General features: G+C 72.6%; 86 protein-coding genes and 4 tRNA genes (1 of these 90 only partly in view). 45 read left to right on the plus strand and 45 right to left on the minus strand.

The window, feature by feature from the left end:
• The 4 genes from ACFP2E_RS07290 to ACFP2E_RS07305 form a co-directional block, all read right to left on the minus strand.
• Nucleotides 1–625, minus strand: partial view of a SipW-dependent-type signal peptide-containing protein gene (locus tag ACFP2E_RS07290; protein ID WP_378524739.1) — the 5' portion only. Its footprint begins 185 nt before the window's first position; 625 of the gene's 810 nt are visible here — the first part of the coding sequence; the start codon lies at nucleotides 623–625; its stop codon lies beyond the left edge, outside the window.
• Entirely contained in the window at nucleotides 618–1,214 is a 597-nt protein-coding gene (locus tag ACFP2E_RS07295) for a signal peptidase I (protein WP_378524740.1), read from the minus strand. The genes ACFP2E_RS07290 and ACFP2E_RS07295 overlap by 8 nt, the downstream gene beginning before the upstream one ends.
• Nucleotides 1,215–1,279: 65 nt before the next feature.
• Nucleotides 1,280–1,849: an alternate-type signal peptide domain-containing protein gene (locus tag ACFP2E_RS07300; protein ID WP_378524741.1), complete on the minus strand. Its 570-nt coding sequence runs from the start codon at nucleotides 1,847–1,849 to the stop codon at nucleotides 1,280–1,282.
• A gap of 419 nt (nucleotides 1,850–2,268) precedes the next feature.
• Nucleotides 2,269–2,604 carry a MoaD/ThiS family protein gene (locus tag ACFP2E_RS07305; RefSeq protein WP_378524742.1) on the minus strand — a complete coding sequence of 112 codons (336 nt, stop codon included), beginning with the start codon at nucleotides 2,602–2,604 and terminating at the stop codon, nucleotides 2,269–2,271.
• Between the two features lie 43 nt (nucleotides 2,605–2,647).
• Here ACFP2E_RS07305 and ACFP2E_RS07310 point away from each other — a divergent pair, with 43 nt between their 5' ends.
• Together ACFP2E_RS07310 and mshD are read left to right on the plus strand one after the other, a co-directional pair.
• On the plus strand, nucleotides 2,648–3,400 hold the full coding sequence (locus tag ACFP2E_RS07310; protein WP_378524743.1) for a winged helix-turn-helix domain-containing protein: 753 nt from the start codon (nucleotides 2,648–2,650) through the stop codon (nucleotides 3,398–3,400).
• 82 nt (nucleotides 3,401–3,482) lie between these two features.
• Nucleotides 3,483–4,310 carry a mycothiol synthase gene (gene mshD / locus ACFP2E_RS07315; RefSeq protein ID WP_378524744.1) on the plus strand — a complete coding sequence of 276 codons (828 nt, stop codon included), beginning with the start codon at nucleotides 3,483–3,485 and terminating at the stop codon, nucleotides 4,308–4,310.
• Nucleotides 4,311–4,351: 41 nt separating this feature from the next.
• Here mshD and ACFP2E_RS07320 read toward each other — a convergent pair whose 3' ends face one another.
• The 3 genes from ACFP2E_RS07320 to ACFP2E_RS07330 are packed head-to-tail and all read right to left on the minus strand — an operon-like array spanning nucleotide 4,352 to nucleotide 6,343.
• Nucleotides 4,352–5,323 (minus strand): YgfZ/GcvT domain-containing protein, encoded by a 972-nt coding sequence (locus ACFP2E_RS07320; RefSeq protein WP_378524745.1) that lies wholly within the window; start codon nucleotides 5,321–5,323, stop codon nucleotides 4,352–4,354.
• 1 nt (nucleotide 5,324) lies between these two features.
• Nucleotides 5,325–5,792, minus strand: a complete 468-nt coding sequence (locus tag ACFP2E_RS07325; RefSeq protein ID WP_378524746.1) for a Fur family transcriptional regulator — start codon at nucleotides 5,790–5,792, stop codon at nucleotides 5,325–5,327.
• Nucleotides 5,793–5,848: 56 nt separating this feature from the next.
• Nucleotides 5,849–6,343, minus strand: a complete 495-nt coding sequence (locus tag ACFP2E_RS07330; protein WP_378524747.1) for an FABP family protein — start codon at nucleotides 6,341–6,343, stop codon at nucleotides 5,849–5,851.
• Nucleotides 6,344–6,378: 35 nt separating this feature from the next.
• Between ACFP2E_RS07330 and ACFP2E_RS07335 the strand changes: the two genes are divergently transcribed.
• Nucleotides 6,379–6,753, plus strand: a complete 375-nt coding sequence (locus tag ACFP2E_RS07335; RefSeq protein ID WP_378524748.1) for a DsrE family protein — start codon at nucleotides 6,379–6,381, stop codon at nucleotides 6,751–6,753.
• Nucleotides 6,754–6,827: 74 nt separating this feature from the next.
• On the opposite strand, the gene ACFP2E_RS07340 is transcribed toward ACFP2E_RS07335, so the two are convergent.
• A complete protein-coding gene (locus ACFP2E_RS07340) occupies nucleotides 6,828–7,904 on the minus strand; it encodes an alpha/beta hydrolase (protein WP_378524749.1) in 1,077 nt (358 codons plus the stop codon).
• Nucleotides 7,905–8,013: 109 nt separating this feature from the next.
• Here ACFP2E_RS07340 and ACFP2E_RS07345 point away from each other — a divergent pair, with 109 nt between their 5' ends.
• Nucleotides 8,014–10,158 carry an RNA degradosome polyphosphate kinase gene (locus ACFP2E_RS07345; protein WP_378524750.1) on the plus strand — a complete coding sequence of 715 codons (2,145 nt, stop codon included), beginning with the start codon at nucleotides 8,014–8,016 and terminating at the stop codon, nucleotides 10,156–10,158.
• A gap of 71 nt (nucleotides 10,159–10,229) precedes the next feature.
• Nucleotides 10,230–10,847, plus strand: coding sequence for a DUF47 domain-containing protein (locus tag ACFP2E_RS07350; RefSeq protein WP_378524751.1), 618 nt, complete (start codon nucleotides 10,230–10,232; stop codon nucleotides 10,845–10,847).
• Between the two features lie 89 nt (nucleotides 10,848–10,936).
• Here ACFP2E_RS07350 and ACFP2E_RS07355 read toward each other — a convergent pair whose 3' ends face one another.
• From ACFP2E_RS07355 to ACFP2E_RS07380, 6 genes are all read right to left on the minus strand, one after another.
• A complete protein-coding gene (locus ACFP2E_RS07355) occupies nucleotides 10,937–11,935 on the minus strand; it encodes a hypothetical protein (RefSeq protein ID WP_378524752.1) in 999 nt (332 codons plus the stop codon).
• A 140-nt stretch (nucleotides 11,936–12,075) separates the two neighbouring features.
• The gene (gene pstB, locus ACFP2E_RS07360) at nucleotides 12,076–12,846 is read right to left on the minus strand and encodes a phosphate ABC transporter ATP-binding protein PstB (protein WP_378524823.1); all 771 of its coding nucleotides are present in this window, start codon (nucleotides 12,844–12,846) and stop codon (nucleotides 12,076–12,078) included.
• Between the two features lie 121 nt (nucleotides 12,847–12,967).
• The gene (gene pstA / locus ACFP2E_RS07365) at nucleotides 12,968–13,876 is read right to left on the minus strand and encodes a phosphate ABC transporter permease PstA (RefSeq protein WP_378524753.1); all 909 of its coding nucleotides are present in this window, start codon (nucleotides 13,874–13,876) and stop codon (nucleotides 12,968–12,970) included.
• A complete protein-coding gene (pstC, locus tag ACFP2E_RS07370; RefSeq protein WP_378524754.1) occupies nucleotides 13,876–14,811 on the minus strand; it encodes a phosphate ABC transporter permease subunit PstC in 936 nt (311 codons plus the stop codon). Before pstC ends, pstA begins: the two co-directional genes overlap by 1 nt.
• A 33-nt stretch (nucleotides 14,812–14,844) precedes the next feature.
• Nucleotides 14,845–15,792 carry a PstS family phosphate ABC transporter substrate-binding protein gene (locus tag ACFP2E_RS07375; protein WP_378524755.1) on the minus strand — a complete coding sequence of 316 codons (948 nt, stop codon included), beginning with the start codon at nucleotides 15,790–15,792 and terminating at the stop codon, nucleotides 14,845–14,847.
• A gap of 206 nt (nucleotides 15,793–15,998) precedes the next feature.
• On the minus strand, nucleotides 15,999–16,925 hold the full coding sequence (locus ACFP2E_RS07380) for an NUDIX domain-containing protein (protein ID WP_378524756.1): 927 nt from the start codon (nucleotides 16,923–16,925) through the stop codon (nucleotides 15,999–16,001).
• Nucleotides 16,926–16,970: 45 nt separating this feature from the next.
• On the opposite strand from ACFP2E_RS07380, the gene ACFP2E_RS07385 reads away from it, so the two are divergent.
• On the plus strand, nucleotides 16,971–18,020 hold the full coding sequence (locus ACFP2E_RS07385; protein ID WP_378524757.1) for a hypothetical protein: 1,050 nt from the start codon (nucleotides 16,971–16,973) through the stop codon (nucleotides 18,018–18,020).
• Between the two features lie 64 nt (nucleotides 18,021–18,084).
• Here ACFP2E_RS07385 and ACFP2E_RS07390 read toward each other — a convergent pair whose 3' ends face one another.
• Nucleotides 18,085–18,246: a hypothetical protein gene (locus ACFP2E_RS07390; protein WP_378524758.1), complete on the minus strand. Its 162-nt coding sequence runs from the start codon at nucleotides 18,244–18,246 to the stop codon at nucleotides 18,085–18,087.
• Nucleotides 18,247–18,548: 302 nt separating this feature from the next.
• Complete coding sequence (locus ACFP2E_RS07395) at nucleotides 18,549–18,752, minus strand: cold-shock protein (protein ID WP_056863399.1); 204 nt, start codon at nucleotides 18,750–18,752, stop codon at nucleotides 18,549–18,551.
• A 349-nt stretch (nucleotides 18,753–19,101) separates the two neighbouring features.
• On the opposite strand from ACFP2E_RS07395, the gene ACFP2E_RS07400 reads away from it, so the two are divergent.
• The 5 genes from ACFP2E_RS07400 (at nucleotide 19,102) to ACFP2E_RS07420 (ending at nucleotide 28,823) form a co-directional block, all read left to right on the plus strand.
• A complete protein-coding gene (locus tag ACFP2E_RS07400) occupies nucleotides 19,102–20,340 on the plus strand; it encodes a S8 family peptidase (protein ID WP_378524759.1) in 1,239 nt (412 codons plus the stop codon).
• A gap of 187 nt (nucleotides 20,341–20,527) precedes the next feature.
• On the plus strand, nucleotides 20,528–25,468 hold the full coding sequence (locus ACFP2E_RS07405; protein WP_378524760.1) for a peroxidase family protein: 4,941 nt from the start codon (nucleotides 20,528–20,530) through the stop codon (nucleotides 25,466–25,468).
• Between the two features lie 178 nt (nucleotides 25,469–25,646).
• Entirely contained in the window at nucleotides 25,647–26,321 is a 675-nt protein-coding gene (locus tag ACFP2E_RS07410; protein WP_378524761.1) for a response regulator, read from the plus strand.
• Between the two features lie 53 nt (nucleotides 26,322–26,374).
• Nucleotides 26,375–27,676 carry a sensor histidine kinase gene (locus ACFP2E_RS07415; RefSeq protein WP_378524762.1) on the plus strand — a complete coding sequence of 434 codons (1,302 nt, stop codon included), beginning with the start codon at nucleotides 26,375–26,377 and terminating at the stop codon, nucleotides 27,674–27,676.
• Nucleotides 27,677–27,959: 283 nt separating this feature from the next.
• Nucleotides 27,960–28,823: a BTAD domain-containing putative transcriptional regulator gene (locus ACFP2E_RS07420; protein WP_378524763.1), complete on the plus strand. Its 864-nt coding sequence runs from the start codon at nucleotides 27,960–27,962 to the stop codon at nucleotides 28,821–28,823.
• A gap of 79 nt (nucleotides 28,824–28,902) precedes the next feature.
• Here the strand turns inward: ACFP2E_RS07420 and ACFP2E_RS07425 are convergent, their stop codons facing one another.
• From ACFP2E_RS07425 to ACFP2E_RS07435, 3 genes are all read right to left on the minus strand, one after another.
• Nucleotides 28,903–29,676 carry a hypothetical protein gene (locus ACFP2E_RS07425; protein ID WP_378524764.1) on the minus strand — a complete coding sequence of 258 codons (774 nt, stop codon included), beginning with the start codon at nucleotides 29,674–29,676 and terminating at the stop codon, nucleotides 28,903–28,905.
• A gap of 85 nt (nucleotides 29,677–29,761) precedes the next feature.
• Nucleotides 29,762–30,997, minus strand: coding sequence for an acyltransferase family protein (locus tag ACFP2E_RS07430; RefSeq protein ID WP_378524765.1), 1,236 nt, complete (start codon nucleotides 30,995–30,997; stop codon nucleotides 29,762–29,764).
• A gap of 90 nt (nucleotides 30,998–31,087) precedes the next feature.
• On the minus strand, nucleotides 31,088–32,104 hold the full coding sequence (locus ACFP2E_RS07435; protein ID WP_378524766.1) for a glycoside hydrolase family 26 protein: 1,017 nt from the start codon (nucleotides 32,102–32,104) through the stop codon (nucleotides 31,088–31,090).
• Between the two features lie 238 nt (nucleotides 32,105–32,342).
• On the opposite strand from ACFP2E_RS07435, the gene ACFP2E_RS07440 reads away from it, so the two are divergent.
• The 3 genes from ACFP2E_RS07440 to ACFP2E_RS07450 all read left to right on the plus strand — a co-directional run bounded on the left by ACFP2E_RS07440 (nucleotide 32,343) and on the right by ACFP2E_RS07450 (nucleotide 33,900).
• Nucleotides 32,343–32,415, plus strand: a tRNA-Lys gene (locus tag ACFP2E_RS07440).
• A gap of 84 nt (nucleotides 32,416–32,499) precedes the next feature.
• On the plus strand, nucleotides 32,500–32,649 hold the full coding sequence (locus ACFP2E_RS07445; RefSeq protein ID WP_378524767.1) for a hypothetical protein: 150 nt from the start codon (nucleotides 32,500–32,502) through the stop codon (nucleotides 32,647–32,649).
• A gap of 375 nt (nucleotides 32,650–33,024) precedes the next feature.
• On the plus strand, nucleotides 33,025–33,900 hold the full coding sequence (locus ACFP2E_RS07450; protein ID WP_378524768.1) for a universal stress protein: 876 nt from the start codon (nucleotides 33,025–33,027) through the stop codon (nucleotides 33,898–33,900).
• Nucleotides 33,901–34,035: 135 nt separating this feature from the next.
• Here ACFP2E_RS07450 and ACFP2E_RS07455 read toward each other — a convergent pair whose 3' ends face one another.
• From ACFP2E_RS07455 to ACFP2E_RS07465, 3 genes are all read right to left on the minus strand, one after another.
• Nucleotides 34,036–35,385: a CehA/McbA family metallohydrolase gene (locus ACFP2E_RS07455; protein ID WP_378524769.1), complete on the minus strand. Its 1,350-nt coding sequence runs from the start codon at nucleotides 35,383–35,385 to the stop codon at nucleotides 34,036–34,038.
• A gap of 30 nt (nucleotides 35,386–35,415) precedes the next feature.
• The gene (locus tag ACFP2E_RS07460; protein WP_378524770.1) at nucleotides 35,416–35,871 is read right to left on the minus strand and encodes a GNAT family N-acetyltransferase; all 456 of its coding nucleotides are present in this window, start codon (nucleotides 35,869–35,871) and stop codon (nucleotides 35,416–35,418) included.
• A gap of 104 nt (nucleotides 35,872–35,975) precedes the next feature.
• Nucleotides 35,976–37,490: an NAD(P)/FAD-dependent oxidoreductase gene (locus ACFP2E_RS07465; protein WP_378524771.1), complete on the minus strand. Its 1,515-nt coding sequence runs from the start codon at nucleotides 37,488–37,490 to the stop codon at nucleotides 35,976–35,978.
• 248 nt (nucleotides 37,491–37,738) lie between these two features.
• Between ACFP2E_RS07465 and ACFP2E_RS07470 the strand changes: the two genes are divergently transcribed.
• The 3 genes from ACFP2E_RS07470 to ACFP2E_RS07480 are packed head-to-tail and all read left to right on the plus strand — an operon-like array spanning nucleotide 37,739 to nucleotide 39,442.
• A complete protein-coding gene (locus ACFP2E_RS07470) occupies nucleotides 37,739–38,677 on the plus strand; it encodes an ATP-binding protein (protein WP_378524772.1) in 939 nt (312 codons plus the stop codon).
• Nucleotides 38,678–38,690: 13 nt separating this feature from the next.
• Nucleotides 38,691–39,110: a fluoride efflux transporter FluC gene (locus tag ACFP2E_RS07475; protein WP_378524773.1), complete on the plus strand. Its 420-nt coding sequence runs from the start codon at nucleotides 38,691–38,693 to the stop codon at nucleotides 39,108–39,110.
• A complete protein-coding gene (locus ACFP2E_RS07480; protein WP_378524774.1) occupies nucleotides 39,107–39,442 on the plus strand; it encodes a fluoride efflux transporter FluC in 336 nt (111 codons plus the stop codon). Before ACFP2E_RS07475 ends, ACFP2E_RS07480 begins: the two co-directional genes overlap by 4 nt.
• Before the next feature lie 53 nt (nucleotides 39,443–39,495).
• On the opposite strand, the gene ACFP2E_RS07485 is transcribed toward ACFP2E_RS07480, so the two are convergent.
• From ACFP2E_RS07485 to ACFP2E_RS07495, 3 genes are all read right to left on the minus strand, one after another.
• Nucleotides 39,496–39,849 (minus strand): metallopeptidase family protein, encoded by a 354-nt coding sequence (locus ACFP2E_RS07485; protein WP_378524775.1) that lies wholly within the window; start codon nucleotides 39,847–39,849, stop codon nucleotides 39,496–39,498.
• Between the two features lie 99 nt (nucleotides 39,850–39,948).
• A tRNA-Asp gene (locus ACFP2E_RS07490) sits at nucleotides 39,949–40,025 on the minus strand.
• Nucleotides 40,026–40,107: 82 nt separating this feature from the next.
• Nucleotides 40,108–40,183: transfer RNA gene (locus ACFP2E_RS07495), tRNA-Glu, on the minus strand.
• Nucleotides 40,184–40,450: 267 nt separating this feature from the next.
• Here ACFP2E_RS07495 and ACFP2E_RS07500 point away from each other — a divergent pair.
• The 7 genes from ACFP2E_RS07500 (at nucleotide 40,451) to ACFP2E_RS07530 (ending at nucleotide 45,841) form a co-directional block, all read left to right on the plus strand.
• Complete coding sequence (locus tag ACFP2E_RS07500) at nucleotides 40,451–41,389, plus strand: response regulator transcription factor (protein WP_378524776.1); 939 nt, start codon at nucleotides 40,451–40,453, stop codon at nucleotides 41,387–41,389.
• Nucleotides 41,390–41,433: 44 nt separating this feature from the next.
• Nucleotides 41,434–41,808, plus strand: coding sequence for a response regulator transcription factor (locus ACFP2E_RS07505; protein ID WP_378524777.1), 375 nt, complete (start codon nucleotides 41,434–41,436; stop codon nucleotides 41,806–41,808).
• Nucleotides 41,809–41,891: 83 nt separating this feature from the next.
• Nucleotides 41,892–41,965, plus strand: a tRNA-Phe gene (locus tag ACFP2E_RS07510).
• A gap of 272 nt (nucleotides 41,966–42,237) precedes the next feature.
• Nucleotides 42,238–42,825: a hypothetical protein gene (locus ACFP2E_RS07515; protein WP_378524778.1), complete on the plus strand. Its 588-nt coding sequence runs from the start codon at nucleotides 42,238–42,240 to the stop codon at nucleotides 42,823–42,825.
• Nucleotides 42,826–42,937: 112 nt separating this feature from the next.
• Nucleotides 42,938–43,729: a hypothetical protein gene (locus ACFP2E_RS07520; protein WP_378524779.1), complete on the plus strand. Its 792-nt coding sequence runs from the start codon at nucleotides 42,938–42,940 to the stop codon at nucleotides 43,727–43,729.
• Nucleotides 43,726–44,502: a signal peptidase I gene (locus ACFP2E_RS07525; RefSeq protein ID WP_378524780.1), complete on the plus strand. Its 777-nt coding sequence runs from the start codon at nucleotides 43,726–43,728 to the stop codon at nucleotides 44,500–44,502. Before ACFP2E_RS07520 ends, ACFP2E_RS07525 begins: the two co-directional genes overlap by 4 nt.
• Before the next feature lie 106 nt (nucleotides 44,503–44,608).
• Entirely contained in the window at nucleotides 44,609–45,841 is a 1,233-nt protein-coding gene (locus tag ACFP2E_RS07530) for a phosphoglycerate dehydrogenase (protein ID WP_378524781.1), read from the plus strand.
• 45 nt (nucleotides 45,842–45,886) lie between these two features.
• Here the strand turns inward: ACFP2E_RS07530 and ACFP2E_RS07535 are convergent, their stop codons facing one another.
• Entirely contained in the window at nucleotides 45,887–46,111 is a 225-nt protein-coding gene (locus ACFP2E_RS07535) for a hypothetical protein (RefSeq protein ID WP_378524782.1), read from the minus strand.
• A gap of 150 nt (nucleotides 46,112–46,261) precedes the next feature.
• Between ACFP2E_RS07535 and ACFP2E_RS07540 the strand changes: the two genes are divergently transcribed.
• Complete coding sequence (locus ACFP2E_RS07540) at nucleotides 46,262–46,708, plus strand: ester cyclase (RefSeq protein ID WP_378524783.1); 447 nt, start codon at nucleotides 46,262–46,264, stop codon at nucleotides 46,706–46,708.
• Nucleotides 46,709–46,807: 99 nt separating this feature from the next.
• Here ACFP2E_RS07540 and ACFP2E_RS07545 read toward each other — a convergent pair whose 3' ends face one another.
• The gene (locus ACFP2E_RS07545) at nucleotides 46,808–47,668 is read right to left on the minus strand and encodes an aldo/keto reductase (protein WP_378524784.1); all 861 of its coding nucleotides are present in this window, start codon (nucleotides 47,666–47,668) and stop codon (nucleotides 46,808–46,810) included.
• A 91-nt stretch (nucleotides 47,669–47,759) separates the two neighbouring features.
• Here ACFP2E_RS07545 and ACFP2E_RS07550 point away from each other — a divergent pair, with 91 nt between their 5' ends.
• The 6 genes from ACFP2E_RS07550 (at nucleotide 47,760) to ACFP2E_RS07575 (ending at nucleotide 55,467) form a co-directional block, all read left to right on the plus strand.
• Nucleotides 47,760–48,491: a PAS domain-containing protein gene (locus ACFP2E_RS07550; protein ID WP_378524785.1), complete on the plus strand. Its 732-nt coding sequence runs from the start codon at nucleotides 47,760–47,762 to the stop codon at nucleotides 48,489–48,491.
• 104 nt (nucleotides 48,492–48,595) lie between these two features.
• Nucleotides 48,596–49,399 (plus strand): hypothetical protein, encoded by an 804-nt coding sequence (locus ACFP2E_RS07555; protein WP_378524786.1) that lies wholly within the window; start codon nucleotides 48,596–48,598, stop codon nucleotides 49,397–49,399.
• Complete coding sequence (locus ACFP2E_RS07560; protein WP_378524787.1) at nucleotides 49,396–51,828, plus strand: hypothetical protein; 2,433 nt, start codon at nucleotides 49,396–49,398, stop codon at nucleotides 51,826–51,828. The genes ACFP2E_RS07555 and ACFP2E_RS07560 overlap by 4 nt, the downstream gene beginning before the upstream one ends.
• Before the next feature lie 117 nt (nucleotides 51,829–51,945).
• A complete protein-coding gene (locus ACFP2E_RS07565; RefSeq protein WP_378524788.1) occupies nucleotides 51,946–54,600 on the plus strand; it encodes a response regulator in 2,655 nt (884 codons plus the stop codon).
• Entirely contained in the window at nucleotides 54,578–54,943 is a 366-nt protein-coding gene (locus ACFP2E_RS07570) for an Hpt domain-containing protein (RefSeq protein ID WP_378524789.1), read from the plus strand. Before ACFP2E_RS07565 ends, ACFP2E_RS07570 begins: the two co-directional genes overlap by 23 nt.
• Before the next feature lie 77 nt (nucleotides 54,944–55,020).
• Nucleotides 55,021–55,467 carry a DUF5709 domain-containing protein gene (locus ACFP2E_RS07575; protein ID WP_378524790.1) on the plus strand — a complete coding sequence of 149 codons (447 nt, stop codon included), beginning with the start codon at nucleotides 55,021–55,023 and terminating at the stop codon, nucleotides 55,465–55,467.
• A 50-nt stretch (nucleotides 55,468–55,517) separates the two neighbouring features.
• Here the strand turns inward: ACFP2E_RS07575 and ACFP2E_RS07580 are convergent, their stop codons facing one another.
• Nucleotides 55,518–55,841: a hypothetical protein gene (locus ACFP2E_RS07580; RefSeq protein WP_378524791.1), complete on the minus strand. Its 324-nt coding sequence runs from the start codon at nucleotides 55,839–55,841 to the stop codon at nucleotides 55,518–55,520.
• A gap of 219 nt (nucleotides 55,842–56,060) precedes the next feature.
• Between ACFP2E_RS07580 and ACFP2E_RS07585 the strand changes: the two genes are divergently transcribed.
• The 4 genes from ACFP2E_RS07585 to ACFP2E_RS07600 all read left to right on the plus strand — a co-directional run bounded on the left by ACFP2E_RS07585 (nucleotide 56,061) and on the right by ACFP2E_RS07600 (nucleotide 63,800).
• The gene (locus ACFP2E_RS07585; protein WP_378524792.1) at nucleotides 56,061–57,860 is read left to right on the plus strand and encodes a SpoIIE family protein phosphatase; all 1,800 of its coding nucleotides are present in this window, start codon (nucleotides 56,061–56,063) and stop codon (nucleotides 57,858–57,860) included.
• 33 nt (nucleotides 57,861–57,893) lie between these two features.
• Nucleotides 57,894–61,106 carry a response regulator gene (locus ACFP2E_RS07590; RefSeq protein ID WP_378524793.1) on the plus strand — a complete coding sequence of 1,071 codons (3,213 nt, stop codon included), beginning with the start codon at nucleotides 57,894–57,896 and terminating at the stop codon, nucleotides 61,104–61,106.
• A 64-nt stretch (nucleotides 61,107–61,170) separates the two neighbouring features.
• A complete protein-coding gene (locus ACFP2E_RS07595) occupies nucleotides 61,171–62,583 on the plus strand; it encodes a hypothetical protein (RefSeq protein ID WP_378524794.1) in 1,413 nt (470 codons plus the stop codon).
• Between the two features lie 134 nt (nucleotides 62,584–62,717).
• Nucleotides 62,718–63,800 carry a Glu/Leu/Phe/Val dehydrogenase gene (locus tag ACFP2E_RS07600; RefSeq protein ID WP_378524795.1) on the plus strand — a complete coding sequence of 361 codons (1,083 nt, stop codon included), beginning with the start codon at nucleotides 62,718–62,720 and terminating at the stop codon, nucleotides 63,798–63,800.
• A 194-nt stretch (nucleotides 63,801–63,994) separates the two neighbouring features.
• Here ACFP2E_RS07600 and ACFP2E_RS07605 read toward each other — a convergent pair whose 3' ends face one another.
• The 3 genes from ACFP2E_RS07605 to purF all read right to left on the minus strand — a co-directional run bounded on the left by ACFP2E_RS07605 (nucleotide 63,995) and on the right by purF (nucleotide 67,042).
• The gene (locus ACFP2E_RS07605; RefSeq protein WP_378524796.1) at nucleotides 63,995–64,183 is read right to left on the minus strand and encodes a DUF3073 domain-containing protein; all 189 of its coding nucleotides are present in this window, start codon (nucleotides 64,181–64,183) and stop codon (nucleotides 63,995–63,997) included.
• Between the two features lie 199 nt (nucleotides 64,184–64,382).
• The gene (gene purM / locus ACFP2E_RS07610; RefSeq protein ID WP_378524797.1) at nucleotides 64,383–65,471 is read right to left on the minus strand and encodes a phosphoribosylformylglycinamidine cyclo-ligase; all 1,089 of its coding nucleotides are present in this window, start codon (nucleotides 65,469–65,471) and stop codon (nucleotides 64,383–64,385) included.
• A gap of 26 nt (nucleotides 65,472–65,497) precedes the next feature.
• Nucleotides 65,498–67,042: an amidophosphoribosyltransferase gene (purF, locus tag ACFP2E_RS07615; RefSeq protein WP_378524798.1), complete on the minus strand. Its 1,545-nt coding sequence runs from the start codon at nucleotides 67,040–67,042 to the stop codon at nucleotides 65,498–65,500.
• A gap of 123 nt (nucleotides 67,043–67,165) precedes the next feature.
• On the opposite strand from purF, the gene ACFP2E_RS07620 reads away from it, so the two are divergent.
• Nucleotides 67,166–68,953, plus strand: coding sequence for a sensor histidine kinase (locus tag ACFP2E_RS07620; protein ID WP_378524799.1), 1,788 nt, complete (start codon nucleotides 67,166–67,168; stop codon nucleotides 68,951–68,953).
• Between the two features lie 24 nt (nucleotides 68,954–68,977).
• On the opposite strand, the gene ACFP2E_RS07625 is transcribed toward ACFP2E_RS07620, so the two are convergent.
• The 3 genes from ACFP2E_RS07625 to ACFP2E_RS07635 form a co-directional block, all read right to left on the minus strand.
• Nucleotides 68,978–70,318 (minus strand): dipeptidase, encoded by a 1,341-nt coding sequence (locus ACFP2E_RS07625; RefSeq protein WP_378524800.1) that lies wholly within the window; start codon nucleotides 70,316–70,318, stop codon nucleotides 68,978–68,980.
• Nucleotides 70,319–70,437: 119 nt separating this feature from the next.
• Nucleotides 70,438–70,794: a sterol carrier family protein gene (locus ACFP2E_RS07630; protein WP_378524801.1), complete on the minus strand. Its 357-nt coding sequence runs from the start codon at nucleotides 70,792–70,794 to the stop codon at nucleotides 70,438–70,440.
• Between the two features lie 52 nt (nucleotides 70,795–70,846).
• Nucleotides 70,847–71,416 carry a winged helix-turn-helix domain-containing protein gene (locus tag ACFP2E_RS07635; protein WP_378524802.1) on the minus strand — a complete coding sequence of 190 codons (570 nt, stop codon included), beginning with the start codon at nucleotides 71,414–71,416 and terminating at the stop codon, nucleotides 70,847–70,849.
• 68 nt (nucleotides 71,417–71,484) lie between these two features.
• Here ACFP2E_RS07635 and ACFP2E_RS07640 point away from each other — a divergent pair, with 68 nt between their 5' ends.
• The 3 genes from ACFP2E_RS07640 to ACFP2E_RS07650 all read left to right on the plus strand — a co-directional run bounded on the left by ACFP2E_RS07640 (nucleotide 71,485) and on the right by ACFP2E_RS07650 (nucleotide 75,422).
• Entirely contained in the window at nucleotides 71,485–72,762 is a 1,278-nt protein-coding gene (locus tag ACFP2E_RS07640; RefSeq protein WP_378524803.1) for an MFS transporter, read from the plus strand.
• Between the two features lie 130 nt (nucleotides 72,763–72,892).
• Nucleotides 72,893–74,482: a M28 family peptidase gene (locus ACFP2E_RS07645; protein ID WP_378524804.1), complete on the plus strand. Its 1,590-nt coding sequence runs from the start codon at nucleotides 72,893–72,895 to the stop codon at nucleotides 74,480–74,482.
• A 109-nt stretch (nucleotides 74,483–74,591) separates the two neighbouring features.
• Nucleotides 74,592–75,422 (plus strand): Fpg/Nei family DNA glycosylase, encoded by an 831-nt coding sequence (locus tag ACFP2E_RS07650; RefSeq protein ID WP_378524805.1) that lies wholly within the window; start codon nucleotides 74,592–74,594, stop codon nucleotides 75,420–75,422.
• A gap of 2 nt (nucleotides 75,423–75,424) precedes the next feature.
• On the opposite strand, the gene ACFP2E_RS07655 is transcribed toward ACFP2E_RS07650, so the two are convergent.
• Nucleotides 75,425–76,174 carry an alpha/beta hydrolase gene (locus tag ACFP2E_RS07655; protein ID WP_378524806.1) on the minus strand — a complete coding sequence of 250 codons (750 nt, stop codon included), beginning with the start codon at nucleotides 76,172–76,174 and terminating at the stop codon, nucleotides 75,425–75,427.
• A gap of 17 nt (nucleotides 76,175–76,191) precedes the next feature.
• Nucleotides 76,192–78,465, minus strand: coding sequence for a phosphoribosylformylglycinamidine synthase subunit PurL (purL, locus tag ACFP2E_RS07660; RefSeq protein WP_378524807.1), 2,274 nt, complete (start codon nucleotides 78,463–78,465; stop codon nucleotides 76,192–76,194).
• Between the two features lie 180 nt (nucleotides 78,466–78,645).
• On the opposite strand from purL, the gene ACFP2E_RS07665 reads away from it, so the two are divergent.
• A complete protein-coding gene (locus ACFP2E_RS07665) occupies nucleotides 78,646–80,022 on the plus strand; it encodes a glycoside hydrolase domain-containing protein (protein ID WP_378524808.1) in 1,377 nt (458 codons plus the stop codon).
• Between the two features lie 21 nt (nucleotides 80,023–80,043).
• Here the strand turns inward: ACFP2E_RS07665 and ACFP2E_RS07670 are convergent, their stop codons facing one another.
• From ACFP2E_RS07670 to ACFP2E_RS07685, 4 genes are all read right to left on the minus strand, one after another.
• Nucleotides 80,044–80,490 carry a DUF3817 domain-containing protein gene (locus tag ACFP2E_RS07670; RefSeq protein WP_378524809.1) on the minus strand — a complete coding sequence of 149 codons (447 nt, stop codon included), beginning with the start codon at nucleotides 80,488–80,490 and terminating at the stop codon, nucleotides 80,044–80,046.
• Nucleotides 80,490–81,155 carry a phosphoribosylformylglycinamidine synthase subunit PurQ gene (gene purQ / locus ACFP2E_RS07675; RefSeq protein ID WP_378524810.1) on the minus strand — a complete coding sequence of 222 codons (666 nt, stop codon included), beginning with the start codon at nucleotides 81,153–81,155 and terminating at the stop codon, nucleotides 80,490–80,492. Before purQ ends, ACFP2E_RS07670 begins: the two co-directional genes overlap by 1 nt.
• A complete protein-coding gene (gene purS / locus ACFP2E_RS07680; RefSeq protein ID WP_378524811.1) occupies nucleotides 81,155–81,436 on the minus strand; it encodes a phosphoribosylformylglycinamidine synthase subunit PurS in 282 nt (93 codons plus the stop codon). Before purS ends, purQ begins: the two co-directional genes overlap by 1 nt.
• A 75-nt stretch (nucleotides 81,437–81,511) precedes the next feature.
• Entirely contained in the window at nucleotides 81,512–82,207 is a 696-nt protein-coding gene (locus ACFP2E_RS07685; protein WP_378524812.1) for a hypothetical protein, read from the minus strand.
• Nucleotides 82,208–82,336: 129 nt separating this feature from the next.
• Between ACFP2E_RS07685 and ACFP2E_RS07690 the strand changes: the two genes are divergently transcribed.
• Genes ACFP2E_RS07690 through ACFP2E_RS07700 form a run of 3 tightly spaced genes read left to right on the plus strand, consistent with a single transcriptional unit; the run spans nucleotide 82,337 to nucleotide 85,509 of the window.
• Complete coding sequence (locus ACFP2E_RS07690) at nucleotides 82,337–84,280, plus strand: sensor histidine kinase (protein WP_378524813.1); 1,944 nt, start codon at nucleotides 82,337–82,339, stop codon at nucleotides 84,278–84,280.
• Nucleotides 84,277–84,936 carry a response regulator gene (locus ACFP2E_RS07695; protein ID WP_378524814.1) on the plus strand — a complete coding sequence of 220 codons (660 nt, stop codon included), beginning with the start codon at nucleotides 84,277–84,279 and terminating at the stop codon, nucleotides 84,934–84,936. The genes ACFP2E_RS07690 and ACFP2E_RS07695 overlap by 4 nt, the downstream gene beginning before the upstream one ends.
• Before the next feature lie 57 nt (nucleotides 84,937–84,993).
• A complete protein-coding gene (locus ACFP2E_RS07700) occupies nucleotides 84,994–85,509 on the plus strand; it encodes a general stress protein (RefSeq protein ID WP_378524815.1) in 516 nt (171 codons plus the stop codon).
• A gap of 28 nt (nucleotides 85,510–85,537) precedes the next feature.
• Here the strand turns inward: ACFP2E_RS07700 and ACFP2E_RS07705 are convergent, their stop codons facing one another.
• The 5 genes from ACFP2E_RS07705 to ACFP2E_RS07725 are packed head-to-tail and all read right to left on the minus strand — an operon-like array spanning nucleotide 85,538 to nucleotide 89,333.
• On the minus strand, nucleotides 85,538–87,124 hold the full coding sequence (locus ACFP2E_RS07705) for a long-chain fatty acid--CoA ligase (protein ID WP_378524816.1): 1,587 nt from the start codon (nucleotides 87,122–87,124) through the stop codon (nucleotides 85,538–85,540).
• A gap of 55 nt (nucleotides 87,125–87,179) precedes the next feature.
• A complete protein-coding gene (locus ACFP2E_RS07710) occupies nucleotides 87,180–87,371 on the minus strand; it encodes a hypothetical protein (RefSeq protein ID WP_378524817.1) in 192 nt (63 codons plus the stop codon).
• 1 nt (nucleotide 87,372) lies between these two features.
• Complete coding sequence (locus tag ACFP2E_RS07715) at nucleotides 87,373–87,798, minus strand: SRPBCC family protein (RefSeq protein WP_378524818.1); 426 nt, start codon at nucleotides 87,796–87,798, stop codon at nucleotides 87,373–87,375.
• Nucleotides 87,795–88,700 (minus strand): phosphoribosylaminoimidazolesuccinocarboxamide synthase, encoded by a 906-nt coding sequence (locus ACFP2E_RS07720; protein ID WP_378524819.1) that lies wholly within the window; start codon nucleotides 88,698–88,700, stop codon nucleotides 87,795–87,797. Before ACFP2E_RS07720 ends, ACFP2E_RS07715 begins: the two co-directional genes overlap by 4 nt.
• Nucleotides 88,701–88,736: 36 nt before the next feature.
• Nucleotides 88,737–89,333, minus strand: coding sequence for an antibiotic biosynthesis monooxygenase (locus ACFP2E_RS07725; RefSeq protein ID WP_378524820.1), 597 nt, complete (start codon nucleotides 89,331–89,333; stop codon nucleotides 88,737–88,739).
• A gap of 220 nt (nucleotides 89,334–89,553) precedes the next feature.
• Here ACFP2E_RS07725 and ACFP2E_RS07730 point away from each other — a divergent pair, with 220 nt between their 5' ends.
• On the plus strand, nucleotides 89,554–89,841 hold the full coding sequence (locus ACFP2E_RS07730; protein ID WP_378524821.1) for an acylphosphatase: 288 nt from the start codon (nucleotides 89,554–89,556) through the stop codon (nucleotides 89,839–89,841).
• A 127-nt stretch (nucleotides 89,842–89,968) separates the two neighbouring features.
• A complete protein-coding gene (locus ACFP2E_RS07735) occupies nucleotides 89,969–91,471 on the plus strand; it encodes an MFS transporter (RefSeq protein WP_378524822.1) in 1,503 nt (500 codons plus the stop codon).
• The last annotated feature ends 122 nt before the right edge of the window (nucleotides 91,472–91,593 follow it).

The following is a 91,593-nucleotide window of genomic DNA, read 5'->3' on the forward strand; positions in this document are numbered from 1 at the left end:
TCACCTGCCCCAGCACCGGTGCCGAGCACGCAATGGTGGGCGCCTTGATCGCCGGCGTCGCGATCCGGGTCCCGTTGACCGGCACCGGGTCGGACCAGTGGCCGGCGGTGGTCGAGCCGGTGACGGTGATCCCGAGATCACTGGTCCTGCCCGCCACCGACGTCTCCGCGTTCGACTTCAGTCGCACCTCGACGCAGATCGACTCGCTGGCCCCCGGCGCGAGCGGCGCGCCCCCGACCGGGGTGCCACCTGAGCAACCCGTGCCGCTCGGAGTGCCACCCACGACAACCGAGCGCTCCAGCGCCCCGTGAACAGCGCTGTTGCTGCCGGCGAACCCCACCGAGTAGGCGGCCGGAAGGTTCCCGTTGTTGCGCACGGTCAGCGAGGCCGCGCGCACGGTGCCGGGGGTCCACCAATCCTGACTGAGCCCTGCGAACCCCGTGATCGAGTCCGCACCGTTCACGAGGACATCGACCCGCCCGGTCTGCACCGTCACGCCCGGGACCGACTTGGCATCGGTCCAGGCCGCCAGGGTCTCCCCGCTGCCGAGCCCGAGTAACGCCAGCGCCGACAGGCCACCGACCAGCCGCGCCGCAGCCCGGCGGGTCGTCCTCGCCCTAGTCACGAGCCACCTCCAGGAGCGCCTCCGACTGCTGCGCCTCCTCCTCGGGCCGCTCGGGCCGGCGCACCCGGTCAAGAGCCGCGCCCCCGAACATGACGAGCGCATAGAGCAGCAGGCCCCCGGCCAGCAGCACCGTTCCGACTGTCCGCTTCTGCGAATCCAGGAATGTCGTGACGTAGCCGAGCCAGGGCACGAAGTACCACCGCTTGCCGACGAGCTGGATCTCGCGCACCGGCGCCGGGTCGGCGACGTCGTTGGCGTCCCCCTTCGTCACGAAGACCATCTCTCCGCCCATGTCGAAGCCGATGCTGACCACCCGGTGGGTGACCACCGTCGGGTCGTTCTCGCGCGGCATGAACGTGATGACGTCGCCGACGGCAATGTCCGCGGCCTCCACCGGCCGGACCACCACGAGGGTGCCCGGCGGCATCACCGGCGACATCGAGCCGGTCGTCACGGCGAGCGGTTGCGCGCCGTCCAGTCGCGGGATGACCACTGCGGCCAACGCCGATCCCACGACGACTAGGAGCAGGACCACCTCACCGACGCGGCGTACGCCGGCGAGGACTGAGTCCGAGGCTGTGTCCACCATGGCAGTCACCGGCGGTCCCGCGGCGAGGTCGCCGCGGGACCGCCTGGCTGGGAACCTGCCGGCCGTCAGGCCGGGTTGGTCGGCGTCTTGACCGTGACGGTGATGGCGTCGAGCGTCGCCGCGAGATTCTGGGTCGCGTTCTCCGCTGCGGTGGGCAGGACCACCTTGATCGTTGCCTTGATCGTGTCGCCGTTATCCACAGCAGCACCCGAACTGATCGCGTCTGTACCCCGGTGGTACTCGGCCGTCACATTGCCGTTTCGAAGAAGGGTGGCCAGCGCGTTCTCTCCCGACACGGTCGGGGCGGCGAGCTGCAGGTTCGCCTTGATGCCGTGTCCCTCGGCCGACACCGTGAAGGTGCACACACGAGTCAGAATGTTGCCGGGGGCCAGTTTCTCCGGGAGCAGGTTCTCCTGGAGCGCATCGGGCGTGAGCTCGGTGGCCGTGAGGTCATTGGCGTCGGCCTTCAGCTCCCACTTCAGGCAGGCAGGATCCACGAGGGCGAGCCTGCCGCTCTGGATACCAGCCTTGTCGATGGACTGCCCGTCGGTCCACGACGCCTGCGTGCCCAGACCCCCCAGCAGCAGCAGCGCGGCGGCCGATGCGGCCAGAGCCCCCTTGGTCGACTTCTTCACTTCTCTTCCCCTCCCGGTTAGATGGCCACAGGCGGCCGTGGAAAGACGTCCACCCCTCCCCGGTGGACGTCCCGGGACGTTCTACCCAAATTTGGGGAGGACGGTTGCCTTTAACGACGATTGGTTACGCCGGTCCAGACCAGTCGCCGGGGCCTGGGTAAAGAGATCCCGGATCCCGGGACCTCCGTCCCGGGATCCACTTGCATGGCCTCGAACGGGGGAAGCGCGCATCGGCGCGGTCCGCGGCCGGTCGCCTCATCCGGCCGCTGACATCCCCTCGCCGCGCCCCTGGGCATCGCGGCGGGAGGTGCCGCTCACCCGTGATGCCGAGGGCCGCTCCTCGCCCCCACCGAGAGCGGCCCTCGGCGCGTGCCCGGACCCCGGCCGACGTCGGCACGCCACGTGGCAGGAAGCCGGGATCAGCCGCCGGCGAACGGCGGGAGGTACTCCACGCGGTCACCCGGCGAGACCGTGACGGTCTCCGGGTCGTTCGTCCCGGCCGGCTTCTCGCCGACCAGTACCGAGCAGATCGAGAGCACCTGCGGCAGCCGCGTGCCGTCGTGCAGCGCACCGGCCCGGCGGGTCACCTCGGCCAGCGAGAGCGGCCCGTCGACGGGCACCTCGTCGGTCTCCACGCCGGCCGCCCAGCGCGCCGAGGCCCAGTAGCGCACGGTGACGACACCGGCCGCGCCGGCAGCATCGACGACCGTGTCGGCCGTCTCACCCGTGCCCGAACCTCCCGTGACGTCGCTCATGCCTCGATATCCTTCCGTATCGGCGCAACCGGGAGGAGGCCCCATGAGCACCCTGCTGCTGCTCACGAGCGCCCTCCAGCCGAGCGCGGAGGTCGTGCCGGCGCTCGGCCTGCTGGCCCACCAGGTCAAGATCCTGCCCGCCGAGGGCAGCGCCCTGATCGACGCTCCGGACGCCGACCTGCTGCTCGTCGACGGCCGCCAGGACCTCGCCCACGCCCGCGACCTGTGCCGCCTCATCAGGATGACCGGTACCGACGTGCCGCTGCTCCTCGTGGTCACCGAGGGCGGGCTCTCGGTCGTCGCCCACGACTGGGGCATGGACGACGTCGTCCTCCACACCTGCGGGCCCGCCGAGCTCGAGGCGCGCATCAAGCTCGCCGTCGGCCGGCTGGCCGCGCAGCGGGTCGCCGAGGACCCCGACGCCCACGTCATCCGCACCGGCGAGGTCGTCGTCGACGACGCGACGTACACCGCCAAGATCGGCGGCCGCGTCCTCGACCTGACGTTCAAGGAGTTCGAGCTCCTCAAGTACCTCGCCCAGCACCCCGGCCGGGTCTTCACCCGCCAGCAGCTGCTCCAGGAGGTGTGGGGCTACGACTACTTCGGCGGCACCCGCACGGTCGACGTCCACGTACGCCGCCTGCGGGCCAAGCTCGGCCCCGAGCACGAGACGCTCATCGGCACCGTCCGCAACGTCGGCTACCGGTTCGTGCTCCCGGCCAAGGACCGCGACCGCGCCTCCGACAGCGGCGACCCGAAGGCGGCCGAGCGCGAGGACTCCGAGGCCGGGGCCTGAGGCTCGCACCGGACGTCATACGAACCGGTCGGTATAGCGACCGGAACGTATGACGTTGCCCGCGGCTCCTAGGGTGGACCGGGTGAGCGACATCGACCGCATCAACCGGATCGCCGAGGCCGCCGAGCAGGCGGACGGGGCCGCGCCCATCGACGAGGCGACGTGGCTGGCGATCCGGCGCGGGATCGGTGTCCACGAGTGGGTCACCGACGAGGGCTTCGCGCTCGTGATCGGCGACGACCTCAGCCTCTGCGTCCATCCCGACCACCGCGGCGAGGGCGTCGGCGCGCGGCTGCTCGGGCAGGCGCTGGCCGAGCAGGACCACCCCGGGCTACAGGCGTGGTCGCACGCCGACCACCCGGCTGCCGCGCGGCTCGCGGAGGCGCACGGCTTCGAGCGGGTCCGCGAGCTGTGGGTGATGCGGCGCCTCACCAGCGAGCAGCTCCCGGTCGTGCCGACCCTCGACGCAGCGATCATCCGCGTCTTCGAGCCGGGCGACGAGGACGAGCTCATCCGCGTCAACGCCGAGGCCTTCGCCCACCACCCCGAGCAGGGCGCCATGGACGCCGGCAACCTCGCCGACCGGATGGCGCAGTCGTGGTACGACCCGACCGGCCTGCTGGTCGCCGACTCCGGCGACGGCCACCTGGTCGGCTTCCACTGGACCAAGCAGCACTCGCCCGAGGTCGGCGAGGTGTACGTCGTCGGGGTCGCCCCCGAGGCACAGGGCACCGGCGTCGGCCGCGCGCTCACCCTCGCCGGGCTCGAGCACATGGCGGGCAAGGGCGTCGACGAGGTCATCCTCTACGTCGAGTCCGACAACGAGCCGGCCAAGGCGGTCTACACCAAGCTCGGGTTCACCCACGCCGACCTGGACACCCACGTGATGTACCGGCGGCCGGAGGCCTGAGCCCGGGGTACGCGCGCGAGCCGGCACCCGGGCGGGGCGGCTCAGCGCAGGTTCGGCCGGACGTGCAGCCCGACCTCGGGGTCGACGACGACCTCCTGGCCGGCCGGCATGCCGTCGACCTCGAGGGTCGCGTCGACCGGGACGTTGCGCTTGACCAGCCCGAGCGCGATCGGGCCGAGCTCGTGGTGGCGGGCGGAGGTGCCGACGAAGCCGACGACCTTGTCGCCGTGCTTCAGCTCCGCGCCCACCGCGGGCAGCCGGTTCTCGGAGCCGTCGAGGTGCAGCAGCACCAGCCGGCGCGGCGGCCGGCCCAGCGTGTGCACCCGGGCCACCGTCTCCTGACCGCGGTAGCAGCCCTTGTCGAGGTGGACCGCCGAGCCGATCCAGCCGGCCTCGTTGGGGATCGTCCGGTGGTCGGTGTCGAGGCCCAGCCGCGGCTCGCCCTGCGCGATCCGCAGCGCCTCGAACGCCCACAGCCCGCACGCCGGCCCCGCCGCCTCGGCGTACGCCGGCAGCTGGGCGCGCGGGACGAGCTCGTAGCGGGCGTAGAAGTCGGTGGCCGCCGGCGCGTCGTCGTCGGTCGACCGCGGCCGCCAGGTGACGGCGAGCTCGTCGGTGACCAGCGCGACCTCGACCCGCATCATGAACCGCATCCGGTCGAGGAACTCCACCAGCGCGGCGCCCTGCCCGGGCTCGGTGTGGGCGAGGAACGTCTCGCCGTCGTCGAAGCCGTAGAACGCGTGCTCGACGTGGCCGTTGGGGCTGAGCACCAGCACGCCGGTCCACTGCTTCGGCGGCAGGTCGGTGAGGTGCTGGGTGGTCAGCGAGTGCAGCCAGGTCAGCCGGTCGGGGCCGGTCACGCGGAGGACGTCGCGGTGGGACAGGTCGACGAACCCGCTGCCCGAGGCGAGCGTGCGCTGCTCGGTGTTGAACGAGCCGTAGTGGGCGGCCACGTCGGCGTCGACGCCGTCGCCGGCGACGGCGCCCGGCAGGTCCAGCAGGGGGCTTCTCATCTCACTCTTCCTCGGTCGGCTGCGTCTGGGTCGACTCCGTCGACGGTACGTCGGGCCGGCAGTCCCGGCCCTCGGCGCAGGTGCCGAAGACCGTCAGGTGCCCGACGTCGGCGTCGAAGCCGTGCTGCTCGTGCAGCGTCGCCAGCAGCGGCCGCAGCACATCAGGGTCAACGGACACGACGCGGTGACAATTCCGGCACACCAGGTGGAAGTGCTCGTGGCCGCCGACCGAGTGGTACGTCGGCGCCCGGTCGGACAGGTGCGCGTGGCGGACCAGCCCGAGCTCCTCGAGCACCTCGAGGGTGCGGTAGACGGTGGAGACGTTGACGGCGGCCGAGTGGCGGCGTACCTCCGCGAGGACCTCGTCGGGGGTCGCGTGGCCGAGCCGGTCGACCGCCTGCAGGATCAGCTCGCGCTGCGGCGTGAGCCGGTAGCCGCTGCCGCGGAGCTTCTCCCGCCAGTCGTTCATGCCCTGCGACCCTCACCGGGTCTCGAGGCTCGCTCCGCTCGCACCTCGACCACCGGTTACGCGCGCTGGAGCCGGGCCCACAGGTGGGGCTGCAGCGCCTGGCCGACCGCGGCCATGTCGTAGGCGTAGAGCAGGTCGCCCTCGACGTTGCCGTAGAGGCGCTTGCCGCCGGTGACCTCCTTGGCGGACTCGGTGCGGACGACCGCGTCGGTCGTCAGGTCGAGCTTGCCGCCGTCGGCCTCGCCGTACCAGACCTCCGTGAAGCCGGTGTTGTGCGTGAGCAGCAGCTCGACCTTGCCCTCGGGGCGGCAGCGCAGGAAGCCGGTCTCGATCGCGGCGTCGCGGACCTTCTCGCCCTTGTCGTCGATGATCCAGGCCCGCGACATGTAGTGGAAGAACGGCCGCCCGTCGTGGGTGAAGATCAGCTCCTGGCCGAACTGGAACGCGTCGATCGTCGGGTAGTCGCCGTGCCCGTTGCCGCGCCAGGTGCCGAGCATCCACGCGACGGGGCCACAGTCGGGATGGAGGTTCTCGGGGAGCTCGAACGGCATGGGGGCGAGTCTAGGCACGCCCTACTCTGGGGCGCATGTCGAGCACCGCCGCCCGTCCCCTGGTCGTCAAGGTCACCTGTGGCGCGGAGGACGCCGAACGCTGCAACCAGGCGTTCACCGTCGCCGCCACGGCCGCCGCGTCGGGCGCCGAGGTGTCGCTGTGGCTGACCGGCGAGGCGGCCTGGTTCGGGGTCCCCGGGAGGGCCGAGGAGTTCTCTCTCCCCCACGCCGCGCCGCTGTCCGACCTGCTCGAGACGCTGCTCGCGGCGGGGACGGTCACGGTCTGCACCCAGTGCGCCGTACGCCGCGACATCGCGGAGGGCGACGTGCGCGAGGGGGTCCGGATCGCCGGCGCGGCCGTCTTCGCCGAGGAGGTCCTGCGCCCGGACGTGCAGGCGCTGGTCTACTGATCAGCCCGGACAGTTCGTGACCTTCGGGTCGCCGAAACGCCTCCGGAGCGACCCGAACGTCACGAACTATCGAGTCAGCCGGCGACCGGCGCGCTCGTCAGGGCCGCCCGCAGCTTCGCCGCGATCTGGGCGACGGCCGCGCGTGAGGTGCGCCCGGCGCCCACCATGTTGAAGAAGCCGTGGATCTGGTCCGGGAACCGCTTGAGCTCTACCTCGACGCCCGCGTCGGCCAGCTTGCGGGCGTAGGCCTCGCCCTCGTCGCGCAACGGGTCGTAGCCCGCGGTGACGACGTACGCCGGCGCGAGCCCGGCGGGGACGTCGGCGAGCAGCACGCTGAGCCGCGGGTCCTCGTGGGTGGCCGGGTCCGGAGCGTACGCCTCGAGCGTGACCTCGATGAACCGGCTGGTCAGGTAGAAGCCCTCCGCGAAGAGCTCGCGGCTCCTGGTGCCGCCGCGCAGGTCGGTCCCGGGATAGACGAGCAGCTGGAACGCCAGCGGCAGCCCCGCCTCGGCGGCCGCGAGGGCGACACCTGCGGCCAGGTTGCCGCCGGCCGAGTCACCGCCCACCGCGATCCGCTGCGGGTCGACCCCCAGCGACTCGGCGTTCTCGACAACCCAGCGGTGCGCGGCCAACGCGTCCTCGTACGCCGCGGGGAACGGGTGCTCGGGTCCCAGCCGGTAGTCGACCGCGAGCACCTGGACACCCGAGCGCTCCGCGACGAACCGGCAGGCGGCGTCGTGGGAGTCGAGGTCGCCGTACGCCCAGCCGCCGCCGTGGAAGAACAGCAGCAGCGGGTGGCCGGCGCCGTTGCCGGAGACGGCCACCTTCTCGGTCGGCACGTACAGCCGCCCGGGCAGGTCCCCCAGCGGCAGGTCCCGCACCGCACCGATGGGCTGGTTCCCGCCGGCCAGCCGGGCCTGCCGCAGCATCGCGCGACGCGCGTCCTCGATGGCGAGCGTCTCCGGCCCGGGCTCCCGCACCAGCTGCTGCAGCCGCTGCATCAGCTGGGTGTCGACCGCGAGCGTCTGTCCGTCCACGACCACGGGCGGACCGGCCAGCAGCCGCTGCACCCGCTCCGGGAGGGCGAGGGCGGTGCGGAACGTGAGGGACTCTGCTGCGTGCCCGAGGCGGGCGAGGTCGGGGCGGCTCACGGTCCGGCAACCTACCGGCGGTACGGCCCTGCTGAACAGGGCGCTCGCCGGGTGGACCTCACCGGTTCGGGTCGCCCACCGTTCCCGCATCGGTGCCACACTGGCCCACATGCACCCCGAGAGCGAAGCCCTGGACGACGCCGCTCTCAGCGAGACCTTCGACGTCGACCCTCCCTATGTCCCCGACGACGAGTCACTCGCTGCGGTCGAGAAGTACGACGACCGGTTCCTCGACCGCGAGCTCTCCTGGCTGCACTTCAACCAGCGGGTCCTCGAGCTGGCCGAGGACCCCGAGCTGCCGCTGCTCGAGCGAGTGCGCTTCCTGGCGATCTTCGCCAGCAACCTCGACGAGTTCTTCATGGTCCGGGTCGCCGGCCTCAAGCGCCGCATCGCCGCCGGCGTGGCCGTCAAGGCGGCCTCCGGCCTGCTGCCGCGGGAGGTCCTCGAGCAGATCTGGACCGAGACCCGGGCGCTGATGGAGCGGCACGCGCGGGTGTTCCGCGACGACGTCGTGCCGGCGCTGGAGGACGAGAAGATCCAGCTCGTCCGGTGGTCCGAGCTCGACAAGGAGGAGCAGAAGACCTGCAAGCGGCTCTTCAAGGACCGCGTCTTCCCCGTGCTCACCCCGCTGGCCGTCGACCCGGCGCACCCGTTCCCCTACATCTCCGGGCTGTCGCTCAACCTCGCGGTCCTGGTGCGCAACCCCAAGACCGACAAGCAGCACTTCGCCCGGGTGAAGGTGCCGCCGATCTTCAACCGGTTCGTGCCCCTGGGCAACCAGCGGTTCGTGCCGCTCGAGGACGTCATCGGCGAGCACCTGCGTCGGCTGTTCCCCGGCATGGAGGTGCTCGAGTACCACACCTTCCGGGTCACCCGGAACGAGGATCTCGACGTCGAGGAGGACGACGCCGAGAACCTCCTCGCCGCCCTCGAGAAGGAGCTGCTGCGTCGCCGGTTCGGCCCGCCGGTCCGCCTCGAGGTGGAGGAGTCGATCTCCGCCGCGGTGCTGGACCTGCTGGTCTCCGAGCTCGGCGTCTCCGACGACGAGGTGTTCCGGCTCCGCGGCCCGCTCGACCTGACGGGCCTGCACGACATCGCCGACCTCTCCCGCGACGACCTGCGCTTCCCTTCGTTCATCCCGACCACCCACCACAAGCTGGCCGAGGTCGAGTCCGCGGCGCCCGTCGACGTCTTCAAGGCGACCCGGCGCCACGACGTGCTGCTGCACCACCCGTACGACTCGTTCGCCACCAGCGTGCAGCGGTTCATCGAGCAGGCCGCCGCCGACCCGCATGTGCTGGCCATCAAGCAGACCCTCTACCGCACCTCCGGCGACTCCCCGATCATCGACGCCCTGGTCGACGCCGCCGAGTCCGGCAAGCAGGTGCTGGTGATCGTCGAGATCAAGGCCCGCTTCGACGAGCAGGCCAACATCCGCTGGGCGCGGCAGCTGGAGCAGGCCGGCTGCCACGTCGTCTACGGCCTGGTCGGGCTGAAGACGCACTGCAAGCTGGCGCTGGTGGTGCGAGACGAGCCCGAGGGCATCCGCCGCTACGTCCACCTCGGCACCGGCAACTACAACTCCAAGACCGCGCGGATGTACGAGGACATCGGCCTGATGACCACCGACCCGGTCATCACCGAGGACGTCGCCCACCTGTTCAACAACCTCAGCGGACTGTCCCGCAACGCCTCCTACGAGCGGCTGCTGGTGGCGCCGGACTCCATCCGGACCGGGCTCGTCGAGCAGATCCACGCCGAGATCAGCCACCACCGGGCCGGCCGCCCGGCGCGGATCCTGTTCAAGGCCAACTCCGTGGTCGACGAGGCCGTCATCGACGCGCTCTACCTCGCGTCCCAGGAGGGGGTGCCGGTGCAGCTGCTGGTGCGCGGCATCTGCGCGCTGCGACCCGGCGTACCCGGACTGTCGGAGACGATCGAGGTGCGCTCGATCCTCGGCCGGTTCCTCGAGCACAGCCGGGTCTTCTGGTTCGACAACGGGGGCTCCCCCAACGTCTGGATCGGCTCGGCCGACCTGATGCACCGCAATCTCGACCGCCGGGTGGAGGTGCTGTCGCCGATCCCCAGTGAGGACGACGTGCGCGACGTCGGCGAGCTGCTCGAGCGCGCGTTCGCTCCGGAGACCGCGGCGTGGGAGCTCGACGCCAGCGGGACGTGGCACCGCAACGAGGGCACCGAGGACCTCCAGGCGATGCTCATCGAGCGGCAGCGGAAGCGGCGCAGCGGCTCCTGAGTCCGGCGGCGACGCGGGCACGCCTTACAGTTGTTGACTGTTCTGCTCCGCCTCTCCCCCGAGGGTTCACCGTGGGTTTCCGCTTCCGCCAGGTCGACAACTCCGTGTACGACCTGTTCACCGTCTCCGCACAGCACCTGGTCGTGGGGGCTGACCTGCTGGCGGAGATCCTCAACGAGAGCGCCGACCGCGAGGACGTCGCGGCCCGCATGCGCGAGGCCGAGCACGTGGCCGACGAGACGACCCACGAGATCGTCCGGCGGGTCAACAAGTCGCCCGCCATGCCGTTCGACCGCGACGACATCTACGCGCTCGCGTCCGGTCTCGACGACGTCATGGACCTCATGGAGGAGGCGGTCGACCTGATCGTCGTCTACGAGGTCAAGGAGCTGCCGACCCAGCTGTCCGAGCAGGTCGACGTCCTCCAGCGCTGTGCCGAGGTCACCGCCGACGCGATGCCGCGGCTGCGGGCCATGCAGGACCTCGACGAGTACTGGATCGAGATCAACCGCCTCGAGAACGCCGGCGACAAGAACCACCGCCGCACCCTCGCCCACCTCTTCGGCGGCAGCTTCGACGCCATGCAGGTCCTCAAGCTCAAGGACATCGTCGAGTCGCTCGAGAGCGCGATCGACGCGTTCGAGCAGGTCGCGAACATCGTCGAGCAGATCGTGGTCAAGAACTCCTGAGGCTGGGTGCTTCGGGGCGGGGCCGGGACGTCATACGTTCCGGTCGCTATAGCCACCACTTCGTATGACGTCCCGGCCGGGGCAGTGGCTCAGGCGGCGGGGAGACCGGGGCAACCGGCCGCGCCCAGCGCCCGGGCGATCTGGGCGAAGAAGTCGTCGGGCGCCACCCGGAGCCCCAGCAGCGGCAGCCTGAGGACCGTGTCCGCCTGCAGCGTCACGTCGTTGTGGCGCAGCGCGTCCGCCACGACGTTCTGCGCCCACTGGTGGTGGATGCCGTCGACCTCGACCACCACCGACCACGCGTCCCAGTAGACGTCCAGGAAGTACGAGCCGCGCGGCCCCCGGCGCAGCACCTGACGCGACGGCTCCGGCAGGCCGCGGCGTCGGCACTCCCGCGCCAGCTCCAGCTCCCCGAGGGACTGCACTCCCCCGAGCAGGTCCAGCAGCACGCCGTGGATGAAGCCGCGACGGCGGTCACGGAGGACGCGGAGCATCTCGACCGACAGCTGCTCGGCCGTGACCAGCCCCTGCTGCACGGCCATGGTCAGCACGAGCGCCGCCTGCTTGTTCGACGCCGCCCAGAGGGCGGCCCGCACGGCCGCCACCTCCACGCGCGTCCGCGGGACCCCGTGGCCGGCTGCCCGGTCGTCGGGGTGCAGCCGCCGCGTCTGCCGGATGTCGACCCCCCGCGCCCGGCGAACCCGGGCACCGCGCGGCACGGAGACCCGGATCCGCTCGACGTCGAACTTGCGCAGCCCCGCTGCCTGGAGAGCCGAGGCGCCGTCGAGCAGCGCTCGGGGTCCGGCCTCGAACACCGCGGCCCAGCGCCGGGACTCGTCCGACAGCGCGCCCGTGTGCACGACCAGCGACTGGCTGGCCACGCGCTGCCACCGGCCGGCCCGCACGTTGGCGCGGACCTCGGCCCGGGTCATGCCCGCGGCGTACACCTGCGGCCGGCTCAGCACCCCGGCCTGTCGGGCGGCCAGGCGCTCCACCCGGCGGCGCCGGGCGGCCCGCAGCGACGCCGTACGGCGCGGACGGTCGTCGTCCACGGCGGCTCGGCGGGCGGGTCGGGGTGGCTGCGGCACGGCCACCACCCTGCCCCGATCCGGCGGACCCTGCGGCCGACCGACGGTCCACCTGTGGAAAGGCCCCCGTAACGTCATACGGTCCGGTCGCTATAGCGACCGGACCGTATGACGTTGCCCGCTGGTGCTCGACAGCCAGATCAGCCGAAGCGGCCGGAGATGTAGTCCTCGGTGCGCTTGTCGGCCGGGTTGGCAAAGATCTTCTGGGTCTGGTTGAACTCGACCAGGAGACCGGTGCGGTTGCCGGTGGTCTCGTCCGGACGGGCGGTGAAGAACGCCGTCCGGTCGGAGACGCGCGCGGCCTGCTGCATGTTGTGGGTGACGATGATGATCGTGAAGTCGTCCCGCAGCTGCAGCATCAGGTCCTCGACGCGCGCGGTGGCGATCGGGTCCAGCGACGAGCACGGCTCGTCCATGAGGATCACGTCCGGCTTGGTCGCGATGGTCCGCGCGATGCACAGACGCTGCTGCTGACCGCCCGAGAGGCCGTACGCCGACTGCTTGAGCTTGTCCTTGACCTCGTCCCAGAGCGCGGCCCCCCGCAGCGCCTCCTCGACCAGGTCGTCCATGTTGTCGACCTTCATGCCGGTGACCTTGGGACCGTAGGCGATGTTGTCGTAGATGGACTTCGGGAAGGGGTTCGGCTTCTGGAACACCATGCCGATGTGGGTGCGGACCTGGATGGGGTCCACGTCCTTGGCGTAGATGTTCTGGCCGTGGTACATCACCTCGCCCTCGACGCGCGCGCCCGGGACCAGGTCGTTCATCCGGTTCAGGCAGCGCAGCACCGTCGACTTGCCGCAGCCCGACGGGCCGATCAGCGCCGTGATCTCGTTGCGCCCGAAGGCCAGGTTTACGTCGTGCACGGCGTGGAAGTCGCCGTAGAAGACGTTCAGCCCGAAGGCCTCCATGACCGGCTCAGGGGGCAGGTCGGGCAGGGTGCGGTCGGCCTCGTCGTGGGCGTCGGCGAAGGTGCTCACGGGACCAGTGTCGCCCTTCCGCACGGTGACGGTGTTGGGGTGGGTGGACATATCACCAATTCCTCTGGAACTTGTTGCGGATGAAGATGGCGAGGCCGTTCATCGCCAGGATCATGACCAGCAGCACGATGATGGCGGCCGACGCCGCGATCCGGAGCTCCTCCTGGGGCGCCGTGCTGAGGCGGTAGATCTGGATGGGCAGGGCAGTGACCCCGCTGGTGAGACCGTCCGGGTCGAAGCGGACGGCCCCGGCGATGCCGAGGAGGAGCAGCGGTGCGGCCTCGCCGATCGCCCGGGAGAGGCCCAGGATGGTGCCGGTCGCGATGCCCGGAACCGCCGACGGAAGCAGCTGCCGCCACGTGGTCTGCCATGTGGTGGCGCCCAGGGCCAGGGAGCCCTCACGGATCTCGTTCGGCACCGCGCGCACGGCCTCGCGGGTCGTGATGATGATGACCGGAAGGATCAGCAGCGCCAGCGCGATGGCGCCGCCGAGCACGATGCCCTTGAAGCCGAACCCGAGGACGGCCATGACGGCGACCGCCAGCAGGCCGTAGACGATGGAGGGGACCGCGGCGAGGTTCTGGAGGTTCACCTCGATGAAGCGGTTGTACCACTTCTGGTTGTCTGCGAACTCCTCCAGGTACAGCGCGGCCGCGATGCCGAGGGGCACGGCCAGGACAGCAGTGGTCGCCATCAGCCAGATGCTGCCGAGGATGCCGGCGCGGAAGCCGCTGCGCTCTGGGAAGAGCGTGGAGTCGTAGTCCGTGATCAGTTCGGCGTCGAAGCGCGGCAGGCCGTTGACGAACGTGTCGACGATCAGCACCGTCAGCACCATGACGCCGAAGAACAGCGAGAACCACAGCGCGCACAGGAACACGATCGAGCCGACCGTGCGTTCCTTGCTCTTGCCGGTGGCGAGGCGGACGGTCTCCCGGGCGGAGGTCGTGGCGACGTTGGACATCAGTAGGCCTGCCTGTAACGACGGACGATCGAGATGCTGATGATGTTGATGACCAGGGTCATCACGAACAGCAACGCACCGACTGCGAAGAGCATGTTGTAGTCGGTCGAGCCGACCGGGTTCTCGCCGCCAGCGGTCTGGGCGATGAAGCCGGTCATGGTCTGCATTCCCTCCCGCGGGTCGATCGAGAGGTTCTTCTGGGATCCGGCCGCCAGCGCCACGATCATGGTCTCGCCGATAGCGCGGGAGAGGCCGAGCACGACGGCGGCCGCGATGCCGGACAGCGCGGCGGGGAAGACGACCCTCAGCGTGGTCTGCATCCGGTTGGCGCCCATCGCGAACGAGCCCTGGCGCAGCGCGCGCGGCACCGCGGTCAACGCATCCTCGGCCAGCGAGGCGATGGTGGGGATGATCATGACGCCGAGGATCAGGCCCGCGGCCAGCGCGTTGGTGAAGCCGACCTTCAAGTTGAGGATGTCCTGCAGCAGCGTCGGCGTGATGAACACCAGCGCGAAGAAGCCGTACACGACCGAGGGCACGCCAGCCAGCAGCTCGAGGGTCGGCTTGAAGATCTTGCGGACACGCGCACTGGCGTACTCGCTGAGGTACATCGCGGCGCCGAGTCCCAGCGGCACCGCGACCAGCAGGGCGATGACCGTCACGACCAGCGTGGCGACGACCAGCGGCAGCACCGCGAAGTCACCCTCGGTCGCGAAGAACTCGCCGAACGGGACCTCGCGGAAGAACTGGAAGACGGGCTCGGCCAGTGCGAAGACGATGCCGAAGGTGATGGCGACCGACAGGAACGCCGACACGAAGAGCACGGCCTTGATGACCGACTCCGCGGGGCGGCGCCGTCGGCGGAGATTGGCGGGGGCACCGGACAGGCCCGTCCGGGGGGACGGGCCTGTCTCGGTGTAGCTGTTGCTACTCATGTGTTCCTGACGCTAGTGATCCTTGGTTCGAGGTCAGCCCGAGATGCCCGCGAGGGCGGACTGGGTCTCGGAGTACTGCTCCTCGTTCAGCGGGACGAACTGGGCTGCCTCGGTGATGGTCTCGAGGTTCTCGATGTAGAAGTCCGTGAACGCGGCGACAGCCTCGTTGTCGTTGTACTTCGCGTTGTTGATGTAGATGAACAGCGGGCGCGACAGCGGGGTGTACTCGCCGGCCTGGGCGGTCTCCGCGGAGGGCTCGACGCAGCCGTTGCCGTCGTCGATGGCGACCGCCTTGAGCTTGTCGGCGTTCTCCTCGTAGTAGGTGTAGCCGAAGTATCCGGTCGCGCCCGGCGTGTTGGAAACACCCTGGACGAGAACGGTGTCGTCCTCGGAGGACTCGTAGTCCTTCCGGGTCGACTCGGAGTCGTCGCCGATGACGTCACCGGCCATGTAGTCGTAGGTACCTGAGTCGGTGCCTGGGCCGAAGAGGGCGATCTCCTCGTCGGGGAAGCTCGGGTCGAGGTCGGACCAGCTGTCGACCTTGGAGTTCGGCTCCCACAGCTGGATCAGCTGCTCGGTGGTGAGGCAGTCGACGCCGAGCTCCGGGTGGACGACGACGGTGAGGGCGTCGGTGGCGACCTGGAGCTCGGTGAACTCGATCCCCTCCTTCTCGCAGGCCTCGACCTCGTCCTCCTCGATCGGGCGGGAGGCGTCGGAGATGTCGGTCTGGCCGGCGCAGAACTTCTCGAAGCCGCCGCCGGTGCCGGACTGGCCGACCGTGGCGCGGATGTCGGGGTTCTCCGAGTTGAGCAGCTCGTACGCGGCGTTGCTCAGGGGGAAGACCGTCGAGGAGCCGTCGATGGCGACGGAGCCGGAGGCGGAACCGCTCTCGGCGCCGGAGTCGCCGCCACAGGCGGTGAGGGCCAGCGCGAGTGCGGCGAAGCCGGGGACGATCGCGCGGCGCAGGGAAGTGCTCTTCACTTCGTTACTCCTGGGGGACTTGTCGTTTCTGACGTCAAGGAAGGTAGGCAGCCGAAGTGACGTGATGCGTGGCCGTGGGTGAACGACCGGTGAACTCGAACCACCCAAAGGTCCACATTTCGCCAGCAAGGAGACGGCCATCACATGAACCACGGCGTGGCGGTGGTTCGGGTCACACGATTCGGGGAAAGCCGCCCGACTTCGCCTCAGGGCTTCTGGTGCACCTCGGTCGCCACCACCCGCTTCTTGCGGTGGTGGACCACGACCATCCCGCCCGGCTCCAGGGTCACCGCAGGCACCCCCAGTGCCTCGAACACCTCCGGCAGCACCGGCCGGTGGCTGCACAGCACCGCGGCGTCGCGCGCGTGGAGCAGGTCGTCGGCGATCGCGCGGAGCGCCTTCGGGGAGGCGCCCTCCTCGCTGAGGCCGTCGAACGACTCGCAGGGCCAGCCGCTGGCCTCGGCGTACGGCGTCACGCTCTGCACGCAGCGGGTGCTGCTCGACGTCACCACCCGGCTCACGTCGTACGCCGCCAGCAGCGGCACCAGGTCGGCCGCCTGCCGCCTGCCCTCGGCCAGCAGCGGCCGCAACCGGTCGTCCTCGCGCCACGCCTTGCGGGAGCGAGCCTTGGCGTGGCGCAGCACCACCAGCGCCGAGGACTTCTTCCGCAGCGGCCGGGACTCGGCCAGCGTGGCCCGGTCGTGGGTGTAGGTCAGGCGCTCGACCGCCCGGTCCCAGGGCAGCCAGGCGACCTCGTCGATCTCGTCGTTGACGAGGTAGCCGCTGACGTCGTCGTCGCCGACCACGCGCGCGTTCCAGTAGTGGACGGTCTTCAGGCGGGCGCCGCCGTTCACCGGGTAGCGCTGGGGGCTCAGGGGCGGCCCGAGCCGGACACGCAGCCCGGTCTCCTCCTCGACCTCACGGACCGCGGCGACGGCCGCGTGCTCGCCGCGGTCGAGCTTGCCCTTCGGGAAGGACCAGTCGTCGTACCGCGGCCGGTGGACGAGCAGCACCTCCTTGCCGGCTCCGCTGCCGGCTCCCTTCCCACTCCCCTTGCCGGAGCGGTGCACGACGGCCCCCGCGGCCTGGACGTCGGGGGTCGCCTGGCGCAGCAGCGTGGACCGTGGCGGCATGGGCGCTAGTCTCACACCTCGTTCCGCAGCAGGAGAGGGTTCCCCATGCCGAGACGGGTGGCGCTGGTCGCCGCAGTGGCGCTGGTGGCGTTGGTGGCCGGTGGCGCCGGCTGGTGGTGGCTGACCCGGCCCCAGACCGAGCTGGCGCGTGCCGTGGCGCTCGCCCCCGCCGACTCCGAGCGCCTCACCTTCACACACTGGAGCGCGGTCCGCGAGGAGCTCGACCCGAGCCTGTCGGCCGACTCGTCGACCACCGACCTCGCCCGGTTCCTGGACCGCGGCTTCGACGCCGACCTGACCTCGACGTCGGCGCTGCTGCAGTCGGCCGAGGTGATGCAGCGCGACTACGGCTTCTCCCCCGCCTCCCTGGAGTGGGAGCTGCTCAGCCAGTCCCGCAACGGCGCGGTCGTGGTCATGAGGCCGTCCGACGACGTGGACCTCGAGGAGGTCGGCGACCGGCTCGAGGACCTCGGCTACGAGCGGCCGGAGGAGGACGACGGCGTGTGGCGCGGCGGCGGGGACGTGCTGGCCCTGATCGACCCCTCGCTCACCCCGGAGCTGCAGTACCTCGTGCTCGACGCGGGGGCCGGCCTGGTGCTGGCCTCGGACACCGCCGCACACCTCGGCGACGTGTCCGACAGGCTGGGCGACGAGGGGCCGGGCGACGCGCTCGTGGAGGTCGCCGAGGCGTCCGGCGACGCGGTCTCGGCGGTCGTGTACGACGGCGCCTACGCGTGCACCGAGCTGTCGATGACCTCGGCCGACCGCGGCGACCAGGCGGAGGCGGAGGAGCTCGTCGCGGCCGCCGGCGAGGTGAACCCGCTCGCGGCGTACGCCATGGCGGTCCAGCCCGGTGGCGACGTGCGGGTCGCCATGGGGTTCGAGAGCGACGAGCAGGCCCGCAGCAACGCGGACTCGCGGGCCGCGCTGGCCGCCGGCCCGGCACCCGGCCAGGGCGGCACCTTCGCCGACCGGTTCCAGCTCGGCGCCGTGACCGCCGAGGGCACCACGGTGACGATGCGGCTCGCGCCCGTCGAGGGCGGCTACGTGATGTCGGACCTCAGCGCGGGACCGGTGCTGTTCGCAACCTGCTGATCACCCGAGGGTCCGGGCGCACGGGAACGACCCCGCCCGGGGCGGACCCGAGAGGGTGGGCGCGTCAGGACGCGCGGGACTCGGGCGAGACGCCCAGGATCCGGTCGATCTCGTCCAGCGACAGCGGCTCCTCGGACTCGCTCGCCGCGATGATGAGGTTGGTGGTCAGCTCCACCTCACCCAACAGGTCGGAGTCCTCGAGCGTGACGTCGAACTGGTCGTGCACGCGTACTCCTCAACAACACGATGGCACTACGGACTTGCCCCCCTGCGACCAAGACTGCCCCACGGACCCCCGGGACAAACCCCTAGTCGCGAATTTTGACCCGAGTGGGTGATGGAAGCCACCCGTTCGGGCCCGCCCGTTCACGGGAGTCCCCGCGGAGCAGCCCGGACGGGCCGGGCCCGGCCGGGAGCGGCACGGGCCGGCCCGCGCGGGCCGGTCCGAAATGACGGAACGGGCCCCACCCGGAGGTGGGGCCCGTCCTCAGCGTCGTCGGACAGGTGCTGTCCGGTCGCGCCGGTCGGTCAGACCGGGCGGACGTTCTCCGCCTGCGGGCCCTTCGGACCCTGGGTGACGTCGAACTCGACCTTCTGGTTCTCGTCCAGGGACTTGTAGCCCTGGGTCTGGATCGCCGAGTAGTGCACGAAGACGTCGTCGCCGCCGTCCTCCTGCGCGATGAAGCCGAAGCCCTTCTCAGCGTTGAACCACTTCACGGTGCCCTGAGCCATTGTGCTCAATTCTCCTTCGTCGGGGCGAGAGCCGCCACCTCGGCGACCCGCTTCAGATGCGGTGACACGTCGCTTCCGACTTGCGTGACTGGGAGACACACATGAAGAAACGCCGTTGGATCACAAACTCCGCAGGCGTCAGACCTTGGAACTTGCACCTGTTGCGGCACCGACACTACCAACACCCACCGCCAAGGGAAGCTTTCCCGGCCGGTGTCTCGTACATGGCCGCTGCAGGTACCTGCAATGCGGGTTCCTGATGCAACGTCCCCGTGACCGGTCGGCGCCGCCCTCGTTGGACCCCGGTCAGGCCGCCTCGGGGCGGCTCCCCCAGCAGTGAGGGATCCTCATGCGCAGAACTTCCCTGGTCGCGGCGGCAGCCGCGGCCTCCGCCATCACGCTCGGCGCCACCGCGCTGACGACGACGGCGACCGCAGCGCCCAGCGTCGCCGGTGCGCCGGGTGGCTACATCGTCGTGCTCGACGACTCTGCGGACGCCCGCACGGTCGCGGCGGCCCACGCCGACCGCTTCGACCTCGACCTCGGCCACGTCTACAGCTCCGCCCTGCAGGGCTACGCCACCACGATGACCCCCGCCACGGCAGCGGCCGTCGAGGCGCTGCCGGGCGTCGCGTGGGTCCAGAAGGACACCCCGGTCGCCACCACGGCGCAGTCGACGCCCACCGGCATCAACCGCGTCGACGCGGACGCCAGCCCGACCGCGAAGATCGACGGCGTCGACCAGCGGGTGAACGTCGACGTCGCGGTGATCGACACAGGTGTCGACCTCGACCACCCGGACCTCAACGTCTACCGCGCCGGCGCCAAGAACTGCTCCATCGGCCTCGGCGCCGACGACGACCACGGCCACGGCTCCCACGTCGCCGGCACCATCGGCGCCCTCGACAACACGACCGGTGTCGTCGGCGTCGCGCCGGGCGCCCGGATCTGGCCGGTCAAGGTCCTCACCGCGGTCGGCACCGGCTTCAACTCCGACGTGATCTGCGGCATCGACTACGTCGCGGCCAACTCGGACAAGATCGAGGTCGCCAACATGAGCCTCGGCGGCTCCGGCTCGGACGACGGCAACTGCGGCCAGTCGAACGGCGACGCCATGCACACCTCGATCTGCAACGCGGTCGCCAAGGGCGTCACCTTCGTCGCCGCCGCCGGCAACGACGCCGAGGACGCCAAGAACTTCACACCGGCTGCGTACGACGAGGTCATCACGGTCAGCGCGCTGGCCGACTTCAACGGCCTCCCCGGCGGCGGCGCCCCGAAGACCTGCCGCACCGACCAGGACGACACGTTCGCGTCGTTCTCGAACTTCGGCGCGGACGTCGACCTGATCGCCCCGGGCGTCTGCATCCACTCGACGTCGATGGCCGGCGGCTACGCCACCCTGTCCGGCACCTCGATGGCCGCCCCCCACGTGGCCGGCGGCGCCGCGCTCTACAAGGCGCTGAACCCGTCCGCCACCCCGGCGCAGGTGCGCAGCAACCTGATCGGGACCGGCACGCTCGACTGGAGCAACGCCGACGACCCGGACGGCATCAAGGAGCGCCTGCTCAACGTCAAGACCTACTGAGGTCCCGCCGGCGCCAGCGCCGGCCCCAGCAGCCAGCCGCCCGGCCCCGTTTCCAGGGGCCGGGCGGCTGCCTCGTCCCGGCTGGAAGCGGGGCCGGTCCCCACAACCTTTTCCCAAGCCCTCCTGCCCACGCTGACCCCGACCGAGCAGCCGCGTCTGGGCGGCCGCGGGCAGGGAGGGGCAGATCATGGGTTCCAGCGACTTCGCGCCGGCAAGCAGCCCGGCGAGGCGGACAGGCACACGCAGCAGGACCGGAAGACGCTGGCTCCGCAGCGCCCTGGCGCTGCTGCTGGGAGTGGGGCTGGTGCAGGCCGTCGTGGTCTCGGTCGCGACAGCGCCGGCCGACGCCGCGGTCGGGGCGGGCTTCGAGCTCAACCGGTCGGACGTGCGCTTCATCCTCCGGCAGATCAAGATCGCCGAGGAGCACGCCCGGACCCTCACCCCGTCGAACCCGTGCGGGTCGCTGGTCGGCCCCGGCGAGTTCCAGATCCCCGGCACCGCCAACGGCCGTGAGCTGCCCTGGGGCCTGCGCACCGTCGACGGGTCGTGCAACAACCTCTTCGCGGGCCGCGAGAAGTTCGGCGCGGCCGACACCGTGTTCCCGCGACTGGTGCCGGTGTCGCTGAGGTCCGCCGAACAGGGGACCAGCTACCAGCAGGTCTCCGGCACGGTGATCGACACCCAGCCCCGCCGGATCAGCAACCTGGTCGTCGACCAGACGGTTGACAACCCGGCGGCCGTCGCCGCCGCCGGCTCCGAAGCGGTCCCGGACCCCGACTCGGGCACGCTGCTGATCCCGAACGTGGCACCGGACGTGGGCCTCTCGGCGCCCTACAACTCGGTCTTCACCCTGTTCGGCCAGTTCTTCGACCACGGCCTCGACCTGGTCACCAAGGGTGGCGGCACGATCTTCATGCCGCTGCAGCCGGACGACCCGCTGTTCGTCCAGGGCAGCCAGACCAACTTCATGGTGCTGACCCGCGCCACGAACCAGCCTGGCCCCGACGGCGTCCTCGGCACCGCCGACGACCGGCACGAGCACACCAACACCACCACGCCCTGGGTGGACCAGAACCAGACCTACACCTCCCACCCCTCGCACCAGGTGTTCCTGCGCGAGTTCGAGCTGAACGGCGCGGGTGACCCGGTCGAGACCGGCCACCTCCTCGAGGGACCGGGCGCGGGCCTGGCGACGTGGGCCGACGTCAAGCAGCAGTCCGAGGACCTGCTCGGCATCCGGCTGACCGACACCGACGTCCTGAACGTCCCGCTGCTCGCCACCGACCCCTACGGCAACTTCAAGCGGGGCCCCAACGGCTTCCCGCAGCTGGTGACGGCGACCGGTCTCGTGGAGGGTGATCCCGCCGCCAACGGCGACACCGGCGTGCCGCTGCCCGCCAACGTCGTCCGGACCGGCCACGCGTTCCTCGACGACATCGCCCACCACGCGATCCCGCTCAGCCGCACCGGGCAGCCCCTGGCACCCGACGGTGACGCCGGGACGACCGACGACAACGACCCGGCGACGTACGACGACGAGATGCTCGCCGCGCACTTCATCGCCGGCGACGGCCGCGTCAACGAGAACATCGGGCTCACGAGCATCCACCACGTCTTCCACTCCGAGCACAACCGGCTGGTGGAGCAGGTGAAGGACGTCGTGACGACCACCGACCCCACGATGCTGCCCGAGTGGCAGGTGGCACCCGGCGTGTGGGACGGCGACCGGCTCTTCCAGGCAGCTCGTTTCGTCAACGAGATGGAGTACCAGCACCTGGTGTTCGAGGAGTTCGCCCGCAAGGTCCAGCCGATGGTGAACCCGTTCGGCGAGGGCGGCACGGGGTACAACACCGAGGTGAACGGCGCCATCCGCGCCGAGTTCGCGCACGCCGTCTACCGCTTCGGGCACTCGATGCTGACCGAGACGGTGGCGCGGCGCAACGCCAACGGCAGCAACAACAACGTGCGGCTGCTGCAGGCGTTCCTCAACCCGCCGGAGTTCTTCGACGGCGGTACCGCCGGCACGCTGACACCCCGACAGGCCGCCGGCAGCGTCTTCCGCGGCATGTCGCGCCAGGTCGGCAACGAGATCGACGAGTTCGTCACCGAGGCGCTGCGCAACAACCTCCTCGGCCTGCCCCTCGACCTCGCCACCATCAACATGGCGCGGGCGCGAGACACCGGCATCCCGACCCTGAACGAGGCACGGCGCCGGTTCTACGCCGAGAGCAACAGCACCCAGGTCGCGCCGTACGAGAGCTGGGCGGACTTCGCCTTCAACCTCAAGCACCGCGAGTCGCTGGTGAACTTCATCGCGGCCTACGGCCGCCACCCCAGCATCACAGGCAACATCGCGAGCCGGCGTGCTGCGGCCGACCTGCTGCTCAACGGACCGGTCGGCGGCGCCGACGGCGTCGCGGGCGACCAGGAGCCGACCACGAACACAGGCACCGCGTGCACCGCCCTGAACACGCCCGAGGGGTGCAACGAGGGGCTCGACGACCAACCTGCGGACGCGTTCGCATTCATCAACAGCACCGACGGCTGGGCCAACCAGGCCAACGGTCGCACCACCACGGGCGTCGACGACATCGACCTGTGGATGGGCGGACTCGCCGAGAAGCAGATGGTCTTCGGCGGCCTCCTCGGCTCGACCTTCAACTACGTGTTCGAGGGCCAGATGGAGGACCTGCAGGACGGTGACCGGTTCTACTACCTGTCCCGCACGGCGGGCCTCAACCTGCTGACCGCGCTCGAGGGGAACTCGTTCGCCGAGCTGGTCATGCGCAACACCGACGTCACCGGCCTGCCGGCCGACGCCTTCTCGCGGCCGGACTACGTCTTCGACGTGTCGGCCCTGGGGAGCAGCGGACCGGTCCCGGACGACCCCGCCACCGACGAGTGGGACGAGTCGACGATGCTCACCCGGATGGCCAACGGCACGATCCGCTACGGCGGCCCCGCGCACGTGGTCTTCAACGGCACCGACTGCCCGCCCGCGCCCGACCCGTGCACGGCGGCGGCGGACGACCGGGTCTGGTCGAGCGAGGGCGACGACACGATCCGCGGCAACGGCGGGAACGACTGGATGCAGGGCGGCGACGGTGTCGACAACCTGATCGGCGGGCTCGGGAACGACATCATGAACGACCTCTCCGGCGACGACAACCTCAAGGGCGGGCCCGGCAACGACGCCCTGTCCTCCGGCCCCGGCTTCGGCGGTGACCTGAACCAGGGTGGTCCCGGCCACGACTTCGTCGTCGGCGGCAACGACGCCACCGAGACCTTCGGCGGCCCGGGCGACGACCTGGTGTTCGCCGGGGCGGGCGAGGACACGGTCTTCGGCGACGACGGCGACGACTGGATCGAGGGAGGGCGTGGCCCGTTCAACCTGCTGCAGGGCGACAACGGCGCGCCGTTCCAGGACGACCTCAACGAGCCTGGTCACGACGTCCTCATCGGCAACGGCGGGGAGCAGGACTTCGACTCCGAGGGTGGCGACGACGTCATGGTGATGGGCGCCGGCATCCAGCGGGCCGAGGGCATGCTCGGGTTCGACTGGACCACCCACAAGAACGACCCGCTGCCGGCCGACTCGGACATGCTGTTCACGGCGCTGGTTCCGCCCACGGTGGAGAACAACCGTGACCGGTTCGACCTGGTCGAGGCGCTGTCGGGCTGGCAGCTGGACGACGTCCTGCGCGGCGACGACCGCGCCGAGGCCGATCTCGGCACGGACCACCAGCTGAACCAGGCGGGCATCGACCGGGTGGCGGGTCTCGCCGCGATCGTGGGTGCCGGGTTCAACGACGGGAACATCCTGCTGGGCGGCGCCGGCTCGGACCTGATCGAGGGCCGCGGAGGCGACGACATCATCGACGGTGACCGGTGGCTCGACGTCCAGCTGCGGGCGCCCGACGTCACGACGACGGACCCGTCCGACGTCATCTTCGTCGACACGATGGCGCCGCTCGTGGGCGACGTGTTCGCCGGGCGGCTCGACCCGGGTGACATCGACATCGTGCGCACCATCCGCACGGCGGCTGCAGGGAGCAGCGTCGACACGGCGGTGTTCTCCGAGTCGATCGACAACTACACGATCACCGAGAACCCCGACGGCAGCACCACGGTCGCCCACACCGGCGGCTCGGGCGCCGACGGCGTCGACACGCTGTGGAACATCGAGGAGATGCAGTTCGCGGCCGGGACCACGATCACGGTGCCCGGTCCGGTGACCAACGTGGTCGCGGTCGCCGGCAACGGCCAGGCAACCGTCTCCTTCACTGCACCGACCGACGATGGTGGATCCCCCATCACCGGCTTCGAGGTCGACGTGCTCGAGGGCGGCACGGTGGTCCGCACCGTCACCGGCATCGCACCGACGGCCACCAGCGTCGTCATCACCGGCCTGACGAACGGAACACCCGTCACCTTCCGGGTGGTCGCGCTGAACGAGGTGGGCAGCAGCCCGGACTCGGCCGAGTCCGCCCCAGTCACGCCGACGGCCCCGGCGACCCTGCCGGGCGCCCCGACCATCGGCACCGCGACGGCCGGGAACCAGTCGGCCACGGTGACGTGGACGGCGCCGGCCGACGGCGGCAGCGCGCTCACGGAGTACCGCGTCCAGGTGCGGCGTGGGACCAACGTGGTGCGCACGGTCCTCGGCGTCAGCCCTGCCGCGACCAGCACCGTGGTCGGCGGGCTCACCAACGGCGTGGCCTACAACTTCCGGGTCCGCGCGGTGAACTCCGTCGGTGTCGGGCCGCTGTCCGCGGCATCGAACACCGTCACCCCGACGGCGACGACGACCGCGACACGACCGACGCGTCCGATCATCGGGACGGCCGCGCCGGGCGTCGCAGGTGGGGCGATCACGGCCACGGCCAACTGGACCCCGCCGACGAGCGACGGCGGGTCGCCGATCACCGGCTACCGGGTGTTCGCGCTCCGGATGAGCGCGACGGGAACAGTCCTCCAGACGATCCGGTCGGCCATCCAGCCGGCCTCGGCCAGGTCGCTCCAGATGACGCTGCCGCAACTGGGGAACTACCGCTTCCAGGTGGTCGCGATCAACGCCATCGGCACCAGTCCCCGCTCGGCGCGGTCCAACCTGGTCGCGGGGCGCTAGGAAGGGTCGTCCCCGACCACCGGGGCACCGGAGGAAGCAGCCACAGCATCCCTCCGGTGCCCCGGCCCGCGCGGGCTGCCCCGGCTCCCCAAACGTGGGTAACCGACGCGTTTGCCCTCGGCCCGCGACCGAACACTTCCTACGGTGGGCGGTGGGGGCTCAGCCGGGGAGGTGGAGCATGGCCACCCAGGTCGCCCGGGGTGGAGCCGACGGGGAGGGCAGTCGTGCGCCGACCACCCGCCGCATCGTGATCGTCGACGACCACCGCACGTTCGTGGAGCTGCTCAGCCACGCACTCGACGGGGTGCCCGGGCTGCAGTGCGTGGGCACCGCCTACGACCCCGACGCCGGGCTCACCCTGGTCGCCCGCCTGAGGCCCGACCTCGTCGTCATGGACTACGAGTTTCCCGGCCACACCGACGGCCTCACGGCCGCCGCGCAGATCCGCGCCCGCTTCCCCGACGTCCACGTCGTGGTGCTCACCGGGCGGGCGGACCCCCGCATGGTCCAGCGTGCAGCCGAGGCGGGCGCGTCGTCCCTCCTGCCCAAGGACGGCTCGCTGCCGGAGCTCCTCGAAGCGCTGAAGCACGCGGGGGCGGGCGGCCTCCTCGTCCACCCCAAGCTGATCCTGGGCCCCGCCCTCGAGGACCAGAACCTCCTGAGTCGCCGCGAGCTCGAGGTGCTGACGATGCTCGCGGTGGGGCTGACGGCGACCGAGATCGCCGAGCAGCTGGGGATCACCCGGAACACCTGTCGCGGCTACATCAAGTCCGTCCTCTGGAAGCTGGGCGCCCACACCCAGCTCGAAGCGGTCGCCCTGGCTCGGAGGAAGCACCTCGTGACCGACCCGTGAGCCGGTCACGACCATCCGTACGACTCCAGCGGGGCTCGGCGATCACGGCGGCCGTGGTCCGCTTCGGCCTCTCCATGGCCGCGGCCCTGGCACTGGTCGGTGTAGGGACGGCGCTGGTCAGCAGGCACATCGTCAACGAGGAGGCGGTGCGCGACGCGCGCGTGCGCACCACCGGGATCGCCGAGGGAATCGCCGCTCCGCTCGTGAACGACGCCGTGCGGCGCGGAGACCCCGCCGCGGTGCGAGCCCTCGACACGGCGATGCGCAACCGGATGCGCGACGGATCCGTGGCACACGTGGTCGTCTACGACCGGGACGGCCGGATCCTGTGGGCGGACGACCCCGGAATCGTCGGGTCGCGCGAGTCCCTGCGACCCGAGGTGCTGCGCGCCACCGCCGACGGCGGCGCCATCGTGACCGACACCGAGGACCACCCGCGGGAAAGCCATTCCACCTCCGAGCGGGAAGGGGCCCTGGTCGAGGTGTACGTCGGCGCTCGCGACGCGGACGGGGAGCCCTTCATCTTCGAGGCCTACACACCCCGCGCCCTGCTCCAGTCGGACACCCGCACGATCCTGGGCGAGGTGCTGCCGCTGACACTCGGCTCGCTGCTGCTGCTGGCCGTCCTCGTCCTTCCCCTCTCGCTCTCGCTGGCCCGACGAGTCGACCGGTCGAGCACCCAGCGGGCCATCATCCTGCGGCGGTCCCTGCACGCCTGGCACCGCGAGCGCGCCCGCATCGCCCAGGTGCTTCACGACGACGTGATCCAGGACCTGTCCGCGCTCGGGTACTCGCTTCCGGGAGTGCTGCAGCAGCTCCCGGAGACTCCCGAGGGCGAGACGGCCCGACGAACCGGGCAGCAGCTGAACGACGTGGCGGTGGAGACCCTACGGACGCTGCGCGGAATGCTCGCCGACCTCGTCCCGACGGGACTGGACGGCTCCGGCCTCGCCCCCACGCTCGAGGCACTCGCCCAGCGTCAGCGGGACGCCGGACTCCCCGTGCGGACCTTCATCGACCCGGAGCTCACCCCGGCGGCGACCGTGGGCGGCCTCGTCTACCGGGCCGTGCGCGAAGGGCTGCTGAACGTCCGCCACCACGCCGAGGCCAGCGAGGCGTGCGTCGAGGTCCACCAGCGCGGGCAGTGGATCGACATCGTCGTCGAGGACGACGGACGCGGGCCCGGCGAGGCGCCGCCGGCCAGCGCCGAGCACGTTGGGCTCCGCCTGCTCGGACGGCTCCTCGGGGACGTCGGCGGGAGGGTCGAGCTCGTCCAGCGGGAGCCCCGGGGCGCCCGGCTCCACGTCGCGATCCCGGCCCACCTGCCGGACCTCGAGGGCAGCACCCGCGACTGAGACGCCGCCGAACCGGGCCCCCCACGCGAACGCACCCCGGTGGGGGGGGTGACGGGGTGCGCCGCGTCCGAGAGGGCTTCACAGTCGGGCACCGGCCTTGGGTATTCCTTGACCCGCCGTCGTCGACCCCCGGGCCGGCGTTCGCCTGACCCATTCTGGGCAGAGTGGCCCGGCCGGGTCACCGCAGCCGGGGGGTGCGGGTGCCCCCACCGTGGGCTGCCGCCCCCGTCCTCCTCGACCGACGATGGAGGTCGTGGGGTGGGGCCGTGGGAGGGGTGACCAGGTGATCACGATCGAGCTGCTGGGACGGACGACGGTCAGCGGGGAGGCCGGCAGGTTGACCGGGAAGGGGCTGGGCGGCGTCAAGCCGCGTCAGCTGCTCGAGATGCTGGCACTCCGGCCGGGGGTGTCCGTCAGCAAGGAGCTGCTGGCCGACAGGCTGTGGGACGGCCGGCCGCCTGCCTGCTACGTGGGCACCGTCGAGAGCTACGTGTGCGTGCTCCGACGCACCCTCCGCCTCGTGGCCGCGGGCCCGGCCCCCGTGGCCACGGTCCACGGGGGCTACCTGCTCGACGCCGACCGCGTGCAGGTCGACGTCTCGGAGGTCGGCCGCCTCCTCGCCGGGGATGAGGAGGCGGTGGGCCGCGCCCTGGACCTGGCCACGGGCGACCTGCTCGCCGACGAGCCCTACGCGAGCTGGGCCACCGAGGCACGTGAGGCCTTCACCCAGCGGCTCGGGCAGGCGTGCACCCGCGCGGCCGGCCAGGCCAACCGGGCCGGCCGCCACACCCAGGCCACCCGGCTCGCCAGGGAGGCGCTCGCACGGTCGCCGTACTCGGAGGAGGCGCTGCGTGCGCTGATGTTCGCCCTGGCGCGGACCGGGGCGCGGGCGGAGGCCGTCCGCGCCTACGAGCAGATGCGGTCACTCCTCGCCACGGATCTGGCGCTCGGAGTGAGCACCGAGACCCGCTACGCGTTCCTCGCCGTCCTCGAGTCGGACGGGACGACCTCGGACCGGGCGGACCGTGACGAGCTCGAGACGATGCTGGCGCTCATCCACAAGACCCTGACGATCGACCCGACGGCCCTCCGGGGCATCCCGGGATCACGCGAGCTCGGCACGATGCTGCAGACGCTCTCGGCGTGACGGACATGGCGGGGCATGACGGGGCCGCCCGGCCCCGTTTCGAGCGGGGCCGGGCGGCTTCGTCGTGTACGGCGGCGCGTCAGGCCACGTCGTCGGCCTCGTGCTCGGACTCGTAGTCGGCGTCGTACCCGTCCTCGAACCGGGCCTCGTCGTCCGACTCGCCCTGCGCCTGGTCCTGCGCCTGCGCGGAGAGCTCGCCGAGGGCGGAGAGCTGGTCGCGGTGCCACGCCACCAGGTGGGCGCGGTTGCGGCTCTCGTGCTCGGTCAGCTCGGCGATCCGGGCCTCGACCTCGGAGCGCAGCCGGTCGAGGTCCGTACGGACCCGGTCGGCCTCGGTGCGAGCGGAACCGACGACCTGCTCGGCCTCCTCACGGGCGGAGCCGACCATCTGCTCGGCCTCGCCGCGGGCGGAACCGACCACCTCGTCGGCCTCGCTGCGGGCGGACTCCAGCATCTCGCCGGCCTGGGCGCGGGCGACCTCGACGAGCTCGTCGGCGTCACGGGTGGCGATCTCCAGCAGCCGGGCCACGGCGAACGACGGCGAGTCGTCCGCCGGGGCGGCCGGCTGGACGGGCTGCGGGGCCGGAGCCGATCCCGCCTCCGCCATGGCCGTCTCGAAGTCGGCGAGGAGCTGTGCGTTCTCCGCCTCGGCGTCCCGGACCTGCTCCTGGAGACGGAGAAGCTGCTCGTGGAGGAGGCTGTTGGCCTCCTCGAGGACGGAGCGCTTCATCTCTAGCTCCTGGACCCTCCGCTCCAGGTGCTCGACGAACTGGTCGACCTCATCGGTGTCGTAGCCGTCCTTGCGGACGGTCCCGAAGCGCTGGCCCTGCGCATTGTCAGTGATGATGCTCATGGTTGTGTTACCCCCACTCGAAACGAACCCCCAACGGATCCCACTGTGCTGAGGGGCCGAGGGGGCTGCAGGGGTTCAGGAAGTGCTACCCAATATTGGGTAGTGCCCGCTCCGGCGCCGTGTCGGGCTTGCGCGCCGCCTTCGGCCGAGCGCTTCCGACGAGCCGTGCAGGCGGGGCGAAGAGCACACCCGCACCGGACGCCACGAGCCCGCGCTGCAGCCCGAGGCAGGCGACGACGAGCGCCGCGGTGAGCACGGCGGGCCAGGCCAGTGCCACGACGGTGGCGAGGACGAGCGCCGCCGGGTGGCCGCCGGGGGCGACATCGGCGTCGGGCAGCCGCAGCACGACCTCGTGCAGCAGGCCGAGCAGGACCATGTGGAGCACGTAGACCGGCAGGGTGCGCCGCCCCAGCGCCGCCAGCCCCGGGCCGACCCGGGGGCGCTGCTCGAGGTGCATCGCCAGCTGGGCGCCGAGCACCACCGCCGGCGCGGCGAGAAGCAGGTACTTCAGGCTGTGGGGCACGTCGAGTACGGCGCACGTCGCGGCCAGGGCGCCGTACCCGACGAGCAGCGGCAGCAGCCCGCCGACCGGCAGGAGGGGCATCCGGCGCAGCAGGTCCGGGAGCCGGGCTCCGGCGAGGAAGTAGACGAAGCACTCGACCACGGACTCCCGGTTGACCCCCTCGAGGGGCAGCCAGGTCGTGGCAGCGGAGAGCGCAGCCGCGGCGGCGACCACGAGCCACGCCGGAAGCCCACGCAGGAGTCGGGCGAGCACGAAGTAGGCGGCGAGGGCGTAGAGGTACCAGAGCCCGGTGGCGGCGTAGAGCAGGTAGCCGAGCAGCTCGGGACCCAGCGGCGCCCGGTGGGTGCCGATGCTGGTCGCGAAGTGGGTGAAGACGACGGCGTGCAGCCCCAGCCAGACGGCGTACACCCAGTAGGGGGTGACCACCTTGCGGACCAGCACCTGGCCCCAGGGCCGCCGCAGGGCGCTCGCGCAGAACATGCCGGAGATCAGGAAGAACAGGGGCATCCGCATCGGCTTGAAGACGACGTCGAAGGCGTCCCAGGCCGTCAGCACCAGCTGCGGGGCGCCGAGCAGCGCGACCGCCTCGGGCAGGTGCTTGCCCACGACGTGGTGCAGCACCACGAGGAGGATGCACAGCCCCTTGGCGACGTCGGCCCACCCGACCCGGCCGGTGGCCGGTGCGACCTGCGCGGTCGCCGCCGTCGCCGCGGACGCCACGTGCGCGTCCGCGCTCGGGGAGGGCCGGCGCGACGCCGGCGCGGCGGCGGGCGTCAGCGGCTCGAGGAAGGGGGGCACGAGTCGCCATGGTCCCCGAACGGACCCGGGATCGAAGAATCGTTACCGGCGAGTAGTGACCCGGGTCACGGGCGGACCACCGGGGCCTGGTCAGTACGTCGCGAGGCCGGCGCGGAAGGCGTCCAGCGAGTGGTCCGAGGAGTTGATCCTCCAGTCGGTCTCCTTGTTCAGCTGGAACCAGGTCACGCTGCGCACCTCGGGGTGCCGCTCGAGCCAGGCGAACATGCCACGGACCCACTCGCCCTTGTCGCCGCCGTGCTCGGCGCTGCCGGTCTCGCCGATGTGGATGGGGCGCCGGCTCAGGAGGCTCAGCTGCTGCACCCCGGGCCCGAAGACCTCGCCGAAGGACTGCCAGCTCGACCACGGCTGGGTGGTGCCCCAGTTGTAGCCGTCGAGGGCCACCTCGTCGACCCAGGCGTCGCCCGGGAAGAGGCCCGGCAGCGGCGTCGAGCCGTCGTACGGGATGTTGGGCGACCAGGACCAGGTCACGTTGGTGACCCGCATGCCGCGGAAGAGGTCCACGACGTGCCGCCAGGCGGCGACGAAGTCACCGGGCCCGTTGCCGTTGACCCCCTCGGCCCATGGGTACCAGCTGCCGTTCATCTCGTGGCCGAGCCGGATCACCAGCGGTCGGCCGTAGCTGCGGACCTGGCGGGCGAAGCGGGTGAGGTAGCGGTCGTGGCGGCCGGCCGCGATCCGGTCGAGCGAGTACTCCGGTTGGTAGGTGCCGGCGGCCGGGTCCCACGCCTCCCAGGTGATGACGGGGGTCGCGCCGCGGTCGGCGATCCGTCCCACCTCGGCGGCGGGGAAGTCCTCCTGGTGGGCCCAGGCGGAGTACCAGGTGACCCGGTCGACCTCTCGGCCCGTCATCCCGGCGACCTCGTCGACCGTCGACAGGTCCCACGGGACGTGGTCGGCCGCGACGCCGAAGGCCCGCTCTGTCGGGACGGGCGTCGTCACGGGCTGCGGGCGCTTGGCCCGTCGCGCCTCGGCGGGCGCCGCCAGGACGCCGCACAGGACCGCCAGCAGCACCACTGGCAGGGCGCGCCGCAACCAGAGCGGAGGGCGACCCTCCGACGGGCGGCGGAACGTATCAAGCCGAGTCACGCCATTCACTGTGCGGCGCTCCGCGCGCACTCGTGAGGATTTCGTGAATTCGGGGCCCTAGGTCCCGGACGCGGCGTGTTCGACGCGACAGGTCACGGGACGTCTGCTAAAGGCCTGACCCGTCGCGTCCCCCACCCGTGGCCCGGTCGGGCCATCGCTACGCTGTCCCACCGGGCATGGCGGGCACAGAGACCACCACCCGACGACCCGAGGTCCGCGCTCCCGCGCGGGGCTCCCCGGGCCCCTAGCTCAATTGGCAGAGCAGGAGACTTTTAATCTCTTGGTTGTGGGTTCGAGTCCCACGGGGCCTACTCACCACCACTGCTCGCCGGCCACCCGTCCAGACCGCTCCGACTCGCGAGTAACCCAGCTCGGGCCTGCGCGGTTGTCGGGGCATGGACGCTGCGACCGACCAGCAGGACACCGCACTCGACCTCCTGACCGCCTGGCTCGAGCACCGCGGCCGGATGGGCAGGCGGTCCGACGAGCCGGCGGCGTACCAGCGGGTCTCGATCGAGCGGCCCGCGCTCGCCAGCACCCGCTGACCGAGGGGGGTCATTCCGGCGCACCCCGGACCCTCCAGCCGGGGGACATCGTCACGGCCCGACGGGGCCGTGCACGTCATGAGGCCCGGGCTGTCCGCCGTGCGTAACTGCGGGGCCCGGGCCTTCCGAGAGGACACGAAACTTGTGTGAGCCAGCCCACAACAGGGACCAAAGTCCCTAATCGGGTCCCTGAACGCCCCGAAGGGCACTTGGATCGTCACAAAGATGGGTGAGTCGGCCCCTCGGACTGGACCAGGCCCGAATCGCCCGGCCGGGTGACCAAAGCCCCTGCCCGGACGGGGCATGTCCGGGCTTGGGTGGACGCGTCGCGGTCGGCACGGGTCGCCCGACCGGGCAGCGAGGGAGTGATCGATCGTGGCGTCATCCTCTGTCCCGCGGGGTGCGGTGGTGGTCGGCGTCGACGGTTCGAGCGGGGGCCACCGGGCCCTGCTGTGGGCCGCCGACACGGCATCGCTGCAGGGCAGGCCGCTGGTGCTCGCGCACGCCGTGGGCCGTTTCGACGCGCTGGGCCCGGAGGTCTACGGGCTCGACCACGCGGTCGTACGCCGGGCGCTGGAGCACGAGGGCGCCGAGGTGCTCCGGCACGCCCGGTCGGAGGTGGCCGCCACCTGGCCGGGGCTCGAGGTGCACGAGGAGCTGCGCTCCGTCGACGCCCGCGCGCTGCTGATGGACCTCTCCGGGTCCGCCAGCCTGCTCGTGGTGGGCACCCGGGGCCGCGGCACCCTCACCGGGCTGCTGCTGGGGTCGGTCAGCCTGGCGGTCTCCCAGCACGCCGACTGCCCCGTCGCGGTCGTCCGGCCGCACGACCGGACCCTGATGCGCGACGGCGTCCTCGTCGGGGTCGACCTGGCCGAGACCGACCAGCGGGCGCTGGCGGTCGCCGCGCAGCAGGCTGCCGACCGCAAGCTGCCGCTCACCGTGCTGAACGTGGTGTTCGACGGGCTGCCTCCGGGCCCGGTGCCCGACGACGAGGCCGGGCACGACGAGCGGCGCCGCGCGCTGGCCGAGCTCGTCGACCGGCTGTCGGGCCAGTTCCCCGACCTCGAGGTGCGCCCGGCGCTCGTCCGCGGCCTCACCGAGGACGCGCTCGTCAACGCGGCGCAGGGCAAGGAGCTCGCGGTCGTGGGGGTGCACCCGTCGCGGCCGCTGCTCGACTTCTTCCGGCGGGACATCGACCGGGCCATGGTCGAGCGGGCCCCGTGCGTCGTGATGACGGTGCCGCTGAGGTAGGTCTCGACGAGCTCCCTTCGACACGGCGCTGGCGCGCCTGCTCAGGACAGGCGACCTGCGTAGGGTCGGCGCCCTGCCCCCGTGCGGGGATCTCGAGGCTCGGCCGTGACCGGCCTCGCACCTCGATCACCGACTTCAGGCGGCGTCCGGGTCCAGCCACCACGGACTGGTGTAGGCGATGCCGAGGTCGTTCCCGGGCTGGCCGGCGGGACCGGGGGTCGCGTTGGGCTGGTCGGGGTCGGCGACGCGCAGCAGCACCCAGTCGCCGTCGGCGACGTCGACCGGCACCCGCAGCCGGTGCACCGTGCCCACCTCGAACGGCTCCACCGCCACCACCTCGGGGACCTCCGGGCCGGGCCGCAGGACCTGGACGTCCAGCCGGCGTCCGCGCCAGGAGGCGCCGCGGTCGACGTCGAGCACGAACGTCGCCGTGCCGCGCCGCATCGGCAGCACCGAGCCCATCCGGGCCGGCCGCAGGTCAGGCGTCAGCGCCAGCGCGTCGACGCGCAGCCCGGAGGTGCGGGTGGCGAAGAACCGCCGCGCCAGCATGGCCGCCTTCACCCCGGCCCGGGAGTGCTCGTCCACCCAGAGCCCGGTCCGGCCCTTGCCCTCCGGGTGGCCCCAGTCGATGCCGTGCTCGTCGGTCACGCCCGACAGGCCGGTCCGCCAGCCGGCGTTGAGGCAGGCGCACAGCGGCGAGGAGCGGCCGTCCGCCCAGCCCTCGAAGAGGTAGTCGTCGCGCCGGTTGAACATCTCCAGGGACACCATCCGGTCGCGCACCCGCGGGTCGAAGCGGAACTCCTCGAACCGGCCGGGCTCGCGGCCCGGGTGGTTGAAGCCCGCGATGCCGTCGGCTCCCCCGTCGAGCACCAGCCCCGGCTCGCGGCGCAGCCACTCCAGCAGCGGGGCCATCACGCCGGCCTGGAGGACGTCGACGTAGTGCTCGGTGAACCACACGTTGACGTGGCCCAGCAGCGGCTCGGACCACTCGAACCCGCGGATCGCGGTGAAGGCGCCATCGGCGTCCGCCGCGTCGGCGTACTGCTTGGTGCGGGCCCAGCCCTCGGGGGTGAGGCCGGCGGCCTGCCGGTACTCCGCGGGCAGCATCCCGGCGAGGATCTCGCCCAGCACGCTGTCGGAGTACGTCGCGTGGTCGGTCAGCGCAGCGACGTCGAGGCCGGCGCTGCGCAGCGAGTCGAAGGCGAGTGCGGGGTCGCCGTCGCCGTCCGAGAGCAGCGTGTGGTTGTGAAGGTCGGCGTGGACGAGGGTGGTGCCGGCCCCCGCGACCCGCGAGCGGCGCAGCGCACCCACGGCCGGGCGAGAGCCGGCGGCGGCGACGGCACCCGTGCTCGGCGACAGCAGACCGGCCATCAGCAGGCCGGCGCCGGCGGAGCCCAGCGCGGCGCGACGGGTCAGCGGGGTGGTGGGCAGGCCGGGCCGGACGGTGGGCGCCGCGGAGGAGCCGGACGAGTGGTGGTCGCACATGAACGGCACAACGCGTGACCGGCGGCCGGGTCACCCCGCAGCGGGTGAGCTCCCGGTGGCGATCCAGTAGCGCCGCTTCCCGCGGCGCGCGTCCTCGAGCACACCGCCGTTGCGCTCGATCGTGCGGCGCGAGGCGACGTTGTCCTCGTCGCAGGTCAGCAGCACCCGCTCCAGCCCGAGGTCTGCCGCGACCGGGAGCGCCAGCGCGAGCGCCCGGGACGCGTGGCCCCGTCCCCGGTGCGAGGGGCGGACCGAGTACCCGACGTGGCCGCCCTGGTCGAGCAGCCACGGGGTCAGCGCGTGACGCAGCGCGAGGTAGCCGACGAAGGTCTCCCCGACGGCCAGCCAGAAGTACGACGAGTGCACGCGGCCCTCGGGCAGCACGGTCGCCGGGTCACCCTGCTCGCGCAGGTGGTCGACCACCTTCCGGCAGCCCTCCTCGGTGGTGTCGAGCCGCTCGAGGTCCCACAGTCCCGAGCCGTGCATGTGGTCGCCGGCCGCGGCGAACTCTGCGACCGCCTCGGCCCAGGAGGCGCGCAGGCACAGGTCCGGGGTCGCGAGCCGCAGGGCGCCCCCGGTCGCGTCGCTGGTCAGCGGCGCTGCTCGGCCGGGACACCCCGCTGGTGGGCGTCGGTGAGCCGGGCCTCCTCGGCCGCCTGCTGCTCGAGCTCTGCGCGCCGGGTGGTCTCCAGCATCTGCCGGGCCGCGTCGTACGCCCCCGGCTCGGAGACCAGGTCCGTGGCGCCGCGGCGCAGCCGCGCCAGCGCGGAACGGGCGAAGATCTGCTGCTCGGTGGTGGTCCGCTCCTGCCGACCGCGGCCGAGGAACGAGATGAACCAGTGCAGCAGCGCCGTCACGCGGTTCTTGAAGCCGGTGATGTAGACGAGGTGCACGGCCAGCCACATCAGCCAGGCGATGACGCCGGTGAGCCGGACCTTGCCGACCAGGGCGACCGCGCGGAACCGGCTGATGATCGCCATCGAGCCCTTGTCGAAGTACTTGAACGGCTTCTGCGGTGCCTTGCCGCGCAGCCGGCCGTCGATCTCCTTGGCGGCGTACTTGGCGCCCTGGATGGCGACCTGGGCGACGCCGGGCAGGTTGTCGAGCGAGGCCATGTCGCCGACGACGAAGACCTCGGGGTGGCCCGGCAGGGTCAGGTCGGGGTTGACGGAGATCCGGCCGGCGCGGTCCAGCGGCGCGCCGGTCTGCTCCGACAGCGTCCGACCGAGCGAGCTGGCCTGGACGCCCGCGGCCCAGATCTTGGTGACGGCGTCGATCCGCTCGACCCGGCCGTCCTTGTACTTCATCTCGATGCCGCGCTCGTCGACGTCGGTCACCATCGCGCCGAGCCTGACCTCGACGCCGAGCTTCTCGAGCTCCGCCTTGGACTTCTCGCCGAGCTTCTGGCCGAACGGCGGCAGCACCTGCGGCGCCGCGTCGACCAGGATCACCCGGGCCTCCCGGGTGTTGATGGCGCGGAAGTCCCGCTTCAGGGTGCGATGGGCCAGCTCGGCGATCTGGCCGGCCATCTCGACGCCGGTGGGGCCGGCGCCGACCACCACGAAGGTGAGCAGGTGGTCGACGTCGTCGCCGCGGTTGGCGCCGAGCTCGGCCATCTCGAAGGCACCGAAGATCCGGCCGCGAAGCTCGAGCGCGTCGTCGATGGTCTTCATGCCGGGCGCGAACTCGGCGAAGTGGTCGTTGCCGAAGTAGCTCTGGGCGGCACCGGCGGCGACGATCAGCGAGTCGTACGCCGTCACGGTCTCGCGGCCGAGCACGTGCGACGTCACCAGACGGTTCTCGAGGTCGATCGCGGTGACCTCGCCGAGCAGGACCTGAGCGTTGCTCTGGCGGCTCAGCACCTCGCGCGTCGGCGGTGCGATCTCGCCCTGGGACAGGATGCCGGTGGCCACCTGGTAGAGCAGCGGCTGGAAGAGGTGGTGGGTCGTCTTCGCGACCATGGTCACGTCGACCGGAGAGCGCCGCAGGGCCTTGGTGCCGAAGAGCCCGCCGAAGCCCGAGCCGACGACCACCACCCGGTGTCGGTCGCCTGCGGTCTGGTCTGCTGCAGCCGTGGACGGGTGTGCCGGGACCTGGCCTGACATGAGCTTCCTTTCTCCGGTGACGGACGGCGCCGTGCCGGCCCATCCGGACGGCCCATTGTCCCGTCGCGCGGGCCGGAACCACGAATCCGACCACGGTACGGGCAACGTTCGGTTGGTCACACGGCGCGTTCCGTTGCCCGGCACCCCGTCCGAAGACGAAAATCCCAGCGATTCGGTTTGCGGCTCGGTGGGGGCGGGTATGTCGCAGACATCTGGCCGTTGCCCGCGACCCCAGGGGAGACAAGATCGTGCCGCTCAACCGGCCCGCCCTCGATCTGGGCCCAGGTCCCAGCGGAGCGAGCCGCGCACGCACCTGGGTGGCCGAGGTCTGCCGCGACGCCGGCCGTCCCGACCTCGTCGAGTGCGCCGAGATGGGCGTCTCCGAGCTGGTCACCAACGCGCTGCTGCACGGCGACGAGCCGATCACGGTCCGCGTCCGCGGCACCCGCGAGCACCCCCGCATCGAGGTCGGCGACGCCTCCTGCGAGCCGCCCGAGATGCCCGGTGCAGCAACCCTCGGCGACGAGGACGAGGTGCTGCTGACCTTCGGCCGCGGCCTCGACATCGTCAGCCGCTGCTCCGACGCGTGGGGGGTCGAGATCGAGGAGGACGGCAAGGTCGTCTGGTTCTCCCCCGCTGCGGCGATGCGCGAGGACGGCGGCGCCGTCGGCGTCGTGACGGGCGACCCCGACCCCTCGGTCGACCGGGAGTCGGCCACCGACCTGATCCAGGTCGAGGTCCTCGACGTCCCGATGCGGGCCTTCGTCGACTTCCAGAACCACTACCGCGAGCTGCGCCGCGAGGTCCGGCTGCTGGCGCTCGCCCACCACGGCGAGTACCCCCTCGCCCAGGACCTCACCCAGATGTTCGCCACCCTCGACCGGGTGCTGCGCGAGGGCATCGACCGGCGGCAGCGCGACGCCGTGCTCCACGCGGGCGAGGAGCAGGCCGACCTGGTCGTCGTGACCTCGCGCGCGGTCGCCGGACGGATCGGCCGCTTCCTCGAGCTGCTCGACCTCGCCGATGAGTTCTGCCGTCAGGAGCGGCTGCTGTCGCTGGCCCGCTCCCCCGAGCAGCGGGCGTTCCAGCAGTGGTTCCTCGGCGAGTTCGTGCGCCAGCACGCCGGCGAGGAGCCCCAGCCGTGGCCCCACCACGTGACGTGCCCCGAGTGCCAGCGCGTCCCGTGACCGCGGGTCCCGGGTGAGCCGCGGCCCGCTCACGCCGCGCCTGCTCCTCGCCGTCGCCGTCGGTGGCGCGCTAGGCGGCGTGCTCCGCTGGACCGTCGGCCAGCTGGCCCCCGCAGGTGACGGCTTCCCGTGGCCGACGCTCGGCATCAACGTCGTCGGCGCCTTCGCCCTGGCCGCCCTCCCGGCCGTCGCTGCGGTCCGCCGGCGACAGTGGCTGGCGGTCCTCCTCGGGCCCGGCCTGCTCGGCGGCTTCACCACGTTCTCGGCGTACGCCGAGGAGAGTCGGGCGCTGCTCGCCGACGCCCGGCCGGCCGAGGCGTCGGCCTACCTCGTCGGCACGGTCGGGGCGTGCCTCGTCGCGGTGCTGCTCGCCCACCGGCTCTCCACCCCGGCGGAGCAGCAGGTCTTCGAGGACGAGGAGGGCAACGAGTGACCCCGTTGCTCGTGGCGCTCGGCGCGGGCCTCGGCGCCGTCTGCCGGCTGCTCGCCGCCCACCACATGGACGGCGTGGACGGCCGGGTGCCGTGGGGCACCTTCGGCGTCAACGTCGCCGGGTCGTTCCTGCTCGGCGCCTTCTCCGCGATGGTGCTCGACGACCACCTGTGGGCGCTCGTCGGCGTGGGCTTCAGCGGCGGCCTCACCACCTTCTCCGCGTTCGCTGTCCAGGCGGTCGAGCGCGGCCGGGCCCTCGGGACGGCGTACGTCGCGTCGACGGTGCTGGCGGGTCTGGTGGCCTGTGCCGCGGGATTCGCGCTCTACGAGTGACGCTGAGCGACCCTGAGTGACCCGACCGAGGTGCCGGTCACGGGCCGGGTGGCTCAGGCGTAGCCGAGGTCGTGGAGCCGGTCGTCGTCGATGCCGAAGTGGTGGGCCACCTCGTGCACGACGGTGATCCGCACCTCCTCGACCAGCTGCTCCTCGGTGTCGCACATGTCGAGGAGCGGGTTGCGGAAGATGAAGATCCGATCGGGCAGCTGCATGCCGTAGTCGCCGTACCGCTCGGTGAGCGCGACCCCGTCGTAGAGCCCGAGCAGGTCGGGGTCGTCCGCGGGCGGCTCGTCCTCGACGAGCACGACGACGTTGTGGATCAGCTGGGCGAGCTCGTCGGGGATGCCGTCGAGGGAGGTCTCGACGAGCCGCTCGAAGTCGGCGCGGTCCATCTCCACGGGCATGCCGCCATTCTGCCCGCGCCGCGGCGACGACCCGAACCCGGCAACCGGCGCCCGTGAAATGCCGAAAGGCCCGGATCTGGCGATCCGGGCCTTTCGCTGTGGCGACCCCGACGGGACTCGAACCCGCGGCCTCCGCCGTGACAGGGCGGCGCGCTAACCAACTGCGCTACGGGGCCTTGGTGCCTCACTGGTGAAGCGGGTGGAACTCTAACCCATCGATGTCGCGGACTCCCAATCGGGACTCCGAGCCACTTCGGGTGGCACCCCCAACGGGATTCGAACCCGTGCTACCGCCGTGAAAGGGCGACGTCCTAGGCCGCTAGACGATGGGGGCCGGAACTGCCCGGCAAGCATAAAGGGCGTCGGGCCTTCGGCCCCAACTCCGCCGCGGCATTGGCGGAGCAGGGACACGAGGGCCCGACGCCCTCCGGGGGAATGCGTAGGCACCCGGCCGACCGAGCGGGGGTCCCGACCGACCGGGTGCCTGATCAATGGTGCGGGAGCGCGTGTGCGCGTGGTGTGAAGGCGGCAGCCGGTGCCGTGAAGAAACCGTGAAGGCAACCCGTGCCCGCCGTCGCCACCGCGCCCGTATGCTCCGCACATGCCCCGGTTGCTGGTGATGGACGACGAGCCTCAGGTGGTGCTCGCCCTCACCCGCGCGCTCGAGGGGCTCGGCCACCAGGTGCAGGCCGCCGCGAGCGGCGAGGACGGCGTGCTGCAGGCCTCGACGTGGTGGCCCGATCTGATCGTCCTCGACGGGCAGCTGCCCGACATGGACGCGCTCGAGGCGATCCGCCGGCTCCGGCCGTGGTGCGAGGCGCCGATCCTCGTGCTCTCGGAGATGAGCGACGAGCCCCGCCGGGTCGAGGCGCTCGACGCCGGCGCCGACGACTTCCTCCAGAAGCCCTTCGGCATGCCCGAGCTGGTCGCCCGGCTGGGCGCGCTGCTGCGCCGCAGCGGGGGGCCCGCCGCACCGGTGACGACGCTCCACTTCCCCGGGCTCGAGGTCGACCTCGTGGCCCGCTCGGTGCAGGTCGACGGCGACGAGGTGCGGCTGACACCCACCGAGTGGCGGCTCCTCGAGGCACTCGTCACCCAGCCCGGCAAGCTGGTCACCCACCGCTGGCTGCTCACCCGCGCCTACGACTCGTCGTACGGCGACGAGTCCCGGCAGGCGCTGCGCGCCCACGTCCGTTCACTGCGGGCGAAGCTGCGCGACGACGCGTACTCGCCCCGCTTCATCCGCACCGAGAGCGGCATCGGCTACCGGTGGCTGCCCACCGGGACACTGGTGGACACCGCCGAGGTCGAGCCGGGGGCGACCGACGACCTCGCCGACACGGACCGCCGCGACACCGAGGACGTCATCCACGAGCTCAACAACGTGCTGACCGCGATGCGGCTCACGGCGTTCGCCATCAGGACCAAGGGAGTCGAGGCCGGCGGCGACCTCGCCTCGAAGTCCGACGACCTGGTGCAACGGGCGGCAGCGCTGGCGACCGAGCTGCAACGCTCGGCGGCCGCGACGGTGGACGGGTAGCCTGAGGACGTGCGCTGGTCGATGCAGCGTCGGGGAGAGTGGTCATGAGTGTCGTGCTGGTGGCGGACGACGACGCCGACGTGTCGGAGCTCGTCTCGTTCCTCCTCGAGGACCAGGGCCACGAAGTGGTCGCCACGGACAACGGGGACGACGCCCTGCGCGAGGTGCGCTCGCGGCTGCCCGCGCTGGTGCTGCTCGACGTGTCGATGCCCGGCGGCCCCGACGGCTTCGACGTGACCCGCGCCCTCAAGGCCGACGCGGCCACCTCCGGCATCCCGGTCCTGCTGCTCACCGCGCGCGGCCGCGAGGTCGACGTGCAGGAGGGTCTCGCGGCCGGCGCCGACGGCTACCTCGTCAAGCCGTTCGACCCCGCCGACCTCTTCACGCGCGTCGAGTCGCTGCTCGCCGCCGACGCCTGAACCGCGCCCCTCCTGCATCCGGCGCCGTCGGCGGACCGCGGTTTCGTGCGGTCCGTGGGTCTCGGGTATGGTTCCCCTCGCTCGGGCAGGTAGCTCAGTTGGTACGAGCGTCCGCCTGAAAAGTGGAAGGTCGGCGGTTCGACCCCGCCCCTGCCCACGAGCACGAAGGGCCCCGTCGTCACGACGGGGCCCTTCGCCGTTCACGGGACGCGATCGGCGGGCCAGACGTCCCGGCCCCGACCTGACCCGGAGGACTGAAGCCCGGGCCCTTTGGCCTATTCACATTTTACCCATTATTGGGTAGTGGGTCGCAGGATTCAGCCCTATGGTGCAAGAGGCGGTCGCTGCGGCCGCCAGAGGGAGACATGTTCGGGGGGACACGCAGTCTCGGGTCGTGCCCGCCACGACTCACGAGACTGGGAGCACTTCATGAACACGGGGATCCTGACGCCCGCACGGTCCGCCAGCCCGACCGCCACCCCCACCCGGGGTCGCCGTCCGCTGCGCGGCCGCTTCGCCCTCACGTCCGCCGGACTGCTGTCCGTGCTGGTCGCCGTCCTCGGGGTCAACTTCGCGGGTGACACGAGTACGTCGAGTCCGGCCGTGTCGAGCTCGGCAGGCATCATCATCACCCAGGGCACGCCCCAGACGTGGAGCGTCTCGGTCGGGTCGGCGGGTTCGGTGCAGGCTCCGACCGGGGACCAGAAGATCGCCTCCATCAACCCGGCGGGGGCGACCTCCTCAAAGATGCTGGTGAGCGTCTACATCACCAACCTCGACAAGCTCGCGGTCAACTACTCGTCCTGGAACTTCAACCTGAGCCTCGACCCGACCACCGGAACCGGGCCGGCCGACCAGGTGATCACCTCGGACTCGGGCACCGTCTCGTGGGTGGTCGACACCGGCCAGACCTACACGCTCAAGCTCGAGGCCGGCGGCAGCTTCTACACGATCGCCACCAACACCGACGACGGCAGCCTGTCGCCCCAGTTCTTCGTCCGCGCGACCCAGCTCTGACCTGGGCCTGACCTGAGGCCCGGGGTCCCCGCCTCATGGGGAAGCGGGGACCCCGTCAGCGGCACCCGGGCCGGAGGGGGTCCGGGGTGGAACGAGCAAGTGGGGGAAGCAGATGAGCGTTCACGAGGAGCACACGCCGGCGGTCAATGCGGGCCGCCGCGCCCGGCGGCGCCGGAGCCTGCTGGCGACCGCGGTCGCGGCGACGCTGGCGGCGAGCGGAATCTCCTACCTGTCCAGCTCAGGGGCGACGCAGGCGCAGGTGGGCGTCGTGCCCGGCGCCGCCGCTGACGGATCGGTCGCGGAGGTCCGGGCCCTGTCCGACGCGGTGACGACCAGCAAGGGCGGCTCGAAGAACGAGAGCGGCGTCAAGTTCGCCCGGGTGGACGTGGCGGCAGCGTTCGCCACCAACATCCGGATCTCCTTCGCCTGGCTGAACGCGAGCGAGTTCTTCAAGAAGACCGGGACCAAGGGGTGGCAGCTCCGGTTCGGGCTGTACTACCCGGTGCGGACCGGGGACTGCACGGGCTCCGACCCGAACCACGCGGTCAACGTGACGCTGTCCGCCTCCGAGAGCTGGAACGGCAACCAGCAGTCGTTCTGCGCCTACCGGGACCTCACGGCGACCGGGCCCGGCACGGTGGCCTCCGGGGATGACCGCGGCACGCAGCTGATGGCCGCGAGCTACCTCGTCGGAGGCCTCCGGCCGCAGCGGGGCACCGCGGGCGCCACCACCTGCACCGCCACCGGCACGACCCCGTGCGTGCCGGCCGGCCTCGCCACCGACCGGCGCACCTGGCTGGTCGTCGCCAGCCTGCTCAACCCGGGAGGCAACGCCCCCCAGGGACAGGTCTCCGAGCTGGCCACCGTCGACATGTTCGTGCGTGCCCGGAAGGTCGGCGGATGAGCAGAAGCCAGCACGCGCACGCGGCCCCGCGCCCCCGATGGGGCGTGGGTGACGTGCTCTGGCTGCTCGTGCCCGTCCTCAGCCTCGGCGGGGTGGCGGCGTACTTCGCCGCGTCGGTGGCGCTGGGTGTGACGCCGCCGTTCGCCGTCGTCGACGGCCAGTCGATGCGGCCCACGATGACGCCGGGCGACATGGTGGTGCTGCGCGGCGTCCCGGGCCACGAGGTGAGGGTCGGCGACGTCGTCTCCATCAGCCTCCCCGAGGAGGTGCAGGAGGAGAAGAGCCTGCCGGCCGAGGTGGTGCACCGCGTGGTCGAGAAGCGCGGCACCGGCTCCGAGGTCACCTTCGTGACCCAGGGCGACAACAACCCCGGCAAGGACGCGTTCGTCACCACGCCCGGCATGATCCGGGGCGAGGTGGTCCACACGGTCCCCGGCCTCGGCTACCCGATCCTCTTCTTCCGGTCGCTGCAGGGGCAGGTCTTCCTGGCCGCCCTCGGCCTCGCCGTGGTCGGCTACTTCGTGATCGCCGCGCTCGAGCGGCGGCAGGAGGCCGCCGAGCAGGAGAATCCGACATTGGCGATCCACGAGCTGGAGGAGGCCCTGGAGGAGGACCGGGAGACCCTCAAGGTGCTCGTCGAGGCGGTGCAGGAGTACGGCGAGCACCTGCGCTCGCACACCCAGGCGGTCAAGGACATGGCCGCCGCCGCGGAGGCCCTCGCCCACGTCGCCCAGCGGCTCCGGCCGCCCGACCCTCCGGCCCCCTCCGCCTGACCCGTCGGGTGGCACACGGCCGGGCCGTGGCGCCGCCCGCGACCCGCGGCTAGCGTGACGGTGTCCCCCACCAGCCGCCGCACGCGCCCACCCCGGAGGTCGCCGGATGCACATCCTGCTCGCCGACTCGCTGCCCGCCGAGACCGTCACCGAGCTGGAGTCGCGCGGCCACCGCTGCGTCTCGGAGCCCGGGCTGTCCGCGGGCGACCTCGCCTCCCGCATCGACGGGGTCGACGTCCTGGTCGTCCGCAGCACCAGGGTGGGCGCGGACGTGTTCGAGGCGGCCGACCGCCTCGCCCTGGTCATCCGGGCCGGCGCCGGCACCAACACCATCGACACCGATGCCGCCGCCGCGCGCGGCGTGCTCGTGGCCAACGTGCCCGGGCGCAACGCGGCCGCCGTCGCCGAGCTCACCCTGGGGCTGCTGCTCGCCGTCGACCGGCGGATCCCCGACAACGTCGCCGACCTGCGGGCTGGCCGCTGGGACAAGAAGGGCTACGGCAAGGCATCGGGGCTGCTGGGCTCATCGCTCGGGATCATCGGGCTCGGCTCCATCGGGCTGCTCGTCGCCGAGCGTGCGGCGTCGTTCGGGATCCGGCTCCACTCGCTGTCGAAGCCCGGCCGCGACGAGCAGACCCTGGCCCGCATCGAGGCCCTCGGCATCACGCTCCACGACTCGCTCCGCGACCTGCTGGCGGCGTGCGACGCGGTCTCGCTCCACGTCCCCGCGTCGGAGGGGACCACCGGGCTCGTCGACAAGGACTTCCTCGCGGCGATGCGACCGGGCGCGATCCTCCTCAACACCTCGCGCGGTGACGTCGTCGACGAGGACGCGCTGCTCGAGGCCCTCGACGCCGGGGCGGTGCGCGCCGGGCTCGACGTGTACGCCGACGAGCCGACGTCCGGGACCGGCGAGTGGCGGTCACCGGTGGCGCAGCACCCCCGGGTGGTCGGGACCCACCACATCGGCGCATCGACCGAGCAGGCGCAGCGCGCCGTCGCCGACGGCGTCGTCGAGATCGTCGACGCGTTCGCGGCAGGCGAGGCCCGCAACAGCGTCAACCTGGCCCCGAGCCGGCTGGGCTCGGCAACCCTGACCGTGCGTCACCTCGACCGGGTGGGGGTGCTCGCGCGGGTGCTGGACCTGCTGAGCGAGGCGGGCCTCAACGTCGAGCACATGGAGAACCGGGTGTTCCGGGGCGGCGTGGCCGCGGTGGCGACCATTGACGTCGCGGGCACGACCCGACCGGAGGTGCCGGCAGACCTCCTGGACGGGCTGCTACGGGATCTCGACGCGATGCCGGAGGTGCTGGGCGCCTCGGCTGCTGAGCTGCCCTGAGAGCCGGCTGCGGAGCTGCCCCGAAAGCCGGGAACGACTGACGCGTCAGCGGGCGGCGCGCACCTGCATCGCGGCCAGCCAGGACTCGAACCGTCCCGGTGGCGTCTCGAGGTAGCGGTGGAGCCCCTCCTCGAGGCCGGCGATCTCGTCGGCGAGCTGCACCATCTCGTAGTCGACCCGGCGTTCGTCGGTGCAGGAGTGCGCCACGGCACTCGCCCGGTCGACCGACTCGCCGCACTCGGGGCACGGCATGAACCGCGGCGTGAACATGAGGGGCTTCCTCGATCCTCCCCCGCTAGCTCTGGTTGCAGGACCTATTCCCCCGTCCGGGCGAGCCCAAACGGCGCATTCCGGGGAAGTTCTCGGCGGTCTAGCGTCGACTGCGGGGCAGGTGTCGGAGCGGAGGCGACTATGACCGACATGGAGAAGAGGGAGAGCCTGGTCCGCAGGCTCTACGAGGCCTTCAACGAACGCGCCCTCGACGAGGCCGTCGAGATGACCCACCCCGAGGGGTCGACCACGATCGTCGGGACGGGCGAGAAGTTCGAGGGCCGCGACGGGGCACGCAGGTACAACGAGATGTGGCTGGCCGCCTTCCCGGACGGGCACGCCACGATCGACCGGGTCCACCTGACCGGCGACTACGCGGTCGTCGAGTTCACGGGGCACGGAACCCACACGGGCACCCTGTCCACGGGAGCCGGGGACATCCCGGCCACCGGCAAGCAGGTCACCATGCAGTTCTGCGACGTGATCGAGTTCAAGGACGACATGCCCTACCGACAGCGGAGCTACTTCGACTCGGCGTCGATGATGATGCAGCTCGGGCTGCTCGAGGCCGGCGCGGGGGCGGCAGCCCAGCAGTAGCCGGGCACGGCAGCAGCCGGCAGCTCTGCACCACGCAACACCCGACCAGACGGACACCTGCCCTCCGGTCGGGTGGCCCTCGATCGGCGCGGGTGGTGCTCAGCCCGCGGTCGACAGCAGCTCGACCTCGTCCGGGGCGAGCTCGAGGTGGACCGCGCGCGCCGAGTCGGCGACCGACTCCGGACGGCTCGCGCCGGGGATGGGGATGACCGCGTCCGAGAGCGCCAGCTCCCAGGCCAGGCACACCTGCTGCGGGCTGGCGCCGTGTCGGTCGGCCACCTCCGCGAAGCGGCCCCACCGGCTGCCCAGCTCGCCGGCCTCCGACATGCCGCCGAGCGGGCTCCAGGCCAGGAACGCCAGCCCGAGCTCCGAGCAGAGCTCGATCTCGGGCCAGGACGAACGGAAGCTGGGCGAGAACTGGTTCTGCACCGCGACCAGCCCGTCACCGAGAATCCCGTGCGCGAGCCGGATCTGGTCGGGGTCGGCGTTCGAGATGCCGACCGATGCGACCAGCCCCTCGTCGAGCAGCGCCTTCAGGCCACCCATCGTCTCCTCGTACGGCACGGCCGGGTCGGGCCGGTGGTGCTGGTACAGCCCGATCCGCTCCACGCCCAGCCGTCGCAGGGAGCCGAGGCACGCCTCGCGGAGGTACTCGGGGCGACCGTCGAGGTGCCACTCCCTGCCTCGTCGGGTGTGCCCGCCCTTCGTGGCGACCAGCACCTCGTCGGGGCCGACGCCGTGGGCGCGGAGGGCGCGGGCGACGAGCTCCTCATTGTGGCCGAACGTCGCCTCGTCCGGGGAATAGGCGTCGGCAGTGTCGATGAGGGTCACGCCCTCCTCGAGCGCCCGCGCGACGGTGGCGAGGGCGCGCTCCTCGTCGTTGTGCTCCCGCACCGACATCGGCATGGCACCGAGCCCGATCGCCGAGACGTTCCAGCGGCCGATCCGTCGTTCGCGCATGCGGGCCAGCCTAGAGAGGCCCGTCCAAGAAGGCCCGCCTAGGGACTTGTGACCCATGCCTCCGCCACCCGTCCTGGCCGACGATGGCGGCATGGCGCACCCCGCGATCACCCGCACCGAGCAGCTGGCAGCGCTCGGCCACGCCGTGATCACCACCGACGTCGAGGGGACGGTCGTCGACTGGAACCCCGCGGCGGAGGAGCTCTACGGCTGGACCGCCGCGGAGGCCATCGGGAAGCCCATCACGACGCTCAGCGTCCCCGACCTCGCGCGCGACGTCGCCGAGGAGATCATGGACGCGCTGCGTGCCGGCGAGTCGTGGTCGGGGAGCTTCCCGGTGCGAGACCGCGACGGGCGGGTCTTCCCGGCCCTGGTCACCGACACCGGGGTGTTCCGCGACGGGGAGCTCGTGGGGATCGTCGGTGTCTCGACCCACCTCGGCACGGCCATCCGACCGCTGCTCGAGCGCTCCGCCGATGCCGCTCTGCTGCTGCGCCCCGACGCCGTGATCATGTTCGCGAGCCCGGCCGTCCGACGGCTGTTCCACTGGGACGAGGACGAGCTGGTGGGCACCTCGTTCCTCGACCTCGTGCACCCTGACTACCGGCCCCGGCTCGCGGCCTTCATCGAGGGCCTCCCGGGCGCCGACCGGCCGCGCCCGGTCCAGGAGGTGCGGGTACGCCGCGACGACGGCTGGTCGTGGGCGGAGGCGGCGTTCACGAGCTTCCTCGACGACCAGCTGGTACGCGGCCTCGTCTGCAACCTGCGGCGCAGCCTGGCCCACTGGGACCCCGAGGAGCCGGCCGCGCCCGACGGGTCCTGACCCCGCCGAAAGGCTTCACCTGCGCAACGGTTTCTCCTCGACCACGCCCGGGTAATGAGCCGGCACAGGGCCCGACCCGCGGGTCCCGGACCGAAGGGGGACCCATGCCCGAGGAGCCCATGCGTGACGAGCGCCGCGGCCTCACCCCGGCCGAGCTCGAGGCGGAGAGCGCGACCGCGCTGCCCGACAAGGAGGTCGTCTCGATCCTCGACCTCAACGCGGACCTCGACCTGGCCATCGACGCCGCCGCCCCGATCGATCTCGGCGTCGCCGCGAACGCCAACGTCGCCGCCCCGATCGACGCGGCCGTCGGCGCCAACGTGCTGTCGGAGGGCTCCACGGCCCAGGCCCTGGCCGACCAGGGGGTCATGATCAACCAGGAGGTCACGGCCGACGCGACGGCCAACGCGACCCAGGACAGCACCCTCGAGCAGGGCGCGGCCCCCGCCGCGGACGGCCCGGTCACCGACCAGCCCACCAGCACCGCCCAGTCGCCCGACGGGGCCGACGGCACCACGACCGGTACGACGTCCGGCCTCGACGGGGTGACCGACGGTGCCGGCGGGGTCACGGACGGCGTGACCGACGGCGTGACCGACGGCGTGACCGACGGCGTGACCGACGGGGTGGGCAGCGAGCTCGGCGGCCTGACCGACGGAAACCTGCTCGACGTGAACGTCGACCTCAACGGCGACGCCAACCTCGCCGCGCCCGTCAACGGCGCGATCGCGGCCAACGCCAACGTCGCCGCGCCCATCGACGCCGCCGTCGCGGCCAACGTGGGCTCGATCGACAGCGACGCCGTCGCCGTCGCCCAGCAGGACGCCATCATCAACCAGTCCATCGACGGCTCGGCCGAGGCCACGAGCGACCAGACCTCCGACATCAGCCAGCCCGACCAGCCGTGACCGACGCGGTCCTCCCCCCGGTCGCCGACCAGCGCGTCGGCTCCGGGGAGGGCCCGCCGCCGGCGCGCGCCGACGGCGTCGTCCTCATGGGCGAGATGGCGGGGTCCGGCTACCGGACCCCGCCCTCGCTCGCACGCCGTGCCGACGGGCAGGTCGTGCAGCTCACCCCGCTCCTCTACGCCACCCTGACGGCGCTCGACGGCCATCGCGACCACGCCCAGGTGGCCTCGGCCGTCGCCGCTGCCACCGGCCGCCCGGTGTCCGCCGACAACGTCGCGACCCTGCTCGACAAGCTGCGTCCGCTCGGGCTCGCGACCCGGGCCGACGGCTCTCAGCCCGAGCTGCCGCGGACGGACCCGCTGCTCGGCCTCCGGCTGCGCGTGGCCGTCACCGACCCCGAGCGCACGCGCCGGATCACCGCCCCGTTCGCCCGGCTGTTCCACCCCGTCGTCGCTGTCCCGGTGCTGGCGCTCTTCGCCCTCGTCGCGTGGTGGGTGCTCCTCGAGAAGGGACTCGCCTCCGCCACCCACGAGGCGTTCGCCCGCCCGGGCCTGCTGCTCGCCGTCCTGGGCCTGACCGTCCTCTCGGCCGGTTTCCACGAGTTCGGCCACGCGGCCGCGGCCCGCCGCGGCGGCGCCGACCCCGGCGTCATGGGGGCCGGGCTCTACCTCATCTGGCCGGCCTTCTACACCGACGTCACCGACTCCTACCGCCTCGGCCGGGGCGGCCGGCTGCGGACCGACCTCGGCGGCCTCTACTTCAACGCCATCGTCGCCGTGCTCACCGCCGGCGTGTGGTGGCTGACCCGGTACGACGCGGTGCTGCTGCTGGTGGTCACCCAGGTGCTGCAGATGATCCGGCAGCTGCTGCCGCTCGTCCGTTTCGACGGCTACCACGTGCTCGCCGACCTCACCGGCGTCCCGGACCTCTTCGCGCGCATCGGCCCCACGCTGCGCAGCCTGCTTCCCTGGCGGGGCACCGACCCCGAGGCCCGGGCGCTCAAGCCGTGGGCCCGCGCGGTCGTCACGACGTGGGTGCTCGTCGTCGTGCCGCTGCTGGCGACCGTGGTCGTGCTGATGGTGCTGGCGCTGCCGCGGGTGGTCGGCACCGCTTGGGCCAGCGCCGGCCGGCAGCAGGACCTCATGGTCGCCGCGTTCGGCGACGGCGACCCCGTGGGCGGCCTGGGCCGCCTCGTCGCCATGGTCGTGGTGACCCTGCCGATCGTGGCCTTCGGCTACCTGCTGGTCCGCCTCGTTCGGCAGGTCGGCGGCGCCGTCTGGCGTCGTACCGACGGCCGGCCGCTGCAGCGGGCACTGGCCGTGCTGACGGCACTGGCCCTGCTGGCCGCCCTGGTCTGGGCCTGGTGGCCCTCCGAGGACCGCTACCGCCCGATCCAGGCCTACGAGCGCGGGGCGCTCACCGATGTGGTCGCCCTGGCGCGCCCGGCGGCCGGGGTCGACGTGGGCAGCCGGGGCACCGGCACGGTGCTCTGGCCCGACGGTCAGCCGCTGCCCACGCCCGACCGGCCGCAGCTTGCCGCGGTCCTGGTGCCCGTCGGCGGCGACGCCACGGCCGAGCCGGGGACGTCGCCCGGCGGCGACGGCACGCTCACCGAGGGCGAGACCGGCCAGGCGGGCGACGGCACCTGGATCTTCCCCTTCGACCAGCCGCTCGCACCGGACCCCGGTGACAACCAGGCCCTCGCGGTCAACACCACCGACGACACCGCCCGGTACGCCGTGGCGTTCGCGCTCGTGTGGGCGGACGGGGACCAGCCGGCCCTCAACACCAACGAGGCCTACGCGATCGCCAGCTGCACCGGCTGCGCCGCGGTCGCGGTCGCCTTCCAGGTCGTCCTCGTGGTCGGGGAGACCGACGTGGCGGTGCCGCAGAACATCTCGGTGGCGGCCAACCACGAGTGCACCAGCTGCCTGACCTACTCCCTCGCCGTCCAGCTGTTCGCGACCCTCGACGGGCCGCTCAGCCCCGAGGCCACCGCCCGGATCGAGGAGGTGTGGGCGGAGGTCCTCGCCTACGGCTCGGGGATCGCCGGCGTGCCGCTCGACCGGATCCAGGCCGACCTCACCGCGTTCGAGGCCGAGATCCTGGCCATCATCGAGGCCGACCAGGGCCTGTCCTCGGGGGACCCGAACGACCCGTCCGGCTCGCCGAGCCCGACCGGGCCGTCCAACTCCACGTCACCGTCGCCCTCGCCGTCGGGCCCCTCCGACCAGCCGTCTCCCTCACCGGGCGGGTCGGCCAGTCCCTCCGGGCCCGGGACCTCGACCTCGCCCTCGGACGGCTCGACCTCCCCCAGCGGCAACCCCGACGGCAGCCCGAGCAGCAGCCCGACAGGAGCCTCCCCCAGCTCGTCGACAGGGCCCTCGCCCTCCTCCTCCCCGTCGGCGTCTCCCTCCAGCAGTCCCTGACCCGGACCGGGCCGTCGCGTGGTCAACACGGCCGGCCGAAGGTCCCGGAATCGCGGTCCCGGGCGCCCGTTCCATGACAGACTCGGCAGCGTTCTCCACGCAGACGGGGGTGCGCCGATGAGGGCGACAGGACGTAGCGCGGCAGCAGTGCTGGCGCTGGGCCTCGGGTGCGCCATCGCGTACCTGTTCCTTCCGAGGGGCAGTACCGCCCAGGTCGCGCTGTGGTTCGTGCCGCTGCTCACCTCGGTCGCGCTGCTGGCCTGGCGAACTGCGACATCGCCGCCCGGTCGCAGGACCGCACGCTCACTGCTGCTCGCGGGACTGCTGGTCTACCTGGTCGCCAGCATGGGCTGGTACGCCCCGGCCCTGCTGGGCCACACCAACCCGTTCCCCTCATGGGTGGACCTCGCCTACTACACCGCGTACGCGCTGTTCCTGGCAGCGCTGGCCGTCATCATCAGGCGCCGCGCCCTCTCCGGTGACCGACTCGAGGCCCGACTGGCGCTCACCGACACCCTGGTCGTGACCGCGGCCGCCGGCTCCCTGCTGTGGGGTCTGGCCATCGAGCCCAACCTGGGCAACGGCGCAAGCACCCTCGTCACCTGGGCCGCGATCGCCTACCCCCTGTGGACCCTGGCCCTGCTGTGCGCAGCAACCCGGCTGGCCGTGTCAGGCCGCTTCCTCAACTCCGTCCCCGGCGGCCTGCTGCTGGCCTGGATCGGCATCGAGGTGCTCGCCGACATCGGGTACGCCGCGATGTCGACCGCGGGCGAGTTCCAGTACGGCACGGCCCTCTCGGCCGCGTGGATGGTCTCCCACGCCTTCCTTGCCGCACTCGCCGTCCATCCCGGCCTCGACGCAGTGATGGAGCCGTTCCCGGCGGTCCCGCGCACCGCTCGGAACCAGCCGGCCGTCCGGCAGGGCCGGCTGCTCCTGCTGCTCAGCGTCGCCCTCGTCCCGCTCGCACTCATCGCCCGTGATGCTGACCCCAGCCCGGTGCTGGTCGCGGCCTGCGCCGTCACCTTCGCCCTCGTCGTGGTGCGGCTCTCGCTGCTCACCGGCGACCTGCAGGAGCAGCGGCGCCTGTCCCGCGAGCTGGACGAGACGGCGGCCGCGCTGCGGGAGTCCAACGTGCGGCTCGCCCGGGCCGACGCCGCCAAGTCCGACTTCCTCGCGACGATGAGTCACGAGATCCGCACGCCCATGAACGCCGTCATCGGCATGACGGGCCTGCTGCTCGAGACGCGGCTCGACATGGAGCAGCGCGAGTACGCCGAGACCACCCGATCCGCCAGCGAGTCGCTGCTCGCGATCATCAACGACATCCTCGACTTCTCGAAGATCGAGGCCGGCCGCCTCGAGCTCGAGCGGGAGCCCTACCGGCTCGACGAGTGCGTGGAGTCGGCCGTCGACCTCGTCGCCCCACAGGCCGCGGCGAAGGGGCTCCAGCTCACGTTGCTCATCGACCGGCACTGCCCTGCCGCGATGATCGGCGACGTGACCCGGGTCCGGCAGATCCTGGTGAACCTGCTCGGCAACGCCGTGAAGTTCACCGACGAGGGTGAGGTCCAGGTCCGCGTCGAGCCCCACGACGACGAGCTCGCCATCCGCGTGCGGGACACCGGAGTGGGAATTCCGTCCGACCGGCATGCCAGCCTCTTCGACGCCTTCGAACAGGGTGACTCGTCCACCACCCGGACCCACGGTGGGACTGGTCTCGGGCTCGCCATCAGCCGACGCCTGGCGCGCGCCATGGGCGGCGAGCTGTCCGTCGAGAGCCGCCCCGGCCAAGGCTCCACCTTCCTGCTGACGCTTCCCGACACGGCGTACCACGGCCAGCTGGAGCGCGAGCACGAGCCGACCACGAGCGTGGCCGGCAAGCGGGTGCTGGTGGTCGACGACAACGAGACCAACCGCAAGGTGCTCTCGTACCAGCTCGCCACCTGGGACATGACCTGCCGGTGCACCGGCGATCCCCAGGAGGCACTCCGATGGCTGCGGGACGGCGAACGCTTCGACGTGGCAGTCATCGACTACCAGATGCCGGGCCTCGACGGCATCGGCTTCGCCGGAGTGCTCCGTCGGCTGCAGCTCCCTGAGCCACCCCCCCTGGTGCTGTCCACCTCGCTCGGCGAGCAGCGGGCGCGGGACGTGACGTCGTTCGCGGCCGTGGTGACGAAGCCGGTGAAGTCCTCGGCTCTGCATGACGCGCTGGCCACGGCGCTCGCCGGTCCCACAGTGCGCGACGGCCGGCCCCCGCTGCCCGGCGCCCCGGCGCGCCAGCACCTCCGTGTTCTCGTGGTCGAGGACAACCTGGTCAACCAGAAGCTCGCGGTGCGTGTGCTGGAGAAGATGGGCTTCCGCCCCGACGTGGCCGCCAACGGCGTCGAGGCCCTGCAGTCGGTGGACCGTCAGCGCTACGACGTGCTGCTGATGGACGTGCAGATGCCCGAGATGGACGGCCTCGAGGCGACCCGGCAGATCCGGGCCCGCGCGGGTCACCAGCCCTACATCATCGCGATGACCGCCAACGCGTTCAGCGAGGACCGCCAGGAGTGCCTCGAGGCCGGCATGGACGAGTACCTCAGCAAGCCGCTCCGGCGGGACGCGCTGGCCCGGATGCTGATCGCCCTGAGCAACCAGACGCCGGTGCCAGCCGGTGACCATGCCCGCCAGGCCGCGGCGGAGGCGGACCCCGTTCCCGTCGCACCCGTGGCAGCACCCACCGACGACCACCCCGGAGGAGACGATGACGAACACGTCCGAGCCTGACCTGCCGCTCCTCGACCCGAGTGCCCTCGAGACGCTGCGCGGCGCGCTCGGTGAGGAGGTCGTCACCGACCTGGTCGAGACGTTCCTCTCCGAGACCCCGGCGCTGGTCCACCGGCTCACCGAGTCGGCGGCGGTCGGCGACGGGGAGGCGGTCGCAGCCAGCGCGCACAGCATCCGGGGCAGCGCGTCCAACTTCGGGGCTGCCCGGCTCGTGGCCGTCGCCGGGGAGCTCGAGCGCGCCGGCGCGGCCGGCACGGCCGTCGAGGGCTACGTCGAGGCCTTAACCCGGGCGTTCCACGACACCGCGGCCGCCCTCACCGAGTACGCCGCCGCACTGCGCTGACAGCCGTCCTCGGAGGCGGGGCGTGACGCCGACCACGCGGGGGTGGTGAACCCGGGGCGTCGGGGTACGCAGCCGTCATGAGCGAGCAGGACCCCGAGACCTACCACGACTACAGCGTCGACGACGAGGACCAGCCGCAGGCGTCGGGCGACAGCCTGGCCGACGACCGCGGACTCGCGGAGCCGCTGGACGAGGGTTACTCCCCGCCGGAGCGCTGGTCCGCCGGGCAGGGCTACGGCAACACCCCCCGCGAGGAGCTCGAGGGCGAGTCCCTCGACCAGCGGGTGGCGCAGGAGGTGCCGGAGCCGGACCCGTACGAGCAGGCCGCCCGGGAGGCGGCCGACCCGGACCGGGACGTGACCGGCGGCGAGGTCGGCGACGACCGGGCCGGCCGGCTGGTCGCCCCTGACGAGGGGGCACACCCCGACGCCGAGAAGGACCTCGTGGCCGAGGACGTCGGCGTCGACGGTGCCGCGGCGGGGGCCGAGGAGGCCGCCGTCCACGTGGTGCCCGAGGACGACTGAGCCGTCGCCCTCCGCCGCTCGACTCAGGCCGGGTGGCTCGGCCGCGCGACTCAGGCCGCGTGCTTGCAGGTGGCGCAGGAGCAGTCCTCGCACACGCAGTTCGCGCACGCGTCGCCGCCGCAGTGGGCGCACGAGCAGGTGCTGTGGTTGCACGTCGGACAGGTGCAGTCGGAGCACTCGCAGCGGGCGCAGTCGTCCGTGCACTCGGCACACGAGCACTTGGTGCACTCGTCGTAGTGCCCGTCGTGCTCGTGGTGCAGGTGGCCGTCGTGCACGTAGTCGACGTGGTCCTGGTGGACGACCGCCTCGTGGCCGCAGCCCGGACCGTGGGTGTGGTGGTGCGACTCGGCGGGGCGGTGGTCGGTGATCGTCACGGGGGCTCCTGCTGAGGTCGTCGAGACAGGTCCGGGGACTCCCCCGCGCGCACCCCGCGACTCGATGATCCTCATGCCGCGGGGCGTCGTCCACGAGGACCAGACCACCCTCGCGACCCGGCGGTCCACCAAGACCTGGCTTCCGGTGCGCTGCGCGCCAGTTCGCGTCACAATGGCCCGAGGACCGGTCCTCGCCCCCACCCGGTCGCGGGAGGTGCCATGCAGCGCATGGTCGACGAGCTGCAGCTCCTGCAGGCCCTGCAGTGGAGCATCCTGGCCACCGACGTCGAGGGCCGCATCACGTTCGCCAACGAGCCGGCCTGCGCCCTGTACGGCGAGCGCGGCACCCTGCTCGGCCGGCCGGTCACGGACCTGGTGACCAACCCGCGCCAGGCCGACGCGCTGCGGGCGGGGATCGGTCACGTGCTCGCCGTGGGGGGCCGCTGGCGGGAGGACCTGCCGGTCGCACGCGCCGACGGCTCCACCCTCCTCGCTGCGGTGACCGCCACGCCCCTGCACGACACCACCGGCGCGGTCACCGGCGTCGTGGTGGCCTCCGAGGACGTCACCGACGCACGGCTGGGCGAGGCGGAGGCGGCGTCGAGCGAGCAGCGGCTCCGGCTGGCGCACCGCGCCGCCCAACTCGGCACGTGGCAGTGGGACATCCCGAGCGGCGCCGTCATCTGGGACGAGCGGCTGGAGGAGATCTTCGGGCTGGAGCCGCACACGTTCGACGGCACGTTCGAGGCCTGGCTGGCCCCGATCCACCCGGACGACCAGCAGGAGGTGCTGGACGTGGTCAACCGGGCCATGGCCGAGCGGTCGTCGTACGTCCTGAAGTACCGCGTCCGATGGCCCGACGACAGCATCCACTCCGTCGAAGCCTGGGGCCAGGTCACCACCGACGCGGCCGGCGAGCCGACCGGCACCATCGGCTGCGTCCGGGACATGACCAGCGAGGTCGAGGCGCGCGCGGCACTGGCCCGGGCGCTCACTGCACGGGAGCGCGCGGCGAACCGGATGGAGTTCCTGCTCGGAGTCTCCGCCGACCTCTCGGGCGCGGCACGACTCGACCAGGTGGCCGCCGCGCTCCGTTTCCACCTCGAGCGCTTCCGCCGGCTGTTCGCCTCCGAGGCCGAGCTCGCCGTCCCGGCCTCGCTGACCTCGCTGCGCAGCGGCCGTGACCTCACCAGGAGCGGCTACGACGACATGGCCGTCGCCGACCAGGTGCTGCTCGACGGCCTGGCCCACCAGGGCGGGGTCGCCGCCCAGCGCGCCGACCTGCTCGCCCGCACCGCGAGCATCGCCGAGCAGCTCCAGGTCAGCCTCGCCGCGAGCCCGCTTCCCGACACCCCGGCGTTCGACCTCGCGGTCCACTACGCGCCCGGGGGCGACGAGCTCGAGCACGTGGGCGGCGACTGGTACGACGCGATCGCCGGCAACGGCTCGGCCGCGACCGCCGACGACGCGGTCTCGATCATCATCGGGGACGTGATGGGGCGCGGCGTGCGGGCCGCGACCACGATGATCCGGGTCCGCGCCGGTCTCCGGGCCCTGCTCACCGAGAGCCACACCCCTGAGCGGCTGCTGGCGCTGGCGGACGAGCTGGTGCTGCGGGACGCGCCCGACCAGTTCGTGACGACCGCGGTGGCCGTGCTGGACCCGGCGGGCCGGACGGTGACCACCTGCAGCGCCGGCCACGTGCCTGCTCTCGTGGTGCAGCCGGACGGCACCACGGCCCTGCTGGGTGACGGGACCGGCATCCCGCTCGGCATCTCCGTCGGGGAGGGCCGCGCCGTCGAGTCCGCCGCGCTCGCCCCGGGCACGCTGGTCCTGATGGTGACCGACGGTGTCATCGAGTCCCGCGGCGAGGATCTCGGGCGGGGCCTCGACCGGCTGCGCAGCACCGCCGTCGAGCACCGTGACGCCCCGTTGGGCGAGCTGGTCGTCCGACTCGCCGGGCTCGCGGACGTGTCGCTTCGCGACGATGTGACCGTCGTGGCTGCAAGGATGCGGTGAGCCCAGCGATGCGCGACGGGGGAGGTGATCGGCGTGGACGCCGAGGGTGAGTTCTACCGGCAGCTCGTCGACGCCAGCCGCGACGGCCTGTGGGTCTTCGACGAGCACGGCATCACGCGGTTCGCCAACCGCCGGGTGGCTGAGCTGGTGGGCCTGACTGCCGAGGAGATGGTGGGGCTGCCCGTCGACCGGCTGCTCGACGCGGAGGGCCGGGACCAGCTGGGCATCCACCTCGCGGAGCTGGCGTCGGCGCCCGACGACGACGAGGGCGTCGACAACCTCGAGGTCCAGCTGCTGCGCCCCGACGGCAGCGCGGTCTGGGTGCTCACCAGCCACAGCCCCATCAGGGACAGCAGCGGCCGCAGGCTCGGCTGGCTCCACCGCGTCACCGACCACACCGAGCAGCGCCGCCTGCGCGAGTCACTGCGCCGTCGCGAGCAGCTGCTGGCCGACGCCCAGCAGATCGCCGGGATCGGCAGCTGGGAGTGGGACGTCACCACGGACAGCGTCACCTGGTCAGACCAGCTCTACCGCATCTACGACGTCGAGCCCGGCGAGCTCGAGGCGACGTACGCCGGCTTCCTCGAGTTCGTGCACCCGGAGGACCGCGACATCGTCACGAGCGCTGTCGGGTCGATCTTCGAGGGCGAGCAGGAGTTCGACTGGGTCGCGAGGGTGCTGCCCCGCGGGGGCGGACTGAAGCACGTGCGCGGCCTCGGCCGGGTCGAGCGCGGCCGCGACGGCGCCCCGCTTCGCATCGGCGGCACCGCCCAGGACGTCACCGAGCGGGTGCTGGCCGACCAGGCGGTCGCCGAGGCGACCCGACGGCTCCACCTGCTGCAGGCGCTCACGACCGCCGCCAACCGCAGCAGCCACCTCGACGCCGCCGTGGAGGCCGCGGCGACGACCCTCCCCCAGTTCACGCAGTGGCGCGCCGTGTGCCACCACGCCGTCCTCCCGGACGGTGGGCTCGGCGGCGTCGACCTGCGGCACACCGCCGAGGGCTGGCACGTCGACTGCGACCCGGCGCTGGCCGACCGCGCCCGCCACACCGGCGAGGTCGAGTCCGGCCCGGCGAGCGGCCACGAGGACACCCACACGCTGGTCGCGATGCCTGTCCTGCTCGAGGGCGAGGTGGTCTGCGTGCTCGAGATCGTGGCCGACGAGGCCCCGCTGAGCGACGAGGCGCGCTCCCTGGTCGCCCAGGTCTCCGCGCAGCTCGGGCAGGTGGCCCAGCGCGAGGCCGCCGCCGCCCAGCTGGCGGAGGCCCGCGACGAGGCGATGGAGGCCTCCCGGCTCAAGTCCGAGTTCCTCGCCACCATGAGCCACGAGATCCGCACCCCCATGAACGGCGTGATCGGGCTCAACGACCTGCTGCTGCGCACCGAGCTCGACGCCCACCAGCGACGCCTCGCCGAGGGGTTGCAGGGCGCCGGCCTCACCCTGCTCGGGCTGATCAACGACATCCTCGACCTGTCCAAGATCGAGGCGGGCAAGCTCGAGCTCGAGGAGGTCGACTTCGACGTCCGCGAGGTGTTCGACAAGACCGCCGCCCTCCTTGCCGGTCGCGCCCAGGACCAGGGCATCGAGCTGGTCGTGGCCTGCCACCCCGAGGTCCCGCAGCACCTCCGCGGCGACCCGGGCCGGCTCGGCCAGGTGCTGGCCAACCTCGGGTCGAACGCGGTGAAGTTCACCGAGGAGGGCGAGGTGACGATCCGCGCCGTCGTCGACCCGGACCACCCGGACCACACCGGCCGGGCAGCGGACCCCGACACAGTGGTGCTGCGGGTCGACGTGACCGACACCGGGGTCGGCATCCCGCCCGACATCCAGCCCACCCTCTTCGACGCCTTCACGCAGGCCGATCCGTCGACCACGCGCAAGCACGGCGGCACGGGCCTCGGACTCGCCATCAGCCGCCAGCTCGTGCAGGCCCTCGGCGGTCGGATCGACGTGTCGAGCGAGGTCGGCAAGGGCAGCACGTTCACCTTCACCGCGGTCCTGCAACGGGCGGAGGGCACCCCCGCCCGCAAGTCGCGGCGCACCGACCACACCCGGCTGCACGGGCGGCGGGCCCTGGTCGTGGACGACAACCGGACCAACCGGCTGATCCTGCAGGAGCAGCTGACGGCCTGGGAGATGTCCGTGGTCACCGTCGGCACGTCCGAGGAGGCGATGTCCGCGGTGCGCGACGCCACCCGGGCGGGCCGGCCCTTCGAGGTCGCGCTGCTCGACATGCTGCTGCCGGACGGCGACGGACTCGCCCTTGCGCGCGCCATCGCGGCCGGCACGCCCGGAGCCACCCCACGACTGATGCTGCTCTCCTCCGGCCAGCACGTCGATCTCGGCGCGGCCCAGTCGGCCGGGATCGCCGTATCCCTCACCAAGCCGGTGCAGCACTCCGAGCTCCTCGACCGCTTGCTCGACCTTGTCGACCACCAGCCCGAGGCAGCACCCACCCCGACGCCGTCTGCCACGCCCGCGGGGGCCGGCGGGCGGATCCTGATCGTCGAGGACAACCCGGTCAACCAGATGGTGGCCGTGGGTCTCCTGCAGAACGCCGGCTACGAGACCGACGTCGTGGACGACGGGCAGGCCGCGGTGGAGGTGCTCGCCGGCCCCCACGAGTACGACGCGGTGCTGATGGACTGCCGGATGCCCCGCATGGACGGCTTCGACGCCACCCGGCAGATCCGCTCCGACGAGGCGGGCGCAGCCCGGGTGCCGATCATCGCGATGACCGCCTCCGCGCTGGAGGGTGAGCAGGACCGCTGCCTGGCCGTCGGCATGGACGACTTCCTGACCAAGCCCGTCGACCCCGAGCGGCTGCTCCGGGTCGTGCGCCGATGGGTCGGGGGCGCCTCCGCCACGCCGGAGGCCACCACCGAGGAGGCCGCCGTGATCGACCGCGACCGGATGCGGATGCTCGACGGGCTGCGCCGCCAAGGCAGCAGCCTCTTCGAGCGGGCCTCGGACAACTTCCTCAGCCAGGCCGGCGAGGCGATGGCCGAGGTCCGCGAGGCGGCCCGGTCGGCCGACCCGATCGCCCTGTCGAACGCCGCCCACCGGCTCAAGGGCAGCGCCACCAACCTCGGGCTGCCGGCACTCGGCCTCGCGGCCAACGCGCTCGAGGAGGTCGGCCTCGGCGGCCGGGACGGCGACGTGCCCGCCCTGCTCGCCGCGCTCGAGCACGAGCTGGCGCGGGCGCTGACCGAGCTGGCCTCGCTCCGCCGGACCGGTCTCTGACCACCCACCGTCCCGGCCACCGACCGGGGCGGGTCGCCCGGCGACGGTTTGGCAGACTGGCGCGATGCTGCCGCGCTTCGAGACCGTGGGCCGGCTGCGTCCCGTCGACCTGGTCGCCCCCGGGGCGGTGCAGGTGGACGACGCGGAACCCGCGGCGGGCGAGCGCGCCACCCCCGCCCCCGCGCCGTACGTCGCGGCGGTCGCCGAGCTCGACGACGAGGCGGGCGACCCGGTCCGGATCGACCTTCTCGGCGACGACGTGCGACTGTCGGCGCACTGCGACCCCGGCCGCCGGCGCGGCTGGCTGGAGATCGACACCCTCGGGGCCACCACCCGGCACCGCAGCCGCCGGTCCGGGACAGCCCCCGCGGCGGGGCCACCCGTGTCCGCAGTGGCCCTGGTCCTGACCGGCCCGCTGGTCACCGTCCTGACGCGTGAGGGCGGCGAGTCCTGGACCGCGCGCGCCCGCTGCGACCTGCAGGACCGGGTCGACGTGCACGACGAGACGTGGCTGGCGGGCCTGCGCACCTGCCTGTCCCCGGGTACGCCCGGTGCCACGGCGGGACGCCCGCCGGTGCGGCGGCTGCTGGCCGGGGGGTTCGGCCAGCTCGGGCTGCGCGACCTGCGCCTGGTGTCGACCCTCGACGGCGAGCCGGTGCGTGACGGTGACCGGCTGCTGCTCACCGCGACCAGCGCCGGCCCGGGCTTCTTCCCCACCGCGCACACCTCGGTCTGGGCGCTCGACCCGCGCCGGCCCACGCTGGAGCACCGGGCCGACCTGTTCTTCCGCCGCCCCGACCGTCCCGGCGTCTTCGGCGACCACGCCACGCACCTCGTCCGCGACGGCGACCGCTGGCTGGTCGCCACCAGCACCTGGGCCGACTTCGACACGCAGCGCAACCCGACCGTGGCCGTGACGCTGGCCGAGACAGGGGCCGACCTGTTGCGCGGCCGCCACGTCCTCGACACCCGGGCGCTGCCGCTGCCCACGGACGGCCTGGAGTCGGTCGGGGTGTGGGACCCGCACCTGCTCCGCCACGACGACCGCTGGTACGTCGGGTTCGTCAGCGCGTCACGCTGGTTCCGGTTCCACCCCGCCCTGGCGTCCGGCCCCTCGCTGGACGAGCTGCGGCTGGACGGGGCGGCCACCGACCGCACGGCCACCGAGGGCACCACACTGGTCCGGCTCGACGACGGCTGGCACGTCCTCGCGAGCGACGGCCGGGACAACCCGCGACCCTTCCGCGCCCGCTACCCCGTCCTCGACCTCGCGCTCGAGGAGGTCGGCGTGCTGGACGCGCCGTACCCGACGAACCTGCCGTGGCCGACCCTGGTCCGGGAGCGGACCCGCGACGGCGACGGCTGGCTGCTGGTGACCTTCGACGGGACGCCCTACGGCGGTCGGCTCGTCGGCTACGGCAGCCACGGCGACGTCGTGCTCGCCCGCACCCTGCCCCCCGTGGGCCGCGAGGAGTGACGGGCGTGTGACGGACGCCCGGTTCGGTCCCGGGCCTCCGCCGTCCTACCCTTGTGAGGAAGGGCACGCGCCACCCCTGCGGCCCCGAACCGGCGCCACACACCCCCGTGGCCACACAACAGAAAGTGGGACCCATGTCTGGCACGACAGCAGACGTGTTCGAGCTCGGAGCAGAGCACGAGCAAGTCGTCTTCGCGAACGACCCGGCGACCGGCCTCAAGGCCATCATCGCTATCCACTCCACGGCCCTCGGCCCGGCGCTGGGTGGCACCCGCTTCTACCCCTACGCGTCCACGGCCGACGCGCTGCAGGACGTCCTCAACCTCTCCCGGGGCATGTCCTACAAGGCTGCCCTCGCGGGCCTCGACCTCGGCGGAGGCAAGGCGGTCATCATCGGCGACCCGGCCACGCTGAAGAGCGAGCCGCTGCTGCGGGCCTACGGCCGCTTCGTGCAGTCGCTGAACGGGCGCTACTTCACCGCCTGCGACGTCGGCACCTTCTCCGAGGACATGGACCACGTCGCCCGCGAGTGCGACTACGTCACGGGTCGCACCGTCACCCACGGCGGCGCCGGCGACAGCTCGGTGCTCACGGCGTACGGCGTCTTCCAGGGCATGCGCGCCGCGGCCGAGGTCGTCTGGGGCACCGACAGCCTGGCCGGCCGCACCGTCGGCGTCGCCGGGGTCGGCAAGGTCGGCCGCCACCTCGTGCGGCACCTGATCGAGGACGGCGCCAGCGTCGTCGTGACCGACGTGTCCGACGCGGCCGTCGCCCGGGTCCGCGACGAGTTCCCGCAGGTGGGCGTCGTGGCCGACGCCGACGAGATGGTCGCCGGCGAGCTCGACGTCTACGCCCCGTGCGCCCTCGGCGGCGCCATCACCGACGAGGTCGTCGAGGTGCTCAGCGCACGCATCGTCTGCGGTGCCGCCAACAACCAGCTCGCCCACCCGGGCATCGAGAAGGCGCTGGAGGAGAAGGGCGTGCTCTACGCGCCCGACTACTGCGTGAACTCCGGCGGCCTCATCCAGGTCGCCGACGAGCTCGAGGGCTTCTCCTTCGACCGCGCCAAGCAGCGCGCCACGGGGATCTTCGAGACCACCCGCAAGGTGTTCGAGCTCGCCGCGTCCGACGGCGTGCCGCCGGCCGTCGCGGCCGACCGGCTCGCCGAGCGCCGGATGCGGGACGTGGGCCGGCTGCGGGGGATCCACATCCGATGAGCCGACCGGGCCCGACCGAGGAGACGAGGTCGGGCCCGCGGAGGCGTCAGAGCAGGGCGGTGACCTCGTGGTCGCCGCCCTGCTTCGCGTACGGGGTTTCGACGCGCCTGTCGCGGCTTCGTTCCTCAGCCGCGGGCTTGCTCAACCTGGTCGACCGACGCCGCGGGCTCGTTCCTCGCCCTCGGCTGGTCGCCTCAGTCCCTCTGGGGGTCGGCGTAGTCGGACCAGTCGTCGTACTCGTCGGACGAGTCGACCTGGTCGCCATCGTCGCTCTTGGCGCCATGCAGCTCGTTCGCGAGAGCCGCGAAGTCCGTCTCGTGAGTGCGGTACTTCAGGTCGCGAGCGACCTTCGTCTGCTTGGCTTTTGCTCGGCCGCGCCCCATAGGGTCAGCCCCCTCGCACGCTCGGCCGGGGCCCAGACCGAGGATGGCGGGGCTCCCGGACTTCTCAACAGTTCCTCGTGGGGCCAACGCTACCTGCTCGATGGGTGTTCCCGCACACTCGCACCCGGATGTGTGAGCAGCCGGACACCGGACGGCGCCCCGGGTCGCGTCCGCCGGACTCCGGTGGTCCCTCAGCGGGTCACCAGCCGGGGTGCTGTCCGGTCAGCGTGACCCGGCCACCCTCCACGCCCTGGCCCGCCTCACGGACCTCGCCGGCCACCCACGCGTCGATCCCGTAGCCCGCGAGCAGCGCCACGGCGGCGTCCGCGTCGTCGGGGGCGGTCAGCGCGACCATGCCGACGCCGCAGTTCAGCGTCATCTCGAGGTCGGGCTGGCTCACCTCGCCCACCTGCCGCACGAGGTCGAAGACGGGCGCCGGGGTCCAGGTGGCACGGTCGATCGTCGCGCCGAGCTCGACCGGCATCACCCGTTCGAGGTTCGCGGCCAGGCCGCCGCCGGTCACGTGGGACATGGCGTGGGTAGCGGTGCGCGCGGCCAGGTCGAGGCAGGCCTTGGCGTAGATGCGGGTCGGCTCGAGCAGCTCCTCGCCGAGCGTGCGGCCGAGCTCGGGCACGTCGCGGTCGAGGCTCCAGCCCGCCTGCTTCAGCAACACGTGCCGCACGAGCGAGTAGCCGTTGGAGTGGAGGCCGCTGGACGCCATCGCGACGACCACGTCACCCGGCCGCACCCGGCCGGGCCCGAGCAGCTTGTCCGCCTCGACCACGCCGGTGGTCGCGCCGGCGACGTCGTACTCGTCGGGGCCGAGCAGGCCGGGGTGCTCGGCGGTCTCGCCACCGACGAGGGCGCAGCCGGCCTCGACGCACGCCTCGGCGATGCCCTTCACGATGGCGGCGATGCGCTCCGGCACCACCCGGCCGGTCGCGATGTAGTCGGTCATGAACAGCGGTTCGGCGCCACACACCACGAGGTCGTCGACCACCATGCCGACCAGGTCGAAGCCGATCGTGTCGTGGCGGTCCATGGCCTGCGCGATCGCGACCTTGGTGCCGACGCCGTCGGTCGAGGTCGCGAGCAGCGGCCGTTCGTAGCGGGTGAGGGCCGAGGCGTCGAACAGCCCGGCGAAGCCGCCCAGGCCGCCGATCATCTCCGGCCGCCGCGCCTTGTCGACCCAGGTCTTCATCAGCTCGATCGCCTTGTCGGCGGCCTCGATGGAGACGCCGGCCTCCGCGTAGGCGTTGCTCGGGCTGGCGGGGGCGGGGTCGGTCACGGGGGCTCCCAGTCGGGTGGGTCTGGTCACGGGTTGTTGAGCACGGGCAGCGCCTTGCCGTACGTCGGCGCCTTCAGCGAGGACTCGAGGAGGTGCTTGCCGAGCAGCGACTCGTCCGGGAGCTCGATGGGGTACTCGCCGGTGAAGCAGGCCTTGCAGAGTCGGTCCGTGGGCTGGCCGGTGGCCTCGACCATCCCCTCCAGGGAAATGTAGCCGAGGCTGTCGGCGCCGACGCTGGCGGCGATCTCCTCGACGTCGAGACCGTTGGCGATCAGCTCGGCGCGGGTCGCGAAGTCGATGCCGTAGAAGCATGGCCACTTGACCGGCGGCGACGAGATCCGCACGTGCACCTCGAGGGCGCCGGCCTCGCGGAGCATCCGGACCTGGGCGCGCTGGGTGTTGCCGCGCACGATCGAGTCGTCGACCACGACGACGCGCTTGCCGCGGATCATGTGCTCGAGGGCGTTGAGCTTGAGCCGGATGCCGAGCTGGCGCAGCGTCTGGCTGGGCTGGATGAACGTGCGGCCGACGTAGGCGTTCTTCACGAAGCCCTGGCCGAACGGGATGCCGCTCTCCTCGGCGTAGCCGGCCGCGGCGGGGGTGCCGGACTCGGGCACCGGCATCACCAGGTCGGCCTCGACGGGGTACTGGCGGGCCAGCTCGCGGCCCATCTCCACGCGCGCCTCGTGGACGCTCCGACCGCTGATCGTCGCGTCGGGGCGGGCGAGGTAGACGTACTCGAAGACGCAGCCCTTGGGCTGGGGCTCGGCGAAGCGGTGGGAGCGCAGGCCGTTCTCGTCGATGACGAGCATCTCCCCCGGCTCGACCTCGCGCACGACGCTTGCGCCGATGGTGGCCAGCGCCGCGTCCTCGCTGGCGACCACCCAGCCGCGGTCGAGGCGACCCAGGACCAGCGGCCGGATGCCCTGCGGGTCGCGCGCGGCGTAGAGGGTGTCCTCGTTCATCCAGACGAACGAGAAGGCGCCCCGAAGCTGCGGCAGCACCTCGAGGGCGCGCTGCTCGAGCCCGGAGTCAGGGTGGTGGGCGAAGAGCGCCGTCACCAGCCCGGTGTCGTTGGTCGACACCTCGACGTCCCGCCCGTGCAGCTCGAGCTCGCCGGCAGGGCCGGGCAGCGCCGCCACCATCTCCGACAGCTCGTGGGTGTTGATGAGGTTGCCGTTGTGACCCAGCGCGATGGACCCGTCCGCGGTCGGCCGGAACGTCGGCTGGGCGTTCTGCCAGGTGCTGGCGCCGGTCGTGGAGTAGCGCGAGTGGCCGATCGCCAGGTGGCCCTTGAGCGAGTCGAGAGTCGTCTCGTCGAAGACCTGCGAGACGAGGCCCATGTCCTTGTAGACGAGGATCTGGCGACCGTTGCTCACCGCGATGCCCGCCGACTCCTGGCCGCGGTGCTGGAGGGCGTAGAGCCCGAAGTAGGTGAGCTTGGCGACGTCCTCGCCGGGGGCCCAGACCCCGAAGACCCCACAGGCGTCCTGGGGTCCTTGATCCTGCGGGTCGAGGGCAGCGGTGAGGCGGCCGTCGCCGCGGGTGCGTGTCCGGGGCGGCAGTAGCACGGGTCCGAGTGTAGGGGTGCCGGGACCTTGGACCCCACTTGGCGACCGTCTGCCCGAGTTCCGGGACTGTCCCGGCCCCGGCCCGTAGCATGACCGGACCAACGACCTGGGGGGGACGTGCGGATGTCGGGAGAGACCCATCTCGTCGAGCAGGGGGACCGTGTGCCCACCTGGTCGGAAGGTCCCTCCAGCGACGCCCTGGAGCTGATCGCGGAGGGGGTCACCGAGGTCGCCGGCTTCGGCATCGCTGCCATCAGCGTCGTGCGCGACGACGGCAAGCTGGAGGTCATGGCGGTCGCCGGCAGCGAGAAGGCCCGCCTCGACCTGCGCGGCCGCCGCACGCCCATCGACACGCTGATGGCGGAGATCGCGAAGGCCGACGAGTGGGGACTGCTGCGCTTCGTCCCCCACGAGCGGCTCGACCCGACCGCCGGCGAGACCTGGGGCTGGGTCCCCGACATCAACCCCATCGACGACCCGGACGCGTGGCACCCGCTCGACCTGCTGGTCGCGCCCCTGCGCGACGATGCCGGCGTGCTGCGCGGCACGCTCGCCATCGACATGCCGGTCGACGGCCGCCGGCCGGGCGCCGAGCAGCGCCGGATGCTCCAGAAGTACGCCGAGCAGGCCGGCCGCGCCGTGCTCACCGCCCTCGAGCGCGAGCGGCTCGCCGAGAAGGTGCGGCTCGCCGAGGCGGCCCGCCAGATCGTCCGGCACGCCAGCGCCCAGCTGCGGCTGGACCGGATCGTCGCCGAGTGCTCCCAGGCAATGGTCGAGGGCTTCCAGGCCCACGGCATGTGGATCCAGACCTTCGACGAGGACGGTCTCGGCCACGGCACCATCTACGCCGCCAACGGCACCGAGGTCTCGCTCCCCGAGCAGCTCGTCGAGGTGGCCACGACGGCGGCCCAGCGGGCCTGGTCGCTGCAGCGGGTCGAGGTCGTCTCCCACGACCGCCCCCTCGGCCCGACGATCACCTCCTCGCAGGCCCAGCAGGTCCTCGAGTTCCTCGAGGGGATCGGGATCGGGTCCATCCTGTTCGCCCCCCTCGGCGCCGGGCCCGAGTGCCTCGGCAACCTCGTGCTCACCCGCACCACGGGTGCGCCGGAGTGGACCGACCACGAGTGCGCGGCCGCCCTCGACATCGGCCACGACCTCGGTCGCGCGATCCTCAACGCCCGGACCTTCGAGCGCGAGCACCACCTGGTGCAGGAGCTCCAGGCGCTCGACAGCTACAAGACCCGGCTGATCGCCACGGTGTCCCACGAGCTCAAGAACCCGCTCACCGCGGTGACCGGCCACCTCGAGATCCTCGAGGGCATCCCCGACCTGCCTGACACGGCGCGGGCCTCGGTCTCGGTGATGGAGCGCGGCGTGCGACGGATGGCCCGGATCGCGGACGACCTGCTGCTGCTGTCCAAGGTCGGCGACCCCGACTACCCGATCATCCCGGCGCCGGTCGACCTGCGTCGGGTGGTCGACGACGTGGTCGAGCTGGCGACGGTGGCCGCCTCGGCCAAGCGGCTGGAGCTTGTGGTCAGCGCCCCTGACGAGCCGGTGCTGGCCCTCGGCGACCACGACGAGCTCGACCGGGTCTGCCTCAACCTCGTCAGCAACGCCGTGAAGTACACCCCCGAGGGCCGCGGGATCCGGATCTGCCTGGCGGTCGAGGACGACCGGGTCGTGCTCGAGGTCGTCGACGAGGGCTACGGCATCTCGGCGGCGGACCAGGAGCAGCTGTTCCGGGAGTTCTTCCGCTCCACCAACCCCGAGGCGACCAAGGAGCCCGGGACCGGCCTGGGCCTCGCGATCGTCAAGCGCATCCTCGAGCGCCACGACGGCACCATCGAGGTGCGCTCCGAGCTCGGCTCCGGTAGCACCTTCCGGGTCTCGCTGCCGGCCGCACGCTGACCGCTGCCCCGGCGGGGCGGAGGGTCAGCCGCGGCCGAGCTTGTCGAGCAGCAGCGCCTCGGCGAGCACCACGCGCTCGAACTCGGCGAGGTGCAGGCCCTCGTTGGCGCCGTGGGCGCGGGTGTCGGGGTCCTCGACGCCGGTGACCAGCACGCTGGCCTCCGGGAACGCGTCGAGGAACTCGGCGATGAACGGGATCGAGCCGCCGACGCCCATGTCGACCGGCGCGGTGCCGTCCCAGGCCTCGGTGAAGGCGGCCCGGGCGGCGTCGTACGCCGGACCGGTGGCGTCGATGGCGGTGGGTTCACCGGTGTCGACGATGGTCACGTCGAGGTCGGCGCCCCACGGGACGTGCTTCTCGAGGTGGCGGCGCAGGCACTCGACGGCGTTCGCGGTGGTGTCGCCGGGAGCGATCCGCATCGAGATCTTGGCGCGAGCGGCGGGCACGAGGGTGTTGCTGGCGCCGTCGACCTGCGGCGCGTCGAGGCCGGTGATGCTGATCGCCGGCCTTGTCCAGAGCCGCTCGACGACCGGGCCCTCACCGACCCACTGGACGCCGGCGGTGGCGCCGGACTCGGCCCGGAGACGCGCCTCGGGGTACTCGACGTCGGCGGCGGGGCCGGAGTGCAGGCCCTCGACCGCGACGTTGCCGGCGTCGTCGTGCAGCGAGGCGATGAGCCGGCTCAGCGTCATCAGCGCGTCGGGGACGAGGCCGCCCCACATGCCGGAGTGGACGGCGTGGGTGAGCGTCCGGACCTCGACGTCGGCGCGGACGAGGCCGCGCAGGCTGGTGGTGAGGGCGGGCTCGCCGATGTCCCAGTTGCCGGAGTCGGCGATGACGATGACGTCGGCGGCGAGCCGGTCGTGGTGCTCCTTCAGCAGGGCCGGCAGGCTGTCGGAGCCGACCTCCTCCTCGCCCTCGATGAACATCGTGACGCTGACGGGCAGGTCGTCGCCGAAGACCCGCAGCGCACCCAGGTGGGCGGCGATGCCGGCCTTGTCGTCGGCGGCGCCGCGGGCGTAGAGGCGACCGTCACGCTCGGTGGGCTCGAACGGCGGGGAGTCCCAGTCGGCGTGGTCGTTCTCCGGCTGCACGTCGTGGTGGGCGTAGAGCAGCACGGTGGGGGCACCCTCGGGGCCCCTCTTGTGTGCGATGACCGCGGGAGCGCCGCCGTCGGCGGACACGATGTCGACAGTGTCGAAGCGCTCGGCGCGGAAGAGCTCGGCGACCGCCTCGGCGCTGCGCTGCACCTCGCCCGCACGGGCGGGGTCGGCGCTCACGGACTCGATGCGGACCAGGTCCTCGAGGTCCTTGCGGATGCCGGGAAGGACGGACTCGACCTTGGCGCGGATCTCGGCAGTCATGGGCGCCAACCTACCGAGCGCGTCTGAGCGATCCCTAACCGGCGGAGGCTCCGGACAGTCCGTGACGTTCGGGTCGCCCGGGGGCGTGTCGGGCGACCCGATCGTCACGAACTATCCCGTCAACCCAGGGGGAGGTACGGCGAGAGGTCGGCGCGCTCGCCGCTGGCGCGGAGCCGGCCGGCCTGCTCGGCCTCGGCCCAGGAGAGGTCGCCGGTGGCGAGGGCGACCCAGGTGTCGGGGTCGGTCTCGACGACGGCGGGCGGGGTGCCGCGGGTGTGGCGGACTCCGGGCACCACCTGCGCGGCGGCGTACGGCGGGACCCGGACCTCCACGGACGTGCCGGGGGCGCGCTCGGCGAGCAGCGCCAGGAAATGCTTGCTCAGCAGCTTGCGGTCCGCCGGGGTCCGCTCCGGGACCGGCGTGGCGAGCGCGGCCGCGACGGCGGCGGGGTCGGCGGGGCGGAGACGGGCGGGCACGGCGCCACGGTAGTCGGGGCGTCCGGCTGCGGGCCCGACCGGGCGGGGCCCGTCAGCCCTGCTCGAGGTCCGGGTAGGGCAGCAGCACCTGCAGCGCGACGTAGGTGCGCCGGTCGTCGTCACGGCCCCGGGTGCGGTCGGCCCACCCCTCGACGAGGTCGGCGAGCTCGCGCCGCATCTGCTCGGCCTCGGCGTCGGTGAGGCGCACCGTCTGCTCCATGACGGTGTGGACGCCGGTGCCCTTCTCGTGGGGGCCGAGCGCGCGGTCGACGAGGAGCCGCGCCCAGGTGGCCGTGTGGGAGCGGAACACGTCGACGGCCGCCGGCCCGCCGGGCTCGGTCGCCAGCTCGGAGAAGCTGACGGCGAGCCGTCCCCCGGGCGCCTCGCGCCAGACCCGGTCGCGGCGGTCCCGCGCGGCGTCGGGGTCCTCCTCGACCAGCCCGTACTTCGCGAGCTGACGTAGGTGGAAGCTCGCCTGGTTGGCGGGGATGTCGAGCTCGCGGGCGATGTCGGCCGCCCGCATCGGGCCGCCGGCCGCGAGCTCGCCGAGGATCCGGTTGCGGACGGGGTGCGCGATCGCCCGCAGCACCCGCGGGTCGTGGACGCGCTGCTCGTCGGCCATGCCTCGAGGCTAGACCATTCCGCACGACCTATTGCGCACTATTACTTGCGCAACATATGTTGCGCATTGTGACCAGCTACCGGCGACTCGCCCGCAACCACGACTTCACGGTGCTCTGGGTCGGCCAGACGCTCAGCGAGCTCGGCAGCCGGGTGAGCATGTTCGTCTTCCCGCTGCTGGCGTACGCGCTGACGGGATCGACGATCGCCGCCGCGCTGGCGGAGGCCCTGCACCTGCTCGGCCTGGTCGGCGCGCTCCTCCCCGCCGGGGTGCTGGCCGACCGGCTCGACCGGCGGCTGCTGATGCGCGGCGCGAGCGCCACCGGGGCACTGCTGTACGCCTCGCTCGTCGTCGCCGGCCTGGCGGGCGCGCTGACGATGCCGCACCTGCTGGCCGTCGCGCTGGTCACCGGCGCCTGCGCCGGGGTCTTCGCGCCCGCCGAGACGGCCGCGGTCCGCACCGTCGTCCCGACCGAGGACCTGCCCACGGCCTTCAGCCAGCAGCAGGCCCGCCAGCACGTCGCCGGCCTGGTCGGCGGGCCGCTGGGCGGCGCGCTGTACGCCGTGACCAGCTGGCTGCCGTTCGCCCTCGACGCCATCACCTACGCCGCGTCCTGGCTGCTGCTGGGCCGGGTCCGGGCGGACCTGCGGGCCCCGCGTCGCGCCGACGGCGGCAGGAAGCCGCTGCGAGAGCTCGGGGACGGGATCCGCTTCCTGACCTCGCGGCCGTTCTTCCGGGTGCTGCTGTGCTGGGCACCGCTCGCCAACCTCACCGTCAACGCGGTCTTCTTCGTGGCCGTGCTGCGGCTGATCGAGGCCGGCGTGGACCCGCTGCACCTCGGGCTCGTGGAGATGGCGGCCGGCGCCTGCGGGATCCTCGGCGCCCTCGTCGCGCCCTGGCTGATCGAGCGCTTCGCCACCGGGGCGCTCACGGTGGCGGTGGCGTGGAGCTTCGTGCCGCTCACCGTCCCGCTGATCTTCTGGAACCACCCGGCCGTGGTCGCACTGGCACTGTCGGCCGGCATCTTCCTCAACCCGGCCGGCAATGCCGGGATCGGCGCCTACCGGGTGGCGGTCACGCCACCCGAGCTCCTCGGCCGCGCGCAGGCCACCATGAACTTCACCTCCATGTCCGTGATGCCGCTCGCGCCGGTGCTCGCGGGGGTGCTGCTCGCCACGGTGGGCGGGGCCGTCGCGGTCGCGGCGCTCACCCTGCTGACCGCCCTCGTCGCACTGATCCCGACCCTCAGCGCCAGCGTGCGCGGCGTGCCGCGACCGGTCGCCTGGCAGGTCGAGGTCGGGACGCCGGCCTCGACCGACGACCAACCGCAGGCCGCCCTCGCCTGAGCTCCGCCGAGGTCGCGCGCCAAGGCACGCCACACCCGCCGGGGTGATTGTGCATGACAACCATCACACCTAGTGTGACGCGTCACGTGCGCCCATGCGGGCTTGCGTCACATCCCGGAAGGACAGCGTTTTGTCACACTTCAGCCTGCGCGGACGCGGCCTGGCCGCATCCGCGCTTCTCGGTACGACGGCCCTCGTCGCGGCCGCCATGGTCCCGTTGGGCAGCGCCAGCGCCGTCGACGAGGTCCCGGCCGCCCGCGCCAAGCAGGGCACCGTCAACGGCGTCATGGACCACCTGATCCGGTTCGAGCGGATCGGCGACAAGCACGACGGCCGCGCCGCCGGCGAGCCGGGCTACGAGGCCTCCGCCAAGTACGTCGCCCGCAAGCTCCGCCAGGCCGGCTTCGAGCCGTGGATGCAGGAGTTCGACTTCCCCTACTACGCCGAGACGGGCCCCTCGAAGCTCGAGCGGACGGCCCCGGACGCCAAGGCGTACGCCGAGGAGACCGACTACATCCTGATGACCTACTCCGGGTCCGGCAACGTCACCGACGTGACCGTCGAGGGCGTCGACCTCAAGCTCGCCGAGGCCGACCGCGGGAGCTCCACCAGCGGCTGCGAGGCCGAGGACTTCGCCACCTTCACCGCGGGCAACATCGCGCTGATGCAGCGCGGCGCTTGCGCCTTCGCCGACAAGGTCGTCAACGCGCAGGAGGCCGGCGCGGTCGCGGCCATCGTGATGAACCAGGGCAACAACGCCGGCCGGATGGACGCCTTCGCGGGGACGCTGGGTGGACCGGTCGCCACCATCCCCGCCCTCGGCACCAGCTTCATGGTCGGCGAGGAGCTCGCCGCCGAGGGAACCAAGGCCACGGTCGTCACCGAGACCGAGTCCGAGATCCGACAGACGTGGAACGTCATCGCCGACACCCGCGGCCGCAAGGCCAACGTGGTCATGGCCGGCGCCCACCTCGACAGCGTCCACGGCGCCAACGGCATCAACGACAACGGCTCCGGCAGCGCCGCGCTGCTCGAGGTCGCCGAGAAGATGGGCGGCGACGCCCGGCCGAACAACCGCGTGCGGTTCGCCTGGTGGGGCGCCGAGGAGCTCGGCCTGCTCGGCTCCGAGCACTACGTGGCCGACCTGTCGGAGCGTCGCCCCGGCAAGTTCCAGAAGATCGCGCTGTACCTGAACTTCGACATGGTGGGCTCGCCCAACTACATGCTCGGCGTCTACGACGGCGACAACTCGGTCTACGGCCCCGAGGAGGGCGCCGCGATCGGCCCCGACGGCTCGGCCGCCATCGAGGCGATGTTCCAGGACTTCTTCAGCGTCTACGGGACCGGATCGTCCGAGACGCCGTTCAGCGGCCGCTCCGACTACGGCCCGTTCATCGCGCTCAACGTCCCGGCCGGCGGCCTCTTCACCGGCGCCGAGGGCGTGAAGACCCCGGAGCAGGCCGTGCAGTTCGGCGGCACCGCCGGCGCGGCGTACGACGAGTGCTACCACTCCGAGTGCGACGACCTCGGCAACGTGAGCCGCGACGCGCTGAAGGCCAACACCTCGGCGATCCTCCACGCGGTCCAGAAGTACGCGCGCAGCACCCGCTCGGTCAACGGCAAGGACACCGGCCACGAGCCGCCCGCCCCGGAGGCCCCCCGGATGGCGGTCAGGCACCACCACGCCGACGGCCACGACCACGGCGGCGTCGCTCGCTGACGCAGCCGTTCGGCGCTCGACGGGACGCCGGTCCTTCCATCGGGGAGGGCCGGCGTCGCCCATCTCGGGCGGCGACCCCGCCGCTTCGGCGGGTGGGGATGATGGCAACATGCCCGAGGGGGACTCCGTCCACCTGCTCGCCCGCCGGCTCGAGGACCGGCTCGCGGGCCGGACTGTCGTGCGCTCGGACTTCCGGGTGCCCGCGCTCGCGACCCGCGACCTGGCGGGCCGCCGGCTGCTCGGGCACGACACGCACGGCAAGCACCTGCTCACCCGGTTCGAGGGCGGCGTCAGCCTGCACAGCCACCTGCTGATGGACGGCGAGTGGTCGGTCGTCGGGCCGGGCAAGCGGCTCCCCCGCCGCGTCGAGCACGAGATCCGCCTGGTCCTCGAGATGGACGACGGCCGGACGGCGTACGGGCTGCGGCTGCACCAGCTGGAGCTCGTGCCCACCGCCGAGGAGCACCGGGTCGTCGGCCACCTCGGCCCCGACCCGTTGCGCGAGGACTGGGACGAGGACGAGGCGGTACGCCGGCTCTCCGCCGATCCGGACCGCCCGCTGGTGAGCGCGATCCTCGACCAGACCCTCGTCGCAGGATGGGGGAACCTGTGGGCCAACGAGCTCGCCTTCCTCGTGGGCCGCAGCCCCTGGACGCCTGTCGGGGACGTCGACGTACGCCGGCTGGTGCGGCTCGGCGCCCGCGCGCTGCGCCACTCGGCGACGGTGCCCGGCGCCTACCAGGTGACGACCGGAAACCGGGCGCGCGGCGAGCAGCACTGGGTGGCCGGCCGGCAGCGCCGGCCGTGCCCGCGGTGCGGGACACCGGTGCGGATGGTCGACGAGGTGCCGAACGACCCGGGCAACCGGCGCACCTGGTGGTGCCCGCGCTGCCAGCCGGGCCCCGGCCCCGAGGCGCGGGTGCTGCGAGCCCTTCCCTGAGCTCAGCCCAGCGTGTCGAGGTGCGCCAGGGTGCGCGCCCACGCGTCAGAGGTGGGGTCGATCACGACGTAGTGGTCGCCGTCGACCTCCTCGAGGTGCGCCCGGGCGCCGGCGGCCCGGGCGGCCGCCACGTAGGCGCGGGACTGTGAGGGCGGCACGTCCTCGTCGCCGGTCGGGTGGATGCACCACACCGGCACGTCGAGCGGAACCTGGCGGATCGGGTCGGCCGGGTCGTCGTCCGGGCCCGGGGCGTGGCCGAGCAGCCCGACGACCGCGCCCGAGCCCAGTCCCGCCTCGTGGGCGCTGCGCAGGTCGAGGACCCCGGCCTGCGAGACCACCGACGTGACCCGCACCCGCTCCGGCTGCCACCGCGGGAAGCGCCCGCGCGAGGCGGCCCAGGTGGCGAGGTGACCACCCGCGGAGTGGCCGAGCGTGACGACGGTCGACAGGTCGAGGTCCGGCACGTCGGCCAGGGCGTCGATCGCGGCCGCGACGTCGTCCAGGGTCAGCGGGTAGCCGCCGGATCCGGTCGACGGGTCGTCCGGGTCGACGCGGCGGTACTCGACGTTCCAGGCCGTCCAGCCCCGCTCGGCCAGCGAGGCCGCGAGCGGCCGCCCCAGCTCGAGGCCGTACTGCACCTTCCAGAAGCCGCCGTGGACCACCACGACGACGCCGCGGGACTCCCCCGCCGGACGGGTGAGCTCACAGACCTGTGAGGCGTGGTCGCCGTACCTGGCGGTCTCGACGGACACGGGGCCGGCGTGCCCGGTCAGGCCAGCGCGGCGGGCAGGGTCGCCGTCCAGGCGGCGCGCAGCTCGGTCAGCGGCACCTCGAACTGGCCCTCGACCACCAGCGCGTCGCCACCGGTGCGGCCCAGCTCCGACACGGGGACGCCGTGCTCCGCGGCGAGCGCCCGGAACCGCTCGAGCCCCGCGTCGGGCACGGTCACCACGCAGCGCGCGGCCGACTCGGCGAAGAGCGCCACGAACGGGTCGCCCTCCGGCGCGACGGTGACGCCGACACCACGGTGCAGCGCAGCCTCGGCCAGCGCCTGCGCGACGCCGCCGTCGGAGACGTCGTGGGCGCTCGAGACGACGCCGACCGCGTCGACCAGCAGCGAGGCGAGCGCCTTCTCGGCGGCCAGGTCGACCTTCGGCGGCAGGCCGCCGAGGTGGCCGTGGACGACGTGGGCCCACTCGGAACCGGACAGCTCCTCGCGGGTCTCGCCGAGCAGCAGCACGGTCTCGCCTGCGGTGGCGAAGCCCGAGGGGGTGCGACGGGTGACGTCCTCGATGACGCCGAGGACGGCGACGACCGGGGTCGGCAGGATCGCGGTCTCCCCGGTCTGGTTGTAGAGGGAGACGTTGCCGCCGGTGACGGGGACGCCGAGCTCGGCGCAGCCGTCCTTGAGGCCGCGGCAGGCCTCGGCGAACTGCCACATCACGTCGGGGTCCTCGGGGGAGCCGAAGTTGAGGCAGTCGGAGATCGCCAGGGGCTTCGCACCGCCGGTGGCGACGTTGCGGTAGGACTCGGCCAGCGCGAGCTGCGCGCCGGCGTACGGGTCGAGCTTGGCGAACCGGCCGTTGCAGTCGGTGGAGACGGCGACGCCGAGGTTGGTCTCGTCGTCGACGCGCACCATGCCGCTGTCGGACGGCTGCGCCAGCACGGTGTTGCCGCGGACGTAGCGGTCGTACTGGTCGGTGATCCAGGACTTGTCGCAGAGGTTCGGCGAGGCGACCAGGCGCAGCAGCGTCTCGCGCAGCTCGTCGCCGTTCGCGGGCCGCGGCAGCTTCTCGGCGCCGTCGGCCTGCAGGTCGTCCTGCCACGCCGGACGGGCGAAGGGGCGGTGGTACGTCGGGCCGTCGTGGGCGACCGACCGCGGCGGCACGTCGACGACGCGCTCGCCGTGCCAGTCGATCTCCAGCCGGCCGGTGTCGGTGACCTCGCCGATGACCGTGGCGTCGACGTCCCAGCGCTCGCAGATGGCGAGGAAGTCGTCGACGTCGCCGGGCTCGACGACCGCCATCATCCGCTCCTGCGACTCGCTCATGAGGATCTCCTCGGGGGCGAGCGTGGAGTCGCGCAGCGGCACCAGGTCGAGGTCGACGTGCATGCCGCCGTCACCGGCGGAGGCGAGCTCGGAGGTGGCGCAGGACAGCCCGGCGCCGCCGAGGTCCTGGATGCCGGCGACCACGCCGGCCGCGAAGAGCTCGAGCGTGCACTCGATGAGCAGCTTCTCCATGAAGGGGTCGCCGACCTGGACGCTGGGCCGCTTGGTGGGGCCGCCCTCGTCGAAGGTCTCGGACGCGAGCACGGAGACGCCGCCGATGCCGTCGCCGCCGGTGCGGGCGCCGTAGAGGATCACCTTGTTGCCGGCGCCGGACGCCTTGGCGAGGTGGAGGTCCTCGTGGCGCAGCACGCCGACGCACAGCGCGTTGACGAGCGGGTTGCCGAGGTAGGTCTCGTCGAAGACGGCCTCGCCGCCGATGTTGGGCAGGCCGAGGCAGTTGCCGTAGCCGCCGACGCCGGCCACGATCCCGGGCAGCACCCGGTGGGTGTCCTCGGCGTCGAGCGGGCCGAACCGCAGCGGGTCCATGACGGCGACCGGCCGGGCGCCCATCGCGAGGATGTCGCGGACGATGCCGCCGACGCCGGTCGCGGCGCCCTGGTAGGGCTCGACGTACGACGGGTGGTTGTGCGACTCGACCTTGAAGGTGACCGCGTAGCCCTGGCCGATGTCGATGACGCCGGCGTTCTCGCCGATGCCCGCCAGCATCTTGCCGGCGGGAGTCTCCTGGGCCAGTTCGCCGAACTGCTTCAGGTGGACCTTCGACGACTTGTAGGAGCAGTGCTCGCTCCACATGACGGAGTACATCGCGAGCTCGGCGCTGGTCGGCCGGCGGCCGAGGATCTCGCGGATGCGGTCGTACTCGTCGGCCTTGAGGCCGAGCTCGGCCCACGGCTGGTCGCGCGAGGGGTCCTCGGCGGCGGCGGTGACGGTGTCGACGGCGTACGTGGGGGCGGTGCGGGGCGACTGCGGCACGGCCGCCAATCTACCGGCGCGCCACGGTGTCCCCGACCACACCCCTCAGGGCGGACGTCATCCGGCCGAACTACAGCGCAGTAGTTCACATGAACTCCTGTGACTGGTGTGATTGCTGGGGTTATCGTGGCTCGGCACCCCGTCACCGTGACGCCTTCCCCGGATCCTCTGGAGCACGCCATGGCACGCCCGGTCCAGCCCCAGGCCCAGCACCGTTTCCGCACCCGCCTCGCCGGACTGCTCGCCGCCACGGGCCTCGCGGCCGGCACCCTCGTCGCGACGGCCGCGCCGGCGCACGCCGAGAACCCGGTGACGCCCGGCAACTTCACCGGCTACGGCTTCGACCAGTGCCTGGCGCCGACCCAGAAGGCGATGAACGCCTGGCTCAACCACTCGCCGTTCCTCGCGGTCGGCATCTACATCTCCGGGGAGTCGCGCGCCTGCCGGAGCCAGCCCAACCTGACCCCGACGTGGGTCGGGAAGCAGCTGCGGAAGGGCTGGCGGCTGCTTCCGATCACGCTCGGCCCGCAGGCCTCCTGCAGCGACCGGTTCCCGCGCTACGGCCACGACGAGACCATCAACCCCAAGCCCGGCTCGCGGAGCAAGTACAAGCCCGCCCGCCGCCAGGCCCGCGCCGAGGCGGACGAGGCCGTGGCGACGGCGCAGCGGCTGGGGATCGTGAAGGGCAGCACCCTCTGGTACGACCTCGAGGCGTTCGACACCTCGATCACCCACTGCCGCGAGTCGGCACTGGCCTTCCTCAGCGCCTGGACCACCCGGCTGCACGCGCTCGACTACGTCTCCGGCGTCTACTCCAGTGCCGGGTCCGGCATCAAGATGCTGGACGACGCGCGGGTCAACCGGCCGGGCCGGTTCGCCATGCCCGACCAGGTCTGGATCGCCCGCTGGAGCGGGGTGCCCGGCCAGATCAACGACGCGAGCAACACCTACATCCGCAACGACGGCTGGGTCCCGCACGCCCGGGTCCACCAGTACCGCGGCGACCACGACGAGACGTGGGGCGGCGTGCGGATCAACATCGACAGCAACTGGCTCGACCTCGGCCGCGGCTCGGTGGCCGCACCCGAGAAGCACTGCGGCGGCGTGGACGTCGACATGCGCCGCTACCGGCCGGTCCTGCCCAAGGAGACCTCCGAGCCGCGCGAGCGGGTCAAGGTGCTGCAGTGCCTGCTCTCCGAGGCCGGGAAGTACGGCGGCAAGCTGAGCGGCGTCTACAACGACCGGACCATCGAGGCGGTGCAGGCCTGGCAGGCCGGCCACGGCTTCCCGGTCTCCGAGGTGTGGAGCCGCGAGAACTGGATGTCACTGCACGTCGCCGGCGCGCGCCCCGTGGTCAAGCTCGGCTCGGCCGGCGCCGACGTCCACGACCTGCAGCGCGCGCTCAACGCGGCCGGCCGCGCCCGCCTCGCCGTCGACGGCGTGCTGGGCGAGAAGACCGACGAGGCGCTGCGCGCCTACCAGCGCTCGGTCGGGATCACCGGGTCCGGCGTGGCTCAGCGGCAGACGTGGAAGGCGCTGCGCGCCGGCGTCCGCTGACGCCGAGGCGCCGCGGGCCAGTCAGCCGACCGGAGGGCCGACGAGCAGCGCCGCACCGGTGAGCGCGGCGACGCCGGCGAGCCCGGCCACGAGGCCGCGACCCGGGTGGCGGACCAGCCAGGCGGACGGCCGCTCGAGCAGCCCAGACGGGGCCTCGGTCCGCAGCCGCCAGGTCGTGGCGAGCGCACCCCGGCGCTCGGCGTACCGGTCGAACCAGACGGTGAGGAACGGCGGAACCGCGGCGGCAAGCCCGAGCAGCAGCCGGCCGCGCGACCAGCGCTGGTCGACGGCGACCAGGACGGTCACCAGGCAGTAGGCCACGAAGACGGTGCCGTGGACCATGCCGAAGACCTGGACGCCGAGCTCGGTGGTCCGGGTGACGTACTTGAGGAACATGCCGAGCAGCAGCAGGGCCCAGGTCACGGCCTCGGCCACCGCCACCCGGCGGAAGAGCACGAGCGGGGACATCAGGCGAAGGCCCGCTCCACCAGCCGGAAGAAGCCCAGCCCGTCGGTGCCGCAGCCGGTGAGGTCCTCGACGGCGTGCTCGGGGTGCGGCATCAGGCCGACCACGTTGCCGCGCTCGTTGGTGATGCCGGCGATGTCGCGCAGCGACCCGTTGGGGTTGTCGTCGAGGTAGCGGGCGACCACGCGCCCCTCCCCCTCGAGCCGGTCGAGGGTGTCGGCGTCGGCGACGAAGCCGCCCTCGCCGTTCTTGAGGACGATCGTGATCTCGGCGTCCTGGTCGTACGCCGCGGTCCACGGCGTGCTGGTGTTCTCGATGCGCAGCCGCTGGTCGCGGCAGACGAACTTGCGGTGGTCGTTGCGGATCAGCGCACCCGGGAGCAGGTGGGACTCGCAGAGGATCTGGAAGCCGTTGCAGATGCCGAGGACGGGCATGCCGCGCCCGGCGGCCTCGATGACCTCGGTCATGACCGGGGCGAACCGCGAGATCGCACCGCAGCGCAGGTAGTCGCCGTAGGAGAACCCGCCGGGCAGGATCACCGCGTCGACGCCGCGCAGGTCGTGGTCGCCGTGCCAGAGCGCGACGGCCTCGTGGCCGCCGAGGCGTACGGCGCGGCGCGCGTCGTCGTCGTCGAGCGAGCCGGGGAAGGTGACGACGCCGATCTTCATCAGCGGCCCTCGCCCGCGGCGATCTCGGCCACGGAGTGCTCCTCGACGTGGACCTCGTAGTCCTCGATCACCGGGTTCGACAGCAGCGTCTCCGCCATCTTGTCGACCTCGGCGAGCAGCTCGTCGGTGATCTCGCCGTCGATCTCGATCTCGAACCGCTTGCCCTGGCGGACGTCGACGACGCCGGTGAAGCCGAGGCGGGGCAGCGCACCCAGGACGGCCTTGCCCTGGGGGTCGAGGATCTCGGGCTTGGGCATGACGTCGACGACGACACGGGCCACGGGGCACTCCTTGGCAGCGGGGAAAACCGCTCCGGAGTCTAGCCGTGGCCCGTGCCGCCGCCTCATCCGGACCGGTCAGCGGGCGATGGTGCTGCGGCCGAACGCGAGGCCGAGACCGGTCACGACCAGCCAGATGCCGGCGAGCAGGCCGGGCACGCCGGGGACGCCGAGGCCGACGACCATGAGCGTGGTCTGCACGACCGGCAGCAGCGACCAGAGGCCGATCCAGCGGGAGACGGTGCGCTCGCGCAGCGCCATCCAGGCGATTGCACCGGCCGCGATCACGACGCCGAGCCAGCCGATGAAGGACCCGAAGTCGTTGAGCAGGTAGTAGACGTAGAGGCCCTGGTCGTCGTAGTAGCCGTACTCGCCGCCGCCGGGCATGTAGTTGCCGAGGGCGCCCTTCCAGCCGTAGCCGTAGGTCAGCCCGGCCGCGGACGCGACGAGGCCGAACGGGACGACGTGGGCGGCGGTCGAGCCCGGGACGCGCGGCTCGACGCGGCGACGCCAGCTGGCGGCCATCACGACCAGCAGCACGACCGCGAGGTAGCCGGCGACCATGCTGGCCCGGTAGACCATCGGGTCCAGGTCGACGAAGAGCTGGTGGCTGAGCGAGATGTCGGTGCCGCCGGGGCGGCCGTCCAGCGGCATGGTGGCCGTGAAGCCCAGCAGGCCGGCGGCGGCGCCGTACAGCGGCCAGCGCGAGCGGCGGGTCGTGGCGGCGGTGCCGCCGGCACCCGCGGTGCGGTCGAGCGGGACGTGGGTCGTCATGGCGATCTCCTGGGAGCCGGGGTCGGGATGTCGGTGATGACAGGGGTGACGGTCGCCCGCCCCGCGTCCCGGGCACGAGGGACAACAACCCCGTGTCCCGGGGACGCCGACTCGGGCACCATGAGCGGCGTGACTCCCCCGCCCCGCCTGCTCGCCGCGCTCGTCGCCCTCGTGGCGACCGCCTGCGTGGGCCTGACGCTCGCGCTGGTGGCGGTGGGGAGCTTCCGCCTCGAGCTGGTGGTCGTCTCGGACCTGGTGCTGGCGACGGTGTGGCCGTGGGTCGGCGTGCTCGTGGTGCGCGCCCAGCCACGCAACCCCGTGGGCTGGGTGCTGCTGGCGCCGGCGCTGCTCGGCCCCTACCTGCTGGCCGGGGCGTACGCCGCCGAGACGGCCGGCGCGGGGTTCCTCGGCGCCGCCGCGGCCTGGGTCGCGACCTGGGGCTTCGCGCCGTACTTCTTCACCGTGCCGGTGCTGCTCTTCGTCTTCCCCGACGGGCGGTCGCTCTCGCCGCGCTGGCGACTGGTGCTGCGGGCGGTGCTGGGCGTGGCCGCCGTGACCACGCTGGCGCGCATGGTCTCGCCCGTGACGACCGACCTCGCGCCCGACGTGACGAACCCGCTGGGCATCGAGTCGGCCACCTGGCTCCGCTTCGCCACGCAGGTGGGGGCCACGTCGCTGTTCGTCGTCGGCGTCCCGCTCGCGGTGCTGTCCGTGGCCCTCCGGATGCGGCGCGCGCAGGAGCCGGAACGCACCCAGCTGCTCTGGCTGGTGCTCGGCGGCCTGGTGCTGGCGGTGTCGACGGTCGTCCCGCTCGGCACCGTCGGCGACGGCGTGGGCTTCGCCGTCGGCCTGGTGGCGCTGCCGCTCGGCATCGGGATCGGGATGCTGCGCCACGGCCTCTTCGACGTCGAGCTGACGCTCAACCGGACGGTCGTCCTCGGCCTGCTCACCGGGCTGGTGGTGGCGGCCTACGTCCTCGTCGTCTACGTCGCCGACGCCGTCGCGCCCGGGTCCCGCTGGGGCGTGCTGCTGGTGGCGGTCGCGGCGCTGATCGCGGCCGCGGCTCGCGACGAGGTGCAGGCCCTGGTCGACCGGTGGCTGTTCGGCCACCGCCACGACCCGTACGCCGTGGTGGCACGGGTCGGCCGCGGGGTCGCGGCCGCGTCGCAGCCGGTCGAGGCGCTGCAGCGGCTCGTCGAGGAGCTCCGCACGGCGCTCCGCCTGCCGTACGCCGCCTTCGCCGGCGCCGACCTGTCCGTCGCCAGTGGCGAGCCGGCGCACGGCACCCGGTCGGTCCCGGTCACCGCGCTGGGCGAGCCGGTCGGCGAGCTGCGGGTGGGGCTGCGCTCCCCCGGCGAGCGCTGGTCGGGCGCCGAGGAGGACGCACTGGCGGAGGTCGCCGACCGCGCCGGGACGCTCGCCTACGCCGCCGCGCTGGTCACCGACATCGCGGTGAGCCGCGAGCGGATCGTCGCAGCGCGGGAGGAGGAGCGGCGCCGGCTCCGGGCCGACCTGCACGACGGTGTCGCGCCCGCCCTCGCGGGGACGGCGCTGCAGCTGGAGTCGCTGGCCCGCCGGCTCGAGCCGCTGGACCCGGCGCTGGCCGCGCGGACACTGGAGCTGCGCGACGGGCTGCGCGCCGGGGTCGGCGAGCTCCGGGCCGTCGTCCACGGGCTGCGGCCGCCGGTGCTCGACCAGCTGGGCCTGGCCGGGGCCCTGCGCCAGCTCGTCGCCGGCCACGAGTCCCCCTCGTGCACCGCCGACGTCCGGCTCGACGGCGAGCCGTCGGCGGCGCTCGAGGTGGCGGCGTACGCGATCGCGGCGGAGGCGTTCGGCAACGCGCTGCGCCACAGCGTGGCGACCCGGATCGCGGTGCGCGCCTGCGAGACTGCCGACGAGCTGCTGGTCGAGGTGGTCGACGACGGCGTCGGGATGCCGACCCGGCCCGGGCCGGGGGTGGGGATGGTGAGCATGCGCGAACGCGCCGCCGAGGTCGGCGGGCGGCTCGACGTCGTGGAGACCCCGGGCGGCGGCACCACGGTCCGCGCCCGGCTGCCGCGGGCGGTCGCGTGAGCGCCCGGCCCACCCGCCCCACTCGCGTGGTGATCGCGGACGACCACCCGGTCTTCAGGGCCGGGATGGCGACCGTCCTCGACGACCTCGAGGGGATCGAGGTGGTGGCGCAGGCCGCCGATGGCGAGGCGGCCGTCGCCGCGGTGGCCGAGCACGCGCCCGACGTGGTGCTGATGGACCTGCGGATGCCCGGCGTCGGCGGGCTGGAGGCGACCGCGCGGATCCGGGTCGCGCACCCGGACACGGCGGTGCTGGTGCTGACCATGGACTCCGACGACGACTCGGTCTTCGCGGCGCTGCGCGCCGGCGCCCGCGGCTACCTGCTGAAGGAGGCCGACGGCACCGACATCCAGCGCGCCGTCGACGGCGTCGCCCGCGGCGAGGCGGTCTTCGGGCCGGGCATCGCGGAGCGGGTGCTCGGCTTCTTCGCGGCGGGCCGCGCACCGGCCGCCAGCCCGTTCCCGCAGCTGACGCCGCGAGAGCTCGAGGTGCTGGAGATGATCGCGCAGGGCCTCGACAACCAGCAGATCGCCCGGCGGCTGGTGCTGAGCGACAAGACGGTGCGCAACCGGGTCAGCGACATCCTCGCGAAGCTCCACGCGCGCAGCCGCGCCGAGATGGTCGCGCTCGCCCGCGACGCCGGCCTGGGCTCCTGACGACTGGGCTCCTGACGACTGGGCTCCTGACGCCCGCCGGTTCGGCACACTGGACACATGAGCTTCTCGACCCCCGGCCCCGGCCGCGCCCCGCAGGGCTCCCCGCTCCGCCTGGAGTTCCCGCAGTCGCTGGCGGTCTACGACGACTACGAGTCCGCCCAACGCTCCGTCGACTACCTCGCGGACCAGAAGTTCCCGGTCGAGCAGTGCATGATCGTCGGCACCGACCTCAAGCGCATCGAGCGGATCACGGGCCGGCTCAACTACGGCAAGGTCGCCGGCGGCGGCGCGCTCTCGGGCATGTGGCTCGGCCTCTTCGTCGGCCTGATCTTCGCGATCTTCACCGAGGAGAGCGTCGTGGGGGTCGTGCTGTTCACGACGGTGTTCGGCGCGATGTTCGGCGTCGTGTGGGCGATCGCCGGGTACGCCGCCACCCGCGGCCAGCGCGACTTCTCCTCCACCACCCAGGTGGTCGCCACCCGCTACGAGGTGCTGGTCGAGCACAAGGTGGCGGCGCACGCCCGGGAGCTCCTCGCGAAGCTCCCGGGAGCGACGCCCGACCCGTTCGCCTGAGCGGTGGGCCGGCCGACCGACGGCCCGATCAGCTCAGCTCGCGCTTGAGGATCTTGCCCGTCGCGGTCATCGGCAGCGTGTCGACGAACTCGACGATGCGCGGGTACTTGTAGCCCGCCATCTGCTCCTTGCCCCACGCGACGAGCTCGTCCTCGGTGACGGTGGCGCCCTCGTTGCGGATGACGACGGCCTTGACCTCCTCGCCGTGGCTCTCGTGCGGGACGCCGATGACGGCGGCGAGCGACACATCGGGGTGGGTCATCAGGACCTCCTCGACCTCGCGCGGGTACACGTTGAAGCCGCCGCGGATGATCATGTCCTTGGACCGGTCGACGATGTAGTACCAGCCGTCGCCGTCGCGGCGGCCGAGGTCGCCGGAGCGGAACCAGCCGTCGCGGATCGCCTCGTCGGTCGCCTCGGGCCGGCCGTAGTAGCCCTTCATGATGTTGTGGCCCTTGATGGCGATCTCGCCGACCGCCGTCTTCCCGTCGTCCTCGAGGTCGCCGGGCACCTCGTCCCAGGTGCCGGGCTGGAGCAGCTTCATCTCCACGCCCGGGATCGGCTTGCCGATCGAGCCGGGCCGCGGCTCCTCGCCCCACGGCGAGAAGCTCGCCACCGGCGAGGTCTCGGAGAGGCCGTAGCCCTCGAGGATGGTCACGCCGAACTTCTTCTCGACGTCCTTGTGGACCTCCAGCGGCAGCGCCGAGCCGCCGGCCACCGCGACGCGGAGGTTCTTGGCCAGCTCCTGCACGTCGACGCCGAGCTCGGCCTGCGCCTGCTCGAGCGCGCCGAGCAGCCCCCAGTACATGGTGGGCACGCCGCCGAAGAAGGTGACCTTCTCCTTCGCCATCAGGCCGAGCGCCGGCAGCGCCTCGAACCGCGGCAGCAGCACCACCGTGCCGCCGAACGCGAAGCCGCCGTTCTGGATGACGGTCTGCCCGAAGGAGTGGAACAGCGGCAGCACGCACAGGTAGGTGTCCTGGCGCTCCGGGTCGGCGTCGAACAGCTCGCGGCCGGCCAGCGCGTTGTCGCGCATGTTGCGGTGGCGCAGCTCGGCGCCCTTGGCCTGGCCGGTGGTGCCGGAGGTGTAGAGGATCACCGCGGTGTCGTCGTCGTCCGTGTCGATCGAGTCGAACGTCGGCGGCTGCTGCACCATCGCGCGGCCGAGGGTCTCGGCGCCCTCGATCGGCGACTCGGCGGCGGGGTCGGCGGTGATCACGAAGAACTCGGTGCAGCCCTCGGCCTGCTCGAAGCCGGCGTACCCCTCCTGGCCGATGGGCAGCTCGGGCGTGCCCTGGAAGCAGAAGTAGGCCTTCGCGTCGGAGTCGTCGAGGTGGTAGGCGACCTCGCGCCCCTTGAGCAGCACGTTGAGCGGGACGACGGTGGCGCCGGCCTTGAGGATCCCGTAGTAGACGATCGGGAAGTACGGCAGGTTGGGGCAGCTCAGAGCGACCTTGTCGCCGGGCTGGATCCCGCGCTCGACCAGCAGGTTGGCGACCTGGTTGGCGGCGCCGTTCACCTCCGCGTAGGTCAGGCGGGCGTCGCCGAGGACGACGGCGTCGCGGTCGGGGAAGCGGCGGGCGGAGTCCTCGAGCAGGACCGAGAGATTGGTCATGAGCGCCAACCTAGTGGCGCCCCGGTGGCCCCGGAACCCCGTCGGGGAAGGCGTCTCAGCTCCGGCGGCCGGTGGCGGCGACCCACACCAGCGCGACCCCGAGCCCGGCGAACGCGGGTCCGACGATCGCCCACACGTCCTGGTCGGTCATCGGCGAGCCGCCGAGGTAGCCGAGGCCCTGAAGCGTCCACACCAGGCCGACGAGGAACATCAGCACGCCGAGCGCGATCGCGACCGTGCGGCCCACGTCAGGCCTCCTGCTCGATCAGCCGGGCGGCCCGCTTCAGGTCGCCGCGGACCCCGAGCGGGGCCAGCCGGTTGAGGACCCAGCCGAGCGGCGCGAGCGGCCCGGGGGTGCGGACCTCGAACGTCGCCACCAGGCGCGTGTGGTCGCCCTGCGGCAGGAAGTCGAGGGTCAGGTCGGCCGCGACGCCGCGCCAGGTGCCGGTCTCGGCCCAGCGGCCGGGCGGGCTGGCCTCGGTGACCCGCATCAGCGGGCGGGCGCCGACGGCGGTGACGTCGTACCACTGGCTGCCCTCCTCGCCGTGGCCCTGCACCTCCTCGACGCGACGCAGGCTCGACTGCCAGCGCGGGCGGTTGCGGGGCTCGGCGAGGTAGGCGTACGCCGCCTCGGCGGGGGCGGCGACCTCGACCACGACGACGGACGGGCTCATGCGAACGACGTCCCGGTCAGCCGCTCGTAGGCCTCGACGTACTTGGCGCGGGTGAGCGCCACGACCTCGGGCGGCAGCGGCGGCGGGGCCTCGCCGGAGGTGCGGTCCCAGCCGCTCTCGGCCGAGGTGAGCCAGTTGCGGACGATCTGCTTGTCGAACGACGGCTGGGTGCGGCCCGGCTGCCACTCGTCGGCGGGCCAGAACCGGGACGAGTCGGGGGTGAGCACCTCGTCGCCCAGGACGATGGCCCCGCCGCCCTGCGACCTGCGGCCGAACTCGAGCTTGGTGTCGGCCAGCACGATCCCGCGTTCGCGGGCGATCTGCTCGGCGCGGGCGTAGACGGCGAGGGTGAGCTCGCGCAGCCGCGCCGCGTCGTCGGCGCCGATCGTGGCGACGACGGCGTCGTAGGAGACGTTCTCGTCGTGGTCCCCCAGCGCCGCCTTGGTCGCCGGCGTGAAGATCGGCTCCGGCAGCCGCGAGCCGTCCTCGAGGCCCTCGGGCAGCGCGATGCCGCAGACCTCGCCGGTGGCGCGGTAGTCCGCGAGGCCCGAGCCGGTGAGGTAGCCGCGGGCCACGCACTCGACCGGGAACATGTCGAGGGTCTCGCAGACCACGGCGCGGCCGCGGACCTCCTCGGGCACGTCGGTCGACACCACGTGGTGCGGCACCAGGTCGGCGAGCTGCTCGAACCACCACAGCGACATCCGGGTCAGGATCTCGCCCTTGTCGGGGATCGGGGTGTCGAGCACGAAGTCGTACGCCGAGATCCGGTCGCTGGCCACCATCAGCAGGTGGCCGGCGTGCGGACCGGTCTCGAGGCGGTAGAGGTCGCGGACCTTCCCGGAGTGCAGGTGGGTGGCCCCGGGGATCGCTGGGGCCGCCGGGATGTTCAGGTCCGCCATGGGGCCGACCCTATCGACGGGTTCCACCCCGTTCGGTCAGCGGCGTCGCCAGGGGGCCGGCTTGCCCTGCAGCCACCACTGCAGCTTGCGGGTGATCCACGGCAGTGCGAAGTAGGTCATCACCGGGGTCATCACGAGCACGGTCATCAGGATCCGCAGCGGCAGCGTGATGTCGGAGAGGTACTGGCCGGCGAACCAGTTGACGAGCACGCTCAACGGGTAGAAGACCAGGAAGATCGTCGTCGCCTGCTTCCAGCGCGGCGGGGCGGTCGGGGCCGACGGCGCCTTCTCGATCACCTCGGTCGAGCGCGGCTCGTCGAACCAGCCCTCGATGCCGGTGCGGCTCTCCATCCGGCTGACCTCGATCCGGCCCTGCGCGGCCGCCAGCCACCACTTGCGCTGGGAGGACGCCTGCCAGACCGCGAGGTGCTCGGCGGAGGCGAACCGGTAGAGCATGTGCCACTCGTCCGAGTCGGGACGCGGCCGCACCCAGCCCGCCCCGAGAAAGCCGTCGAACCGCTCCGCCAGCCGGGTCCCCGCCTCGACCCACGCCACCATCTCGGCGTGGTGCTCGGGGGCGATGTGCCGGGTGATCGAGACGGTCACGGGCGCGCTCGGGGTCTGCAGGCTCACCGGCAAATGGTCGTGGGACCGGCGATTGGGCCGCAACTCACCACCGCGGTGCGTTCCATCACCCCCCACCGTTGAGTCGGGAGTTGTGACCGTCGAGTCGGGAGTTCCCACCGCCGAGTCGGGAGTTGTGACCGTCGAGTCGGGAGTTGTGACCGTCGAGTCGGGACTTCTGCCCATCCAGTCCGGACTTCCCGGCTGACCCACCCGGCATGATGGCGGCATGGACCAGGGCGAGTCGGTGCGCGCGGTGGCTGTCGCGGTCCACGGGCGGGTCCAGGGCGTCTCGTTCCGCGCGTACGCCGAGCAGCAGGCGCAGCTCCTCGGCGTACGGGGGTGGGTGCGCAACGAGCCCGACGGCTCGGTGGCCGCCCACCTCGAGGGTGACCCCGCGGCGGTGGACGCGATGGTGGCGTGGTGCCGGCAGGGCCCGCGGCTCGCCCACGTGGAACGCGTCGAGGTCCGGGAGACCGAGGCAGCCGGCCACGGCTCGTTCGACATTCGCTTCTGACGGAATCCTGACGGAAACTCCTGACTCGTTCGCCACAAGTCCCGACTCGACGGTGGGAACTCCCGACTCAACGGTCACAAGTCCCGACTCAACGGTGGGGGTTGGACCGCTCCGCCATGCTGGGCGGGTGACCAAGGACGCCGTCGCGGGGCACCCCCACGCCTCCCGCAAGGGCCGGGAGGACGCGACGGGCGGCGAGCACGTCCCCGACCCGCGGCGCTGGAGCATCCTCGGCGTCACCCTGGTCGTCGGCTTCATGTCGCTGCTCGACGTGACCATCGTCAACGTCGCCATCCCGTCGATGCGCGAGGGCCTCGGCGCGACCGCCGCCCAGATCCAGTGGGTGGTGTCGGGCTACGCGCTGGCGTTCGGCCTGGTGCTGGTCACCGGCGGACGCCTGGGCGACGCCTACGGCCGCCGCCGGCTGATGCTGCTCGGCCTCACCGGCTTCATCCTCAGCAGCGCCGCGGTCGGTCTCGCCCCCAGCACGCCGTTCGTGGTCGCCGCGCGGCTCGCCCAAGGAATCTCGGCGGGCTTCCTGACCCCGCAGAGCTCCGGGCTGATCCAGCAGCTCTTCCGCGGCGCGGAGCGGGGCCGGGCTTTCGGGCTGTTCGGGATGACCGTCGCCCTCTCCTCCGCGCTCGGGCCGATCCTCGGCGGCGCGATCATCGGCATCGCCGGCGAGGAGAGCGGCTGGCGCTGGCTCTTCCTGGTGAACGTCCCGATCGGCCTGGCCGCGCTCGTCGCGATCGCGCGACTGGTCCCGGCCAACCCCGCGGGCGACGGCGACATCCGGGGCGACCAGCGACCGAGGCTCGACGTCCGCGGCGCGCTGCTGCTCGGCGGCGGTGTGCTCTGCCTGCTCTACCCGCTGGTCTCCCTGGAGGGCGGTGCCCGCTGGCCGCTGGTGCTGCTCGTCGGGGCGCCGCCGCTGCTGTGGGCCTTCGCGCGCTGGGAGCTGCGGCTCGGTCGACGCGGCGGGCAGCCGCTGCTCGACGTGGACCTGCTGCGTGGTGTCCCCGGTTACGCCAGCGGCCTGGCGGTGGGCAGCCTCTACTTCATGGGCTTCACCGGCATCTTCCTGGTGCTGTCGGTGTTCCTCCAGGACGGCCGCGACCTCTCGCCGCTGCAGACCGGCCTGCTGCTCACGCCGTTCGCGCTCGGCGCGGCCGTCACCGCGAGGCCGGCCGGACGCCTGGTCTCGACGCTGCACCGCAAGCTCACGGTCGGGGCGATCGTCTGGATGATGTCCGGCATCCTCGTCGTCGCCCTGCTGGTCCCCGGCCTCACCGACACCGCCCTGGTGTGGCTGCTCCTCGCCGGCCTGCTCTTCTCCGGCCTCGGCGCGGGCGGTGTCATCTCCCCCAACTTCACGCTCACCCTGGCCGAGGTGCCGCCCCGGATGGGCGGCGCGGCCGGGGGCGCGCTGCAGACCGGCCAGCGGATCGGCTCCTCGCTCGGCGCGGCGATGTTGATCACCGTCTACGAGGTCGTCGCCTCGGCCGTCGACGCCGACCGCGGCCTGCAGGCCGCGCTGACCACCTCGCTGCTGGTGCTCAGCGCCGCGCTGGCGATGGCGGTGTGGTCGCTGCGCCGCGAGGGGGAACCCCGGGAGCCCGCCTCCGCCTAGATGTGATGCCCAGGCACGTTGGTCGAGAACCTGCGACGACACGATGTGACCTGTAGATGGGCGAAGGCCTCCCGGTGTGGAGTGGAGCTGTCTAGGAACCGCTCCGCCACCGAAGGAGGCCT

Source organism: Nocardioides sp. GCM10027114, assembly GCF_042659625.1.
Classification (GTDB): Bacteria; Actinomycetota; Actinomycetes; order Propionibacteriales; family Nocardioidaceae; genus Nocardioides.

Coding starts and splice junctions, on each gene's coding strand:
- ACFP2E_RS07295 (WP_378524740.1), bottom strand. CDS start 1,214: ATGGTGGACACAGCCTCGGACTCAGTCCTCGCCGGCGTACGCCGCGTC.
- ACFP2E_RS07305 (WP_378524742.1), bottom strand. CDS start 2,604: ATGAGCGACGTCACGGGAGGTTCGGGCACGGGTGAGACGGCCGACACG.
- ACFP2E_RS07310 (WP_378524743.1), top strand. CDS start 2,648: ATGAGCACCCTGCTGCTGCTCACGAGCGCCCTCCAGCCGAGCGCGGAG.
- ACFP2E_RS07320 (WP_378524745.1), bottom strand. CDS start 5,323: ATGAGAAGCCCCCTGCTGGACCTGCCGGGCGCCGTCGCCGGCGACGGC.
- ACFP2E_RS07325 (WP_378524746.1), bottom strand. CDS start 5,792: ATGAACGACTGGCGGGAGAAGCTCCGCGGCAGCGGCTACCGGCTCACG.
- ACFP2E_RS07330 (WP_378524747.1), bottom strand. CDS start 6,343: ATGCCGTTCGAGCTCCCCGAGAACCTCCATCCCGACTGTGGCCCCGTC.
- ACFP2E_RS07335 (WP_378524748.1), top strand. CDS start 6,379: ATGTCGAGCACCGCCGCCCGTCCCCTGGTCGTCAAGGTCACCTGTGGC.
- ACFP2E_RS07345 (WP_378524750.1), top strand. CDS start 8,014: ATGCACCCCGAGAGCGAAGCCCTGGACGACGCCGCTCTCAGCGAGACC.
- pstB (WP_378524823.1), bottom strand. CDS start 12,846: ATGGAGGCCTTCGGGCTGAACGTCTTCTACGGCGACTTCCACGCCGTG.
- pstA (WP_378524753.1), bottom strand. CDS start 13,876: ATGTCCAACGTCGCCACGACCTCCGCCCGGGAGACCGTCCGCCTCGCC.
- pstC (WP_378524754.1), bottom strand. CDS start 14,811: ATGAGTAGCAACAGCTACACCGAGACAGGCCCGTCCCCCCGGACGGGC.
- ACFP2E_RS07380 (WP_378524756.1), bottom strand. CDS start 16,925: ATGCCGCCACGGTCCACGCTGCTGCGCCAGGCGACCCCCGACGTCCAG.
- ACFP2E_RS07385 (WP_378524757.1), top strand. CDS start 16,971: ATGCCGAGACGGGTGGCGCTGGTCGCCGCAGTGGCGCTGGTGGCGTTG.
- ACFP2E_RS07395 (WP_056863399.1), bottom strand. CDS start 18,752: ATGGCTCAGGGCACCGTGAAGTGGTTCAACGCTGAGAAGGGCTTCGGC.
- ACFP2E_RS07400 (WP_378524759.1), top strand. CDS start 19,102: ATGCGCAGAACTTCCCTGGTCGCGGCGGCAGCCGCGGCCTCCGCCATC.
- ACFP2E_RS07405 (WP_378524760.1), top strand. CDS start 20,528: ATGGGTTCCAGCGACTTCGCGCCGGCAAGCAGCCCGGCGAGGCGGACA.
- ACFP2E_RS07410 (WP_378524761.1), top strand. CDS start 25,647: ATGGCCACCCAGGTCGCCCGGGGTGGAGCCGACGGGGAGGGCAGTCGT.
- ACFP2E_RS07425 (WP_378524764.1), bottom strand. CDS start 29,676: ATGAGCATCATCACTGACAATGCGCAGGGCCAGCGCTTCGGGACCGTC.
- ACFP2E_RS07445 (WP_378524767.1), top strand. CDS start 32,500: ATGGACGCTGCGACCGACCAGCAGGACACCGCACTCGACCTCCTGACC.
- ACFP2E_RS07455 (WP_378524769.1), bottom strand. CDS start 35,385: ATGTGCGACCACCACTCGTCCGGCTCCTCCGCGGCGCCCACCGTCCGG.
- ACFP2E_RS07460 (WP_378524770.1), bottom strand. CDS start 35,871: ATGCACGGCTCGGGACTGTGGGACCTCGAGCGGCTCGACACCACCGAG.
- ACFP2E_RS07465 (WP_378524771.1), bottom strand. CDS start 37,490: ATGTCAGGCCAGGTCCCGGCACACCCGTCCACGGCTGCAGCAGACCAG.
- ACFP2E_RS07485 (WP_378524775.1), bottom strand. CDS start 39,849: ATGCCCGTGGAGATGGACCGCGCCGACTTCGAGCGGCTCGTCGAGACC.
- ACFP2E_RS07500 (WP_378524776.1), top strand. CDS start 40,451: ATGCCCCGGTTGCTGGTGATGGACGACGAGCCTCAGGTGGTGCTCGCC.
- ACFP2E_RS07505 (WP_378524777.1), top strand. CDS start 41,434: ATGAGTGTCGTGCTGGTGGCGGACGACGACGCCGACGTGTCGGAGCTC.
- ACFP2E_RS07515 (WP_378524778.1), top strand. CDS start 42,238: ATGAACACGGGGATCCTGACGCCCGCACGGTCCGCCAGCCCGACCGCC.
- ACFP2E_RS07520 (WP_378524779.1), top strand. CDS start 42,938: ATGAGCGTTCACGAGGAGCACACGCCGGCGGTCAATGCGGGCCGCCGC.
- ACFP2E_RS07525 (WP_378524780.1), top strand. CDS start 43,726: ATGAGCAGAAGCCAGCACGCGCACGCGGCCCCGCGCCCCCGATGGGGC.
- ACFP2E_RS07530 (WP_378524781.1), top strand. CDS start 44,609: ATGCACATCCTGCTCGCCGACTCGCTGCCCGCCGAGACCGTCACCGAG.
- ACFP2E_RS07535 (WP_378524782.1), bottom strand. CDS start 46,111: ATGTTCACGCCGCGGTTCATGCCGTGCCCCGAGTGCGGCGAGTCGGTC.
- ACFP2E_RS07540 (WP_378524783.1), top strand. CDS start 46,262: ATGGAGAAGAGGGAGAGCCTGGTCCGCAGGCTCTACGAGGCCTTCAAC.
- ACFP2E_RS07545 (WP_378524784.1), bottom strand. CDS start 47,668: ATGCGCGAACGACGGATCGGCCGCTGGAACGTCTCGGCGATCGGGCTC.
- ACFP2E_RS07550 (WP_378524785.1), top strand. CDS start 47,760: ATGGCGCACCCCGCGATCACCCGCACCGAGCAGCTGGCAGCGCTCGGC.
- ACFP2E_RS07555 (WP_378524786.1), top strand. CDS start 48,596: ATGCCCGAGGAGCCCATGCGTGACGAGCGCCGCGGCCTCACCCCGGCC.
- ACFP2E_RS07565 (WP_378524788.1), top strand. CDS start 51,946: ATGAGGGCGACAGGACGTAGCGCGGCAGCAGTGCTGGCGCTGGGCCTC.
- ACFP2E_RS07570 (WP_378524789.1), top strand. CDS start 54,578: ATGACGAACACGTCCGAGCCTGACCTGCCGCTCCTCGACCCGAGTGCC.
- ACFP2E_RS07575 (WP_378524790.1), top strand. CDS start 55,021: ATGAGCGAGCAGGACCCCGAGACCTACCACGACTACAGCGTCGACGAC.
- ACFP2E_RS07585 (WP_378524792.1), top strand. CDS start 56,061: ATGCAGCGCATGGTCGACGAGCTGCAGCTCCTGCAGGCCCTGCAGTGG.
- ACFP2E_RS07595 (WP_378524794.1), top strand. CDS start 61,171: ATGCTGCCGCGCTTCGAGACCGTGGGCCGGCTGCGTCCCGTCGACCTG.
- ACFP2E_RS07600 (WP_378524795.1), top strand. CDS start 62,718: ATGTCTGGCACGACAGCAGACGTGTTCGAGCTCGGAGCAGAGCACGAG.
- ACFP2E_RS07605 (WP_378524796.1), bottom strand. CDS start 64,183: ATGGGGCGCGGCCGAGCAAAAGCCAAGCAGACGAAGGTCGCTCGCGAC.
- ACFP2E_RS07620 (WP_378524799.1), top strand. CDS start 67,166: ATGTCGGGAGAGACCCATCTCGTCGAGCAGGGGGACCGTGTGCCCACC.
- ACFP2E_RS07625 (WP_378524800.1), bottom strand. CDS start 70,318: ATGACTGCCGAGATCCGCGCCAAGGTCGAGTCCGTCCTTCCCGGCATC.
- ACFP2E_RS07635 (WP_378524802.1), bottom strand. CDS start 71,416: ATGGCCGACGAGCAGCGCGTCCACGACCCGCGGGTGCTGCGGGCGATC.
- ACFP2E_RS07650 (WP_378524805.1), top strand. CDS start 74,592: ATGCCCGAGGGGGACTCCGTCCACCTGCTCGCCCGCCGGCTCGAGGAC.
- ACFP2E_RS07665 (WP_378524808.1), top strand. CDS start 78,646: ATGGCACGCCCGGTCCAGCCCCAGGCCCAGCACCGTTTCCGCACCCGC.
- ACFP2E_RS07670 (WP_378524809.1), bottom strand. CDS start 80,490: ATGTCCCCGCTCGTGCTCTTCCGCCGGGTGGCGGTGGCCGAGGCCGTG.
- purQ (WP_378524810.1), bottom strand. CDS start 81,155: ATGAAGATCGGCGTCGTCACCTTCCCCGGCTCGCTCGACGACGACGAC.
- ACFP2E_RS07685 (WP_378524812.1), bottom strand. CDS start 82,207: ATGACGACCCACGTCCCGCTCGACCGCACCGCGGGTGCCGGCGGCACC.
- ACFP2E_RS07700 (WP_378524815.1), top strand. CDS start 84,994: ATGAGCTTCTCGACCCCCGGCCCCGGCCGCGCCCCGCAGGGCTCCCCG.
- ACFP2E_RS07705 (WP_378524816.1), bottom strand. CDS start 87,124: ATGACCAATCTCTCGGTCCTGCTCGAGGACTCCGCCCGCCGCTTCCCC.
- ACFP2E_RS07715 (WP_378524818.1), bottom strand. CDS start 87,798: ATGAGCCCGTCCGTCGTCGTGGTCGAGGTCGCCGCCCCCGCCGAGGCG.
- ACFP2E_RS07720 (WP_378524819.1), bottom strand. CDS start 88,700: ATGGCGGACCTGAACATCCCGGCGGCCCCAGCGATCCCCGGGGCCACC.
- ACFP2E_RS07730 (WP_378524821.1), top strand. CDS start 89,554: ATGGACCAGGGCGAGTCGGTGCGCGCGGTGGCTGTCGCGGTCCACGGG.